The following is a 115343-nucleotide window of genomic DNA, read 5'->3' on the forward strand; positions in this document are numbered from 1 at the left end:
GGACCCGCTGCTCGCCATGCTGGAGCGCTTCGTGAAGGAGCGCTTGATACCCAACGAGCATCGCGTCGCGGATGAGGACGCCATTCCTCCCGACATCATCATGGAGATGCGCGGACTGGGCCTGTTCGGCCTGTCCACTCCCGTGGAGTACGGCGGCATCGGACTGAACATGAGCCAGGAGGTGCAGGTGGCCTTCGTGCTCGGACAGACGTCGCCCGCCTTCCGCTCGCTCATCGGCACCAACAACGGCATCGGCTCGCAGGGAATCATCCTGGACGGCACGGAGGAGCAGAAGAGCAAGTACCTGCCCCGCCTGGCCTCGGGAGAGATTGTCGGCGCCTTCGCGCTGACGGAGCCGAACGCGGGCTCGGACGCCTCGTCGCTGAGGACCACGGCCCGGCGCGACGGTGACGTCTACGTGCTCAATGGCACCAAGCGCTTCATCACCAACGCGCCGGAGGCCGGGCTGTTCACGGTGATGGCTCGCACCAACCCCGACGAGAAGGGCGCGGGTGGCATCTCCGCGTTCCTCGTCGAAGCAGGCACACCCGGGCTGCACATCGGCCCCGCAGACCGGAAGATGGGACAGAAGGGCACACACACCGCCGACGTGCTGTTCGAGGACTGTCGCGTCCCGGCGACCCAGTTGCTCGGGGGCGTGGAGGGCCAGGGCTTCAAGACGGCGATGAAGGTGTTGGACAGGGGCCGGCTCCACATCGCGGCCGTGTGTGTCGGTGTCTCCGAGCGCCTCATCCGCGAGAGCCTCCGCTACGCGATGGAGCGCGAGCAGTTCGGCAAGCCCATCGCGGAGTTCCAGCTCATCCAGGCGATGCTGGCCGACAGCCGCATGGAGGCCTACGCGGCCCGGTGCATGGTGCTGGACGCGGCCCTGCGAAGAGACCAGGGACAGAACATCAGCACCGAGGCGTCCTGCTGCAAGCTGTTCGCGAGCGAGATGGTGGGGCGCGTCGCGGACCGCGCGGTGCAGATTTTCGGCGGCGCGGGCTACATCGCGGATTACGGCATCGAGCGCTTCTATCGGGATGTGCGACTCTTCAGACTCTACGAGGGCACCAGTCAGATTCAGCAACTGGTCATCGCGCGCAATATGATGCGCGAGGCGAGCTGAGCCGGCCCCGCGAGGCGCCGGCGCCACCCCGCCTTGGGAGCATGCATGTACGTGGCATTCGGAGTCCTTGCTGGCATCACCGTCTCCGTGCTCGCCCTGCGGCAGTGGTTGCTGCGCAGGGAGGGCACGCCCAGCCCGAGCGAGCCCTTCGACGGGCACGTCTACCGGGTCGGCAAGGCGGTCATCGCCGAGCGACGCTGCGAGCAGCCCCGCGCCACGGTCATCGGCATGCACGGCTTCGTGGCGGACATGCGCTACTTCACTCGCCACTACGGCGAGGCGGACATCCAGCTCATCCTGGTGACGAGCTGCGACTACCACCTGCCCATCACCACGCCTCGCGAGCAGCCCGCTCCCTGGGCGAAGGTCCCAGCGCAGCCCGAGGGCACCATCTCTCACGACGCCGCAGTGCTGGTGCAGGCACTGGAGCACCTGCCGAAGACGGACGTGGTGCGGGTACATGGCCACTCGCGTGGGGGAGCCGTCGTGCTGGAGGCCGCGAAGCTGCGGCCGGACCTGTTCGAGCGCGTGGAGGTGGTGCTGGAGGCCCCCGTGCTCCCGCAAGCACGGCCGTACACGAGCATGACGCGCTCACAGGTCTGGCTGCTGCCCTTCGTCATTCCCCTGTGGCGCCGCGCGCCCATCTCCCGCCACAACCGGGGCGCCTGGGGACCGCTGGAGGACGCTCGCAAGCGCGAACTCATCATGGCCTTCCCCTTCAACCCGAAGCGGGTGTCGACCATGGTGGCCAACGTGCTGGACATCGGCGCCTGGAGTCGGGAGCGCGACGCTTCCCTGTTCCGGAACGTGCGGCGCGGCACGGTGCTCGTCCCGGGAAAAGACCGGGTGCTGGAGTCCTCCTCCATGCTGGAGAGCGCACAGCGAGCGATGCCGGAGCTCAGCGTGGTGACTCTGGACGGGTGCAGCCACTTCGTCCTGTGGGACCGGCCGGACGCGCTGCCCTCGCTGGCTCGCGCCACGGAGCATCCCGCCGCGAGCGGGTGAGCTTCCTACTTCCGATGCCACCAGCGCTTGCGCGCGGCGCGGACATCGGACCAGTCCACCAGGCTGTCGTGCACGTTCTCCTGGCCCCGCTGCGCGTCGGGCATGTCGCCCGACTCCACCCGGGCGATGAGCTCCGGCAGCCGCGCGTAGAACGTGGGTGAGCGGTACTGCGGATGGAGCGTCCACAGGCCGGGGCCCGTGCCCAGGAAGTCCAGCCGCCACAGTCTCTTGCGCGCCATGGTCCGGGTGACGAGGTTCTCCGGCTCCCTGTAGGGCGGATTGCCGGCTCGCAGCGCCCGCAGGGCATGGATGGGGGGCGCCAGTCGCGCGCGCAGCGGGCCCAGGCGCCGCGTCATGACGTCGCGGTCCACCAGGAAGACCCGGCTGCTGAAGCGACGGAAACGGAACGCCTGGGGCGCGCCATCCGGCTCGTACCAACGAGCGTCCACGCCGATGGTGCCATCCGCCCTCGGAGGACCCGAGAGCGGACTGCAGCTCACCAGTTCCTCACGCGCGGCGAGCTGTTCCGCCGCCTCCGTCACCCACGACCGTGAGCCGCCGCCAATGAGCATGTCCGCGTCCAGGTGCAGGACATGCCGATGCGCCGCCTGGGCCACGCCAAAGAAATAGGAGTGATAGGGGCCACCGCGCGAGTCCTTCATCGGCAGGCGTGAGCCCCCGAAGAAGCGCTCGGAGAGGGCCTGGGTGGTGGCGGGCGAGTAGTCCACTTCCACCACGCGCACCCGGGGGTCCGCGGCGCGCAGCTCCGCGAGCAACGCCTCCATCTTGGGCTTCCGCTCCAGCCACGCTTCCGCGAAGCGGCTGCCCTGGCTGCGATGCAGGTCCAGCACCAGCAGGATTTCCCGCACGGAGGGACCGAGCTGACGGAGCTGGTGCGGCAGGATGAGTCGCGCGTGCGGGTGGTCCGTGGGCGCCAGGTTGATTTGCAGCGTGACGGCGCTCATGGCGCGCCCGTTCCGGCGCGGAGACCCGAGGCAACACGGACGGGCCTCGCCCACCACGGCCCCTGGTGGGCCGCGAGGCAAAGGCAGACATCTACGAGGTTTGAAGTGGGCTCATCCATGGCGGGCGGGTCACTCCTTGCCACAACCGGATGAATGACTCAACGCGCGGGCGCATTTCCTCGCGCCTTGCTTGCATCGAAAGTGCACGCCCCGGGAGTCGAACCCGGCGAAGGCGGTACGTCAGACCGCTGCCGTCACCCGCTGGCTCGGCGTGCATGTTGCGTATGGTCCTGGCAGGAATCGAACCTGCGACCTCTCGGTTCGCAACCGAGTGCTCTCATCCGCTGAGCTACAAGACCTGAAGAACCGCGTGAGTACCCCGTACGGGAGTCGAACCCGTCTTTCCGCAGTGAAAGTGCGGCGTCCTTCGCCAATAGACGAACGAGGCAACTGGCTGCTGCGAGACAGCTTGGGGAAGTACCTCGTACGGGAGTCGAACCCGTCTTTCCGCAGTGAGAGTGCGGTGTCCTTCGCCGATAGACGAACGAGGCAAATGGGTACTGCGGGTGAGGGGACCCGGGGAAAAGGAAGAGGCCGGGTCCCCTCTGGGAGCCCGGCCTCGGAGAGCCATGCCGCGTCGGTCGACGTGGCCTGGAAGCTCAGAGTTCGGGTGGAGCTCCACGGAAGGACGCGATGCCTTCCAGGAACTCATCCTCTTCAGAAGCGGTGTCCTGCTCGGTGTTCGCGAACAGCACGGCGATGCCGCGGACAGTGTCGTTCTTGCGCTTGAGATTCATCGGGCTCATCGGATTCACCGTCGGCATGGTCACCGCTCCTTTCGCCTTGGACTGACGCATCTGGAATTGCCTCCTGACAAACCGTGTATTCACGTGAGCAACCCTGATTTAACGTCTCAAGCATGAGTTCATATCGACTCCCCGCCCGGGCGCTCGTTGTCACATGGAATGCCGTCGACGGCGTCGGCACCCTGCGGACGGAGGATGGAAGCGAGGTCCGCTTCGGCGCCTCGGCGTGCACCGACTTCGAGCCTGAGACAGGGCTCGACGTATGGCTCGTGGAGACCAAACCCGACCCGCTGGGCCGTGGCGAGCGCGCCAAGGTGGTGAATCGCTCCGGACGGATGGAGCAGGACAAGCTCTCCCAGTTCGAGCAGGAGGCCGCCGAGGAGGAGGCCCGCTTCGAGCGGGAAGCAGCGCTGCTCGACACCGTGGGGCTCTCCGAGGAGCCGGAGTCCACCGACTACGAGGCGCTGACAGCCAAGGAGCGCACGCGCCTGGCCCGAGGGTTGATGGAGCTGAAGCGGACCTCCCATCTGGCCGAGGAGCCCTTCACCCACCTGGTCGAGCTGGAGCCCGCCCTCTTCCACCCCTACCTCGACGAGCTTTCCCGCGAAGAGGAGCCGGAGTGCCTGGCCTGGGTGGACGCTCCGCTGCACCGCGCCCTCGCGCTCGCCCAGGAGCTGCGCACGGACTGGACGCCGAATCGTGGCGGGCCTCCCGTGGGGTCGGTGATGAGCCACCAGGACGCGGGGCGACAGGAGCGAGCCCCGGGAGACCCGGTGGCCGCCGCCGCGCTCGCGCTCGGGCGCAGCGGACACCCCGAGGCCCTGCGCGCGCTGGAGCAGTGGATGGCCGGGCTCGGGGAAGCGGAGCAACGCGAGGCGCTCCACCTGCTGTTCCTGGCGGATGTCGGAAGGCGCCCCTCTGGAGAGCTGGTGTATCTGTACTCACGGACGTGTCTCGAAGGTGTCGCGAGCGAGGCGTCCGAGGACGGCCCCGCGCCCGTGGCGAAGGGCCTGCTGTGGTTCCCCACCGTGGGTGCCGCCTGTCTGACCTGCGGTTCCGGACTGGTGGACGCGCTCCGGCTCGATGAAGACACCACGGGCCACCCCTGGCCCACGCGCCTGCCCACCTGCCTCGCCTGCATCTTCCAGGGCGGCGTGGTGCACGTGGAGGTGTCACGGGATGGAACCCTGGGACGGGCCGTCTCCCAGGTCTCTGAATCCCCGCATTCGCACAAGGTCCGCCCCCCGCCCGCGTGTACGGTGGAGCTCATCCCCGGGCGCATCCGACGAAGCGTTCCACGGAGCGAGCGGGAACAGCACCACCGGCTCGGAGGAGCCCTCTCCTGGATTCAGTCACCGGATGTCTTCGACTGCCCCAACTGTGGCGAGCCCATGCGCGCCGCCGGGCAGGTCCGGGACGAGGACGCATGCTTCTCCGACATCGGCATGCTGTACGCGGTGGCCTGCGGGCCCTGCGGCATCGTCACCACGTTCTCCCAGTCGTGAAGGCCCGCGCGCGGCCGGACCTCCAGCGCTATCCTTCCCTCATGTGGAGGGTGTGGGATGCACGAGGGTGAGGCGTCGGGCGGCTACACGGAGGTGTCGCCCTCGGGAGTCCTGGCGGACCGGGTGGACGCCTTCTGGCGCTTCGTGGCCCCGACGTCCCAGGGAGCAAGCGAACCTCCCCGCGTCCACCGGGTGCTCCCCGACGGCTGCACGGACCTCATCGTCCACTTCCGCGACGCCAGCGCCGTCGGCCGAGGTGCCGAGCCCCGTCTGACGGTGGTCGGCCCCATGGAGCGCTTCGCCCTCGTCGACCTCGAACCGGGCTCGGTGAACCTCGGCATCCGACTCAGGCCCGGCTGGGCGCTCGCGTTGCTCGGGGTGAGCCCTCGCGAGCTGCGGAACCTGAACGTCCCGGTGGAGGAATGCGCGCCGGTGTTTCGGGCCCTCCAGCAGCGACTGTCGTCCTGTCGCTCGCTGAAGCACGCCATGTCCCTGCTTCAAGAGGAGCTCTCGATTCGCAACGCCTCCCCTCGATACACGCCGAGGGCTCGCACCACCCATGCCCTGCAGCGCCTCCAGTCGTCCGCCGGGCAGGTGCGCATGTCCTCACTCGCCCGCACCCTGGGCATCAGTGAGCGGACACTGCATCGGGATATCCTGGAGGAGGCAGGGGTGGCTCCCAAGCTGCTCGCCCGGGTGCTCCGCTTCCAGCGGGCGCTCGCGCTCCTGCGCACGGGGGAGCAGGACCTGAGCACCCTGGCGCTCGACTGCGGCTACGCGGACCAGTCCCACTTCACCCGCGAGGTTCGCGAGCTGGCGGGAGTGTCCCCCACAGGGCTCCTGGAATGAGGCCTGTCCGAATTCTTCAAGACGCTCCAGCGGGGGCATGAGAGACCCGCGACTCCTGGCGGTACCTCACCTTCTCCTCGGAGTGTTCGCATGCAGCTCGGCTATGTCATCCTCTACGTCCCGGATGTGCCCGCCACCATCGCCTTCTACGAGACGGCGTTCGGCCTGAAGCGGCGCTTCATCCACGAGAGCAACTCGTACGGAGAGCTGGAGACGGGCACCACGGCCCTGGCCTTCGCGTCGGAGGAGATGGCGGCCCAGAATGGCCTCACCGTGCGCTTCCACCGGCCGAAGGAGACCACCGCCGCGGTGGAGGTGGCGCTCGTCACTCCGGACGTCGCGGCCGCCTTCCAACGCTCGGTGCAGTCGGGTGCGAGCCCCGTCCATCCACCCAAGCAGAAGCCCTGGGGACAGACGGTGGCCTACGTGAAGGACCTCAACGGCGTGCTGGTGGAGCTCTGCTCCCCCATGTCCGCCTGAGGTGAATGGAATCGCCGGGAATCGAACCCGGACCGCCCGGACGCCAGCCGAGTGCTCTCCCGTTAAGCCACGATCCCTGAAGGGGTGCTACCAGCGCTCCGACAGGGAATCGAACCCTGTTCACACGGTAGACGGCCGTGCTGCGATCCAATCGCATCCCGGAGCTGATACGAACGACACATCTGGATGACAGGATTTGAACCTGCGGCCTCACGGATCCGAACCGTGCGCTCTGGCCAGACTGAGCTACATCCAGGAAACTCACAGCCACTGCGTGCAACGAGTCGGGACGACTGGATTCGAACCAGCGACCTCACGCACCCCAAGCGTGCGCTCTATTCCAAGCTGAGCTACGTCCCGAAACGACCATGCCGCGAGCGGGAGTCGAACCCGCAACCTCTGCATTCTGAGAGCAGCGCCTCTACCAGGTTGGGCTACCGCGGCGTTTGAAACAGACACGAACAACAACTATGATTGAGTGGAGCCGCCGGGATTCGAACCCGGGACCGCTCGGATGCGAACCGAGTGCTCTCCCGCTGAGCTACGTCCCCATGAATGTCTTTGAGTAAGCAGCCTGCGGGATTTGAACCCGCGTCGTCCTGAGTGGCGCTCAGGTGCCTCGCCTCTCGGCCAAGGCTGCGTGTGCTGGTACTGGTGCGTGCCCGGAAAAAGAGAAGGGCCGGGTCCCCTTTCGGGAGCCCGGCCCTGCCTGCCGTGCCACGTTCGAGAACGGGCGCGGAAGAGTCAGGTTCCGGGCGGACGACCGCCGGCGGTATCTCCCAGCAGGGCTGGAGCAAGAGCGGTGGCAAGACCGGCGGGCGCGAGCGCATCGATGCCGCTGACAGTGTCGTTCAGAATCTCGGGGTTCATCGGGCTCGTCAGGTTCGCCGTCGTCATGGTCACCGCTCCTTTCATCGAGAAATGACGCGCGGATATTTCATCCCTGACATGCGAGTGTTTTCAGACAGGGATTGCCCCGCACACACCAGCATCCGCGAGGCGACACCCTTGTCGCACCGGGGCTGACCGGGCTTCCGGTTCGGGGTATGAGTCAGGACGAAGCCCGCGCCGCTTCCCCCTGGCCGGAGGGGACGCCGACGTCGGGGTGAGACCCCCTCGGATGAAGACCACCCTCCCCCTCGCCCTGGCCGCCCTGCTCGCCCTCCCTGGCTGCGCGCAGAACGATGAACCGGCCCTCTGCAACTTGTCGCTCCCAGGGGAAGCGCCAGGCATCGACCCGCTGCTCGTCCCCGTGGGCGCTCCCGCGGCGATGCGCGTGGACATCGCCACCCGGACGCTCCAGTGCGAAAGCGGCAAGACGGCCCAGGCTCCCGACACCGCCACCGCGGAGGTCTTCGACCCGGAGAACCACGTCATCCCCTCCGAGGTCTCCCTGCAGGCGTCGGGCACGGTGGCCACGCTGAGCTTCACGCCCACCGTCGTGGGTCGGCACCACGTCATCCTCGCCTTCACCCCGGTGGGTGGCATCCGGCAGCTCGGCGTCTATGCGGCGAGCCACTGGGCGGGGGCTCCCTCCCCCGTCACCCTGCCCCTGCCCCGATGTGGCCAGCTCGAGCGCACCGCGCACGGCCTGTGGCTGTGTGACGGGGTCGCCTTGCGCAGCCCCTCCGACCGGCCCCTGCGACTGGGCACCGGCGCCACGCCTCCCGATGTGGCCGTGTCGGGCAACGTCGTCTGGGTGGTGGGAGATGGGCGGGTGCGCCGGTACGTGGATACGGGCTCCGAATTGGAGCTGACGGGCTCGCTGCTGCTGAGCACGACGACGGGCGTGAAGGTCATCCAGTCGCGATTGGCCTCGGAGAACGAGCTGGTGGTCCTGGACGCCGAGCTCCTGCACCGCTTCGTCTTCACCAACACCGGGGTGCTTGAGGCCCCCACTCCCGCCTTCTGGGCGACAGGGCAGCCTCGGATACCCTTTGGCCTGGACAGCGCGGTGGGGCTGCTGGTGCGCGCGGCGGAGGACCAGGTGTTGGTGGTGAGTCAGCCCGGGCCGATCGACAACAGCACGGCCTGCGCCTTCAAGGTCGGAGCGGACGGGGCCTTCCTGCCCGAAGGCCTGCTGTGCGCTCTCGTGCGCGGCAGACCCGTGGGGATGGAGGACGGCATCCTGTGGACCCAGGTCGGCGTCAACATCCCCACGTTGAACTCCGGACGCATGCTGCATCGCTGGGGCATCTCCGAGGGGCGGCTCGAGGAACGCAACGCGCTCATCCTGGATGCCTCCATCGCCGTGGCCGACGCGCCCCTCCGAGGGGGCTTCACCGTCCCCGCCCTGTACGCCGTCCCCCGGAAGAACACCGCGCTGACACGGCCGAGGGTCCTCCCTGACAGGTCCGCGCTGGGGCTGGAGCTGATGCCCACCAACATGCCGCTCGCCGAGGGCGCTCGCGCCACCTCACCCCGCTTTCATTGGGGCGGAGACTCGCGCCCCACTGTCGGCTTCACCACGGTCTACGAGCAGGCCCTGCCCTGAATCCACCGGTCCGAGCCCCGGAAGCGACTGGCTGGGGCTCCCACGAACGGTCCACGGCCCCAGGCTGGTGACAGGTTCGGAAAAAGCGAGGGGAGATGGTTGCCTGCCTCTCGCAGTGCCCTCCGTGCGGGTGTAGAGAGGCCGGCGCGTCGCGACTGGCCGCGCGCTCCCACCCTCGGAGGCGAGCCCCATGATGGACAGCCCTCTCAGCGCCTCGCTCTCCATGGAGGAGCTCCATGAAGCGTGGCCGGTGCTCTCCATCGACGAGCGCCTGGAGGGCTTCCGCCTCTTGCCGACCGCGGTGGCGGACGACTTCTTCCTCGCCCTGTCCGCGCGCGAGCAGGCGGAACTCATCCTCCACCTCCCGACATCGGAGCGGCGCACGTGGGTGCGGCTGCTGCCCCCCGACGACCTGGCGGACCTGGTGCAGGCGGTGGAGCCCGAGGAGGCCGACGCCATCCTCGCGCAGCTCGACGACGCGAGCCGGCGCGAGGTCAACGTGCTGCTGGCCTACGCGGAGGACGACGCCGGCGGTCTGATGAACCCGCGCTTCGCCCGCGTGCGGCCGGACATGACCATCGACGAGGCCATCGGCTATCTGCGCAAGCAAGCGCGGGAGAAGGTGGAGACCGTCTACTACGCCTATGCGCTGGACGCGGAGCAGCGGCTGCAGGGCGTGCTCTCGTTGCGCCAGCTCTTCCAGGCCGCCAGCGACAAGAAGGTCGCGGACGTCATGCACCACGACGTCATCACGGTGTCGGAGAACACGGACCAGGAAGTGGTGAGCCAGCTCTTCGCCGAGCACGGCTTCATGGCCCTGCCCGTGCTCGACGAGCAGAACCGGATGAAGGGCATCGTCACGGTGGACGACATCGTCGACGTCGTTCAGGAAGAGGCCACCGAGGACATCCAGAAGGTCGGCGGCATGGAGGCCCTGGAGGCCCCCTACTTCGAGGTGGGCTTCTTCGGAATGCTGAAGAAGCGCATCGGCTGGCTGCTCGTCCTCTTCCTCGGACAGATGCTCACCGCCACGGCCATGAGCAGCTTCGAGGGCGCGATTGAGCGCGCGGTGGTGCTCAGCCTCTTCGTGCCGCTCATCATCTCCTCCGGCGGAAACTCCGGCAGCCAGGCCTCCACCCTCATCATCCGCGCGCTGGCACTCGGCGAGATGCGGCTGAAGGACTGGTGGCGCGTGGCCCGGCGCGAGGTGCTCTCCGGGCTGGTGCTGGGCTTCGTGCTGGGCGCGGTGGGCCTGGGCCGCATCGTGTTGTGGCAGGAGGTGTCCGGCGCCTATGGCGAGCACGCCTTCCTGCTGGGCTGCGCGGTGGCGCTCTCCGTGCTGGGCGTGGTGACGTTCGGCACGCTCGCGGGCTCCATGCTGCCCCTGGTGCTGCGCCGCTTCGGGTTCGACCCCGCGAGCGCCTCCGCGCCCTTCGTCGCCACGCTGGTGGACGTCAGCGGCGTGGTCATCTACTTCACCGTCGCCAGCCTCCTGCTGCGCGGCACGCTGCTCTAGAGGCGCGAGTCACATCCCTCGCGGGAGGTCCGGCCATGATTCGCACCACCCTTCGGCGCACCCTCACCCTGGAGGCCCCGGAGTCTCCGGGACGCACCGCGCATGTCTCCGCCGCCAGCGGACTGGTGCGCGTGGGGGAGTGGCTCTACGTCGTCGCGGACGACTCGCTGCACCTGGCGACGTTCCCCGCGCGCGGAGACGCTCCGGGACGACTCGCGCGACTCTTCGCGGGCGAGCTGCCGGAGGAAACCCAGGCACGCAAGGCGGCCAAGCCCGACCTGGAGGTGCTCTGCGCGCTGGGGCCCTTCGCCGGGGCGCCTCATGGGGCCCTGCTCGCGTTGCCGTCGGGCTCCACCTCCGTGCGCATGCGCGGCGCCGTGCTCCCGTTGAGCGCGGAAGGAGCGCTCGCGGGCGAGGCGCGCACGGTGGACTGCTCGGCGCTGTACCAGCAGATTGGCCGGGAGCTGGGCTCGCTCAACATCGAGGGCGCGGCGATGGTGGGCAGCCGGCTGCGGCTGTTGCAACGAGGCAATGGGGACGCGGGCGTGGATGCGCTGGTGGACCTGGACCGCGAGCGCGCGCTGCGCGGAATCGAAGTGGGCGCGCTGGGTCCGGAGGTGCTGCGCACGATTCGGCGCTGGGACCTGGGCCACGCCGGCGGGGTGCGGCTGTCCTTCACCGATGCATCACCGCTGCCGGATGGGCGGCTCGTCTTCACCGCGACGGCCGAGGACACCCGGAATGCCTACGCGGATGGCCCTGTGGCGGGCTCCGCGGTGGGGCTGCTGGCGCCAGATGGGACGCCGCTGTTCCTGGACTCGGTGGACGCGAAGGTGAAGCTGGAGGGCGTGGACGCACGGGTGGAAGGTGGCCGCGTGCACCTGCTGCTGGTGGCGGACGCGGATGACCCGGCGGTGGCGGCGCCCCTGCTGGAGGCGGTGCTGGACGTACCGGCGTAGGCGCCCTGGACGGGCCCTGCGTCAGTCGTGCTCGTGCGCCGCCTCTTCGGGCCTGCCACCCACGGCTTCGAGCGAGGAGCGCGCGGGACGGGCCCGGTCGAAGGCCACCTCGCGCTGGCCCACACCCTCCGCCGTGGTGTTGGCGATGCGCTTGCGCGCACGGGCGATGTAGTCCTGCACGAGCGTCGGGTCCGGGTGCGTCTTCAGCGTCTCCACCCAGGTCTCGATGGCCTTCTCGTGCTCGCCAGCATCCGAGCGCAGCTTGCCCATCTCGAAGAGGGCGTGCGGGGACAGCTCCGAGTCCGGGAAGCGCGTGCGCAGGTCCGCGAAGGCGCGCGAGGCCTCCTGACGTCGGCCCTCCATCATCGCGATGGCCTGCGCCTGGAGGAACAGGGTGTCGTCCACGAAGACGCTGGTGGCGAAGCGCTCGACGAGGCGGCGCGTCTCCAGCTCGCACTGCTGATAGTCGCCCAGCTCGAAGTAGAGCTTGCCCACCTGGTAGTGCAGCTCCGCGCCTTGCGGAGGATTGCGCTGGAGCGCGGCGGTGAGCTGGTCGATGGCGCCGCGCAGGTCGCGGTAGTGCACCCGCAGCAGCTCCGCGAGGATGATGCGGGCCTCGAGTGCCTCGGGGGACTCGGGGCACTGCTGGATGAGCTCGCGGTAGACGCCCACGGCCTCCTTCACCTTGCGCTGCTCCAGCCAGTAGACGTCGGCGGCGCCCTTCAGCGAGCGGGCGCGCAACACGAGCGCCTCCGGCGAGCTGTCGTGGCGCAGCATGTCGAACGCCTTGCGGTATTCGACGAGGGCCTCGTCGGGACGCTTCTCGAAGATGGCGTCGCGGGCTCTTTGGAGGTGGTCGACGGGCTTGTCGCGACGACACCCGGCACCCGCCAGGGCCAACACGACGAGGGCGAACCGGAGCGACCGCACTAGCACTTCTCCGGAGTGACGGTGACGCACCGCGAATCCTCGCAGCTCACACACTCGGCGATGGGCGAGACGTCGGTGACGCACACGTCGACGCGGGAGGTGCGAGGGCAGTCCTCGGACGTGACACAACGGAAGACGCTCCCGTCTTCACGGGTGACGTCCTGGGCCGTGGAACCGCAGACTTCCAGGTCGTTGCATCCCAGCAACCCCGCTCCGATGGCGGCGAGGACTGCGTGCGCGGTGCGTCTCACGGCGGCGGTTCTACCTGGATTCGCCCACGCCGTCACGGAACGGTGTGTCTGCCCGTCTGCCCACCGGGAGACCCCTTGCACCCTCACCACATACGGTGAAGCCTGAAAAGCAAGCGTGTCACGAAGTACCCGGCACAATGCCGGTAGGATTTGGCTCACACCCAGGTGAATCAACATGACCGAGGCCATCCACTTCTACAGCGTCACCGACGACCACGGCTGGTGCTCGAACTTCGCGCCCTACCCCATCAAGCTGGGTGGCAAGACGTGGCCCACCAGCGAGCACTACTTCCAGGCCCGGAAGTTCGAAGACCCCACGGACGAGGAAGCCGTCCGACAGGCCCGGACACCGATGCTCGCGGCCCGCCTGGGCAGGGACCGCAAGCGCAAACTCCGACGGGACTGGGAGTCCATCAAGGTCTCCGTCATGCGCGAGGCCGTGCGCGCCAAGTTCACCCAGCACGAGGACCTTGCCCGGCTCCTGCTGGAGACCGGCGACGCGAAGCTCGTCGAGCACACCGACCAGGATGACTACTGGGGCGACGGCGGAGATGGCCGCGGCAAGAACATGCTGGGCCGCATCCTCATGGAGATTCGAGAAGAGCTGCGCGCACGGTAGGGCACCCCGAGCCCCTCTCCCCCCAGGCCCGTACTTCCCTGAATCAAGGCCAGTGCATCGATGCCAGGTCCTCGCGAAAGCCCGCCGCGAAGACAAGACTCACCACCACCGCGCCCAGTGCCAACAAGGACACCGCGCCCGCCCACCGCGTCCCGGGTGGCGTCGCGTCCTCACGCCGCCACACCCGCGCGAGCCCCAGCCCCACCACGCCTCCCGCGAGGGCGCCTCCCACATGCGCCGCGAAGTCGACCTGATTCCCCGTGCGCGACACGGCGATGGGAATCAGTGAAGGCACCAGCAGCCGCAGCGCCATCATCTGAACCTCCACACGGCCTGGGCCCACGGGCAGACGTCGGCTCACCGCCAACACCGCCGCCAGGAGCCCCATCAGTGCCCCCGACACGCCCACCGACACCACCGCATCGCCATTGAGCGCCATCGACAACGCCCCGCCGCCCAGCGCGCTCACGACGAGCAACACCCCCAGCCACGCTCGGCCCACCATGCTCTCCAGCACCATCGCCCCGAACCAGAGGCAGAAGCCGTTGAGCAGCAGGTGGATGAGGTCTCCATGCAGCAGCGGCGCCAGGAACAGCCGCCACCACTGCCCATGCTCCAGCACCAGCCCCGAGACCAATCCTCCCAATCCCACCAGTGTCTGGAGACCCGGCGCGAGCAGCCCCGTGCCCGGTGAGCCCACAGCGAAGAGGTGCTCCGCCGCGAAGCCAAGCGCCAGCGCCACCAGCAACGCCACCGTCAGCACCGGCTTGCGCTCGACGGCCTCCGCGACCTCGACCTCCTGCCCCTCCATCACGCGAGGCTCCCGGAGCAACCCTCGCACGTAGCCACGCGACACCATCGCGCGCCGCCACGTGTTCGCCCACACCTCGCCAGAAGACACGTCCACGTGCATCGCATGCAGGTGGACCTTGTTGAACATGCCGAGCCGGTGACGCTCCAACCGCTCCTGGTCCTCCCGCGTCGCGGGCCCGCTCCCTACTTCGATGAGCTGAAGGCCCACGGGCAGCTTCGTCCCACTCACCGTGCCCGAGTAGTGCAGACACGCCTTGCCCACGCGCTCCAGCGCCGAGGTCTCCAACGTGAAGCGCCGCGAGGGCTCACGCTCGCGCTCCACGATGCAGACGATGACGCATGAGTACCCGTCCGAATACGTGAGCACCGCGTCCGACGCATCGACCAACTCCGCCGCCTCGGGATGCGTGCCGGGCTGAAAGCCCTTGTCGGCCATCAACCGCCGCGCCAGGTACTCCGCGAACGGCGGCCCGGAAGTCACCGCGGCGGGCGGCGCGGGCACCTGTCCTGTCAACGCTTCCTCGGAGGCGGACTGCGTGGAAGGTGGCGGCGACACAGCGGTTCCTTTCCCAAAGCCCTGACCGATGAGCCTGCACGAGAAGCCCGTCTCCACGCCAGCCGCCCGGCCCCTCCACCACTCATCCCGCACCAGAACCGCTCATGGAGTATCCAGGGCTCCCGGCTGCCCGGCACGTACCTTCTTCCTCGCCCGGCACCGCCATCCCGGCGGCGTCCAGTTCGTGGGAGTCCTCCATGTCTCGTGCCCTGCTCCTGGCGGCGTTCGTCGCCGTGCCCCTCGTCTTCGGCTGCGCCACCACCTCCGGCGCCAGCAGCGCCGCCACTCCCACTGCGCCCTTCGCGGTGAAGCGCTCCGGACAGGGCCAGCCCGTGCTGTTCATTCCCGGTCTCGCGTCGTCGGGCGAGGTGTGGGAGGAGACGGTCGCCAGGCTCCAGACTCAGTACGACTGCCACGTCTTCACCCTCGCCGGCTTCGCGGGCCAGCCGTCGGTCCCCGCGCCCTTCCTGCCCACCATGCGGCGCGCGCTCGCCGAGTACATCCGCGCGCAGGGACTGAAGAAGCCCATCATCGTCGGACACAGCCTGGGCGGTGCGCTGGCGCTCGGCCTCGCCGCCGACGCACCGGACCTGGTGGGCGGCGTCTTCATCGTGGACAGCGTGCCCTTCCTGCCCGCCTTGATGTATCCGGGCGCCACCGTGGAGACCTCGAAGCCGTTCGCCGAGCAGTTCCGCACCCAGATGCGCATGCAGACCGTGGAGCAGCGCAGCCAGGGCTCGCGTCACGCGCTGCAGGTCTACATCTCCGATGAGGCACGACGAGAGGTCGCCGCGCGCTGGGGCGCGGACTCGGACCCGGAGACGGTGACGCAGGCGATGTACGAGTTGGGCATCACCGACCTGCGTCCAGAGCTGTCGCGCATCACCGCGCCCACCTTCGTGCTCGGCTCGTGGGTGGCCTTCGAGGGCCGTGTCCCGCGCGAGGCCGTGGAGGCCAACTATCGCGGCCAGTACCAGACCCTCACCACCGCGCGTGTCGTCATGCACGACACGGCCCGGCACTTCATCATGTGGGACGACCCCCAGGGCTTCCTCGCCACGCTGGAGGGCTTCCTGAAGACCACCGCTCCCGTGGAGTCACGGCGCTGAGCGTGGTGAACTCAGGTCCCACGCAAGGCAGGAGCTCGCATGTCATCCCGACGCGCCAAGGTGTATGCGGCCTGCCAGGTGGGCGGCTGGGGCCTCTACGGTCTCGTGAACATCCTGCTGACCCTCCTCACGGTGGTGGCCCTGTCGCGAGGCACGGAGCAACTGCTGTCTGGCTCGTTGTGGACCCTCGCGATGAGTCTCTCGGGCGGAGTCATCACGCACTTCGCCCGAGCCCCGCTGAACCTTCGCGCGTGGGTGCGGCTCCCGCTGCTTCGCCTGGCGCCACGCGTGGTCCTCGCATGCGTGGGACTGGGCGCAATCCAGCAGGCCGTGGGCCTCTTCCTGGCCTACCCCGTGCTCGGCCTCTACAAGCCCGAGGACTTCTCCTTCGCCTTCGCCATCACCGGCGTCTCGTTCTGGGCCGTGGTGATGCTGATGTGGCTGCTGACCTACTTCACCGTCCACTTCGTGGACCGGGCCCGCACCATGGAGCGCGAGCGCTGGCAACAGCAGGCCGCGGCCCAGACAGCGGAGCTGCGCTTCCTCAAGGCCCAGCTCCAACCCCACTTCCTCTTCAACTGTCTCAACAGCGTGCGCGCCCTCATCGTCGAGGACCCCGTCCGCGCGCAGCAGGCCGTGACGCGCCTGTCCTCCCTGCTCCGCCACGCCCTCTCCGCGCGCGGCCCCGAGACGGTGCCACTGTCCCAGGAGCTCCAGGTGGTGCGTGACTACCTGAGCCTGGAGGCCATCCGGCTCGACGAGCGCCTTCGCGTGCGCGAGGACGTGGCCCCGGAAGCGCTCGACATCCCCGTGCCCGCCATGCTCGTCCAGACGCTGGTGGAGAACGCCATCAAGCACGGCATCGCGCGGACTCCGGAAGGTGGCGAAGTGAGCCTGTTCGCCCACGTTCACGGAGGCGCGCTGCTGTTGGAGGTGGCCAATACCGCCGCGCCTCTTGGCACTCCCACCGCGCCCCACTCCAACGGCGTGGGCCTCCACAACGCGAGCGAGCGACTGCGCCTGCTGTGCGGCGCCCACGCCTCGCTCCTGCTCGACCAATCGCACGCGACACTCACGACCGCGCGCGTCCGGATTCCCCTGCCCTCATGAGAGTCCTCATCGTCGACGACGAACGACTGGCCCGCGCCGAGCTGCGCCGACTGCTGGCCGCCTTCCCGGACGTGGAGGTGGTGGGTGAAGCCACCCACGTGGACGATGCCTGCCGACAGGTGGAGGCCCTGGAGCCGGACCTGCTGCTGCTCGACATCCAGATGCCGGGCGGTACGGGCTTCGACGTGCTCGCCCGACTCGACGAGCCTCCGGACGTCATCTTCACCACCGCGTATGACGCCCATGCGGTGCGTGCGTTCTCCGTCAACGCGCTCGACTACCTGCTCAAGCCCATCGAGGCGGAGCGGCTTGCCGAAGCCCTGGAGCGGGTGCGCCAGCGCGGCGGCCATGTACCGCACGCGCCTTCACGCACCCAGGACGCATCCCTGGAGCGGGTCTTCGTTCGAGACGGTGAGCGCTGCTGGCTGGTGCAGCTCGCGCAGGTGCCGCTCATCACCTCCGAGGGCAACTACGCCCGGCTGCACCTGGAGGGACATCAGCCGCTGCTGCTGCGCTCGCTGAGCTACCTGGAAGAGAAGCTGGACCCGGCGCGCTTCTTCCGCGCCAGTCGCCAGCACCTCATCAACCTCGACTTCGTCGAGACCCTGGAGCCCGGCCCCGGAGGCACGCTGGTGGCGCGCCTGCGCGGAGGCACCGAGGTGGAGATGTCACGCCGTCAGTCCCAGCGCTTCCGTGAGCGCATGAGCCTCTGAAGCGCGCGTCAGTTGGCGCCACGCTGGCGCTTGGACGACTTGCCGGAGGTGAGCACCGTGTCCACCGCGGCCACGCTGCTGCGACGCCGCATCTGCTTCACGCGCTCTTCCATCTTCTCGTAGTGCTTCATGCGCGCCAGCATGTGCGGTTCCGAAGTCTGACAATGCAGCTGCGTCACTTCCTGGTGACGACGCCCCATCTCCTGCCACGTCTGGAGCATGGCCTGGTTGCCCAGGAGCCGCTCCTCGACATTGTCCAACACCGCGTCCAGCTGCTCGGCTTCCGCCTCCAACGCCGCGAGCCGCTCCTGGGACTCTTCCGAGGGCGTCGAGCACCCCGTGGTCACCGAGAGGCCCACCACCACCACCGACAGCCCGAGCCACCTCTGCATCCCCACATCGCCTCCCACGTGTCTCGCGCCATCCGCAAGCCTCTCGCGCGAAACCCAAACTAGGGAGGCCCCCCTGACGCGACAACCCGTGCGGGCAAGCGACCCGGCGGACTTTTCACGAAGTGACGATTCTCAACACCGCGGCGCGGGTTGGCGGCGGTGCCAACGCCCTCTTTTCACTCTCGAAGCGCTGGCACATGTACGCCGAGCACGGTGAGCATCGCCCACCAACCGAGAACAGTCCCCGCGCCCGCGCCAAGGACGGGCACAGGAAAGTTTCCGAAGAACGTCGAGCCCACCAGCGCGGCGAAATACAGGACGAAGGCGACGCCCAGTCGCGCGGTCCGCGAATCCCGACTCCGCGCCGCGAGGAGTCCTGGGAGCAACAACCCCGTCATCGCGGCAATCGCCAGGAACACCCCCAGCGCTCCTCGCGAAACGATGAGCACGAGGATGCGCTCCACATGGTCGACCGGAGCGAGCGGGTCGCTCCGCGTCCAGGTGACGACCACAAGCCCCAGCAGCACCATCGCGATGGGGATGCCCACGCGCCTGTTCACGAAGTCGCCCCCCACCAGCAACGGCAGCGTCGCGAGCGCGAGCGCCGTGGCCTGTGAGGCATCCGGCTGCAGGAGGTGAAACCCCTGCACCAACACCATGAGCCCGCACGCGAGCCACCGAGGCCAGCCCCCGCGAGACGCGACGCCGAGCAACAGCCACGGCAGGAAGGCCGCTGACGCGTTGACTCGCATGGGCCCCAGCGACCACCAGCGATGAACACCCTCCAGCCCCGGCGCGGCCAACGTCGCGGCGATGGCGAGACACGCGAGCACGGGGAGCACTCGCTCCGCCCGGCGATGCGACTCCCACGGGCCCCGCGTCAGCAGCATGAAGCCCGCGCCGCCCAACACGATGGCCACGAGGTTCGGAAGAAACGCGGCGGGACGGACACCGTGAGCACTCGCCGCCCAGAGACCGACGCACGTCGCGAAGACGGGCGCGACGAACCACCAGGGCCGGGAGACCTTCATCACACCCACGGGCTTCTCATCCAAGTCCCCTCGCATCCGTCCACGCGGACCCGCGAGTGGCTACGGCCTGTGACGCAGGATGAACTCACACACTTCGCGCGCGGCACCGAAGCCCGCGGGCTTCTGGGCGACGTAGTGCACTTGCGCGCGCACCTCGTCAGGGGCCTCGGGCGGCGCGGAGGAGAAGCCCACGGCCTTGAGCAGCGGCAGGTCCACCACCTCGTCACCCATGTAGCCGCAGTGCTCCGCGGAGACGTTCAGCAGCGCCAGAAGCTTCTCGAAGTGCGCCACCTTGTCCTGGCTGCCGAAGTGCACGTGTTTGATGCCCAGCGACTGCATGCGCATCTGCGCGGACAGGCTGTCGCCCCCGGAGATGGCGGCCACCTCGATGCCCACCTCCTGGAGTCGCTTGATGCCCATGCCATCCCGCACGCTGTACATCTGCGTCCAGCCGGAGTTGGGCACCCAGAAGATGCGTCCGTCGGTGAGCGTCCCGTCGATGTCGAAAATCATCACCGACAGACGCGCCACCCGCGCCTTGAGCGATTCCAGGTTCTGATTCATCGCGAGCGGCCTACTTCGGCACGGCCTTGAGCGAGGCCTTGCCGTCCTTGATGACGACCTTGAACTCCACCGCCTTGGCGTTGTGCTGCTTGAGCAGCTCCGGCACCTGCTTGCGCAGCGTCGCGGCCACCGACTCGTAGGAGATTTTCGAGGTGTCTTCCTGGCACCGCCGCTTCGCGGTGACATACGCGTCGTACACCGCGCGCAGCTTGTCGTCCGACATGCCTCCGCCACCCGCCGAGGGAGGCTTGGGCGCCGCCGAAGCCACCGGAGCCGGAGGCCGGCTGGGAGCCGTCACACCCGGCGCGGAGGAAGGACGCGCCGGGGGAACCGTGGAGCCCACAGGCTTCGCGGTGGCCATGCCCGGAGGCACCGTCGCGGTGCCCCTCGCCGGAGTGCCACCCACCGGCGACGTAATCGTGGGCAGTCCGCGCGGAGGCGTTCCCGTCACCGGCGCCACGGTGGGCTGGCCCCGAGGGGGCGTTCCCGTCACCGGCGCCACCGAAGGCATTCCACCCGAAGTCAGCGGCGCCACACCCGGCACGCTCGCTCGCGACGCGGGCGCCATGGCGGGTGCCACCGAAGGCACCGCGGAAGACCCGCGCGCGGGCATGGCCGAAGCGGCGGCGGCGATACCGGCCAGCTGCGGCTCGTTGGTGGGGCGGGGGCGGAGCACTTCCTCCACCTCCTCGAAGTCCATGTCGGAGATGTCCTCCGGCAGCTCCACCACGCCCTTCTTCGCGTCACTGCTGGAAGATGTGCCGCGCACCTCCGCGCGACGGCGGGCCTTGAACAAGTCCCTCTTGTACGTGCCCGCCTCGATTTCCTGCAGCGTGCGCGTCCAGAGCCGCTCGTACGTGAGGTACTTGCCGTGGATGCTCCCGACGCGGAACTTCGCGGCGGTGCTGCGGATGAAGCCGGTCTTCAGCCGCATCACCCGCTTCTTGAAGTCGTCGTGGGCCCGCGTGGGCGGATGACGCTCGTTGCCCAGGAAGTACTGCTCGTAGAGGTTGCGGAGCACGGCCAGCTCCGCCTCCAGCGCCTCACACTCCTGGAGGACGGCCTCACTGGAGCTGCTGTCCGCCTGGGGCTTGCCAGCGAAGGACTTCGAAGCGGACTGTCGGGCGTCGGGGGGAGGCATGACTCCTCAGAGTGTCCCCAACCCGCGCCCGGGGATCAACCTCACGCCGCAGACGGTGTCGGACCCAGACCGCCCGCCGCCTCGCCGGCCCCTCGCCGCCCCTTCTGGTAGAGCAGCACGGCGCCAAAAGCGAACATGCACAGCGAGATGAACTGACTGGTGGAGACGTTGTACCAGGCCTCCAGCGGCACCGCGCCCGCCAGGCCCTGGGCCCCCAACGACTCCAGGAGCCCGTGCAGGGTGCCGCGCTCCACGTCCCCGCGGAACAATTCCACGGTGCTGCGCAGCACCGCGTAGGACATCAGCCACAGGGCGAAAATCTGCCCGTGGAAGCGCCGGAAGCGCCGCGCGTACAATAGCCCCACGAAGAGGACCAGCTGGCCCACCGACTCGAACAACTGGGTGGGGTAGACACCCAGGGTGTGGCCGTGCTGGACCACCCAGTCGGAGATGCGCATCGCATCGGGCGCCGCCTGGTGCAGAATCTGCCCCGTCGCCTCCACCACGAAGCGCGAATCCTCCAGCTGCGAGGAGTAGGCGAGGCTCGACGAGCTGCCCACCCGCCCGAGCAGGTCCTGCGCCAACCCCGGCCCCGGGAAGTGCACGGCGGTGGCCGCGTGCGAGGGAGCCACATCCCCCCAGCAGCACCCCGCGCTGAAGCAGCCCAGTCGGCCCAGACACTGGCCCAGCGACACGGTGGGGATGCACACATCCGCCAGCCGCAGGAAGTCCATGCCGGACGAGCGCGCGAAGAACCAGGCCGCCACGGCCGCGCCGATGAGCCCCCCGTAGAAGACGAGGCCGCCACCCAGCGACAACACCTGCGTCCAGTCCCGCGCGTAGTCCTTCCAGTTGACCAGGATGAAGAGCAGCCGGCTGCCACCGATGCCGCCGATGAGCACCCAGAAGGCCATGTCCATCACCTGCTCGCGCTTCTTGGGCCCCTCCACATCCACCCACTGGCCCTCCACGAGCTTCACCTTGCGCCACTCGTCCTGCGCCAGCCGCCCCGCCACCGTCAGCGCGGTGATGAAGCCAGACGCCAGGAGCACGCCGTAGGTGTGCAGGGGGATTCCCTCACCCTTGCCCCCGGGGAAGGCGTCGGCGGGCAGCGCGTACTTCAGGCCGAACCACGCCAGCCCCGCACCCGCGACGCCGAAGCCCAGCGCGCGCAACAGCTTGTCGGTGGAGTTCGTCGCGGCCCGCGTGCCCGTCTTCGGGTCCAGCACGCCCTGCGCGCCTCGCCACCCGTTGAAGGCGATGTAGCCCACCGTGCCCACGGCGACCGCGTACAGCAACAGCTGCGTCCAGAGGCTGGTGAACGTGAAGCGGATGAGGACGGGGAGCATGGAGACCTGCCGGAAGGCGAATGGGGCGGCGCGGCGCGAAGGCTACCCCTGTCGCGCCGCCAGGCAAGGCGAGGGGGCCCGCCGGTCCGCCCGGCTGCCCTCCCGGGAGGCTTTGCTTCAGGCGGCCTTGGACTCGGCCGGTGCGGGCTTCTCCTTGCGGACGAAGGCGTCCACGAGCAGCAGCCCCACGCCCACGCAGATGGCCGCGTCGGCGACGTTGAACGAAGGCCACGCGGCCTTGTCGAACCAGTGGGCCTCCAGGAAGTCGATGACGAAGCCCCGGGCCAGCCGGTCGATGTAGTTGCCCAGCGCGCCACCCAGCACGAGCGGCAGGCCCCACAGCGCCCACTTCTCCTCCGGGTCCGAGCCGGACAGCTTGCGGAAGTAGAAGACGATGAGGACGACCGCGCCCAGGCTCACCACGTGGAAGAGCGGCCCGCGCTTCTCCGGGGACAGGCTGCGGAACAGGCCCCACGCGGCGCCCGGGTTCTCCGCGTAGCGCAGGCGGAAGAAGGAGTCGGCCACCTCGATGCTGCGACGGGGCCGGTAGTGCAGCCCGTCGAAGCCCTGCGGGGGCGGCTCGCCGAACATGGCGCCCAGGCGCCCGCCCAGCGTCTCCTGCCCTTGCATCTGGGAGGTCAGCTCACGGACGACGAGGTACTTCGTCCACTGGTCCAGGACGATGACGCCCAGGGCGACGGCGATGAGGATGACGTATTTGCGAGGCACGCCCGGGGGCTTACACCACCGGGCCCCCGCCCGTCACGGATTGGGGCTCTGGGTGAGGGGCGCCGCGACGGCCTCCGGGCGGCGCACCTTGAGCGAGTCCAGCAGCATGAAGGCCACACCCACGCAGATGGCCGCGTCCGCCACGTTGAAGGTGGGCCAGCGCATGCCTGGCTGGTTGCGCCAATGCCAGTCGATGAAGTCGATGACGTAGCCGCGAATCAGCCGGTCCGCGAAGTTGCCCAGCGCGCCGCCGGTGATGAGCGCCAGCGCCACTCGCACCAACTTCTGGTCCAGCGAGGTGCGGCGGTACATCAGGAAGATGAAGGCCAGCGCCGCCACGCTCACCACGTGGAAGAACGCGCGCCGCACACCGTCCGGCAGGTTCGCGAACAGGCCCCACGCCGCGCCCGGGTTCTCCACGTAGCGGAAGTGCCAGTAGTCCTCGATGAAGCGATAGGGCCGCGTCACCCGCCGCTCACCCTGGGGCGGTGGGTCGTTGTCCAGGTTGTGCTGGGTGAGGAAGCCCGTCACCCGGGACACCCCTTCCCGCCCATCCAGGGCATCCGTCAGCCGGGACACAGCCAGATATTTGGTCACCTGGTCGGCGACGAGCACCGTGGTGGCCACGAGGAGGAGGAGGCGTAGGGAAGCTTTCATGAGGCGTCCCAATCCTCTAACCCGCCCCCCCGAGCCCTGACAACCCGGTGAGCGCACCTGGCCCCAGGAGGCCTGCCCGCTCTGTCTCCCTGCCAGCGCTTCTTTGGGGCATGGTGGAGATATGTCGCCTGTTGAGCCCGACGTGAATCCTTCAGTCTCCGACACGCCCCCACCCGCCCCGACCCAGACGGCGAAGCCCGAGAAGCCGACGCTGATGGGGCGCTTCAAGACGCTGATGCTGGAGTACGGCCCGCTGGCGCTGGTGACGAACTACGCCATCTTCGGCCTGGTGCTGGTGGGCTTCTATTTCGCCATCAAGCTGGGCTTCCAGCCGTCGAGCGCTGGCGAGCAGGCGGGCTCGTGGGCGGCGGCCTACGCGGCCTCGCAGGTGGTGAAGCCCTTGCGACTGGCGGCGGTGTTCGTGCTCACGCCGCTCATCGCGCGCATCCCACCGGTGGCGCGCTTCATCGAGCGCAACAAGCACAAGTGGAGCTTCTGAGCGCACGCGGCGACCCGAGCCTGGGCCGCCGCGCGCGAACGTCACCGACTCAGAAGGCGGGGACGCGGAAGTCCTTGATGATGCCCATGTGCTGCATGCCGGAGGCGGCGCTGTCTCCGGCCTGCACCGGCGCGATTTCCGACAGCGGCGTGTAGACGCGGCTGTCGAGCACCAGTCCACCCGGGAAGGTGCTGGAGCCGATGACGGTGGACTGGCGGTACTGGTTCAGGTCCGCGTCCACCAGGACGTGGTCATACGGCTTGCCCCGGCTGAAGTTGGTGTTGACGTTGCCGTTCTTGTCGGCCGGATACGGCGAACTGGTGACGACCACGCCCGCGAACGTGGAGAAGCAGGACTCCGAGCGGCTGTCGGTGTTGAGGTCGCCACCGATGACCAGATAGTCGCTCTCCGGGATTTGCGCCCGGATGTAGTTGACGATGAGGTTCGCCTCGTTGTTGCGAGCGCCCGAGCCCGAGGTGAGCAGGTGCACGCTCACCGCCCAGAGGTCCTTGGGACCGGGGATGTCGATGCGCGCCCACGCGAAGTCACGGTTGGAGACCTGCGTGTCGTTCCACTCACCCGACTGGATGATGGGCCAGCGGCTGATGATGCCGTTGGGGATTTGCGCGCCTTCCTCCCGGTAGTAATGGAAGCCGCTGCCCACCGCGTTCACCAGCGAGCTGATGTCCGCCACGGAGTCGGTCTGGTAGTTGAACTCCTGGATGAGCACCACGTCGGGGTCCACGCCCTGCATCAAACGGATGCCGTGGCCCGGGTCGTAGTCCTGCCCGTTCCCGCTGGAGATGTTCGCCGCCATGATGCGGATGTTCGTGTAGCTCCCCGTCCCCGTGCCGGCATCGGTGCTCGTGCCAGCGTCGGTGCCAGGACCCGGACCGGCGTCGATCTCGGTGCCGGCGTCGATCTCAGTGCCGGCGTCGATCTCAGGACCCGCGTCAATCTCAGTGCCAGCGTCGATCTCAGTGCCAGCGTCGGTCCCAGGACCAGGACCCGCATCAATCGCGGTGCCCGCGTCGATCTCGGTGCCAGCGTCGGTCCCGGGGCCAGGACCCGCGTCAATCTCAGTGCCCGCGTCGACCACCGTGCCGGCGTCAATCTCGGTGCCCGCGTCGGTGCCAGGACCAGGACCCGCGTCAATCTCAGTGCCCGCATCGACCACCGTGCCAGGACCCGCGTCGACCTCGGTACCAGGGCCCGCGTCGACCTCGACGTCGCCACCATCCAGCGTGGACCCACCGTCGTCGGCCGACGAGCCGCCGTCGGTCTCCTCTCCACCGTCTCCGCCATCCCCCGCGCCCGCGTCATCCCCCGCATCCGGGGTCGCTTCGCAGACCTCGCTGGGCAGACAGAAGGTCGTCTCGCCGCCGTCGCGCTCCTCGCCCGTGGGGCAGCACGCCGCCTCCTCCTGACCACACACGGCCTGCGGTCCACACGGGCGCACGCAGATGGCTCGGTCATAGAACGGGACGTAGCGGCACTCCTCGCCCTCGCCACAGGCACTCGCCCCTCGCTGCGGATCACACTGAACCCACAGCACCCCGCCATCCTCCAGGGGCAGCGGCGTCTTCGGTGGATCCGAGTCACCACAGGCCAGAGCGAGAATCGTGAGCGAAACCGCCGCACACGCGAGGTAGGAAAAAGTCTTCTTCATGCGCTCGGGCCTGCTTCCATGATGACGATTCAAGGGGTGTCGACCGCCAGCACCGGCATGCGGACGGGCGCGGGAGTATAGGAGACGACCCGGGCGTCAGTCCTGCGACTTACCGCCAAATCGTACATTTACAGCGGTGAAAATCAGGTGACGAACCTCTCCCAATCCTCTCGGCCGAGACGTCGGGACCGTCGCGGCGGAATCAAGAGCACCCGGTGGTGACTGTTCGACTCCATGGCCGACTGAAGGACTTCCTCTCGCCGGAGAAGCGCGCGCAGGAGACGCTGCAGGTGACGCCCTTGGGCTCGCCCTCGGTCAAGGACCTCATCGAGTCACTCGGACCGCCTCACCCCGAAGTGGACGGGGTGCGCGTCAACGCAGAGCCCGTGAGCTTCGCGCACCGGGTAGCGCCGGGCTCGTTCGTGGAGGTGTGGCCGGCCCTCCAGCCCGTGGAAGGAATGCCCCGCTTCGTCCTCGACGTGGGCCTGGGCCGGCTGTCCGGCTTCCTTCGGATGCTCGGCTTCGACACCCTGTGGCGCAACGACTTCGCAGACGACGAGCTCGCGCGGATTTCGAGCACCGAGCACCGCGTTGTGCTGACCCGCGACATCGGCGTGCTCAAGCGAGGTGAGGTCGTGCTCGGCTACTTCCCTCGCGCGGCGGACCCCGTGGAGCAGTTGGTGGAAGTGGTGCGTCGCTATGGGCTTGGAGCCCGGATGAAACCGTTCTCCCGGTGCATCGCCTGCAACGCAAGCCTGAGTCCCGCCGAACCTCACGAGGTGACGGGCCGTGTGCCCGAAGGTGTCGCGGAACGTCACTCGCACTTCCAGCAATGTCCCGACTGCCGCCGGGTTTTCTGGGCCGGCTCGCACCAAGAGCGCATGCAGGCCCTGGTGGACCGTCTGCGCGCACTGGAATCCGAGCGCTGATCCACGCCCAGGCCACCACACGCCTGGGAACTCCCGCAGTGAAGCCCGCACCTCGCAAAAACATGTGCCCTTGCACTTTTTGCGAGGTCTTTATTGACCCAAAACTCCTGGTGAAAAACCCTTACCACAAGGATTTCAGTGGGTTGCGGGCTTCCCGCCACGGGCACGTGAGTTGCTGAGTTGGCGACACTTCCGTCGCTTTCCCCCAAGCGGCGCGCACAGGAGTCCGTGAGATGGCGCACCGAAACCTACCCCGAAGCCGAGCGAGCGGAGGATTCACCCTGCTTGTCGCGCTTGGCGTCGTCATGGTGGTGACGATGGCGGTGATGCTGAGCTACCGGGTGGTGGGCCGCGAGGCGGACACCCAGGCGGATGCGCGCCGGCAGAAGGAAGCGTTCTTCGCGGCGGAGGCGGGGCTGGCGGAGGGGCGCGAGGCCATGCGCCTGCGCACGCCCATCACCGACGAGACCTACAACCAAGTCTTCACCAACCTCCAGAACGCCAACGCCGTCGTCGCGGAGCTGGGGTTGGCCGGTGCCAATCCGCCCTGGATGGAGCTGCTTCCCGCCAGTGCCGGAGACCCCTGGAACTACCTGCGCCTCACGCCGAACGACATGCCGGCCGCCGAGAAGGCCAGCGCTGATGGCGAGGTCTACGTCGACTACCCGGAGCAGAACAACGTCCGCTACCGCGTCTTCGTGCGCGACGATGTCGACGACGGCAACCCCCTGACGGACGTGAATGGTCAAGTCTGGGTGGCCGCCGTGGGCGAGGTGCTGAGCCGGGAGGGACGCCCCACGCGGTCCGTCGTCCAGGCCCTGATTCGCAACCAGGCGCCCCCCATCATCGTGTCTCCCGGATGTCCCCAAGGCGGCTGCGGCGCCGACAACACGCACAGCCCCTCGCAGAGCGGCGGGGGCACCGCCCCTGACATCAGCATCGAACTGCCCCCCAATCCCTGAATCTTCCTCGCCGTCTTGCGAGTCCGCCCATGAAACGACTCCCGCTTCTCGCGCTCCTGCTGCTTCCTGGACTCGCCGCGGCGAATCCCGAAGGCCAGAGTGCTTTCAACAATACCTGCGCGAGCTGTCACACCCTCACACCGCAGCCCTCGAAGAGTGCTTTGAAGGCACAGAAGGCGGGCCACGCGCGTGTCACGACACCCGCGCGGTCTCCGTTGGAGCGCCGGGTCGAGATTGGCAAGCTCGTGAAGGAGCGCTCCAGCGCGGAGCTCCGCACCTGGATTACCGCGCCCAGCGAGGTCAACAAGGAGACCCGTTGTGACACGCGCGGGATGAATCCGACCGACCTGGACGCGTTGGTGGCCTACTTGAAGACCAGCTCGCGGCCGCCCCCGCTGTCGCGCGATGACCAGCTTCGCCAGCAACTCCAGAATGACCTCGCCGCCCGCCGCGCGAAGCAGCGGCTCGAGGCGCGTGAGTCCTCCCGTCCTGAACAGGGGAAGAAGTGATGAGAATCCTGACCCGTGCCCTTGCCGTGCTCAGCCTGCTGGCGGCCCCGCTCGCACCGGCCCAGAACGCCACCAACCTCTGCGAGGACCACCTGGCGGTGGACAAGCAGCAGACGTTCAGCGGCACGATGGAGCGCGACCCTGGCGAACCGAACGCGACCATCAACGTCGTACCGGGACGAGGGGCGCCTGAAACCAACGCCACCAACCTCCAGCTCATCCCCCCGGAGCCCCTCAACCCGGAGAAGATCTTCTTCCCGTACGACCAGCGCGTCACCATCAGCTACGTGTTCGAGTCCGCCGGCGCCTCCCACGCGCTGGGCTACATGTTCCTGGATGACGCGATTGATGCTGATTACGTGGACGAGGATTCTGGAGCGCTGCTCGACCTCAACGCCAACGGCATCTTCGACCTCCACGAGGACCTGTTCAACATGGCGCCCACCACGGGCCCCATGACGCGTCCTTACGTTGGCAAGGCAGGTACACGCCGCTGCAACAAGCCCTTTACCTCCGGCGGGCTGAATTACACCGAACCGGAACTCGCCATGAAAGACAACTGTGACGCCACCTTGGAACGGCGCACAGGGGAAACCGGCCCCCGAGCAGGACTCGCGGATGCCCGCCCAGGCCTGGGGTCCACCCATATCGATACAGACCAGGTGGGTGTCGCCCTGGGCAACGGGAACAATGTTGTGGGGGAAGGCTTCTCCGACCGGGGTCTGTTTCCCCGCATCCCCAACCTGCTGGAGCCCAAGGACCCGGAGAACGGCGGCAAGGGCATTGGGCAGATGGTCTTCCTGCTCGCGGACGATGATGACCGGACGGAGACCTACGGCAAGCTCTCGTCCATCCCCGACAGCTCAACCACCTTCAACGGTATCCCTGACTACAACGTCTCCAACTATGACAACCGGGGCATCCTGGTGGACCCGGGCAGCCGGGACAATGTCATCGACATCCGGGACCGCACCGTGGACCTGGGCCCCATCCCGGGTGGCAAGGAAATCGTCTTCTTCCTCATCGTCTACTACGACTCCCCCCATGGGCCGAACGAGGGCACCGTCTATCCCTGCCTGAAGCAAGCCAGTGACGGGAAGTGCCTGTTGCACATCCGCTCCCCCATCTCCGTGTTCTTCTCCAAGTCGGCGTGGAACATGGACCAGAACTCCACGAGCAATCCCGCGGTGGCCGAGCGCAACATCGGCTGCGAGTACGTGGATTCCTGCAATGCCGACGACCAGACCAGCATGGCCGCTGAGTGCCTGCTGCAGGACAACTCGAAGAAGATGTGTGGTTGGTTGGATGACGACACGCTGGACCGCCTGGCTTCAGAGGCGACGTACGGCCAGTTGGTCATGCCCAAGGAGCCGGTGACGATTCCTCGCCCCGGGGGCAACCGCAATCCCATGCCCCACGTCATCGTGGGAGCGCCGTCCACCGACCCCTTCCGATGGATTCTGGGGTTCGAGGACCTTCCCGGCGGCGGTGACCGCGACTTCAACGACGTGGTGTTCGTCATCAACAAGAAGAATGGCGGCACCGAGCGCTCGGCGAGCCTCTCCGGGGACATCGACCTGAGCGATGCGGCGGACTTCGTCATCACCAAGGTGCGCTTCGGGCGCTATGACGACGCGGCGCCCTACCCGGGCTACCCGGCCAGGTGCTCCACTCCTCCGTGTTGGACGGAGACGACCCCGGGCGCCTGCAAGCTGCCTGGCCGCCAGCCGCCCACCATCGAGTACTCGGTGGCGGTGGACTGCCACAACGTGGTCTTCGAGAACGGCGCATGGGTTCGCAAGCCGAACTTGAACAGGCAATGGATTCCGGTGCGCTTCCCGGCCAACTCCCCCAACTCGACGGAGCTCGACCTGCTGGACATGGGATTCACAGGCTCGCAGTTGTGCTGGAAGGTGGAAATCACCAGCCCTGATGACCGGTGTGTTCCTGTCGTCGACAACGTCAACGTGGGCTATCAGGCCGTCAGGGCGGGAGCGTACTCGCGCTCATCACCCTCCACCGTGGGCAACGTCATGCTCTGGGGCGTGAACGAGACCCCCGGAAGCGCCTGGGGCAAGTCCTGGCCCGGCATCGGGCAACCCGAGGCCAGCACGCGCCTCTATGACGACCGCAAGGATTACTCGCTGCGCGGCCGGCTGTACCTCGCCTCGCGCTATGACCCGGAGAACCCCACCGTCGCCAACTTCATGGAGCGGTGGGATGCGGGCAGGGTCATGGCCATGAGCCTCCGGGGCTCCGCCAATCCGCTCGACCGCAAGCTCTACACGCAGGCAGCGGATGACAGCCGCGCCACGCTCGAAAACGACATGAACGGCGCCAACAGCGTCCTCTTCCCCGACTCGCTCTGCAACGAGCAGGTCGCTGGCAAGTACCTCTACGACATCAACAACGACGGCCGGTGTGGCACCCCGACCATCGCTTCGCCCGCGATCAAGCACATCCCGGAAGACTTCAACGACCGGAACGTCTTCCGCGAGTGGCTGTATGGGTGGGAAGACCACCAGTCGCCGGGTGCCACCAACGTGAAGCGCCCCTGGCCCATGGGCGGCATCAACCTGTCCACGGTGGCGGTGGCCGTCCCGCCCTACCTGGACTCATGGGCGCAGAACGCGCCGATAGACGAGCGCGACCTCTATCGTCGCAACTTCATGAGGACCCTGGAGCAGCGGCCCACCGTGGCCTACGTGGGGACGATGAATGGCTTCCTGCACGCCTTCGAGTCGGGTGCCTTCCGCGTCGACGCCAATGACACGTGTAGCCCGGGCAAGCTCCAGGCCAATGGCTACTTCAAGCCCTCCGGCGCCGGCTGCGCCCCGCCCATCACCCCGCGCGACTACGGCAACGCCACCGAGAAGTTCGCGTACCTGCCGCGCACGCTGCTCGACCGCTACCGCTACCTCTACGTCAAGTACCAGGGCTCGGCGGAGAAGCCGAAGCCGCAGATGGATGCCTCGCCCACCATCGCCAACGTGGACTTCGGCGGCCTTGGCGCCAGGTGGACGCTCCCCAGTCCCGCGCAGGCGACCGACCGCCCCCTGAAGGGCGCCCGGACGGTGCTCGTCTCCGCGACCGGCAAGAGCAGCCCCGCCGTGTTCGCGCTCGACATCACCCGGCCTGACAGCGCCGAGTACCCGATGCCGTTGTGGGAGTTCAATCTGAACGACAACAACATCCTCGGCGCGTTCACGGATGCAGCCGATGACGACGACGACGTGCTGCTGCCGGACAACTCCGGTTCCCGTCACAACCCGTCCGTGGTCCGCATCAAGTGGGGGGACGAGTCGGAGGGTAAGTGGACGGCCATCGTCGGCACGGACTACAAGCCCGCGTCGGGCCGCTCCGGTACGATCTACCTGCTCGACATGACGACGGGCAGACCCCTCCGGAAGGGCAACGGCAACCCAGGCAGGTACGCTGGCGTCATCACCCTGGACGAGAGCTCGGGCATCGCGGGTGCGACCGCGGCGGTGGACACCAATCGCGACGGCGAATACGACGTCCTGTACGTGCCCACCACGGCGGGAAGCGTGTACCGCATCAACCTGGACTCCGTGGACTCGGGCGGCAAGCTTGGACGCCAGGTCAAGACGTGCAAGATCGCCAGCGCTCCGGTGGCGGCCGCGACCCACCGCGACGCGGCGAACAACCCGGCTGGCACCGAGATCTACCAGCAGATTCACGCCAACCTGGCGATCTCGGTGGTGCGCAGCGGCGCCGCGCCTCGGGTCCGCTTCTACTTTGGCACCAGCGACAGCCCGGACGAGTTCAGCGACGGTCCCCCGAACAAGGACGACTATCAGTACCACCTGATGGCCTTCGAGGACACGGACCCCAGGGGCACCCAGGCTTGCGCCCTGCTCGACCCCCTTTGGGTCTCCCCGCTGGACGCCGGCCAGGCCGTGTGGGGCGGCGTGGCGCTGGGCGGTGACAAGGTTTTCACGACCACCGCCGTGGGCACGACCGCGGACCTCTGCAACCTGAGCGAGGACGAGAGCGGCAAGCTCTATTCGACGTCCCAGACGCCGGATGGCAATGGCAGCGTGGCGCAGACGAGCGTGGCCCTGACGGGCCATGGCATCAGCGCACCGGTGGTCCAGGGCAGCCAGGTCATCGTGCTTCCGTCGGGTGGTCCGGGTCGTGGCACGCCCCAATCGCGTGGCGCCCTTATCCCCCCGGGGGTCAACGCGAATGACTCACGCTCGCGTATGCTCATCTACGACCCCATCCCGGATGGAAGGCTGCCACGATGAAGTCTCCGCGGTTCCATACCTCCAGGGGCGTCACGCTCCTGGAAGTGCTGGCCACCATGGCCGTGATGCTGGTGGGCATCGCGGCGGTGATGACGCTGGTGACGCAGATCAGCGCGTCCAACCGGCGCACCCTCACCGCCACCCAGGCGCAGTTGCTCGCCGAGCGAAGGCTGGAGACCATCACCGCCATGGGATGCTCACCCGCGCCCAACCCGTGCAGCAACCTGGGGTTCCTGGACAACACGCGCGAGCGTGTATGGCAGACGGCCGCGGGGGACCTGCTGCCCGCGAAGCCCATCAATGGCGCCGTCGCGCGTGAGTACGAGGTGGCGGTGGACCTCGACAGCAACGCCCTCGGGGGCTCCATCGAAAACGGCGCGGCGGGGTTTCCACCCGTGAATCGGGACCTCGGCGGGGTGGCCAACAGCCCCGGTAACGTCGTCAATGTCCGCGTCTCGGTGAGCTGGATTGAGCCGGCACGCACGGGACGCCAGGTGGTGGTCCTCCAGACGCGGGTGGCGCCATGAGCAGGTCTCTTCGTCGCAAGAGGGGCTTCACGCTGCTGGAGGTGATGATCTCCAGCGCCATTGGCGTCATCGTGCTCGGAGTGGGCCTGGTGGTGGGCATGCAGATGCAGCGGCGTGCCCTCTTCGAGGAACAGACGATGGTGGCCCAGGTGACGGGGCGGGCGGTGAAGGACCTGCTCACCCTGGACGTGCAGCGGGCTGGTATCGGCATGAGCAATTCGCCCATCCAGTTCGCCGATGGAGACCAACGCTTCGCGATTCAGAGCTGGACCGGACTGGACATGCGGGTGGCGACAGGGCCCTTCGCGTCGGACCTGGGCTTCTCGCTTCCCACCAACGCGCCCTATACGGACATGGCGTCGGACGTGCTGCAGTTGTTCTGGGGTGACCCTCGCAGCATGATTTCGCTCACGGGCTGTGACAATGTCCTCGGCAGCAATGTCAGGGCAGGAGCGGAGCTGTGCACCACTCCGAACCCGCCCACGGTCCTCAAGCCGGCCGCCGGACCGCCAACCCCCATCCTCGTCGCGAACCCCACCCAAGGTGTCCTGGCCTGTCACTTCAGGCTCACGGATGTTCGCGCGGGAGATGCCCGGGTGGTGGCGAGCCCGGGCCTGGGCATCGCCAACACCAACAACGGTCCCTGTTCCGACCCCCTGGCCCCCTTGTGGCAGCGAGCGGGGTGGGTGGCCATGCGCACCGTGAGCGCGGCCTACCGGGTGAACTGGGCGGGAGGCAGCCCCGCGCTGGAGTACATGGCTCCCGGCGCGAACACCTGGGCGGTGGTGAGCCGGGACGTGGAGCGGATGACGGTTCGCTATGGCGTCATCAACTTGAACCTGCCCAACAACCCCTACCGGTGGTTCCCCGCCGTGCCTGGCGGGACAAGCATCGACCAGTGCACGATGAATGGCACCACGGCCTGCACCGTGGACGTGTTGGTCTCGGACGAAACCCCGGTCACGACGGATGAGGAGCTGCGTGCGCGCCTGCGCCAGCGGGTGCGCGAGGTGGAAATCACGCTGGTCATCCGGACGCCACGCTCGGACCGGTCGGTGGTGGACCCGGCGACCATCAACGTGCTGGACCAGGACTTCTTCCCGCAGGATGGCTTCAAGCGGCGGACCTATACCCTCCGGGTGACGCCCAGGAACTTCGTGTCGGCGGGCCTGCAGCCCGCGGCGGGGATATGAGGATGATGCGCGCACGCGGAATGACGCTGTTGGAGTTGATGATCGCTCTGGCGGTGGTGGGGCTGATGCTGTCCATGGCGTTGATGGGCATCCAGCGGCCCATCGACGGGCAGCGTGAGTCGGCCGCGACGCGGGAGCTGTGGTCCTCCGCGCTGCGGGCGCGTCAGCGCGCCATCGCCACCAACCAGCCGGTGCGCATCGTGGTGGAACGCGACATCACGATGCCGGACGGAATGGTGCGCACAGTGGCACGCTGGGAGCGGCTGACGTGCGGCAACAACTGGGACAACAACACCTGTCCCCAGCTCGACTGCGTCAACGCCACGTGCCGGACCAACGCGGCCTGCTGCTCCGAGGTAGGGCCCGACATCATCATCCCGGACACCATGAATGCCGCCTCGGTGCACGGGCTCTGCTACCTGCCAGGCATGGGCCGCGCGGTGCGGCCCGGAAACCTGGGCTGCATGCAGGGTCAGCTCGACAACACGGCGGCGCTCGCCGCCGCGGCCCCGGGCAACCTGCAGCTCAACTTCAACGCGGAGTCGGGCCGCCCTCGCAGCCTGCTCATGGTGGAGCCCCTCACCGGTCTGGCGTCGCTGCTCGACTGCGACTCCAAGCAGGCCGAAAACCTTTCCGTGCCCGCGTGCACCGCGCAGCCACCACCTTACTGAGCACTCCGTCAGGAGGGGAGGCCCCGCGGCTTCACCCGCTGACAGACACGAAGTCCCCATGGGCCCGAGTCTCCCCACGGAGCTCGGGCCCGTTTCGTTTCGGGCCCTGGCGGCCGGAGCATCGGGAGCGCTGGAGACACGACGGGCTCGCGGCATGGAAGAGCCGCGAGCCCGTGGGACTTCCAGACGGGTGGCCTACGGGGCCAGCGCCTCGCGGCACTTGAGGCACACGTCGCCGCCCTGCCCCACCGCTTCCGAGTACGTCCAGCAGCGCGGGCACTTGTGGCCCAGCGCCGGCTTCACCTCGGCCAGCACCTTCACGCCTTCACCGAACACGCGCGTCACGTCCAGCGACGTCGCGTCGATGCCCTCCGCGTCCACCAGCTCCACCTGGCTGGTGATGAAGAGGCCGGGCAGTTCGTCCAGATGCGCCTTCAGGAACTCCCGCACCGGGGCCGACGCCATCAACAGCACCCGCGCCTCCAGCGACGCGCCAATCCGCTTCTCGCGACGCGCCGCCTCCAGCACACCCTGCACCGCCTCGCGCAACGCGAACAGCTTCGCGTAGCGCTCCTCCAGCGAGGGCTCCAGCTTCGCGCGCGCCTCCGGGAAGCCCGCCAGGAACACGCTCTCCGTGGCCTTGCCGGGCAGGAAGCCCCACGCCTCCTCGGCGGTGAAGCTCATCACCGGCGACAGGAGCCGCAGCAGCACGGAGGCCACCTCGTGCAGCACCGTCTGCGCACCCCGCCGCGCCTTCCCATCCGTGCGCCACGTGTAGAGGCGGTCCTTCAGGATGTCGAAGTACACCGCCGACAAGTCACCGGCGCAGAAGTCCACCACCGTCGCGTAGACGAGGTGGAACTCGTAGTCCTCGTACGCCTGCTTCACGCGCGTGACGACTTCCGACAGCCGGCCCAGCGCCCACTGGTCCAGCGGCAGCAGCTCCGCGTACGGCACCGTGTGCAGCGCCGGGTCGAAGTCATACAGGTTGCTCAGCGCGTAGCGCACCGTGTTGCGAATCTTCCGGTAGCCCTCCGACAGGCCCTTGAGAATCTGGTCCGACAGGCGCACGTCGTTGCGGTAGTCGCTCGCCGCCACCCACAGGCGCAGCACCTCCGCGCCGTACTGCTGGATGATCTTCTCCGGCGCCACCACGTTGCCCAGGCTCTTCGACATCTTCTCGCCCTTGCCGTCCACCACGAAGCCGTGCGTGAGGCACGCCTTGTAGGGCGACATGTCGCGAGTCCCCACCGCCACCAACATGGACGAGTGGAACCAGCCCCGGTGCTGGTCACTGCCCTCCAGGAAGAGGTCCGCCGGAATCCGCTGCCTGCGCTCCAGCACCGCGGAGAACATGCACGCCGAGTCGAACCACACGTCGAGGATGTCCGTCTCGCGGCGGAACTCCCCGTGCCCGCAGCGCGAGCACTTGAAGCCCTCGGGAAGGAAGTCCTTCACCGGCGTGCGGTACCACACGCCCACGCCTTCCTTCTCGACCTGGGCCGCGACCTTCTCCATCAGCTCCGGCGACACGAGCGACTCGTCACAGCCGTCGCAGTACGCGATGCAGATGGGCACGCCCCACGTGCGCTGACGGCTGATGGTCCAGTCTGGCCGCGTCTCCAGCATGCCCCGGATGCGGCTATGCCCCCACGAGGGCACCCACTTGACCTTGTCCACCTCCGCCAGCACCTCCTGACGGAACGTCTTCTCCCCGTGGAACGGCACGTCCATGGGGATGAACCACTGGTACGTCGCGCTCAGGATGATGGGGTTGTGGCAGCGCCAGCAGTGCGGATAGCTGTGCGCCACCGTGTCCTTCGCGTCGTTCAGCAACGCGCCCTTCTCCACCAGGACGGCGATGACGAGCGGGTTCGCCTCGAACACGCGCTTGCCCGTGAGCGCCTCCCCCACCGTGTCGTCGTAGCGGCCGTCCGGGCGCACCGGGTTGTAGATGTCCAACCCGTAGCGCAGGCCGACCTCGTAGTCCTCCTGGCCATGCCCCGGCGCCGTGTGCACCAGGCCCGTACCGGCATCCAGCGTCACGTGCTCGCCCAGGACGATGCGGCCCCGGCGCTCGTAGAACGGGTGCTGGTACGTCAGGTGCTCCAAATCCTGGCCCTGCGCGTACGCGAGGATGCGCGACGGGTCCACCAGCGCCGCCGCGGACACCTCGCCGCCCGGCAACTCCACGTGCTTCACCGCCAGCTCGTCCGACTTCACCTCCGCCAGCACCTTGGGCAACAGGTCCTTGGCCACGCAGATGACGCGCGAGCCGAGCTGGTAGAACACGTACTCCAGCTCCGGATTGACGGAGATGGCCAGGTTGGCCGGCAGCGTCCACGGCGTCGTCGTCCAGATGGCGAAGGCGACGTCCTTGCCCTTCAGCGCGGGCACCCGCTCGGCGACTTCAGGGCCGGCCGCGAAGGCCACGTACACGGACGGGGACTCGTGCTCCTCGTACTCAACTTCCGCCTCCGCCAGCGCCGTCTGGTCATACAGACACCAGTACACGGGCTTCTTGCGGCGGTAGAGCATGCCCCGGCGCGCGAAGACGGCCAGCTCACGGATTTCCTGCGCCTCGTACGCGAAGTCGAGCGTCTTGTAGGGCGCGTCCCACGAGCCGAACACACCCAGCCGCTGGAACTCCGCCTTCTGGATGTCGATGAACTCCAGCGCGTACGCGCGGCACTGCTCCAGGAAGGCGTCGCGCGACAGGGTGCGCTTGTCCACCTTCTTGTCCTTCAGCCGCTTCTCGACGGCCTGCTCAATCGGCAGGCCATGCGTGTCCCAGCCCGGGATGAAGTCGCACCGGCGGCCCACCTGGTTGCGGTACTTCACCACGATGTCCTTGAGGACCTTGTTGAGCGCGTGGCCGGCGTGGAGGTGGCCGTTGGCGTAGGGCGGGCCGTCCGGCAGCACGAAGGGCTCACCCGCCGCGTTCTTCTCCAGAATCTTTCCCCAGATGCCCCGCTCCGCCCACCAGCCGAGCATCCGTGGCTCGAGCTGCGCCAGGTTCCCCTTCATCGGGAACTCCGTGCGCGGCAGGTTGACCGAGTCCTTGAAGTCCTTGTCCTGGGAGGGCGTGTCGCTCATGTCGACAGCGCCCGTAACACGCTCGGTTCAGCGCTTCAATCACCCGCGGGCTTCGCGTCCTCGGGAGAAACGGTGCGCCGCACGATGATGACGGCCAGCCTGCCATCCTTGGCCGGGGTCAGCTTGAGCTGCATCTCGTCCTGGCTGGAGCGATACACCCGGGGCTCGACTTCCTCGAAGCCCGCCTGGGTCAGCTCGTTGCGGTAGAAGACCTCCACGTCCGCCGCCTTCGCGCTCACCGAGTAGACGAGCGTCCGCGCCCCCTCCATGTCCGTCTGCATCATCCCCGCGCCCCCGGGATAGATGGGCGCGACGTTGGACTGCGGACGCGGCCCCTGCGACAGGTCCGCCTGTCCCAGGAACACCGTCGTCGTCCCGTCCGGATTGGGCTGGAGGATGGCCGTGTAGGAGACGAAGGCGCGCGTGTCGATGGCGGTAATCATCGGCTCGCGCAACAACTGCGGCTGACGCGACTCCGGCGGGACATGCAGCCCCCACGACAGGAAGCGGTCCACCAGCGCCTGGAGGATGTCCTCCGGCCGCGCCTTGCTGCGCACCGCGCTGAGCTTCACCGGGACACCGCTGGAGAGCACCGGCTGCGTCACCTCCACCACGCCCACGACGCCGGGCACCTCCCACTTGAAGGGCGTGCGCTGGGCGGCGGCCTGTCCGGCGGACAGCAGCCCCCACACCAGCAGACCCCAGGCTCCGCTCCTCACGCGCGCCATCTAGCGGACCCGTCCGCTCTTGCCCTTGCGGGGCGACTCCAGGCCCTCCGGGTCCACGCAGCGCTCCGCGCACTCGTTGAACTTCTTGTCCTGCTTCTCCTGACAGCGGAGGGCGCAGGACTGGAAGGGCCCGGGCTTCGTGGGGTCGTCCGAGGGCGAGGGACACCGGTCCATGCACGAGCGCATGGTGGCGTCGGCCTTGGTGGTGCACTCCATGCTGCACTGGTTGCCATCCGCCAACGCCAGCTGAGCCATGAGCACGGCGCCCAGGCCCAGCATCCAGCGCCCACCCGAGAGGGACACGCGCGTCATCTCAATCACAGTCCTTTCCCAGGAAGCAGCCGCCATTGCCGAAGCGCTCCAGGTGAGCCGCGCCATACGGGAACGTGGTGACGCCGATGATGGAGCCCGGCGTCGTGGGCCAGATGCGGGAGATGGGGTCCATGAGGGGCGGGGCCTGGATGAAGTTGACGACGTCCTCACCCGCCGCGCTCATCCAGAAGGTCTTCTCCATCATGCCCAGGCCCACCATGGCGAGCGCCGTGGGAGGCAGCGGGTTCCAGAACAGCGTGGCCTGCGCCAGGTTGCTCGCGGCGGTGGGGATGGGCAGCGTCGTCGGCGCGTAGGTGGACCACACCGCCGCGTGCATGGGCGCGTTGGTGCAGGGGATGAGCTGGTCCTGCATCAAGATGTTGCAGGTGGCCGACTCCAGCGGGCCCGCGAGCCCCCAGTCATCCACGAGCATGGAGAAGCGGCCGTTGCAGGTGCCGCCCACCGCGCGGCCCACCGCGCAGACCCGGAGGTTGGTGAGGGAGTTGTCCAGGTTTTGCTTCTGGTAGAGCGCGCCGTCCGAGGGGCCGTCAAGGAACGAGCTGGGAAAGCGCCAGGTGCTCAGCGTGGCCTGGGCGCCGCACGCCGTGCCGCCGTTGTCCCGGTAGACGAGCCGGGTGGGAATCGCACCCGTCCAGCCCACGCCCACGTCCATGCCGCAGCGCACCTGCATGCCGGTGCCCTGCGTGAATACCTGGGTGATGCGGCCGGCGCCCGGAGCGGAGGACAGGCCCTTGAAGTCCGAGTAGCGCGCCTCGGCGTTCGCGGCGGCATCCCGCATGGAGTCCTCCGCGTCGTCATACGAGACGGGGATGGTGTGCATCTCCCCGTGCGTGCCATCCCACAGCGCGGAGACCGCGGCCTCCTGCACCTTCAGCGACAGGAAGCCCACCTCCGCGAAGTGGATGCCGAAGGCGATGATGGTGACGAACAGCGTGGTGCCGATGGCCGCTTCGAGCAGGGCCTGGCCCCGAGCGTTCCGGCGCTGACGACGAGAGCGGCGCGGTGTCATCACTGAAGCCCCTTGAAGCCCGCGTTGCGCAGCTCCTGGAAGGTCTGCGCCGCGACGGGCGAGCTGATTCCCAACGTCCCGATGGCGTCGCGCACGCCATTGTTGTCGATGTCCGCGCCCACGAGCGTGGCGCGCCAGTACGGATTGAGCAGGTTGGGCGGCTCGCTCCAGTGGTGGAAGCCCAGGCTCTCACCGCGGTGGTAGTAGGCGATGCCCGTGGACAGCGCCGTCTGCGTGCTGTTGGGCGTGCCATCCGCCAGGTTGAAGCTGGTCGCGTCGTACACGTTGCCCGCGCTTCCGGACTCGAAGCGGTAGCGGAAGGACAGGTCCCACGGGTCCAGCTTGCGCGCCATCAGGTCTCTCTGGACGACGGCGAAGTTCTTCGGCTGGCCGTAGTTGTTGCCCTCGCCGTTGAGCAGCAGCGTGAGGTTGTAGTCCAGGAACGGCGGCCAGATGCCAGGGCACGACGAGGGCCCACCCAGGCAGGGCGCCAGCATGTGATTGAAGGGGCCACCGGCATCAGCACCGCCCGTCCACCTGTGCTCGGGCCGGGGCATGAAGCCCCCCGACGACACCAGGGACGCCGTGGTCGACTGGGTCCCCGCGACGCTCGCGGGACAGGCGACGGGGTTTCCGCCATGCAGCAGGTGGTTGTACATCCAGCCGATGCGGCCCTGCTCATCTCCCGTGAGCGCGGGAGCATAGGGAGGCAGCAGCGGCACCTTCCGCCCCGGCTTGCCGAAGTACGTCGTCCCGTTGGTGGTGGGCAGCACCGTCACATCGTCCGGAAGCCAGATGACGAAGTCCAGGTTGGCCTGGTGCGCGGTGTAGTCCCCCAGTCGCCACTGGCGGTGGGTGACGAAGTGGAAGCCGCGGCTGCCCATGGCCGCGTTGACGGCGTGCGCGACGGTGAGCGGCAAATCACAGACGGCGCCGTCGTCCGTGCAGGCGATGCCGCCACTCAGCTCGCCCTCGTTGACGCCGCCGATGTCGGGCACCCTCCAGGCGGAGTCCCCCACGAACTTCCCCGGACCCTCGATGTTGCGCAGAATCCTGTTCGTGAAGTGCTGGCTCCCCAGGGCGTCGCGCAGGTCGCGGTAGTTGTCCTGCTGCGCGACGTAGAACGCTCCCTGCGCGATTTGGTGCGCGAGAATCTGGAGGTTCACCATGAAGTCCATGGACTGGAACACGGCCTCCACGCGCGCCTGCTCGATGCGCAATTGCGTCTGGAGCATCCCCAGGTCGGACACGCCCTGGCGCCCGCAGCGGCACTTCTCCCGACACCACGAGCTCTTCGCGGCGCAGGGACAGCCGGTGGCCATGGCCAGCTGGTAGGGCTTCTTGCCAATGCCGAAGCCCGTGTTGGCCGCGTTGAGCTGCGCGCGGTAGAGGCTGGCCCAGCTCACCAGGCTGGTGGCGCCCGCCTGCGCCACCGCGTGGCCAATCTGCGCGCGGTTCATCACCGCGATGTTGTTGAAGGTGCGCGCGGTGGCCACCGCGTTGGAGTAGGCCGCCGCGTCCGCCACCGTCTGCAGTTCAATGCGCTCACGCACCTTCATGGAGAAGGAGAGCGTCATGGTGACCATGAGCACCATCAACAAGGTGCCCAGCACGAACAGCACCAGCGTCTGACCGCGAGACAGGGAGCGCTTCATCGGGGGCAGTCCATGGTGGCGAAGTGGCGCCGCTTGGCGGGCGTCAGCATCCGCATGGTGAAGCTGGTTTCAATGGGGAAGACGTACTCCTCGCGAGCCACCCGCGAGGCCAGCTCGGAGCGGATGTCACCCGCCAGGTTGAGCGGCGTGGAGAACTCCCCCGCGTTCCAGTTGGCGTTGCGCTCCGCGGGCATCAGCGGATTGGCGGCCGTGTAGTCCTGGATGCCCATCTGCGCCATGAACATGCGCGACATCACCCAGTTCGCGAACGGGATGCGCATCGGGTACCAGTAGATGAGCTGCACCTCCAGCCGCCGCAGGTGCCCCGGGTCGTCGAACGCGCGGTCCTGCGGGCCGTCGATACCGCCCCCCACCAGCGCCCGGTTGATCCACACGATGCCGCCGGTGTGCACGCCGTCCAGGCCGCTCCGGTAGCGGTTGTCCCGGCGCGCGCCGAAGGCCGCCGCCAGCTTCGCCGGCGCGCCACCCCCGCCACCATGCCGCACCTCGTCGGTGGCGCTCGACATGCCCAGGAACGAGTGGAACGAGGGCAGCAGCGCGAGGATGGCCGCGTGGGTCATCCGCTCGCACTCGCCATGCGCCACGCTGCCCGCCCGGGTCGCCTGGAACGCCGCGTACTGCGCCAGCACGCGCGCCTGCAACATCAGGAACAACTGCAACGTGCCCAGCAACAGGAACACCACCAGCGGCAGGGTGATTGCCGCCTCCACCATGGCTTGTCCTGACTGGCCAACATTCCTTCGAGGGTAGGAATTCATGGCAGCACGCATGTTCCAGGGATTTACCCCCCAGAAGACATACGTCAACTTGCCCGTCGCAAAGGGGCTGTCTCCCAGTCAGCGCTACAGGCCGGGCAGCGCGTGTGTCGCGTGTGTCACGGGAATCCCCCGGGGCGCGGCGACCCCAGGGGCGTGGATCAGCGTGATTTCATGCCCTTGGTATCGAGCTGATACTTCTTCACCAGCCGCTCGATGGACTTCCTGTGCAGGCCGCTCTCCCGGGCGGCGCGGGAGAGGTTCCCCTCGCAGCGGGTGAGGACGCTGGTGACGTACTCCCGCTCGAAGTTCTCCAGGAGCTGCTCCTTGGCGTCCTTGAAGGACAGGTGCTCGTTGAAGGGCAGCGGCCCCTCGCGGGCCTGCCCCCGCACCCGGGGCGGGAGACTGGCTGGCTGGATTTCTTCGCCCTCGCTGAACGTGAGCACGTGAGACAGGACGTTCATCAGCTCGCGCACGTTGCCCGGCCACGCGTAGGACATCAGCAGGCTCATGGACTCCGCGGAGAAGCGCTTCTTGCCGTGCTTGAGGACGACCTCCGGGTCCGCGAGGGCTTCCTTGAGGATGAGGGGGATGTCGTCGCGGCGCTGGCGCAGCGGCGGGAGCTGAATCGTAATCACCGACAGGCGGAAGTAGAGGTCCTCGCGGAAGTTGCCCGCCTGAATCTCCTTCATCAAATCCCGGTTGGTGGCGGCGATGACGCGGCAGCTCACCTCGATGACGTCGTTGCCGCCCACGCGGCGCACCTCGTGGTTCTCCAGCACGCGCAACAGCTTGGGCTGCAGGTCCAGGCGCAGCTCGCCCAGTTCGTCCAGGAAGATGGTGCCGCCGTGCGCGCGCTCGAAGGCGCCGGGGCGTCCGCTCACCGCGCCGGTGAAGGCGCCCTTCTCGTGGCCGAACAGCTCGCTCTCGATGAGGTTGGGCGGGATGGCGCCGCAGTCGAGCACCTCCATGGGCGACTTGTTGCGACCCGACAGCTCATGGATGGCGCGCGCCACCAGCTCCTTGCCGGTGCCCGTCTCGCCCTGGATGATGACGGAGACATCGAGCGGGGCGATCTTCTTGATGAGCCCGAATATCTGGCGCATCTTCATGCTCTGGCCGACCATGCCGCACAGCTCGCCGTCGCGGTCCGGCTCGATGGTGACCTCCTCATCGAGCGGCGCGAAGGTCAGCACGGACGAGCCCGCGCGAATCTGCGAGCCCGGTGAGAGATAGGCCCGCTCGATTCTGCGGCCGTCCAGGAACGTGCCGTTGGTGGAGCCCAGGTCCACCAGCAGATAGCCGCGCTCGGTGAACTGGATTTCGAAGTGGTGGCGACTGGCGGTGCGGTCCTCCACGAGCACCAGGTCATTGCCCGGGTGCGCGCCGCAGCGCAGGCGTTCCTTGTCGCTGACGACGGAGCGTCCGGTGTCCGGCCCGGAGGCCACGGCCAGCCGACACTTGTGGAGCTTCACCGTGGTACGCGGGTCCACCACGAGCGTCTCTCCCAGCAACGGAGAGTGGGCAAGGTCTAACCCGGCGGCATCTCCGGGGCTGGTGTGGATGTCGTCGGGATGCGGATCTGTCGCGCTCATCTCCGTTCGAGGATAGCAAACGCGAACCACGTCACCCGCCCCGTCCGGCGGTACATGGTACGCTCGGGTGCTCCGCCCATGTCTCCCCGAAAAATCCAGCAGAAGAAGGCCCCGGCCACGCCTGGGTCCCCGGCACCCGAGCGCCCCGCGCCGCGTCGTTCACGCGTGAAGAAGACGGTGGCCATCCTGTCCCGGAAGCGCTCGCTCTACTCGACACGCCGGTTGGTATCCGCCATTCGGGAGCGGGGCCACCGGCCGCTGGTGCTGGACACTCTGCGTTGCTGCCTGCTGCTCGCGCAAGGCGCACCGCGCATGACGTACCGCGGTGTGGAGATGAAGGGCGTGGACGTCGTCGTGCCGCGCATCGGCGCGTCCATCACCGCCTATGGGCTGGCGGTGGTGAATCACTTCGAGATGATGGGTGTTCCGGTACTCAACCCTCCGTCGTCCATCGCACGCAGCCGCGACAAGCTGCGCGCGCTCCAGTTCCTGTCGCGTTCCGGACTGGACATCCCGCGCACGGTGATGGCGCATGACCGCAGCAACGTGCGCCGGCTGGTGGAAGAGGTGGGCGGGCTGCCCGTCATCATCAAGCTCATCAAGGGCACGCAGGGCGTGGGGGTGATGATCGCTCACACGCTGCCGGAGGTGCAGACCATCCTGGACACGTTCTGGGACCTGGGTCAGGAAATCGTGCTCCAGGAGTTCGTCGCGGAGAGCGAGGGCCGCGACGTGCGCGCGCTCGTGGTGGGCAGTCGGGTGGTGGGCGCGATGCGTCGCAAGGCGAAGAAGGGCGAGTTCCGCTCCAACATCCACCGCGGCGGTGAAGGGCAGGCAATCGAGCTTCCTCCCGCGTACATGGAAGCCGCTGTGCGGGCCGCGAACATCATCGGCCTGGAGGTCGCCGGCGTGGACATGCTGGAGGGCCACGCGGGACCCCGGTTGATGGAGATCAACTCCAGCCCTGGCTTCGAGGGACTGGAGGGCGCCACGGGACGGGACATCGCGGGAGAAATCATCGACCACGCGCTGGCTTACGCCGGGTCGAAGTCGGGTGGTCCGCAGGCCTTCGGAGAGTAGGCACGAAGGGCCGTGGAGGTTGCTCGCATGCCCTGAAGCAAGCGAGCAGCCTGGGCCACAGCTACCTCGGATGCTCCTCAGGAACACAGGAATGCATTCAGCGGCCGAGTGTCATGGGGAGTTGGCAGCAGCGCGGCGTGGCCTCTAATCTGGCGGCCCCCCATGAAAACGCTGCACAAGCCGCTGCAGATCACCGTGTACCAGGATGTGTTGTGCTCCTGGTGCTATCTCGCCGACCTGCGCCTGGACGTCTTGCGCCAGGAGTTGGGCGAAGCCGTCCGCTGGAGCGTGAGGCCTTATCCGCTTCGCGTGCACGATGTGCTTCCCACGGAGCGCGAGAAGCGCGGCCTCGTGGAAGAAGTGCAGCGCGCGCAACGCGAGTCGGACCAGACCGCTCCGCTGTTGTCCACGGACCTGTGGCTGGGTGGAGACCCACCGCGCAGCAGCGTGCCGGCACTGGCGGCGCTCGAGGCCGCGCGACTCCAGGGACCGCAGGCGCGCGCCTTCCTCGCGCGGGCCATGCAGCGCGCCGCGTTGGAGCAGGGCGTCAACGTGTCGCGCCCGGACGTGGTGTTCGAGCTGGCGTCGCGCGTGGGCCTGGCGATGAACGAGTTCTCCGCCGCGTTCCGCTCAGAGGAGACACGCCGGCTCATCCTGGATGAGCACCGCGACGCGACGGGCCGCGGCGTGCGCGGCGTGCCCACGCTCGTCATCGGCGGGCGGTGGATGCTGTGCGGTCTGCGCGAGCTGACCGAGTACCGCGAGCACATCCTGGCCTGCATGGGCCGGGTGGCCACGCCCCGCTCGGGTTCCTCCGAGCGGCTGGTGCACTGACGCACGTCCCGCACCGGGGCCCGCATCCCTTCGCGGGCCCCGACGAGCGACGTCAGACTTCTTCCGCGCCCTTGCTGAGCGACAGGTAGAGGCCGGCGAGCAGCAACTGGAAGAAGGCCAGGGCGGGGATGCCCGGCAGACAGCACAGGAAGATGCCCACGATGAAGATGACGGCGCCGATGAACATGGTGCCGAGCATGCCCATGCGCTGCCCCTGAGCGGCGGCGAAGCAGCGCTTCAGCGTCTCCACGGGACCCGGGTTCTCCGCATCCACGAGCGCCGGCTGCATGAGCACCAGCGGCATGACGAGCCAGAGCCCAGGGAAGATGTAGAGCCCGATGCCCACCACGAACATCACCACGTAGACATGCGTGGGCGCGTTCGACATCGCCGCTTCGACCGCCGCCGCCGAGTTCCCCACGTCGAGCGGTATCCCCGTCATCCCGAGGAACACCGCGAGCGCGGCGCCGAAGCAGAGGATGATGACGGGGAGCATCACCGCGAACGACAGCAGCAGGGTGAGCAGGTAGGGCACCAGCTTGGAGAACTGCGAGAACATCCGCCCCAGGTCGGCGCGCTGGCCCTGGAGCACGTCCAGGCACATGCGGGTGATGCCGAGGGTGCCCATGCCCTGGATGACCCACGACACCACGGTGCCCACGATGACCATCAGCACGGTGACGGTGGTGCTGCCCGACAGCCCGCCGATGAAGGACAGAATCTGGGAGACGAAGCTGCCCACCATCGCGGCCGCGAAGAAGAGGATTGCGCCCACGCTGAGCATCACCCACTCGCGCTTGAACCGCTCCCAGCACACCTCCAGCAGCCCGCCAATGGACCAGTTGTGGCGGTCCAACGGGAAGGCCTGACCCAGGCCCTCGCGCTCACGACAGGTGGGACAGTGCACGTGCGTGCCGCCCTCGCTGCACGCGTCGCACATGAAGTTGCCGCAGCGCGTACAGGTCCGCTGCGCGAGGTGATCCGGGTGCAACGGGCACATCGCCCCCCTGCCCCGACCAAAATCCGATTCCGACATGGGTGCCCTTCTCCTCGCGCGACGGGTCCAGAAAGCCCCGGTGCTCGCATCGCGCTCACACCGCACCTACACCAGCCGGCACGGTGTTCACCAGGGCACACCCCCGGTTAAAGAGGGAGCAGGCGGGCAAGAAGGAGTCCGGCGTGAATTTCCTCCCGGGCCGCCCGTCTTCAGCCCGTGGTCGCGAAGAGGGACTGGCTGGAAGTGCCCTTCGCACGGGAGACTCGTCACATGCGCCGACTGCTCGCACTCGCCATCCCTCTTGCCCTGATGATGGGGACGGGCTGCTACGCCCACTATCACGGCCCCGCCGCCCGCCGCCCCGTGGTGGCGGTGGTGGACTACCGGTTCTCGGGCGACCACCCCATTCCGGACCACGACGGTGGCGGCTGGTGCCCGTACGACCACGTCCACACGCACGGCTACCGCCCGGCCGAGACGCACTACGTCTACACGGACGACGTCTACTACTACCAAGGGCCGACGATGGTCTGGTACTGGGACTTCCACCTGGATCCGCTCGGGGCGTCGTGCGGCCTGCACGGGCGTCACTCGCACGACTACTACCCGAACGCGGGCCGGGCGTACCGCTGGGAGCGCAACCGCGGCTACGTGTATGACCGGACCCACGCCGCCTCCGCGGGCTACGGCTACAGCCGGGCCAGGTCGCGCCCCGCTTCTCGCGGCTCCGTGTCTCGCAACGACGACCGTCCCTCGAACCGGCCTCCTCCCTCCGGCACCGGCTGGGGCACCCAGCCTCCTCGCGGCGGCTCCCGATACGACGGGGACAACAACGGCGGCAGCTGGGGCGGCGGGAACAACTCGGGCGGCAACAACGGCGGTGGTTACGGCCGGGGCAACAGCGGGCGGGACAGGGATGATGACCGCGGCGGCTCGCGTCCCGGGCGCGGCCAGGGGCGAGACCGCGATGACGACAACAACGGCGGTGGCTGGGGCAGCTCCGGCGGCGGCAACAACGGCGGCTACGGCAACAACGGCGGGACGCCTCCGGGCGGCAGTGGCTCCAGCGGTGGCAGCTCCGGTGGTGGCTACGGCAACAGCGGCGGTGGCAGCTCCGGTGGTGGCAGCTCCGGTGGTGGCGGGTACAACGGCGGGACTCCTCCGAGCGGCAGTGGCTCCGGTGGCGGCAGCTCCGGTGGTGGCAATGGCCGAGGCAATCGCGACAACGACAACGACCGCGGAAACAGCAGCAACGGGGGCAGCAGTGGCGGCTGGGGCAGCGGTGGCGGACGCGGGAGCAGCGGTGGAAGCAGCGGTGGCGGGAGCAGCAGCGGTGGAAGCAGCGGTGGCGGCAGCAGCAGCGGCGGCTGGGGCAGCGGTGGCGGACGCAGCAGCAGCGGCAGCAGCAGTGGAGGGAGCAGCGGCGGAGGCCGGAGCTCCGGTGGAAGCTGGGGCAGCGGTGGCGGCAGCAGCGCCCCGAAGAGCTCGGGTGGCGGCTCGTCCGCGCCGGGTGGTCGCGGTGGTTCCAGCAACTCCAAGGACAACAAGGGCGGCTGGCGCTGAGCCCACGGGCGGCACCCCCGCCCTCCAAAGCTGATGGATTTCCGACACCGGGCTGCGTCCCTCGTGCTTCCCAGGCGAGTGACGGCCCGGTGTCTGTGTTTGCGGCGTCGGACAGGGGACGGAGCGTTCGCGGGCGGATTGCCGCTCGACGGGGGCATGGAAATGTTGCCGACCGATGAAGCGCCCAATCCTGCTGGCCTCCTGTGTACTTCTCGGGCTCGTGTCGTCCGGCTGCGGCTCCGGCGGACCTGCTCCGGACCCCGGCTTCCAGACCGAGGACGCCGAGTCGGTGGACCTGGACAACCTCCGCATCCGCGTCAGCGGGCAGGCGCAGGTGCTGCCCGAGGCCGCGCGACTGCTCACGTCCCTGGGACAACCGGTGCCCTTGCTCGGCGGCATGCCCGTCGCCATCGAGGAGCCGCTGCGCGTGGCGGTGAATGACCTCAATGCGACGTTCGGCACGGGCGCCATCGCCGAAGACGGCGCCTTCGCCGTGGCGGAGGTCCCCGTGCGCGAGGTGCACCAGGGGCTGGCCGTGGGACTCAACGGCCCGGGCTTCGTGCGCACCGTCACCGTTGTCTACGACAGCGTCTTCACCGGCGCGCGGCCTCGCACGGATGTCATCGAAGCGAGCGCCTGGGCCCTGCCGGAGCAGTTCCACGACGCGCTGTGCACGGCCATGGGTGAACCGCTGCTGCGCGGCCACACGGAAGACCGGGCCCGCACCCTTCGCGACGCGGGCTTCGCGCTGGGCCGCGTCGTCGACGAGAACGGCCAGCCTCGCGCCGGCGTGCGCGTGGTGCCGGACCGGAGCGAGCTGACGGAGCGCATCTACTACCCGACCTCGGACCTGAACGGCGTCAACCAGGCGGGCACCTCCGCGGAGGGCCTGTTCCTCTACGTCCACACCGCCGGGGACGCGGAGACGTTCCGGCTGGGCGTGGAGGGCGAGGACACCTACGTGGCTCGCAACGTGGCGGTCGCTCCCGGTTGGGGCCTGGTGCTCACCCTGTACCCCGGACTGCATCCGCCACCGTGAGCGGCACTCAGGCGGGCACCCTGCCCCGCCGTGCGACGCGCGAGGGGGCGCGCATGCGCATCCATGTCCCGGACAGGTGCGTGAGGAACGAGGCAGCGGGCCGCCGCGCGTGACACGGCCGCCCACCCTTGGCGGAAGCACCCGTGCGTTCCGGGGGGACGCCGATGAATCGGACCTGGAGGGCCCAGTCCCGCAGCCAGGCCATGGCCCGCGCGCTCGCATGGGTCGCGGTGGCGGGCGCGCCTCTGCTGGGGCTGCTCTCGCTCGCCGGCTGGGCCGTCTTCGCGCACTCACCGTGGCCAGAAGCCGCGGGCATGCCCATGACAGCGCCACGGACGGGCGTCGCGCTGGTGCTCGGAGGCGTGGCGCTCGGTCTGTACCTGCCCACCCGCCCCTCCCGCGCGCGCCGACGACTGTCCTCCCTCTGCGCGGTGGGCATGTGCCTCATCGCCTGCATCAGCCTGCTGCAAGAGGTGGCGGGCCTGCCACCGGCGCTGGAGTCCTTCCTCGCGAGGACCTTCGGTGTCCTCAGCGCGACGATTCTCCCCTCCCCCCTCACGCCCCTCAGCGTGCTGTTCCTGGGCAGTGCCCTGCTGCTACCGGACCGCGCCGGGACTCGACAGGTGTGGCGGGACGCGCTCGTGGTGGCGGCGCTGCTGGTCGCGCTGCTGGGCTTCAATGGACTGCTGCTCGGTCCGCTCTTCGCGTCGGGCGGCGAGTCCCTTCCCCCCAGGCGCGGCATGGGCTTGTACACGGCGCTGGGGGTACTGCTGCTCGGCGTGGGCCTGCTCTGCGCGCGGCCGGAGCGGGGCCTCGCGGGGCGAATCACGCGGGACACGCTCGGTGGGTTCCTCGCGCGTCGGCTCGTGCCCGTGGCAATCCTGGGGCCTTCGCTCCTGGGCGCGGCCCTGTCGCTGCTCAGCCTGGAGGGGATGCTCGGTCGCGAGGCGAAGCTGCCCATCTTCGCCACCTTGTTGAGCGCGGGCGGCGCCGTGCTGGTGCTGCTATCCGCGCGGGCCCTGGACACGCTGGAGGCGGGACGTCGACGCGCCACCGCGGCGCTCGAGGCCTCCGAGGCTCGCTACCGGGGGCTGCTGGAGACGACACCGGAGCCGCTGTTGATAGTGGACCCGGAGGGGCTGCTGCGCTTCGTCAACACGGAGGCGGAGCGCGTGTTCGGCCATCCGCGCGAGGCGCTGCTGGGCCGCGAGGTGGAGCTGCTCGTGCCAGAGGGACTCTTCGGCGGACGCAGCCTGGGGGGCCTGTCGAATGCCCGCGCCATGCATGGCCTGCGCGCCGATGGCACCCGGGTGCCCCTGGAAGCACGCCTGCGCCAGGTTCCCGGCCCCGAGGGCGGCAGCCTGCTCGCCGTGCTCCGCGACGTCACCGAGCGGGAGCGGGCCACCGACCGCCTGCGGGCCGCCCACGAGGAAGCGGAGGTGCAGCGCGGTCTGCTCCAGGCCGTGCTGAATCACGCACCGGTGGGGGTGCTCTTCATCGACCCGGAGCAGGGCACCCTGGTGTCGAACCCCTTCGCGGAGACCTTGCTCGGGCCGCTTCCGGCGCGAGCGAAGCGCGGCTCGTACCTGAGCCGACTGCGCCATCCAGACGGACGTCCCATGAAGATGGAGGAGCTGCCTTCGAGCCGGGCGGCGAAGAGTGGAGAGGTGGTGGGCCCGGTCGAGGTCAAGCTCGTGCGCCCGGATGGAAGGACGACCCCCGTGCTCATCACCGCCGCGCCCGTGCTCGGGCCGCAAGGCGAGCAGCGCGGCGTGGTCGTCACCGGCCATGACCTCACGCCCCACCGCGAGCTGGAGCGGCTGCGCGAGGAGTACGTGAGCCTCATCTCCCATGACCTGCGCAACCCGCTGCAAGGCATCACCCTGCGAGCGAGCATGCTGCTGCGCGCACTGAAGGAGCGTCACCTGGAGCGCGAGGAGCTGCTCACGGACGCCATCCTCCGCAACGTGGCGTGGATGAGCTCCATGATTGAAGAGCTGCTGGAGGGCTCGCGCCTGGAGTCCCGCCGCATCGAGCTGCGCCGCGAGCAGACGGACGTGGTGCGCTTCCTCGAGGACGTGCTGGAGCGGGACGTCCCTCCGGACCTGCGCGAGCGCTTCCGCCTGGAGGTGACGACGCCGCTGCCCATGACCTGGGTGGACGCCCGACGCCTGGAGCGGGTGCTGTCCAACCTGCTGGGCAACGCGGCCAAGTACGGTCCACCCGACAAGCCCGTGGTGGTGCGCGCATCGTCTCGCGAGGGCTGGGTCGTGGTGTCGGTGCGAGACGAAGGCCCGGGGCTCGCACGCGAGGACACCGAGCACGTCTTCGACAAGTACTACCGGACGCGACAGGGCAGCGCGTCCGACACCCAGGGCCTGGGGCTGGGGCTCTACATCTGCCGGCTCATCATCGAAGCGCACGGCGGCCACATCTGGGTGGAGAGCGAGCCGGGCCGGGGCGCCACCTTCTGCTTCAGCGTGCCCACGGCCCCCAAGGACCCCGCGAGCCCGGAGCCGCCTCTTCTTCCAGAGGGGCCCGGGTCGAAGGGAATCACTTGAGACCTAGCGGCGCGCCACCCAGCGAGGAAGCCAGTCCGGCGCCTTCGCGGTGGTGAGCCGCGTCTGGCCGCTGCCATCGGCGCGCATGAGGTACACGTCCGTGTTGCCCTCGCGCTCCGACGTGAAGGCCAGGTACTTCCCGTCAGGACTCCACGCCGGCATGTCGTCGCGGTGCGTTCCGTCCGTCAGCGCCACCGGCGCGCCTCCCGCCACCGGAACCATCCAGAGGCGACTGAGTCCCTCGGGCGCGCGGCTCACGTAGACCAGACGCTGTCCGTCCGGGCTGAAGGCCGGCTCGCGCTCGTCGCCGGAGAAGCCGCTCCCCGACACCGCGCGCAGGTCCGAGCCATCCGGGCGCACCAGGTACAGCCGCTCCTTGTCCTCCCGGTCGCTGACGAAGACGAGCCACTGTCCATCCGGACTCCACAGCGGAGAGCGGTCCTCGCGGTGGAAGGCGGTGAGACGCCGCTCCTCCGTGCCGTCCGCCTTCGTCACGTAGATTTCAGGGTCGCCCTCGCGACTGCACACGAAGGCCACTTCCTTGCCGTCCGGCGAGATGGAGGGTTCGAAGCAGCCCTCCTTCACCTGTGTCAGCCGCACCTCCGGCGCGCCCTCGCGAGGCTCCAGGCGCACCAGGTCGCTGAAGCCCTGGGCATCCGACTCCGCCACGAGCCACGAGCCATCCGGCGCCCAGCTCGCGTTGCGCGCCCGGGCCCTGGGGGCATGCAGCGGCACCGCGTCTCCACCCGCGAGGGGTTGGACTCGGAGCTGCTGGAACTGAATCCCGCCCTGCTCGCGCACGGCCACCACCAGCAACGACTTCCCGTCCGGAGACACCGGGCCGGGGTAGTCGTCCTCCGGGCCTCGGGTGATTTGCGTCTCCGTCCCGTCGGGACCCACCTGCCACACGTCCTTCTGTCCCGCCCGCTCCGACAGGAAGACCACGACGCCCGGAATGGCGCGTGCCTCCTCCTTCGACAGCGGCCCGGTGCCCGACGCCCCGCCACACCGGCCGGAGCATCCGACGCCGAGCACGGCGAGCGCGGCAAGACTCCACCGCGCTCGCCACGGCCAGGAACGCGGCATCCGTTCTCGGCCTTGCTTCCTCACGTCATCGCACCCGGATGGCGTCCGCCATGACGACGTAGCCTTCGGTGGCCCAGCGGCTGAGCTTCACCTGGTTCCAGCCCGCGGCGAAGCTGTACGTGCCCAGGGCGACCCACGCGCCGCCGTTGGCCTGCTGGTTCACCGTCACCGTGCTGTCGCCACCCGTGTGGCTGATGATGAACGGCGCCGCCGCAGAGCGGTTGGTGCCGGCCACCCACCACCCGTCGATGGTCTTCGTGCCCGCGGACGCCATGTAGAAGTTGAACACCACCGGCTCGGAGATGGGCTGCGTGGAGGCGTAGTAGTAGCCGCTGCCGTAGTAGCCCGCGCTGGTGCCCGCCGCCCACGACGCCGGCACGTCCGTGCGCGCCTTGGTGGAGTCGTTGTTCGCGTTGTGGCTGTCCACGATGATGGTGCCCGTGGGCGTGCCGCCGTCACCGCAGTAGCTCTTGATCTTCGAGATGTAGCTGCTCCACGGCCAGTTCGGACCCGGGTCGGTGCGCGAGGACGGCTGGAGCCGGCCGTGCGCGACGATGTGGTAGCTGTCGCGAGTGATGCCCTGGCCCTTGGTGATGTCGCAGGACAGCTTCGCCGACGCGTCAATCTGGCCCGCCGGGAAGGACGACTGGCTGGCGAAACCGCCGTGCTCGATGCCCACCGAGAAGTGGTTCACCGACACGCCGTTGAGGCCGCAGTCCACGTTGCCGTTCAGGCTGCAGGCGTAGCTGGCGCCCACGTGCCAACCGCGGCTCGACTCGCGCACGAGCTGCGAAATCTCGCTGCCGCTCTCGTTGACGACGTAGTGCGCGCTCACGCCCGACGCGGAGTTGACCAGCCAACCCCAGCACCCGGCGTAGCCACCTTCACACGTGTGGATGACAATCATCGACACGTTGGTGCCCGCGGGACGGGCGTTGAAGTTGGGCGACGCGCGCCAGATGGAGGCCGCGTAGTCCGGGCCCGCCGCCAGCGCCTGCATCTTCGGCAGGGCGAACTTCGCCTCCACCTGGGCGCCGTCCAGCGACACCGCCACCTTGCCCTCGGGAGTGAACGCGCCCGCGCCCTCGCGCAGCGCCGCATACACGTCATTGTGGATGTAGTGCGCCTGCACGTCCGGGTCGGTGATGTCCGTCAACTGCACGGCGACCGGCGCCCACGCACCCAGGTCCGTCCGGTCGATGCCCGCCTCGGTGGCGTACTTCGACAGCAGCGCCGCGCCAGCGCGCAGGTTGGCCAGCCGGTCGTCACGCACGGCCTCGGCGGAGACACCCGCCAGCGCCGCGCCGTCCGTCACCTTGGCGCCGCGCAGGGCCAGCAGACCGAACGCCGCGGGGCGGCCCTCGAACTCCTCTTCACCCTTCACATGCTCCCAGCGCGTCTCCGTATAGGAGATGGCCTTGAGCAGGCTCACCGGAACGTCGAACTCCTTCGCCGCTTGCGCGAACAGCGCGTCCAGCTCCGTCGGCGTACGACGGGCCGCGTCCGCGACCGCGCGGGCCGCGTCATCCGCCGCGCCCGAGGGAACTTCCGTGGAAGCCGGGGGGGCCTCCTGCGGCGCCTCTGGCTGCGGTCCGCAGGCAGACAGGGCCAGGGCCGCGGCGGTGGCCGCGAACGTCTTGAACATCACGTGCATGGGGAGCTCCTTCGAGGGGGGTCAGCAGCTCTTCGGTCCGCCCCCGTCCACGGGAGCGGCGCAGCGCGGTCCCGTGAGCAGCATGCATGCCAGCCGCTCAATCCCCGCTTTTCACCCCTTCGCGCCCCCCAAGGTGGAGCATCCATGCTCCACCTCTCCGCCCTTCACCCCATTCCGAGAAATCCGACTGAACATTTCAACCCGTTGAAATGACTAGCACGCCCACATCAGGCCTACTTCCACTCACCCTCCGAATGGCCGCCATTGTCGCAGTGGCGCATTTCGAGACAGCCCCGGCGTAAACTGATTTTACGATAATTCTCGTATTCCTCGTCTTTTCGCATCGGGCCGGATTGAGGTTGGAAGACAGGGGGGCGGGGGCACGTGGAGTTCAGGGGCCCGGCGGTCGAATCATCCGCTATGAGGGGTGCATGCGGCTCTTCGGCATCGGCGACACCCATCTGCCCTCCACGCGACAGAAGGACATGCATCGCTTCGGATGGACGGACCACCCGCTTCCGCTCCAGCGCGCGTGGGACGACATGGTGCGGCCGGACGACGTGGTCATCGTCGCGGGAGACATCTCCTGGGCGACGCGCGCGCACGAGGTGATGGACGACCTGGCGTGGCTGGACGCGCGGCCGGGGCGCAAGCTGCTGGTGCGCGGCAACCACGACTACTGGTGGGGAGACTCGGCGTCGAAGCTGCGCAAGCTGCTGGAGCCGTTCCGCACGCTGGAGGCGTTCCTGCACAACAGCGCGGCGGTGATGGGGCCGTGGGTGATTGCCGGCACGCGGCTGTGGACGGCGCCCGAGGCGCCCCCCATGCCCGGCGGAGAGATGGGCGACGAGCCCGTCAACGACGGCTACGTGGAGCGGGAGACGCGCAGGCTCGCGGTCTCCATCGAGGACGCGAAGAAGAAGGAAGCGGCCAGCCCCATACCTCTGGTGCGAGTGGCCGCGGTGCACTTCCCTCCGCTGTACGCGAACGAGAAGCCCACGGCGTTCAGCGAGCCGATTGAAGCGTTCAAGCCGAAGGTCTGCGTGTACGGACACCTGCACTCGACGGGAATCCCGGCGGGGTTCACCGGGGAGCGCGCGGGTGTGCGCTACGTGCTGGCGTCGTGCGACGCGGCGGGTTTCAAGCCGATGCTGCTCGACGAGGTGTGAGCGGGAGGCGACCTGGAAGGGAGGCGACGGGCACCGGACGTGTCGAGTCGCCTCGCGACAGCGGATGCTCGCGCGAAGGGCCCTTCGCCTGCGTCCGCTCTGGCAGTGAGGCTAAGCTGAGCACGCTTCCGTCATCGGGGCCCGGACCGGAGCAGGAGCCGAGACATGCCGTCCAACAAAGCCGAGCTCGCCGCGCGCCTCGCGGCCACGCAACCTGGCGACGCGGTACGCGGACTGTTCTTCAAGGCGGTGTTCAGCCTCGTCCAGCAGAAGGCCGGACTGGCCACGCTGGAGAAGCTGCGCGTGGGAGACCTGGCGAAGGACTACTCCGACCTGCGCACCTATCCGGTGCAGGAGTTCATCAACCTCCTCTATGTCGCGGCGGACGCGCTCGAGCAGGAGATGGGGACCGAGAACGCCGTGTACCACGCGTGCGGCGAGTCCAACGTCACGCGCTACTCCACCGGCCCGGGGATGCTCATCTTCGGCATCATCTCCCGGGGAGACCCACAGAAGCTCTTCTCCGGGGCGCAGATGGGCTACAGCGCGGCCGTCACGTACGGCACCCGCGAGTATGTGACGACGGGGCCCAAGTCCGGCACGTTGCGCGTCCGCCGGGACATGCTGCCGCCCGCGTATCACGAGGGCATCCTCACCGGCGCGCTGAAGGTGCTGGGGCTCAAGGGCACGGCGAAGGCCCATCCGCAGGGCATCGACCGCGTGGACTACGACATCACGTGGGAGTGATTACTCCACGCGCTCGAAGGTGACGTCGAGCTCGGCGACGACGCGCTCGCCCACGGAGGCCTGGCAGGTGAAGACGTGGTCGGCGCCGTCGTGCGAGCGGCGCGCCGCGCCGAACACCACCGTCTGACCGGCGTACGCGAGGCTGTCCGCCTTGAGGTTCACGTTCTTGGCGAGCACGCGGGCCCAGGGCGCGCCTTCCAGCTTGCGCAGCAGCGTGGTCGCGACGCGCGTCATGCCGCTGGCGACGATGGCCACGGGCATCACCGGGTGCAGGGCGAAGTGGCCCTTGCACATGTCCACCGTCACGGGGCCCAGGGACGCGGTGAGGCTCTCACCGTCCGGGCGCCAGTCGCGCAGGGCCAGCGCCTTGCCGTACGGGTTCTGCCGCAGCCGCGCCCACTCCTCGGGGGTGCGCTGCACGTTGTCCTCGCGACGGGGCTCGCGGCGCATCTCCACCCGGGCCTCGCCGAACAGGCGGGTGAAGGCGGCGGCGGACAGCACGTTGTAGTCCACCTCCAGGCGGAACACCGGGGTGCCGTCCGGCGCGGACAAGAGCGTGCGCGCCGTGGCGGTGCGCTTGCCCGTGAAGCTCGCCTGCGCCAGGCCCCAGAGCAGGTCCGTGGAGCGCGCCATCGGCTCGCGGCGCAGCCACTCACCGCGCGCGCCACACGCCAGATAGAAGTGCTGGCCGTCCTTGGGCGTCACCAGCGCCGCGGCGCAGGAGCCGAGAATCGCCATGTGGCGCCCCGCCTCCGCGATTCCGATGAGGCCCGCTTCCGCGTCCGGGTCCTGCTGCACCGGGATGCGCGCCACCACCTCGCCCTGCCCCATCACCGTCACGTCCTTCAACGCGAAGTACGGGTCTCGCACGCAGATGCGCGGGTAGAGCTCCTGCGCGCTCAGCACCGTGTGCGGCGCCAGGTTCGACCAGTCGCGCAGCGGCTGTTCCGTCCAGGGCGTCACCACCGACGACGACGCGGAAGACGACAGACCGGAGGAGAGGATCGAGGCGGCGGCGTGGGGGGCGACGTCGAGCATGGTGGCTGACCTCAGTTCGGACACAGGGTTGTGCGCGACACCTGAAAGCACTGTAACCGAGCAGGCTTCCGCCAGTACAGAAATATTTCTGTCTGGTGAAAACATTCTCGCACCTGAGGGTCAGTTGTTGCCTGTGCGGCGGTAATTTTATGCCCAAGCAGGACAAAATCACCGATTCCATGTCACCAGGAGTGTGTCGAAAGACACCCAAAACCCACACGCAACGCGAAGCGTCAGGGCTCGCATGGGGTTCAACTCACCCCATTATCGCCCGAATCGTCGCCGTGTTTCCGCAGAGTTACACCGTCACTGGGTCCTCAGACGCAGTGCGTCTTTCCGGACACCGTAGGGAAAGTGATGGTGGACCGGCAGGATTCCAGTCCAGGCACCCATTCCAGGCCGGTGGAGGCCTTTTCCAGCGGGCGGGGGTTTTCCGCCGGGGGAATTTCCGGGGCATTTTCCGCCCGGGGCCTCACCTGTCGGGAGGCTCCCGGGCCGGAGCGACACCTGGAAGGAAGCCCGGCCCTCCGGGAGACGAAGGGCCGGGAAACCGCGGGCGTCGGCTACAGCTCCACCTGACTGCCCAGCTCCACCACGCGGTTGGGTGGAATCCGGAAGTAGGCGGTGGCGCTGCGGGCGTTGCGGCTCATCCACGCGAAGAGCGCCTCGCGCCAGACGGCCATGCCGGGCCGCTTGGTGGGAATCAGCGTCTCCCGTCCCAGGAAGAAGCTGGTGCCCATGAGCTGGAACTGGAGCCCCTTCTCCCGGCAGCGCTTGAGCACGTCCGGGATGCTGGGGTTCTCCATGAAGCCGTAGGTGGCGACGACGCGGACGAAGCCCTGCTCCAGGGGCTCCACCTCCACGCGCTCGGCCGCGGGGATGTGGGGCACGTCCTCCGACTGAATCGTCAGCAGCACCACCTGCTCGTGCAGCACCTTGTTGTGCTTCAGGTTGTGCAAGAGCGCCGGAGGCGTGCCGTCCGCGTTGCCCGTCATGAAGATGGCGGTGCCCGGCACGCGCACGGGCGGGTGGTCGCCGAAGCTGCCCAGCAGCTCCTTCAGGGGGATGCTCGAGGCGCGCAGCTTGGCGGCGAGGATGTCGCGCCCGCGCTTCCACGTGGTCATCAGCGTGAAGACCATGACGGCGAGCAGCAGCGGGAACCAGCCGCCGTCCGCCAGCTTCATCGCGTTGGCGCTGAAGAAGGCCAGCTCCACCGTGAGGAAGACGCCCGCCACCGGAATCGCCAGCTTCCGGCTGACGCCCCAGCGCTCGCGCGCGACGACGTAGGCCATGAAGGAGGTGATGACCATCGTCGTGGACACGGCGATGCCGTACGCGGACGCCAGCGCGCTGGAGGAGCGGAACGTCAGCACCAGGGTGAAGACCCCCGCCATCAGCGCCCAGTTGATGCCCGGCAGATAAATCTGGCCCATCTCCTCCGCCGAGGTGTGAACCACTTCCATGCGCGGGCTGTAGCCCAGCTGCATCGCCTGGCGCGTCAGCGAGAAGGCCCCGGAGATGAGCGCCTGCGAGGCGATGACACCCGCCACCGCGGACAGCGCCACCAGCGGGTACAACAGCCACGACGGGGCCAGCAGGAAGAAGGGGTTGCGCGCGGCGCTCGCGTCACGCAGCAGGAGCGCCCCCTGCCCCAGGTAGTTGAGCATCAGCGCCGGCAACACCACGAAGAACCAGGCCCGCTTGATGGGCTTCCACCCGAAGTGGCCCATGTCCGCGTAGAGCGCCTCGCAGCCCGTCACCACGAGGAACACGCCGCCCAGCACGAGGAAGCCGTGCCAGCCGTTGTGCACGAAGAGCATGAAACCGTGTGTGGGAGACAGCGCGCCCAGCACCGCGGGGTTGTGCACCAGCTCCTTCACGCCCAGCGCCGCCAGCGTGAAGAACCACACGCACATCACCGGGCCGAACACCGCGCCAATGCCCGCCGTGCCGTGCCGCTGCACCAGGAAGAGCACCACGAGGATGGCCAGGGTGATGGGGACGATGAACGGCTCGAACACGGGCGTGGCCACGCTGAGGCCCTCCACCGCGCTGAGCACCGTGATCGCCGGGGTGATGAGGCCGTCGCCATAGAGGAGCGCCGCGCCGAAGATGCCCAGGGTGATGAGCACCGGCCGGGCCGTGTGCGCCTGCTGTCCCTTCTGCCGCTGCATCACCAGCGCCATCAGCGCGAGGATGCCGCCCTCGCCCCGGTTGTCCGCCCGCATCACGAAGATGAGGTACTTCACCGAGACGATGATGAGCAGGGACCAGAAGATGAGCGACAGCACCCCCAGCACATTCTCGGGCGTGGGGTGGATGCCGTGCGGGCCGGTGAAGCACTCGCGCAGCGCGTAGAGGGGGCTCGTCCCGATGTCGCCGTAGACGATGCCCAGGGCCCCGAGGGCCAGGAGTGCCGTGCGCTTGAAGGTGTCGGGGCCTTCCCGAACCGCTTCGCCGCCCGGTACTCCGGTGGTGGTGGCTTTCACGGCCCTCCCTTTAGCCGAACCCCCAGGAGGAGCAATGGACGCGGAGACCACCTCCGTGGATTCGAACGCTCGGGTAGGTCCATGTACGACTAAATAGCCTTCGCCTGCCTCCACCCTTCGGTGTGCGACGGAGCGTGCGTCCAGAACGAACAGTCAGACCCGGGCGTATGTTGGTTGGCCATGGCGGAGGGCCCGTGGGGGCGTCGGGGGAATCCCCGGGGACTGCTCTCTCGTGCTCCCATGCTGCCTCGGGGGCACAAGGACCATGTCAGCATCCCGATACGGAGACGCGCGGCACTTCGGGGCCCACGCCCCGGAGGTGGAAGAGCGGCTGGCCCTGCTGGCGGAGGCGTCGCGGGTGCTGGCCGATGCCAGCCTGGAGCCTCCCGCCGTCATGGACCGCCTGTGCGCCCTGGTGGTGCCGCTGCTCGGCGCCGCCTGCACGCTGCGGCTCTTGTCCGAGGATGGACTCTGGCTGCGCACCGTGGCCTCGGCCGCCTCCACCCCCGAGGCGCGGCTGCTGTTCCAGACGCTCAGTCCTCCCGCGGTGCGCGCGGACGAAGGCCCTTCTCATGAGGTGCTGCGCACGGGCGAGGCGCTGTGGGTGCCCGACTCGGACCCGAAGGAGCTGCGCCGCCTGGTGCCCCCGCAGCAGCATGGGCTGCTGGAGGACTTCCCCTTCACCCGGCTGATGGTGCTGCCGCTGCGCGCGCGCGGACGGAGCCTGGGCACCCTCACCGTGTGGAAGGACCCGGCGGCGGCGCAGCCCGTCGAGGCCGGAGAGCAGTTGCTGCTCCAGGAGCTGGCGGACCGCGCCGCGCTCGCGCTGGACATCGCGCGCCTGTACGCGGCGGAGAAGCAGGCCCGGCAGGCGGCGGAGGTCGCCGCGGGTCGACTGGCGAGACTCCAGCGGGTGACGGCGGAGCTGTCCCAGGTGCTCTCGGCGGAGCGCGTGGCGGAGGTCATCGTCGAGCAGGGCGTGGAGGCGGTGGGCGCTGCGCGCGGCGCGCTGTGGCGGCTGGAGGCCGGGAACGCGCGGCTCCTGAGGTGCACGGGCTACGAGGACCCCCGGTCCTTCATGGAGGCCTTCGGTGTGCTGCCCCTGGAGGGACGCACGCCCATGACGGAGGCGCTGCTGGAGGCGCGCCCGGTGTGGCTGGAGTCACCCGAGGAGCTGTCGGACCGCTATCCCGAGGTGGACGAGCAGCGTCACCGCGTGGTGCGCAAGCCCGCGCCCGCGTCGGTGTGCCTGCCGCTGCTCGTGGAGGGCCGCGCGCTGGGGGTGCTGCTGTTCGCCTTCTCCGAGGCGCGCGTCTTCGACCCGGACGAGCGCGCCTTCCTGGAGCTCCTGGCCCACCACGGCGGGCAGGCGGTGGCGCGAGCGCGACTGCTGGAGCAGGAGCAGCGCTCCCGCGCGGAGCTGGCCGAGGCCAACGAGCGACTGGCGGCCATCATCCAGGCCTCCCCCGCCTCCATCCTCCTGGTGGACATGGACGGCACGGTGCGGATGTGGAACCCGGCCGCGGAGCGCATCTTCGGGTGGAAGGCGGAGGAGGTGCTCGGCACCGTGCTGCCGGTGGTGCCCGAGGGCAAACACGAGGAGTTCCGCCGCAACCTCGAGAAGGCCGGCCGGGGCGAGTCGCTGGGCGGCGCGGTGATGCACCGCAAGCGCAAGGACGGCACGCCGCTGCAGGTGGCGCTGTGGACGGCGCTGGTGCAGCCCGCCGCCGGCGGCCCGGAGCAGGTGCTGAGCATGGCGGTGGACGTCACCGAGCGGCAGCGCAGCGAGGCCGCGCAGCGCTTCCTCGCCGAGGCGGGGGGAGTCCTCGCCACGAGCCTGGAGCAGGAGGAGACACTGGAGCGCGTGGCGCAGTTGGCGGTGCCGTCCTACGCGGAGTGCTGCGGCCTGTTCCTCGCGGACGAGGACGGCGCGGTGAAGTGCGTGGCCGCGGCCCATGCGAGCGCGGAGTATCACGCGATGGACGGACAGCCCTCGCCGGGCCTGCTCGTCGTCGCCCGGGTGGTGGCCTCCGGCGAGGCGGAGCTGCGCACGGGGCTGAGCGAGGACGCGCCGGAGTGCGTGCGTCCCCCCGACGCGGGCGGCTGCTGCGCGTGGCTGTGCGTGCCGCTCCAGGTGCGGGGACAGACGCTGGGGGCGCTGAGCTTCGTCACCTCTCGGCGGGACTACGACGCGCAAGACCTGGCGCTGGCGCAGGAGCTGGCACGCCGCGCGGCGCTCGCCATCGACAACGCGCGCCTGTACCGCGAGGCGCGTCAGGCCATCCGGCTGCGCGAGGAGTTCCTCTCCATCGCCAGCCACGAGCTGAAGACACCCATCAGCGCGCTGCAGCTCCAGGTGCACAGTCTGCTCACGAGCCTGAAGCGCTCACCCTCTGGCGTGACGCCGGAGCGACTGGAGCGCGCGCTGGGCGTCGTGGACCGACAGGTGAAGCGGCAGACGCGGCTCATCCACGAGCTCCTGGACGTGTCCCGCATCAGCGCCGGGCGCCTGGAGCTGAGCCTGGAGCCGTTGGACCTGGTCATGCTGGTGCGCGAGGTGGTGGAGCGCTTCGAGCCGGAGCTGGAGCGCACGGGCACTCGACTGGAATTGCAGCTGGCGCCGGAAGCAGCGGGGCTCTGGGACAAGTTGCGAATCGACCAGGTGCTGACGAATCTGGTGAGCAACGCGATGAAGTACGGGCGCGGCAACCCGGTCCTCGTGGTGATGACGACGGGCGAGGCCACGGTGCGCTTGGAGGTGCGCGACGGCGGCATCGGCATTGGCGAGGAGCACCTGTCGCGGCTGTTCCACCGCTTCGAGCGCGCCGTGTCCGAACGCAACTACGGCGGCTTCGGCCTGGGCCTGTGGATTTCGCGCCAGATTGTGGAGGCCATGGGCGGCCACATCACCGTGCGCAGCGAGCTGGGCGTGGGCTCCACCTTCAGCGTGGAGCTGCCACGCACGCGCGGCTGAGGCCGCGCCCCGGACTCACAACGCCAGCAGCAACAGGGTGACCTTCTCCTCGGGGCTCGCCGCGAGGAACTCGTCCGGCAGCCAGACCTCCGACTCGGGCACCGTCGCCATGTCGCAGCTGCGCTTGCCCGCGTAGGAGCGCCCCGGCTCCCGCGCCTTCAGCCGGTACGTGCAGTCCCGGATGTAGATTTTCATCTCGTCCGGGGTGAGCTTCACGCTCGCCGGACGCCCACCGAAGCCGCCCTCGGCCTCCAGCGTGTCGCCGTCCCGCTTCACCTTGAGGTTCACCAGGGCGCTGCCCAGCGAGCCCCTCACCTCGCCGTCCTTGAGCTTCACGTCCACGACGCCCAGGTACGTCCGCCCCCGCAGGCCACCGGGTGTCCGCGCGACCTGGAAGTCCTGGCCCGTCACCTCGTCGGCCGTCATCACCAGGTTGTACTGCTCACGAGCGATTCGCAGGTTGATGGCGTCCTGCTTGGGCGCGGATACCGCGGCCCCCGCCCCCAACACCACCGCCGCCACCAGCACACCCCGCCGCAGCGGGCTCAGAAAGCGTTTCATCGGGAAAGCTCCTTGGCCTGGATGACCAGTCCATGAACGTCACTCTGTGCACCGCATACCGCGACGCCATGCGCCGTGACGCAACCCCCTGGATTTGCATTCAACGCGAGCAGCCACGCGGCCTGCTCGCTCCTCCCCCAGGGGTACGCCTGTGTCGCCCCTCGCCTACTTCGTGCCCGTGGCCTCGGGACTCCTGGGCGCGCCCAGGTGCTTCTCGAAGAACATCATCGTCGTCATCTGCGCGGAGTCGCGGTTGGCCTTCTTCTGGAAGCCGTGGCCCTCGTCGGTGGCCAGCATGTACCAGACGTCCGGTGAGCGCTGGCGCACCGCCTGGACAATCTGCTCCGCCTCCGACTGCGGCACGCGCGGGTCATTGGCCCCCTGCTGCACGTAGAGCGCCGCGCGAATCCTGGCCACCGAACCCAAGGGGGAGATGCGCTCCTGCACCTTGCGCACCGCCGGGTCTCGCTCGTCGCCGTACTCCGCGCGCCGCAAGTCACGTCGGTACGCCTGCGTGTTCTCCAGGAAGCTGGGCAGCGAGGAGATGCCCACCACGTCCACCGCCGCCTTGAAGCGCTCCGGATAGAAGGCCACCGACGCCAGCGTCATGTAGCCACCGTAGGAGCCGCCGGAGACGCCCACGCGCGAGGCATCCAGCTCCTTGCGCGAGGCGATGAAGTCCAGCGTCGCGCCGATGTCCGCGAGGCTCTGCTCGCGCTTCACGCCGTCATCCATGGCCCGGTACGCCTTGCCGTAACCCTCCGAGCCGCGCACGTTGGGCACCAGCACCGCCATGCCCAGCTCCGTCGTGGCGAACTGCGCGAAGGTGCTGAACAAGGGCAGGCTCTGCCCCTCCGGGCCTCCGTGGAAGCTGACGATGACGGGCACCTTCCCCGTCGCGCCACGGGGCAGGTAGAGGAACGCCGGCACCTGCACGCCGTCCGTGGACGGGTAGCGCACCAGCACCGGTTCCACGAAGGTGTTCGTGTCCAACCCGCCCACCTCCGAGCGCGTCCACCGCGTCGGCTTGCGCGACTTCAAGTCCACCGTCCACACGTCCATGGGGCTCTTCGCGTCCCCCACCGTCAGGGCCAACAGGTCCGAGCGCTTCAGCGGGAAGCCGATGCCGAACGCCACGCCCTTCGGCAGCGAGTCCAGAGGCGCCAAGGCCTTCGTGCGCGTATCCAGCAGCGACACCTTGGTGAAGCCGTCTTCGTTGAAGGCGACCGCCAGCTTGCGGCCATCCGGCGAAAGGGCCAGGTCCGTCACGTTCCACTTCACGGCCTTCGTCAGCGACTCCGGCGCGGAGGTGAGCGGCGCCTTGTCCAGGTCCACCCGGTACAGCTCCGCGAAGTCGCTGTAGCGGTCCGTCGCCAGGTACACGCTCTTGCCGTCATGCGCGAAGACGACGGAGGTGATGCCGCCCTTGCCCTCCTGGGGCGTGATTCGCTGACGCGCGCCGGAGGCCACGTCCACCACGTACAGGTCCGCGTCGTCGACGGCGCGCTCCTGCGCCACCAGCAGCTTCGCGCCGTCGTTCGAGAACGCTATCGGCGCCCAGGAGCCCTCCAGCTCCGTGAGGCGACGGGCCTGACGCGGCTGCGCGGTGGGCGCCACGTACACGTCCGTGTCCTTGCCGTTGCGGCCCGTGCCGCCGTACGCCAGCCACCGCCCATCCTGGGAGACCTTCACGTCCGAGTGCCGGCTCTTCCCATCCGTCAGCAGCTCCGAGCGCCCTGTACGCCTGTCCAACCGGAACACCTGGAAGAACTCCCCGCCGCCCTTGTCCTGCAGGAAGTAGATGACGTTCGAATCACCGGGCTGGAAGAGCGCCCTGTTGATGGGCTCCCTGGCGAAGGTGAGCTGCGTGCGCGCGCCCATGGGCATCTCCACCAGGTGGAGCTGATTGGTGTCCGCGAAGCGCGTGGTGATGAGCAACTGCTTGCCGTCATCACTGGTGTCCAGGAGCGCCGCGGAGCGGGCCTCCAGGTACTGCTCCATTCGCTGACGGAGCGCCTCCGGCACCGTCGGCACGTTGCTCACCCACAGGTTCGGCTGGCCGGGCAGCGGTGCGATTCCTGGCACCTGCGAGGGCTTGCTGGCGGAGGCCTGGGCCTTGGGGGCCTGTGCCGCCGGAGCGGGCGCGGGCGCCTGCGCGGCGAGCAGGGACACGACGAGAGGAAGCAGTCCAGGGTTCATGGTGCGCGCACGCTAGCAGCAGCGCTCCGGCTGTCGCGCCCGCGCCGCGTCATTCCACCACCTGCCCGGCGACTGCTCGCGGGTGGACAGTCATTCGACGCACCGTGCCGGACACACGGTACCAACCAGGTTTCACGGCTCGTTCCGTAAGGGCCCTCCGAAGACACGGTCGCGCTCCCCATGGGCGACGGCCACACCCCTGGAGTGGAACATGGCGAAGAGCCCTTGGAGTCGTCATCGCAGCATCACCGCGGCGCTCGCCGCCACGCTGTCCACGCTCGTGGCCTGCGGCGAGGACGAGACGCCGCCCGACCAGACGCCATCCAACCAGGCGAAGCTGCGCGTCATCCACGCGTCATCGGACGCCCCCGCCGTGGACATCTACGCGGAAGGCCAGTCCACGCCGCTCTTCACCAACGTGAAGTACGGTGACGCCACCGCCTACGCCACCGTGCCGGCGGGCACGTACAACGTCCAGGTGCGCGCGGCGGGAGCGCTGGCCTCGTCCGCGCCCGTCTACTCCACCGGTCCGCTCGTGCTCGGCACGGGCCACACCGTGAGCGCGGTGGCCGCGGGGCTGCTCGCCTCCACCGACGCGACGAGCGCCTTCCGCGTGCTGCCCCTCACCGAGGGCTTCAACCCTCCCGCCGACGGCAAGACGCGGGTGCGCATCGTCCACGCGGGCGCGGACGCGCCCACCGTCTCCATCGACGTGGGGGATGACGGCTCCTCTGAAATCACCGGCCTGCAGCGCTTCCAGGACACAGGGGCCACGGGCGTGGAGCTGCCCTCCGGACAGGCGCTCCAGGTGGGCATCCGCGCGGCCAACCAGCGGGTGACGGCCTTCACCGTGCCCGCCCTGCCCTCGCGTGGGGAGGTGTTCGTCATCGCCACCGGACAGCTTTCCCAGAAGCCGAGCGCCGCGGGGGGCTTCGGCCTGCTGGCCGCGGGTGTCGGACTGGTCCGCCAGAATCCCGTCGTCTATGCGCTTCACGCTTCGCCGGACGCGCCCGCCGTGGACCTCTTCCTGGGCAACACGGAACTTGTGAACAACCTCGCCTTCGGCCAGCTCTCGGCTTCCCTCCAGGTGCCTCCTGGCAGCTACACGCTGGACTTCTTCGCCTCCGTGCACGGCGGCACGCGTCCCGCGGGTGCCCCCGTCGCCTCCCGGACCACGCCCGCGCTGGTCGCCGGGGAGTCCTATCTGACGGTGGCCTCGGGCTTCCTCAGTCCGGACCTGGCGGACCCGACGGGCGCCCCCTTCGAGCTGCTCGCGTTCTCCGAAGGCTTCACCGCCGATGCGAGCAACGTGCGGCTGCGGCTGGTGCATGCCTCGCCCGACGCGCCGATGGTGGACGTGTCCCCACTGGAGGGTGGGCTCGTCCCGGCGCACGCGGCCTACAACGACGTTCCCTATCGACTCGCCTCCGCGCCGGAGGGCCTGTCGCTGCCCGACCTCCAGGTGTACGTGGGCGTGGCGGCCTCGGCGGCGTCCAGTCGCTCGCCGACGGCGCGCTTCCAGGTGCCCTTCGGGTTCTTCGCGGGCCGGGGCGTCTTCGCGGTGGCCGCGGGCGCCCTCTCCCCCAGGCCTGGCATCGATGCGGGCTTCCGGCTGGTGACGGTGGACACGAGCACTTCACCGTGGAGCGCACTCAATCTCTTCCCGCTGCCGTAACGTTCCCCTGGCTCATTCGTTCAAGGAATACCCTGTTCAAAGGGCGGGCGCCGCGGAGCCACTTTCTCCGCGGCGCCCGCCTGTCTCTTTTCTTGAGAGTCGAGTCCCATGAAGCGTCGCGTTGGCCTCCTCGTGCTGCTCCTCGCGTCGACCAGCGCGTGCCTGGACCCCATCCGGAGCACCACGGCCGAGGACTGCGACGAGGACGTCGCCGCCTGCCCCGACACCGACACCGAGCAGCGGGGCCTGGCCCGGCAGGTGTCGGTGGGCAGCCAGCATGCATGCGCGCTGCTGGAGACGGGCGGCGTGCGGTGCTGGGGCGGAGTCGGGCTGGTGGGGGATGGGACGCGCGCGCTGCGGGCCCAGGCGGTGGACGTGCGGGGGCTGGGCTCGGGCGTGCTCGCGCTCGCCGTCGGGGGACAACACACCTGCGTGGTGGTGGAGGGGGGCACCGTGCGCTGCTGGGGGGACAACTCCCTGGCACAGCTCGGCAACAACACCACGATGGCCGCACTGGAGCCGGTGGATGTGCCGGGCGCGGGCACCAACGCGGTGACGGTGGTGTCGGGGCTGGGGCACTCCTGCTCGCTGCACGCGGGGGGACAGGTGATGTGCTGGGGCGAGAACAACCTCTTCCAGCTCGGCGGAGCGTACGCGGGGAAGGCGCCCAGGCCCGTGCCCGTGCTGGGACTTCCCGCCAACCTCACGGTGCTCGCGTCGGGCGCCAACCACACCTGCGCCGCCACCGCCGATGGAGAGGCGTGGTGCTGGGGCGACAACACGTACGGCGCGCTGGGCAATGGCCTCGCCAATCCCACGCCCGAGCCTGGGGCGGTGCGGGTGAGGGGCCTGAGCGGGCCGGTGCGCGCGCTGACTGCGGGCCTGAGCCACACCTGCGCGCGCGTGGGCATGGGCGACCTCGAGTGCTGGGGATTCAATCGCGAAGGGCAGTTGGGGGATGACACCGCGCTGGACAGCGTCACGCCGGTGCGGCCGGTGGGGCTGTCGTCGACCATGCGGCAGGTGCGCGCGGGCAATTCCTTCACCTGCGCGCTGGACGCGGAAGGTCGCGTGCGGTGCTGGGGACTCAATGGCGACGGACAGCTGGGGGATGGAACGCGCATCCACCGCGCGGCGCCCGTGGAGGTCACGGCCCTGGGCGACGACGTCGTGGACCTGTCGGCCGGAGCGACGAGCACCTGCGCGGTGATGCGGGATGGACAGGTGCGGTGCTGGGGCGCGAACGCCTTGGGCCAGTTGGGTGATGGGACGCAGTCGGACCGCGTGGAGCCGGCCGTGGTCCAGGGGCTTGGGGCCCCCTGAGAGGGAGGACGGCATGTCACTGTTGAGGGAAGACCCGCTGTTGCTGGAGGCCTTTCGCCGGGGAGAGCCGGGGGCGTTGACCCGCGTGTACCGGGCCTACTCCGGGCACGTGGCGCGGTTCCTGTCGCGCACGTACGTGTCGCGCGGACCTGGGGGCCTGGCGCGCGTGGGGCCGTTGGATTTGGAGGCTGCGCACCAGGAGACCTTCGTGCGCGCATTCCGCGAGCAGGCCCGGCTCACTTATGACGGCGTGCGGCCGTACTCCATCTGGCTCAACGCGCTGGCGCGGCAGGCGGCGGTGGATGTGCTGCGGGCGGCAGGGCGCATCGCTCGCGAGGCGGTGGCGCTGGATGACACGCCGACGGCGGAGCGGCTGGCCAGCAACGCTCCTTCGCCCGAGGACCGCGCGCTGGAAGCAGAGACGCGCGAATTGGTGCACCGCTTCCTCGCGGGACTCGACGAGGCGACCCGTCGTCTCGCGGACCTGCGCTTCGTGCAGGGCCTGTCCCAGGAGCGCGCGGGGCTGGTGCTGGGATTGTCCCGACAGGAGCTGCGGACGCGCGAGACGAAGCTGCGCCGCGCGATGACCGACTTCCTCCTCAACGAAGGCTGGCTCACCGCTGACTCGCCCGATGCATTGCCCTCCGCCGCCGCCACGGCCGCGGTGCTGGCGCTCCTCTTCCCCCTCTTCGTGCCTTGATTCGAGTGAGTTCCCCCATGGCCCTGTTCACCCAGCACGTGGACCGACAGCTCGTCCACCTCGCCAACGAGGGCGTCCTGCCTCCTCGCCAGTGGAGCCGCGTGCTGCGTCATGCCCGCGGCTGCGCGCGGTGTGGAGCGCGCTACGAGCGGGTGATGAACCTGCGCCGCATGTTCGCCAGCGACACCGTCACCGTGCCCACCCCGGGGGAGCTGGCGTCGCTCGAGTCGCGCGGGCTGCCCTCGGTGCTCGCCACCGTGGAGAGGGAGTCGTCGACCGAGTCCTCGGGACAGGCAGCGCGAGCGGACCGGCTGCACAAGGACCTGAGGGAGCCGTGGAGCCTGGCGCGGAGGCTGTGGGCCCGGGTGCTTCAGGCGTGGAACTCGCCGTCGCTGGGGCATGTGGGCGGCGCGTGGGTGGTCAGCTTGATGGCGGCGGCGGGACTGCTGTGGCTGAGCCTGCCGAGCGACACGACGGAGTGGGGCGCGCGCGGCGAGGGACAGGGCGCGACGGTGCTGCGACTGTTCTGCGTGCCAGCGGAAGCGGAGCTTCGGGAGGTCCGAGGTCAGGGCGACTGTCCCGCCGGCGCGGCGCTGGCCTTCGCGGCCGGGGCACGTGCGCCCTACACGCATGTCGTGGTGACGGTGCGCACCGACAAGGGGCTGAAGGTGGAAGGACCATTCGAGGTGAAGGCGTCTCCGGGCGCGGAGGCGGCGCTGGACCTCACGCCGAGACTGCCCGACACGGGAGAGGTGGAGCTGACCGCCGTGTTCGCGAGCAGTGCGTCCGACGCGCTCGCCGCCGCGCGCGGAGAACCCGTCCGAGACGCCGTGCGCGTGCAGCATCGCGTCCGCATTGCGGGGAAGCCATGAGCCACGGCTGTGTTCGCGGAAGGAACACCATGAGACCCAGCACGGTTCCGGTGCCCAGCGGTGTCGTCGTCCTGTGGCTCGCCTGCTGCGCGACGGTGTCCCTCGCCGAGCCGGCGACCTCATCCTCGGGACCACCTCCGGTGCGGCGAGCCCTGGTCGTCGCCTACAACGGAAGCGACTCCCCGGGCATGCCGCCATTGCGCTACGCGGACGATGACGGCGTGCGCTGGATGGAGACACTCCAGCGGCTGGGCGTAGAGGTGGTGCTGCTCACCGTCGCCGATGCCGACACCGCCGAGGCGGAGCGTGAGCGATTGACGGGGGTGCGCGTGCCCACGCTCGCCGCGCTCGATGAAGCCGTGGCCTCGCTGGCCCAGCTCAACGCGGCGGACCGCGCCGCCGGACGCACCGTGGACTTCCTGTTCGTCTACGTAGGCCATGGGCGCACCGGTGAGTCCGCGCGCGCCTACCTCACGCTCGCCGACGGCAGACTGGACCAGGAGGGCCTGTACACCCGGGTCGTGGAGCGACTCGAGGCGGACTACGTCCACCTGCTCGTGGATGCCTGCCACGCGGCTGGCGTCGTGGGCAGCCGGGGCGCCGACCCGCTGGTGCTCCGCAGGTTGCGACGCGCGCTGGAGCAGGAGCAGCTCGCGGGCCACCCCAGCGTGGGCGCCATCTTCGCGGAGAGCAACGAAGGCGAGACGCATGAGTGGTCTCGCATCCGCGCGGGTGTCTTCAGCCATGCGGCTCGCTCGGCGCTGCTGGGTGGCGCGGACGTCAACGGTGACGGGCAGGTCGAGTACAGCGAGCTCGACGCCTTCGTCGCCGCCGCCATCCGGGGCGTGAAATCTCCGCAGGCGAGGCTCGCGCTGCGCACCTTCCCGCCGATGCTCAATCCCTCGCGCGCGCTCATCGGCCCCATTCCAGAGGGTCCCCGCCTCGACCTTCCGGCGACGCCCGGGGGCGCGCGCATCTCCGTGGAGGACACGAATGGCGTGCGCCTCGCGGATGCGCATCAGTCCGAGGGAGAGCCCCTGGTCCTCGCGTTGCCGAAGCGCGACGCGTACTGGTTGCGTACGCCCGGGGGTGAGGCCCGTGTGCGGCTCGCGGACCTGAAGGCCAGACGACTGCCCCGTCCCTCTCCTCCCGAGGTGGCCCAGCGCGGCGCCGCCGAGGAGAGCCTGCTCCAGGGCCTCTTCGCCCTCCCCTTCGGGCGCGATTTCTACGAGGGCTATGTCGCCTCGGCGGGAGGGCCCATCGTGGACTTCTCCAACCCGGTGACACCCGGGGACCCGTCGAGCCTGCCGCACTCCCTGGGGCTGGAGGTGGGCCTCACGCTCGGCGCTCCGCCACTGGGAGGTCGTGGTGTGGCACGCGGACTGTCGCTGGCCTGGCGCGTGCCGGGCCCCGGCATCGTCCGGTGGGGCGCGCGGGCCAGTTACTCGCTCGCACCGGATGCGTGGGTGGACAAAGCCACGCTTCAGCGCGTGTCCGTGCTGGCCATGGGCGGACTGAACGGCCGAGGCACGCTGGCCCCGTTCGCGGAGGTGGGCGTGGGCTGGTTGATGACGGTGGTGGACAAGCCCGGCCGCAGAGAAGGCGACTCGCTGGGTCTGTCCGCGCGCGCCGCCGCGGGCCTGCGCTGGAGGGCGGGCGACTTCGCCGTGCGAGGCGCGCTGGGCATGGACCTCGACGGTGTCCGGGTGGATGGGCACCGTCGCGGACACTGGATTCCCGGCGTGGAGCTGGGGCTGGAGCGCTGAACGTCCCACCGTCCACGCGGTGCGCGGCACGCTGTGAACGCCGTTGACAGTGGCGCCTTCGCGCCCGCTCAAGTCCCTGGAATCAGGCCCGTGCATCCCTGGCAGGGCGCTTGCGTTGGACCCGCTCCGAAAGGGGCGGCACATGAACGCGGATATCACGGGGTGGGGCGAGGCACGGTGGGACGCGGGCAAGGTGCTCCGGTGGAGCCTTCTCCACCTGGGCGCACTCGTCGGCGGCGCGCTGTACTTCTCGTGGAGCGCGGTGGCGGTGTTCGCCGTGCTCACGGGGGTGACCATGTGCCTGGGCGTCTCGGTGGGCATCCACCGCGGCCTCATCCACCGGGCCTTCCGCGCACCGCGCACGGTGGAACGGACGCTGGGCCTCATCGGCACGTTGGCGGGGCTCGGCGGCGCCCTCGGCATGAGCCGCATGCACCACCTGCGCGACTTCCACCAGAACCAGCCCGAGGCCGACTGCCCCGAATACTTCGGCTACCGCGACGGCTTCCTCAGCGCGATGACCCACGCCCTCTTCCGCACGTGGCACGCACGAGACGCGAGCGTCTATCCCCCCGTGGACGCCGACCTGGAGCACGACGCCTTCTTCATCGCCCTGGAGCGCGCCGGCCTCTGGCTCCAGGTGCCCCTCGCGCTCGCGCTGTACGCGGTAGGCGGTCCCGCGTGGGTGGTCTGGGGTGTCTTCGTGCGACTGGCGCTCACGCAGGATGGCTTCTGGTTCGTGCACTACGTGAGCCACGTGGAGGGAGAGCAGCCCTACGCGCTCCCCGGGTGCGCGGAGCAGGGACGCAACGCGGGCTGGCTCGCCCTCGTGAGCATGGGTGAGTCGTGGCACAACAACCACCACGCCTACCCGAGCTCGGCCCAGATGGGCTTCGGCTGGCGACAGCCGGATCCGGGCTGGTGGACGGTGAAGGCGCTGGCCACGCTGGGCCTCGTGCATGACGTGAAGACGATGGGGAACCTGCCGCTTCGCCCCGGAGCGCACCGACGCCCCGGCCCCCGAAAACACCCGCGCAGGTGCCTCCGCCGACGCGACGGCGCGCACGGTCTACCGGTGTAGCGCCACGCGACGACTCAGAAGGCCCAGCCCAGCGACAACGCCAGCCGCTCGTCAATCACCCACGAGCGCCCTTCGTTCGACTGCTCGCCCACGGGGAACTGCCCTTCGTACCCGGGCTTGGCCGTGACGTTGCTCGTGTACTGACTCGAATCATGCCGGGCCTCCGCGCCCACGCCCGCCTGCACCACGAGGCCTCGCCCGAGGATGACGGTGTAGCCCAGCATCGCCGTCGCGCCAAAGCTCCAGATGCGCTGCTCGTTGTCGTTGAGACTCGCCTGTCCTTCTATCTCGAAGCGGCGCCACGAGCGGGTGACCTCCAATCCCGGCGACACCCACAGCCCCTCGGGCGCGTCTCCCACGAGGAAGAAGCGGGCCCGGGGACCGACGCCCAGGACGAAGGTGGAGCTGCCTGCCTCGTTCTCCCGCTCCCCTGACACCAGGGAGTCGGACCAACCCTTCTGCTGGGTGAATCCGGTGCGCAACCCCAGGCCCACCGACACGCGGGGACTCACCACCCGCTCTCCCTCCAGCGTCACCACGCCCAGTTCATCGGGAGTGACGGAGACTCCCAGCACCGTCTTGCGCGCGGGCGAGACGGACGGTCCGGCGCTCAGCTCCTGGGCGTGAGCGGCAACGGACGACAGCAACGTCAGACACAGCATGTGAATGGGCTTCATGTTTGGACATCCCCCAATGACGTCCCTGGCACGCTCGTCCAGCGACCCACTCCCCTTGTGCAATGGGCGTGCACAACCTCACTCCAGAGGGAGCCTCAGCTCATGAGCACCCCTCCCCACGACATCGTGTCAACGAAGGCCCGCGCGCCGCGTGACAGGCTGACAGCGCGCCATCCACCCCGCTCCACACGCCGTGACACCGAGCACTGTCCGCCAGCGCGCGAATGGCGTCGGGACGGCGGGCCCACGGACTCGTCACGTTGCGCGATGCACCGGGCATCAAGATACTCCCGCCCGAGCCTTCCCACGGGGAGGCACTCATCCGGGGATGGAGGGAGTCCAAGTGATGCGCATGCGAATGCTGCTGGCGTCCGCGCTGCTGGTGCTCGGTGGCTGTGGTGGTGATGACGACAAGGAAGGCGACGACGGCGACGACACCACGACGGACCATCGGTCCAACGTCACGGGCGCCTATGAGAGCACGGGCACCCTGAGCGCCACCTTCAACGGAGAGACCCAGACCGGGGAGTTGGACGACACGGTGCGAATCTCGGAGGCCTCCGGCTCCAAGACGGCCCTGAGCCTGCGCTCCGAGTCCCTCACCTGCGACCGGGACCTGCGGGCGACGATGACCGGAGAGAACACCTTCTTCATCAGCGAGGGCGCGTGCTCGGTCTTCGACGAGGAGAGCAAGTGCACGGCGGACCTGAGTGTCACCTCCGGGCGAGGCAGCCGGGAGCCGAATGGCCCCCTCCAGCTCACCCTCCAGGGAAAGTTCACGGTGCGCTGCTCCCCGCTGCCCATCGTCGGTGACTTCACCCTGCTGCTCACCGGAACGCGCACGGGCGCGGAGGCCCTGCCCCGCGTCGAGACGCGGCTCTTCCACGTCACGCACCCCTGAGTCATCCGGCGACCGCGCTCCAGGCCAGCACGGGAGCGCGGTCCACCGGGCTCACCGCCTCACAGCGTCACCACGGCCTGCTCGCGACGAAGCTGGAGCACGCGCACGTCGGGGTCCACCACCCAGCGCTCGGGCGGGAAGTCGGAGCGCACCGTGACGTCGGCCTTCTCACCTGCCCCCAGCACCACGCGGCTTCGCGCCTCGCGGTAATCCGGTGACTGCACGTCCGGAGCCTTCGCGTCCGGCCGCTTCGCGAAGCGCTCGCCCTTCACCGCGGCGACCTCCACCGGCATGCGGCCGTCCCCCACGTTCTCCACCGTCACCGTGGCCACCCACTGTCCGCCCTCCTGCTTCACCTGGGCATTCGACAGCCGGTACTGCGGGACATGCACCTCGTGGAACCACTGCTGGACGAAGGCGTCATAGGCCGCCGCGTCCGGCGCGAAGGGGCGCATCGCCGCGGTGAAGTCCTGCAGCACCGGGTGGTCCTCATGGCCCACGTACTTCTGGAGGAACGCCTGGATTCCCGCGTGCATGGCCGGGCGGCCCATCAGTTCCTCCAGCATCGAGAACGCCCAGCCTCCCTTGTCGTAGAGCACGGTGTTGTCGCCGTCGCGCGAGTCGTCGAGCTTCACCAGCGACTGCTCCGCGTCCACGTGCCGCTCCCTGGCGTAGCGCTCCTCCAGTCGCTTGGCGATCTCCATCCGCGTCCGGGGACCGTCCAGTTGCTCCATCAGCTTCATCGCCGAATAGTGAGACATGCCCTCCGACAACACCGAGCCGCCCGGCCCCTTGCCGGGGATGAGCATGTTGCCCCACCACTGATGCGCCGCCTCGTGCGCGGTAATCAGCAGGACGGCATTCGACTCCGGCGTGCTGCGCGCGAGAAAGCCGATGCTCTCCGAGAACGTGATGTTGGTGGCGAAGCCCTGCGCATAGGTGTCCAGGCCGGGGAACTCGGACAGCTTCAGCTCCTTCCACGGATAGGGATGGAACCATTCCGAGTAGTACCGGCGTGACGCGTCCAGTCCGCGGCGCATGGCCTCCACGTTGTAGACATGCGCGGGGTGGTGGAAGACGGCGGTGCCCTCGCCGCGCAGCACCGCCCAGCGGCCCGCGACGATGTTGAACATGCTGACCGGCGCGTCGCTGCGCCACACGCTGACCCGACGTCCGTCCTTCACCTCGTCGCTCTCCAGCACGCCCACCGCGTTGAGCGTGTACTCCGCCGGCCCCGTCACGCGGATGCGCGTGGTGAAGGGCGTGCCCATGCCATAGGCGGCCTCCGTGGTCCCCACGTAGAAGTCGTCCGGGTAGACGCGGGGCTCATACCGGTTCTCGTCCTTGTCCACGCCGATGTCGTCGCGGAAGCCCACCACCGGCGCGAAGCTCGGCCCGAAGCTGGTCAGCACCACGCCGGAGGGAAGGATGAACTCCGGCACCCTGCCGCCATTCTTCGTCACGCCCTTGGGGAACTCGCCATGGAACTCGAAGCCCACGCGCACCACCGAGCCGGGTGCCAGGGGCGCCTCGGGCTTGAAGACATACAACCGCGAGCGGTCCTCGGGCGTGACGTCCTTTCCGTCCACCGTCCAGCGCACGTCCTCCCAGTGGTCTCCGCCCGTGAGGGCAAAGGACGTCAGCGCCTTCTCGCGCCGGTTCACCAGCGTGTACGTGCCTCGCGTGCGGAAGGCGCGACCCTCCGGGTCCAGCTCCACGTCCAGGTCCACGTCCTGAATCGCCGGCTGCGGCGCGTCCAGCCACGTGGCCAGGTTCTTCTGCCAGTACTCCTTCGCGCGCTTCTTCGCGGCGTCACCCTGCCAGCCCTGCCCCACCTGCACCGCCGCCGCCACGAGGGCCACCGCGGGCACCACCGCCCACGGCGTCAGCCGCCACGCGCCGCGCAACAGCCCCCCGGGGCGGATGCGCTCCAGCAGGCTCACCGAGTCCGCCGCGCGCCGCCCATCCCACCGCACCGCCAGCGCGGTGAAGAAGGCGGCGAGCCCCAGGACGCCCACGCGGTTGAGCACGAGCACGGACCTGTCCAGCTCGAAGGGCCCCATGTCGGACCACTGCACCGCGCGCCACAGCGGCCAGTTCATCGCCCAGTGGAGGTGGCCGCGCACCGCCGCATAACCGGTGAGGCTCAGCGCCGCGAGCGACACGCCATACGCGCCGAAGCGCCCTCCCGCCACCGCGTGCGCCGCCAGCACGAAGCACGTCCACGCGAAGAACGTGGGCAACAAGAGCCCCCACGCGAGGACGTACGACGACAACGAGAGCGGCACCTGGCCTTGCACGAGCTGGGCGATGATGCCCGCGAGCCCCGTCGCCACCAGCAGGGACACTCCGACGAGGCTGTTGGCGAGCGCCTTGCCCAGCAGGACGGAGACGGTGCGCACGGGCGCGGCGTCATGGATGGGCGCGAGGTCAGAGGCGCGCTCTCGCTCCAGCGACTCCACCGTGTAGAACATGAGCAGCAGACACGCGAGCGTGGACGCCACGCCCATGGTGTTCACCGCGAAGAAGCCCGGGGACGTCAGGAGCGAGGTGTCGAACGGGCCCACCTTGTTCAGCGCATTCGCCACCGTCTGCATCAGGATGATGGGCATGAACAGATAGAGCCCCGGCTGCGACAGGAGGCCCCGCAGCTCCGCGCGCGCCACCACCCACAGGCCCGACAGTGCCCCGGGAGGATGGGCTCGCATGCCCAGCGTCACGAGCGGCGTCTCCTCGCGCGCCCCTCCATCCGGCGTCGCCAGGGGAATGTCCGCCAGCGCCTTGCCGTGCGCGCCGCGCACCGGTGCGCCACGCAGGCCTCGCGCCACGTGCCGCGCGCTCCACGCCACGCCGCCCAGCCCCACCGCGATGAAGCCCAGTCGGCTGAGGACGAACAGCGCGTCCAGCCCCACGCGCTCCGCGTTGTAGAAGGCGACCCCTCGGTCGACCTTCACCCAGGTCTCGCTCAGCCACCGCATGCCCGCGGGGTCCAGCGCCTGGAGCACCCGGTTCACCCGAGGGTCCAACCACCCGGGAGACCAGCTCCACAGGAAGAAGGCGCAGACGAACATCAGCACCACCGGCAGGAAGTACACGAGCACCGGGCGCCGCGTGCCCGCGCCCAGCGCGAAGGCTGCACCCGCGATGAACACCAACTGGGGCAGGCCGAAGAAGAGCGCGGGCCGCGCGTAGTTGAGCCACGACAGCGGACCGCGATACTCGGCGTGCTCGCCCGCGGGGATGACGTGGTGGAAGAAGACGAGGAAGAGCACCATCGCCCCGAGCGCCAACACATACGCGCTCAGCACCGCCAGGAACTTGCCCCACACGTACTCGCGCGGCGTCAGCGGCGTGGTGTGGAGGAGGGGCCCTACCCGCGCCTCCTCGTCCGCGATGACGCCCATGCCCGCGCCCACGGAGACGAAGAAGCTGAAGAGGAGGAACATGAGCAGCAGGAGCGTCTGCGAGACGGCGAACTCGCTCGTCACCCAGGCCTTCTGCCCGCCCACCTGGCTGGCCCCGGATTCGATGGTGACGTTGCCTGACGACAGGCCCCACACCGACAGGAAGGTGACGAGCAACAGGATGACGAACAGCGGGCGGCGCAGTTGGTGCGCCAGCTCCGTGCGCACCACCGTGCCCAGACGGGCCACGTTCATCGTGCCACCTCTCGTGCGGCTTCCACGACGGGCGGCTGCTGCGACGTCGCGGAGGCCTCGCGCGTGTCCTTCATCATCAGCAGATAGGCGTCCTCCAGCGTGGGCGTGACGCGCTCGAAGCCCGCGGGCACATCGCCTCCCGTCGAGTGGATGCGCACGCGGTTGCGGCCCTCGAAGAGCACGGCCTGCGTGACGCGGCGGGTGCGCTGCAGCTCCGCCAGCTCGGTGGCGGAGGCGGTCCCCTCGAAGATGGTGCCCTGGATGGAGGTCTTCGCCTCGGAGGGCGAAGTAATCGCCACCACGCGGCCCTGCCGGATGACGGCGAAGCGCGGACACAACATCGCTACGTCTTCGACGATGTGCGTGGACAACAGCACCGTGCGCTCGTTCGCCACTTCCGCGAGCAGCCGGTAGAAGCGCAGGCGCTCCTCGGGGTCCAGGCCCGCGGTGGGCTCGTCCACGATGATGAGCTGGGGGTTGCCCGCGAGCGCCTGGGCGATTCCCAGCCGCTGCCGCATGCCTCCCGAGTACTCCTTCACCTTGCGCTTCGCGGCGAACGTGAGGTTCACACGCTCCAGCAGCTCCGCGCACAATGACTTCAACCCTCGCGGCGCGGTGACGCCCTTGAGCTTCAGCAGGTACAGCAGCATGGCCTCGCCCGTGAGGTACGGGTAGAAGCCGAACTCCTGCGGCAGATAGCCCAGGTGGGGCCGGAGCGCTTCCGGGTGGCGGACGATGTCCAGTCCATCCAGCGTCACCTCACCGGAGGTGGGCTCCAGCAGGCCCGACAGAATCTTCATCAGCGTGGACTTGCCCGCGCCGTTGGGACCCAGCAGCCCGAACATCCCACGCGGTATCTCCAGGTCCACGCCACGCAGTGCGGACACCGGGCCCGGGTACACCTTCACCAGATTGCGGAGGGAGAGCATGCCCCCCGTACGCCTGGAGGGCTGTGCTCATTTCACGGGACGTGCGAGGAAACGCAGGAGCTCACGGTGTCCGTCAGGCGCACACCTGGGTGACGCACCGTGGCGCCCCGGTGCGGGCTTGCCCGAGGACTCAGCCGGGGATTCGATGGAGCGGAGCGCAGTGCGGCGCATCTTTCTGAAGCCGCTTGCGCAACACCTCGGCGCCCACGGTGTTGCCCGCACGCGCGGAAGCCACTCGAAGTCCCCAGGCGCTCATCAGCCAGGCCACGGGGAGATTGGTCTGCTGGTTGTGCACTTCCAGCGCCGCGAGCGAGTCGGGGGTGGCCGTGCCGGTGAGCACCTCGCCGATACCTACGCAGATCTCGTAGTAGGCGCGCCCCTCGTCCGAGCCGGCGACCGGGCTCGGAAACTCCACCATGGAGAGGGCCTCCTTCGCGAGCGCGAGCCCTCGCGCGGGGTCGTCCTCGCACAGCATGACGATGCTCGCCTCACCCACTCGCTCCATCGCGCGGATGACAGGGGGACGCGCTGACCAGTCGACGCTCGCCAGCTCCCGGCGCGCGGAGGCCGCGTCACCGTAGCAGGCATGGGCCAGGGCGCGGGAGCTCGCTCGGTAGAAGGCGACATCCGGAAACCGGCTGCTCGACGCGTACACCTGTTCGTAGACGGCGAGCAGGGCGCTCACGTCGGGATGCAGAAAGGCCGCGTTGATCTTGCGGCGCGCCGACAGTCCCTTCCAGAAGATGGAGCCCAGGGTACCCACCGCGAGCACGCCTCCAACCAGCAAGACGAAGCCCAACTGAGACCCGGACCGACTCAGCTCCTCGGTGGATGGCAGCTTCGGCGTCTTGCCGCCAGTGACCATGAAATACGCGGCGACGTAGGCAACGAGGATGAACGGCAACAGCTTCATCCAAAGCTTGAAGGGCGCGAGGGCACTGCGTGGGCGAATCGATTCGAGATAGCGGCCGTTCTCTTCACGGGACATGCGCGCACTTATAGCCAAACATTTTCACGACGCCATGCGCGCGGGGCCTGCCCCGACAGAATCGCCCTCGCACCTCCAGAACGACACGGCGCCAGCCGCGTCACCTCACGAGTGCCGCACCAACCGCAGTGACGCGCGCGACGCCGTCGAAGCAGAGGCCGAAGCGGACGCCGAGGCCAGCAGCCCCACGGCGGGCCACGCGGTCTCCGACTTTCCCTCCGCGAGGAAGTCCACCGCCTGCGACACGACCTCCGGCGCGTACAGGATGCGGTGATGCCCCAGCCCCTGCGTGCGCGTCAGCCGCGCGCCCGGCCAGGCGCTGGCCACCGACTCGCCCGCGACAACCGACACCTCCCGGTCTCCCACGTCGTGAAACACATGCAGCGGCACGTGCCCCAAGAGCCGCACGAAGTTCGGCAGCGCCAGGTCACGCAGCCGCACGTTGAAGTGCGCCTCGATGCGCTGCTCCATCCGCATCCACACGCCATCCGTCAGCCCCATCGCCCGCGCGAAGGCCTGGATGCCGCCCCGGGGGTCCGCGGGCGGCGACACGAACACCGCGCGTCCCACCTTCAGCCCATCCCGCATCGCCACCGCCGTCGCCGCCGCGCCCAGCGAGTGCGCAATCACCGCGTACGGCCCACCCGTCGCCCGCGCCACGTCCGCCACCAGCTCCGCCATCTCCGGCAACGAGCTGGTCCTCCCCGACGACTGCCCGTGCCCCGGCGCGTCGTACGTCACGACGGAGAAACCCGCCGACACCAGCGGCTCCACGAAGGCCGTGAGCTGCCCGCCGTACCCGCTCCACCCGTGCACCAGCAGCACGCGCGGTCCCACGCCCCAGCTCCACACCGCCACCTCCTCGCCCCCCAGCGTCAGCATCCGCGGCTGCCCACGCGCCAGCACCGCCTCCGCCGTCTTCGAGCGATGCGGCCTTCGAGGCGTCCGGAACATCCGGTCCGCCCACGCCGCCGTCAGCCCCGGCGCCACCGCCCCCATGCTCAACGCCGCCGCCCGCACACCCCACATCGCCAATTTCGCCCGAACGTTCGTGCTATTTTTCGCCATGACGAGGTCCTCCTCGGAACGACACACAGCCAAAGAAATCTCAGGAGCCTTGGGGACGGGCGGCGCGCAGCAACGCGTCGAAGGAGCGCCGGGCCCACGTCTCCGCGCGGGGCTCTTTCAGCAGGCGCGCGGAGTGGTGGAAGCCCAGGAGCAGCGCGTTCTCATCGTGGGCGAACTGCTCCACGTCCACGTCCTTGTGGAAGTGCCCCTCCGCGACGGCGATGCGCGCGGCCTGGGCCAGGCAGTCCAGCCAGTCCCGCTGCGTCTGCACCAACCTGTCACGCGCGGGCCCGGGCGCGTCGTCCAGCTCCGTGGCCGCCGCCACGAAGATGCACCCGCCCTCCGGCACCAGCTCCTTCTCCCACGTCAGCCACTGCTCGAAGAGGGCCCGCACCCGGGGCTCGCCTCGCGGCTGCGTGAGCGCCGGGCGGATGACGCGCTCGGTGAACAGCGCCGTCGCCGCCTCCAGGATTTCCACCTGGAGCGACGTCTTGGAACGGAAGTGCGCGAACAGGCCGCTCTTGGAGAGCTGCAGCTCCTCCGCCAGCCCGCCAATGCTCAGCCCCTGGAGCCCCACGCGGCTGGCGAGCTGGATGGCCCGCTCCAGAATCGCCTGATGGGTGAGCTCTCCCTTGCGCATGGGCTCTTTCTAAACGCCCGTGCTTTTTTCCGCAAGTCGATGAACCACGGGGCCGCTCAGCCTTCGGTGTTGCGCAGGAAGTCCGCCACCTGGGCGAAGCGGTCATCCAGGAAGCGGCGCAGGCCCCCGGTGACTCCCCGGGCATCCAGGGCCTTCCCCATGGCGCGCAGCCACGCGTCGCGCATGGAGAGATCCACGGGCACATGGCCATGACGCATCCGCAGGCGCGGGTGGCCGTGCCGCTCCGCGTAATGCTGCGGCCCGCCCAGCCAGCCGATGAGGAAGAGGCCGAAGCGCTCGCGCGTCCCCCCGTTCACCCGGCCCTGCTCGTCCAGTTCGTGCAACTTCGCCAGCACGGGCTCGTGCGCGTCCATCGCGTCATAGAAGGCCCCCGCCAACGCCATCACCGCATCCGCGCCACCGATGCGCTGATACGGCGTGTCCTCCAGCGTGGGCACCCAATCATCAGAGGAGGGAATTTTGAGCTCAACAGGCATGACATCCTTCAACATCCGTGCGGGCACGGGGTTTTCCCCTCCCGAAACGAGCGCTCGGCGTGCCGCTCCGAGGGGTGTCGAGAGGCCGACAGGTTGGCAGGCACCTCGCGGGTTGCCCATCGAAGATTTGACCCAGGCAAGAGCCGGTTGCTAGAGCCCTGCCCCACCCGTGCACCCTTCCGCCAACTCCAAGCAGGCCAGGGCGATGCCTCCGCCCAGAGTCTGGGTCCTCGACGACAGCTCCGTGGAGAACGAGGCCATTCGCCGCGTGCTCACTCCCACCTGCCGGGTGGAGACGTTCACCGACGGGGCCGCGTTGCTGGAGGCGCTGGGGCGAGAGCACGGACTGCTCCCCGAGGTGCTCGTCCTGGACTGGTACCTGCCGGGCATGTCGGGCCTGGAGGTGTGCCGCTTCGTGCGCTCGGGCACCACCACCTCGCTGATTCCGGTGCTGCTGCTCACCGTCAACACCCGCGCGGATGACGTGGTGGAGGCGCTGGCGGCGGGCGCCAACGACTACGTCTTCAAGCCCTTCCGTCCGGTGGAGCTGGAGGCGCGCGTGCTGGCCCTGGCGCGCCTGGAGCGTCAGCGACGCCAACTGCTCGAGGACGAGCGCGCGCGGCGCATGCTGGCGGAGGGCACGCTGACCGAGGTGCAGGCCGCGGAGGAGCGCGCGTGGCGCAGCGAGCTGCGCTTCCGGCTGGCCGCCCGGGCCACGCGGGACGCGGTGTGGGAGTGGGACCCGCGCACGGACACGGTGGACTGGACCAGCGGCCTGCACGAGCTGTTCGGCCACGTGTCCACCAACATCCGGGACACGCGCGACTGGTGGGCGGAGCGCCTGCACCCGGAGGACCGGGACCGCGTGGTGCGCGGCCTGCGGCTGGCCGTGGCCAGTGAAACCCACGAGTGGCAGGACACCTACCGCTTCCAGCGCGGGGACGGCACGTGGGCCCACGTGGTGGACCGGTGCCACATCGTCCGGGACGGGGACAACCAGGCGGTGCAGGTGGTGGGCGCCATGCAGGACGTCACCGAATGGCAGCAGACGGAGGCCGAGCGCCTGCGCCTGCTGGCCGAGGTGCACGCGCAGGCGGACTTCGAGCGGCAGCTCATCGGCATCGTCAGCCATGATTTGCGCAACCCCCTGGGCGCGATAACGCTGGCCGCGTCCCTGCTGGCGCAGCGCCCGGACGCGGACGACCGGCAACAGCGCAACGTGCAGCGAATCCTGCGCGCGGCGGAGCGGGCGACGCGGATGATTCGCGACCTGCTCGACTTCACGCGGGCCCGACAGGGCCGCGGGCTCCCCATCTATCCGCGCGCCATGGACCTGCACGAGGTGGTGCACGCGGCGCTGGACGAACTCCAGGCGGCCTGGCCCGAGCGCCGCATCGTCTCCGACTACCAGGGCAGCGGCGCGGGCGCGTGGGACCCCGACCGGGTGGCGCAGGTGCTCGGCAACCTGGTGGGCAACGCGATGCAGTACAGCCCGCCGGACACCGTGGTGCGCGTCATCGCGAGGGGCGAGGACACGGGCATCGTCCTGGAGGTCCACAACGCGGGCCTCCCGATTCCGGGCGACCTCCAGTCGCGCATCTTCGAGCCGCTGGAGCGCGGCGTGGAGCGCCCCGAGGACCGGGGCGTGCGCAGCATCGGCCTGGGGCTCTACATCGTGCGCAGCATCGTCGTGGCCCACGGCGGCACCGTGGAGGCGCGCTCCACCCAGGAACACGGCACCACCTTCACCGTGCGCCTTCCCCGCCAGCCGCCCGTCGCCCTCGCGGCCCAGGACGACGACGACGACGGACAGGCCGCGGGGTAGTCCGCCTCAGTCCACCCAGCGCTTTGGCCTGCGCTTCATCGTGGTGACGCCCAGCCTGTCGCAGAGTGACTCGAACACCTGTCGGGGCACGCCCCGCCACGCCACGTCCTCCAGCGTCTTCGTGCCGGGCAGCGGCGCATCCGTCACCAGCGTGGCGAGCCGTCGGTACAGCAGCGCCTCCTCGCGATGCGCGCGCAGCGTCGCCGCCAGCTTGTCCGCGCCACGCGGGCGCGCCGTCCACGTCGCCGCGTCGTCCGGAATCGCCTCCAGTCTTCCGTAGGCCGCCAGCAGCGACGAGGCGCCCTTCTCCCCGAAGCCCGGCAGCCCGGGGATGCCATCCGCGTCATCGCCCATCAGCGCGAGCAGGTCCGGCACGCTCGTGGGGGACACGCCCAGCTTCGCGCGCACCGCGTCCTCGTCCAGCACCTTCTCCTGACGCCGGTCCACCTGCACCACGCGCTGGCCACGCACGCACTGCCCCAGGTCCTTGTCCGGGGTGAGCAGCCGCACCTGCTCCACCGCGTCCACCCACTTCGCCGCCGCGGTGGCCAGCGCGTCGTCCGCCTCGTGCTCCTTCATCGACCACACGCGCACGCCCAGCGCCGCGACGGCTTCCTCGGCCAGGTTGAACTGCGCATGCAGCTCCGGCGGGACGCCCTCGTCGCTCTTGTAGCCGTCGAACAGCGCGTTGCGGAACGAGCGGATGGGGTTGTCGAACGCCACCGCCACGTGTGTCACCGCTTCGTCCGAGTCGTGCAGCAGCATGAGCAGCGAGGACATCAGCCCCACCGTCGCCTTCACGTCTTGCCCGTCCGGCGCGGCGTGGCCGGGCCGGGGCGAGAAGTGGGCGCGGTACAGCTCGTACGTGCCATCCACCAGGTGCAGGCGCATCCCGCCGTCCTATCGCTCCCGGCGCCTTCCGACCAGCCCGGCCGCACCGTCACGAGGCCCTCCGCGCGCAAGGACTGCTCGCCGCTCCCCGGGGTCGCCCGGCCGCTCCCCGGGCGGCTTGTCCCGGTGCGGATTGCCGGGTTGTCGGCCCGAGCACACTTCAGGACCTGGGGCGCGACACCCGCGCTCCATCCGGCTGCTGGAGGTAGACCGTGCGCCCGAAGCTGCTTGCCGCGATGCTGTGCGCCACCCTGTTCGGGTGCGCCAGCCAGAGCGTGACACCCGTCTCGAACACCAAACGAACAGAGGCCATCGCCTCCATGCGCGCCGCGGAAGGAGCAGGCGCGTCGCGCATCCCCGAAGCCGCTCGCCACCTGGAGTTCGCCCGCCAGCAGGTCAACAACGGCGAGCAGCTGATGATGGACGAGGACATGGAAGGCGCGGAGCTGAGCTTCATGCAGGCGGACGCGGACGCGGACCTCGCGCTGGCGCTCGCACGTGCGTTGCCACTGGAGCGGCAGGCGCAACAAACCACCCAGCAGGCCCAGTCGCTGCAACGCGGCCTGCAGTGAGCCCGAGTCCCGGAGGAAACCGTCATGGTGCGAAGCAAGCGTGGATGGAAGGCCCTCGTCGGAGCCACGACGCTCCTCGCCGCGGGGAGCGCGAGTGCCGCTCCACCCAAGGAGCTCGTGGAGGCGCGGTCGGCCTATCAGCAGTTGATTGCCAGTCCCCAGGGGCGTGAGCGCCCCCGGGAGGTGACCGAGGCGCGCGATGCGTTGCGCCAGGCGGAGCAGGCGTACCAGGACGACAAGGACGCCACCCGCACGCGGGTGCTCTCCTACGTGGCCCTGCGCAAGGCGGAGACCGCCGGCGCCTGGGGCAGCGCGGAGATCGCCGCCAGGCAACAGGCCCAGGCCGAAGCGGCCTTGAGCCAGGCCCAGGCCCGACAGGAGCAGCAGCGGCTTTCGCAGGCCCAGGCCTCCCAGCAGCAGCAGGCCAATGACCAGCGGCTGTCGGAAGAGTCCTCCCGTCGTCAGCAGCTGGAGGCCGAGGCCCAGCGCCTGGCCCAGCAAAACCAGGAGCTGCAACGCCAGACGGCGGAGCTGCAGGCGCAGCAACAGGCGCGAAGCCAGACGGAGCAGCAGAGCGCCCAGCAGCTGGAGGCGGAGCGACAGGCGCGAGTGGAGGCCGAGCGCAAGGCCAGCGAGGCCCTGACGCAGCTGGACCGCGCGAACAAGGACCTCAAGGTCCGCGAGGAAGCCCGAGGCACGGTGCTGACGCTGTCGGGCAGCGTCCTCTTCGCCTCCGGTGCGTCGGACCTGCTGCCGGTGGCCCGCGACAGGCTGGCGGACGTGGCGCAGGTGCTGAAGGAGGGCGACAAGCCACTGCTCATCGAAGGGCACACGGACTCGCAGGGCTCGGACGCGCTCAACGAGCGGCTCTCCTATGCGCGCGCCGAGCGCGTGAAGGAGTTCCTCATCAACCAGGGCGTCCCCGCCAATCGCATCGAGGCGCGCGGCATGGGTGAGTTCCGGCCCGTGGCCACCAACGCCACGGCCGAGGGCCGCGCGAACAACCGCCGCGTGGAAATCGTCGTCGAGCGCGGCGGACAGCGCGCCGTCGGCGGCAGCGGCCAGGGCACGGGCGGCGCCGGCTCCGAGCAGCAGAAGCAGGCTCCGGAGTCAGGCTCCTCGAACGACACCCTGCCGCCCCAGGAGGACACGAGCGGCGCGGTTCCCTCCGGACAGCAGGGCACCTCAGCGGATCATGAAGACTTCCCGGGCACCGGTGGCGGTGGTGCGCCTTCGGAGAGCCAGGGACAGCAGGGCACGTCGGCCGACCACGAGGACTTCCATGGCACGGGTGGCTCGGACGGCGCGAATCAGGACGTGAAGCAGTAACCCCGCTGACACCCGCCCGGCCCAACGCCGGGTGGGTGTGCGAGGCACGTTGCTCCTGGTGGTGTGCGTGAAGAACCCTCGCTCCGGACCTGCTCGCGGCTCTCATGCCCGGACAGGCCCGGAGCGCGGCCTTTCGGCCCCGTCGAGCACCTGTCACCCGGAGTGCTCCGTCCCGCTTGCGGCGCTCCGGTTCCGGCGCGCGACGCGATAGCCTGCGGGCCGCTCTCGTCATGGCCTCCGACAAACCCATCGTCCTGCTCACCACCGAGCGCTTGAGGGTGACCCAGCTGCCTCCCGACGGGGCGGCGCGCGTCGTCGCCTATTTCGAAGCCAACCGGGACCACCTGGGCCCGGTGTCCCCCACGCGGCCCGCCCACTTCTACACCCTGGCGTACTGGCGCACGCGGCTGGCACAGGACCTGGAGGACGCGCGCTTCGACAGGTCCCTGCGCATGGTGGTCCTCCCGCGCGCGGAGCCGCTGTCCTCCGCGCCCGTCATCGCCAACATCTCCCTCACGAACATCGTCCGGGGACCGCTCCAGGCCGTGACGCTGGGCTACGGCCTGGACCACCGTCACGAGGGCCAGGGCCTGATGACGGAGGCCCTGCGCGCCGTCTGCACCCACGCCTTCACCACCATGGGCCTGCACCGCATCCAGGCCAACCACCTCCCGGAGAACCTCCGGAGCGCCGCCGTGCTGCGCCGGCTGGGCTTCGCGGTGGAGGGCTACGCGCGCGACTTCCTGCGCATCGACGGCCGCTGGAGGGACCACATCCTCACCTCGCTCGTCGCGCCCGAGGGAAGCCCCACCGCCGTGTAGTCGCGGCCACGCGACACGCGCTCGAGTCAACCGTCGTGAACCCCTCGACGGGCGAAAGACGCGCTGGCGAAGGGACAGCGAGCCTCGTACAGCTTCGCCACGGAGGTGGAAGCGTGGCGTATCTGTTCCTGTTGGGGGCCATCGCCTGTGAAGTGGTGGCGACGAGCCTGCTGAAGTCCACCCAGGGCTTCACCCGCCTGTGGCCCACGGTGGGCTGCCTGTCGGGCTACGCGGTGGCGTTCCTGCTGCTGGCGCAAGCGGTGAAACAGGTGCCGGTGGGCGTCGCGTACGCGATGTGGTCCGGCCTGGGAACGGCCGCCATCGTCACCATCGGCGTCATCTTCCTGGACGAGCCGTTGAGCACCACCAAGGTCATCGGCGTGGCGCTCATCATCGGGGGCGTCGTCCTGCTCAACCTGCGCGGCGCGCACTGAAGCCGCGAGGAGTTCAGCGCGGGAGCGCGGCGGCCCGAGGGGCGCCGTTGGGGCCCGCGGGCAGGTGCGTGTCGAGCCACTCCACCGTGCGCCGCATCCGGTCCACCATGTGCTCCGGCTTGCGCAGGGTGTGGCCCTCGTCCGCGTAGACGACGAACTGGGTCTTCACCCCCAGCTCCTTCAGCGCGTGGTGGAACTCGTAGCCCTGCGTCACGGGCACCTCCACGTCCCGCTCGCCATGCAGCACCAGCGTGGGCGTGCGCGCCAGCTTCACGTAGTTGATGGGCGAGCTGCGCGTGTACACCTCCGGCTCCTCGTACACGGACGCGCCGAAGTACGGCCGCATCCACGCGTCGATGCGGTTGGTGCCGTAGTAGCTCTGCCAGTTGGCGATGCCCGCGCCCGCCACCGCCGCGCGGAAGCGCTGCGTCTGCGTCACCGCCCACATCGTCATGAAGCCGCCGTAGCTCCACCCCGTCACCCCCAGCCGCGAGGGGTCCACCGGCGCGTGCGCCAGCACCGCGTCCACGCCCGACACGATGTCGCGCAAGTCACCGAAGCCAAAGTCGCGCCGGTTGGCCTGCGCGAAGTCCGCGCCCTGGCCGAAGCTGCCCCGGTAGTTGGGGAGGAAGACGTAGTAGCCCCGGGCCGTGAAGAGCAGGACGTCCGGCCGGAACTGCGGCACCACGCCCGCCGCCGGCCCGCCGTGAATCATCGTCACCATGGGCGCGCGCGTGCCCGAAGGGGGCGCCATCGACGCGGCGGGCGCCACCAGCCAGCCCTGCACCTCCGCGCCGTCGCTCTTCCACGACAGGTCTCGCGTCTCGCCCACGAGCGCGCGCAGGTCCTCCTCGCGCCGCGTGACTCGCTCCCAGTCCCCCACCGGCCCCACCCACACGTTCTGCGCCTGGGTGAAGGACTCGCGCACCACAGCGCTGCGCTTTCCGTCCCGCGACAGCGACAGCCCCACGGAGCCGCCCGCGCTCAGCCGCTCCGGCCCCTTCCACAGCACCGTCACCCCGCCCTGCGCCGTCGGGTCCACCGAGGCCACCGCCGACTCCCCGCGCACCTGCGCGCCGAACAGCAGCTTCCGGGGCGCCACCCACTCGAGCGTCGTCGCCGTCGCCTTCATCCCCGCCGTGAGGTTGCGCGCCTTGCCGCCCTCCAGCGGCACCAGCATCACATCGCCCCCGTTGACGCCCTGGTCGCTCATCAACCCCTCGATGACGGCCACGTGCTTCCCATCCGGGCTCCACACCGGCTCGGTGAGCTGCCACTTGGGCGCGTACACCAGGCGCGAGCGGCCGTTGGCCGTCTCCAGCACATGCAGCTTCGCCAGCCACCAGCTCGCGTCTCCTGGAGGCGGCGCCGCGATGAAGGCCAGCCGCGAGCCCTCAGGACTCCACGCGTACTCGTAGACGAAGAGCTGCTCTGGCGACACGACACGGTGGGCGCCGTCCGCCACGGACACCAGCGCCACGCGCTTCACGGGATGGGACTCCCGCACCACGCCCGTCTCTCGCGCCGCGGGGCCGTTGGGGCCCTTGGCCTGCTCGGCCCCCTCGCCCTGCATCACCAGCACCGCCACGGACGCGCCATCCGGCGACCACTGGGGCGCGGACACCGAGCCCTGGAAGGACGTCAGCTTCCGCGCCACGGACTGCGCCAGGTCCGCGACATACAACTGGGACTGTCCCCGTTGGACCGCATCGGACAGGAACGCCAACTGCTTTCCATCCGGACTCCAGGCGATGGACGACTCGTCACAGGCGCGCCCGTCGGGACAGACGCTGACGCGCACCGCCTGCGGCTCGCTCACGTCCAGCTCCACCGCGTGGATGAGCGTGCCCCCCGTGGAAGCCACCTCCACCCACGCCACCCACGTCCCATTGGGAGACAGGGCCACCTGGCGGAAGCGCGTGGTGCGGCCCACCGCGCCCAGGATGGACTCCACCGACGGCTTGCCCACCTTCGTCGCCGCGCCGCGAACGACCACCGTCGTCTCGCGGTCCAACGCGGAGGGCGCGGGCATGGACTCGCCCACCTGCGCGAAGGCCGGAGCCACGCACCACAGCGCCACACCCAGGCCGACGACTCTCGCCACCATCCGAATCAACACATCCCCCCACGGGTCTGGAAGAGAGCACCAGACTACATGAGTGGGACGGCCCCGCGTCCGGACACTTGCTTCTGGCACCCCACCCGAGGGCCCGGCCCTCCTTCCTGGGAGGCCTCCTCATTCGTTGGACCTCGGAAGTTTTGGCGTGCGAGGAGTGACTCAGCGCGTCCATCGTCGGACAGACGCCCCACTTCGACGGAAGCCGTGCGCCAGGGCCGGTGAAGACTGCCGGGCCATGGCACGAACCGAGCGGGAGAAGATGCTTGCGGGGGAGCTGTACAGCGGCTGGGACGCGGAGCTGACGGCGGCCAGGTCCCGGGCGCGCCGGCTCTTGCGCCTCTACAACGACACGCTCATGGACGACGAGGACGCGCGCAAGCAACTGCTCGCCCAGCTCATCGGGAAGCGGGGCGCGGGCTGCTACATCGAGCCGCCCTTCCACTGCGACTACGGCACCTTCATCACCCTGGGCGAGCGCGTCTACATGAACTTCCAGTGCGTCATCCTGGATTGCAACCAGATTACCATTGGTGACGACGTGTCGTTTGGCCCCAACGTGCACATCTACGCGGCCACGCACCCGTTGGACGCGGACGAGCGCATCAAGGGCCCGGAACTGGCCAGGCCGGTCACCATCGGCGCGAAGACGTGGGTGGGCGGCGGCGCCATCATCGTCGCGGGCGTCACCATCGGAGAGGGCGTCACCATCGGCGCCGGCAGCGTGGTGACGAAGGACATCCCGCCGTATGTGCTGGCGGCGGGCAATCCCTGTCGTGTCATCCGTTCGCTGCGTTGAGCGTTCAGCGCTTCGTCATGTCGAACAGCGCGCGGGCCTGCGGCCCCAAGAACCCGTCGAAGTCCGGCGCGCGCTGGGCAATCTCGAAGTACGCGTAGGGCCACGGACGGCGGCCCCCCTCGCGCAGCGTCACCGACAGCGGCGCGGCCTGGGTGGCGGTCTGCCGCAGCGACGTGCCCGGCGCGCCCTCGATGTCCGCCTTCATGGGCACGCCCGCATCCCGCATGCGCTGCTGCCAGACCTCCACGTCATCCACCGAGCCGGTGAAGTGGTTCACCTTGCGGCCGAAGGCCAGGAGCCAGGCGCCGTACTGCGACTCCTTCTCCAGCTCCAGCAGCGCGGCCTCCGACGGCGGCGGCGGCGAGCAGAACCACGCCGCCAGCGCGTCCACGTCCTCGGGCGGCGGAGGGTCGTCCGGCAGCGTGCCGAGCAGTTCGCGGGCGCGCGGCGACAGCTCCTCCGACTTCAGCTCGGAGATGAAGACGCGCGGCAGCCCCGCCGGATGCGACAGGTAGATGGCGGACAGGTGCGCGTCGGGGAAGGTGTATGCCCCCGCGGGCTTCCAGCCCAGCCGCTCGAAGGGCCGCGAGAAGAGGGCGATGCCGCCCCCGGGCCGCGCCAGCGAGCGCAGCGCGACATGGTCATTGCGAAAGCTGCCTCCGGAGAGCTGCACGAAGGTGCGGGCAAACGGCACCTCGGAGGCGTAGCGCTCCCAGAGCAGGTCCAACAGCCGGGTGGCCTGAGAAGTCGTCATGGCGGCGCACTCTAATCCGCCCAGAAAAGTGCGGCGGCGCGCGGCCCCGAGCCCTTGGAGGGGACTTCGTTCGGAGACGCGCGCCGCGCGCTAGAGACTCGCCTTGGAGTTTCGAGTCTCTGTACCCTTCTTGGTATGCATTGACTTCCGTTCCGGCCCGCTCGGCGCCACCCGAAGTCGTGCGGCGAAATAGGGTGCGACGTTGGAAAACGCCAGTGCCGCGCAAGAGTGGGCATCAAAGTCGCGTTGCGCCACCCTGTAGCCCGGCTAATTGACAGAATTGTGAGCGTAAAGTTTCCGTAACGCTGTGCCGCGCCACGTCATCGTGGCCTCGCGAGCGCAGGCGAGGGCGAAGACAGGCCCCCAGGCCCACCTCCACCCTCTTCCACCGCGAAACCCCACACCGGGCTCGCGACGGACAACCCCCGAGCGCCTCCGGATGCGCACGTGTCAGCCCCTGCTGGGGCGGGGAGACACGCGCGGAAGGACACCCCGCGAAATGGGCGGACCCGGTCGGCACGCTGATGAACGCAGCCCCCCGGAAATCTTCCCCTCTCGATTTCTCGTTCCGCGAAGACACACTTCATCAGCTCCCGAGAATGACGCACCGCTCCACGGAGGGAGTGGGTCAGTGGAGGTGCTCGGGGAGCATGGGCAGGCCGTGGAAGAAGCGGCGGCCGCACTCGAAGCGGCGGTGGAAGCAGACGCGGTCCTCCACGTACAGCCGGGCCATGTCCTCCTCGCCGTAGGCGCGGAAGAAAGCGGCGCGGGCCTCGTCGCAGGCGTTCTCGTATTCGGCGAGCAGGGCCTCCCAGTCCTCCGGCGGCGGCTCCTCGTCGTCCTGCCAGCAGCCGTCCTCCATGCCGTACTCGCGCTCCATCAGGTCCAGCTCCAGCGCGAGCCGCTGGACGCGCGGTACCTCCGTCAGCGCCTCGTCCGCCATGGCGGTGAGGATGTGGGCCACCAGGAAGAAGCCCGCGTCCGGAGGAACGACGCCCTCTTCGCGCGCGGCGCGGAAGGCGACGAGCAACTGCGCGTCCATCGCGTCATCCCCCAGCTCCAGCAGCCGCGTGGCGAGCCCTCGCCACCGGTCCTCCGTCTCGCGGGCCTCCTGGAGGGCCAGGGTCAGTTCAGGGTCTCGCGTCTTCTTCATCTCGTGCTCCTGTCGGGATTGCCCCGAAGCTCTCATCCAGGTCTGACGTGTGGACCTCGAATCCACGGACGTCGGTGTTCGCGGTTGCTTCACGGGCACGTCGGATGGCGGACGAGGCCCGCCCGGGGTGTCGAGCGGTGGACGCGTGGTGGCCCGCGCGGACATGCTTCGCGGCACCGTGCCCCTGGCTTCTCGTCCCATCGCCCCCTCCGACAACGACTTCCTCTTCGCCCTGTACGTCAGCGCGCGGGAGGGCGAGCTGGCGGCGTGGGGTTGGACACCCGCGCAGCGCGAGGCGTTCCTGCGAATGCAGTGGCTGGCCCGGGGACGTGACTGGGGCGCGCGGTATCCGACGGCGGAGGACCGGGTGGTGTTGGTGGACGGTCAGCCGGCGGGCAGGTTGCTGGTGGTGCGCGGTGAGAAGGAGTGGCGGCTGGTGGACATCGCGCTGCTGTCCTCGCACCGGGGCGGGGGCCTGGGCACACAGCTCTTGCGCGAGCTGCTGGAGGCCGCGGGCGGGGCACGCGTGTGCGTGCGCCTGCATGTGCTCCATGACAGTCCCGCGCGCGGGCTGTACTCGCGCCTGGGCTTCCAGATGGAGCCTGGCGCTTTGCCCGCGCGGGAAGATTCTCCATACGTGGCCATGGAGTGGACGCCCGCGTCACGTGCGGGCTGAGGGCGACAGGGCCCAGCTTGGGGGAAGCGCGCCATGCCCCCGGAACACGAACGGGCCGCGCGCCGATTGCGCGTCACGCGGGCAGTCGCCGGGGAAAGGCGAAGAAGCGCGCGGAGGCCCTGAAGACAGACAACCAGGGGGCCCTCCGCGCGCTTGCTCCGGGGTCATCCGAATGACCCGGGTGATGAAGCCACGAACCGGCACGGGGCCGCTCGCGCCACGTCCATGGCCTGGATGCCAGCGGTCCCCCCGACTCGGATGCGAGCCGCCCCGTCCGGCGATTCACTGCGTCCTACGAACCTTCCACCGCCAGGCAGCGAGAGCCGGACGGCACGGTGCACCTCGTGGGCCCGTGAGGACCGAGGTGGGTCGCCCCCGTGGCGACCCGGCCTCCTCCCCGACTCCCGCCGTCAGCCCCGAAGGCAAACGGCGCGGGACTCTTGCGCGCCCCACGAGAGGGCGGAGGTGAGCCACTCCAGCGACCCGGCCTCCTCCCCGACTCCCGCCGCCGGGCCGTGAGGACCGGACAGCGGGATGTGCCTTCCTCCGCTTAGAGGAAGATGTTCTCCGGCACGGGAGTCACGGTCTGGAAGGAGAGGCCCGGTGCGCCAGCGCCAGACGTGATGCCCGTGGCACCACCATCGCCACCGTCACCACCCATCGCGCCGCCGCCACCGCCCGCCGCGACGGCGGTGCTCGCACCCTGGGGAGGAGCGGTGATACCCGCTGCGCCAGCACTCACGTCGAGGGTGCCCGTCACGGTGGGACTGGTGCTGGAGAGCAGGTGGATGATGCCACCGCCGCCACCGCCACCACCGCCCTTGCCAGCGCCGCCCGCGTTGTTGCCATCTCCGCCGCGACCGCCCACCACACGGATGGCGCCGCCCACCGTCACGCTGGCCTTGCCCACGATGACGACGACACCACCCGCGCCACCACCGGCGCCAGGGGTATTACCCAACGTCCCACCCGGGTCGCCGTTCGCGTTGATGGCGGAGGTCGGCTGCACCCGCACGTTGCCCTGCGAGAGGATGACCAGCGAGCCGCCACCTCCGGCGCCACTCACCCCCGCAACCTTCGCGCCAGAACCACCGCCCTGGGGACCCGGCCGAAGGAGCTGCGCGCCCTGGAGCGGCTGCAAGCCCAGGCCCTTGTGCGGCTCGCCAGCGGCGGCACGCGACACGCCCGCCGTCGCGGGGCCCGTCCCGGTGTCTTCGGTGCCCTGGTCCACGATGATGGTTCCGGAGATGGTGACATCACCCGTGGAGCGGATGACCGTGCCGCTCGGGAGGATGAGGGTGCCGGAGATGGTCACCGTCGAGAACTGGAGGTGCTGCCGCCCCGCCAGGGTGTTGAAGCCACCGACCGTGGTGAGGTCCAGCGTGTTGCCGAGGGGAACGTTGAGCAAGCCACCCGAGCCGTCACCGTAGACACCCGTCGAACCCGCCGGCCCCTGCAAGCCCGTGGCCCCCGTGGCCCCCGTCGCTCCTGTCGCGCCTGTCGCGCCCGTCGCACCCGTGGTGCCCGGCGTGCCCTGCGCACCGGGGACACCCTGCGGTCCCTGGGCCCCCGCGCAGACGTACCGGGTCAGCGCCGCGATGACCTCGCCGGCATCCAGCACGCCGTTGCCGTTGGAGTCCTGCCCGAACTGCAGCCGCACACCCCCGGTGGCGCAGTTCGCGCCCGCCGGCTCGGCCGCCGTCGCCGCCACCGAGTGGATGCCCGCGGCGCCCTGCGGACCCGTCTGTCCCTGCAGACCTTGCGAACCCTGGTCGCCCTTCAACCCCTGCGGACCCTGCGGACCCGCGCACACGTAGCGCGTCAGCGCCGCGTTGACCTCGGAGGTGTCCAGCGTGTTGTTGCGGTTGGCGTCCACGCCCACTTCCAGCTTCACACCGCCGGTGGCGCAATTGGCCCCGGACGCCTCGGCCGACGTGCGCACCAGCGCGCTCAGGCCCGTGGCGCCCTGCTGCCCCTCCGGGCCCGTCTCACCCTGAGGGCCGGTATCACCGCGCGGACCCACCGGACCCGCGGGACCCACCGGACCCGCCGGACCCACGTTGCCCTGCGCGCCGGTCTCACCCTGCTGTCCCTGGACGCCCTGCTGTCCCTGGGGCCCCTGCTGGCCCACGTTGCCCTGCGGCCCCGTGTCGCCCCTCGGCCCCTCGACGCCTTGCGGTCCCTGCGCGCCGTTGCACACGTAGCTGGTGACATCCACCTCGTCGTCATCCAGGTCGTCGTCTTCGTTGTCGTCGACGCCCGCCTCCAGCTTCACGCCACCCGTGGCGCAGTTGGCACCCGCCGGCTCCAGCGTCGTGCGAGCCACCGCGGGCTTTCCTTCCTCACCTCGCGGTCCATTGGCGGGACCCGGAGGGCCCTCGGGGCCTTCGGGACCTTCAGGCCCCGCTGGACCGGCCGGCCCCACGTCACCGGTGTCTCCCTTGGGGCCCAGGTCGCCCTGAGCACCCTGCGCGCCTTCAGGACCCGCGGCGCCTTGAGCACCCGCGGGACCCGCGGGGCCTTGAGGCCCCTGGGGACCTTCAGGTCCTTCTTCACATGCGGACAACAGCAAGAGCGCCGTCACCGGTAGCGCGCGGAACCCCCGCGTCCAATACGTGGGGTGTCGCCAGTTCATTTGAGCCATGGGTGGTCTCCTCGTCGTGGAACTCAGGGCCAAGGCACAGAGCAAGTCACGAGCCAGGATGGATTGTGTCGGGGTGCACGCCCCACTCAGCAGGGCGTGAGGGATTGTGGCTCGAAATGGCTCACGCGAAACAGCCCTCCCCCGCGTTCTTCCAGAACGCGACTCGCGTCACACCGGAACGCATGACGCGATGGGGCACGAGACACATGAGACCCCCATGCCCACTCGGGAAGCACGCGTCCCACAGCGGGGCCTGACTCCAAAACGACCCATGAAAGAAGTGTGGCCGATGCTTTGCTCAGGAGAGCGACACGTGCTGGGTTTCGCGTGAAACACACACACTCAAGCAACGAAAGGCGTACACGTGTCCGAGCCATTTATCGGTGAAATCCGGTTGTTCGGGGGAAACTTCGCTCCGCGCGGCTGGGCGTTCTGCCAGGGCCAGCTGCTCTCCATCGCGCAGAACACCGCGCTCTTCTCCATCCTGGGCACAACGTATGGAGGCAACGGGCAGACGACCTTCGCGCTGCCGGACCTGCGCGGGCGCTATCCGATGCAGCCGGGACAGGGGCCTGGCCTGTCGCCTCGGACCCTGGGCGAGCAGGGAGGTTCGGAGACGGTGACGCTGATTTCGACGCAGATGCCGGCGCACAACCACACCCTCAACGTCAGCTCGCAGCAGGGCGACACGGAGACGCCCATCGGCGTGGTGCTGGCGGCGGACAGCACCGCGACGGTCCTCAACTACCGGGCCGCGCCCATCGACGGGACGATGAACCCGGCGGCCATTGGAGTCGCGGGCGGCAGCCAGCCGCACAACAACATGTCTCCGTTCCTGGCCATCAACTTCATCATCGCGCTGGAAGGCATCTTCCCCTCGCGCAACTGACGTCGTGCGTCGCGGGGCGGGCGCGCCCTCACGGAAGGGGCGCGTGCGTCATCGTCACTGTCGGCGCATGAACACGCCATGCCGGAAGTCCCGGGCGCGGGTGGAGTCGACCTGACATCCACTGGCGCCTCCGGACAGGGAGGCTGGCATCCAGGCAAGGCACTGCATACCCCCACGAGGCGAGGTGTCTGTCGCGTGGGGGTACGGTGGCGGAGCAGGGGGAAACGAAACAGGGCTCCCAGGTGACACCGAAGACGGTGTTCACCGTGTGCTTCGTGGTGCTGGCGGTGCTGGCGCTCGTGGTGCTGGTGGTGCGCACGCGGGTCGCGCTCACGCTGACGGGCATCGCGGCGCTGCTGGCGCTGGCGTTGGAGCACGGCGTCTCGCGGCTGGAGCGGTGGAAGATGCCTCGGGCGCTGGCCATCGCGACGATGCTGCTCGCCGCGATGACGGTGCTGGCGCTGCTGGCGTTGCTGGTGATTCCGGCGGCGGCGGCGCAGGTGGATGCGCTGGTGGTGCAGTGGCCGCATCTCTGGCAGGAGGTGCGCGAGTCGCGTCCCTTCCGGGGGCTGAACGAGCGATTGCAGAACCTGGGCTGGGCGCGGCAGCTCGAGGACGCCACGCCGCAGCTCGCCACGGGGACGCTGCCGGGGCTGGTGGTTCATGCCATTGGCAGCATGGTGGGGCTCGTGGGAGGCGCGCTCAGCGTCTTCTTCCTCGTCGTCTTCATGCTGGTGTTCGGCGGCGGTCTGCTGAAGCGACTGTTGGATTTGCCCAAGCCGGAGCACCGGATGCGCTACGTGCGCGTGTTGCGCAACGTGTACCGGGCCACGGGTGGGTACCTGACGGGGCTCACGCTCATCTGCACCTTCAACGCGCTGCTCACGTCCACCGTGCTGGCGGCGCTGGGCGTGCCGTACTTCCTGCCGCTGGGCATCGTGAGTGGCTTCTCCAGCATGGTGCCCTACGCGGGACCGGTGGTGGCGGGAGGCTTCATCACGCTGCTGACGTGGGCGACGGGCGGGATGTGGATGGCGCTGGGGGTGCTGACGTACTTCGTGCTGTACGGGCAGTTGGAGGGCAACGTGCTGGCGCCGCTCGTCTTCCGTCGCACGGTGCACGTCAACCCGCTGCTCATCCTGCTGGCGGTGCTGTTCTGCGCGGAGCTGGCGGGTGTCGTCGGCGCGGTGGTGGCGGTGCCCGTCGCGGCCACCGTGCAGATTCTCGTCCGGGAGATGCTCCTGTTCCGACAGGAGCGCCGCATCGCCCGCGCGGACTCGGTCCTACCGCCCGGGCCGTCCTGACGCGGGCCGAGACACCTCGGCTCCACGACACGCCGAAGCGGCCCTTGCACGGGGCGCCGTCACCCACCGTGCCCTCCTGACGCAAGCCGAATCACCTCCGGCACCCGCCGCGCGCCGAGGCCTCTCGCGGGGACGCGCCGTCAGCCGCGCGCCACCTCGCGCAGCGAGTCCTCCACGCCCGCCAGCAACTCATCGAGCGCGGCGTCGGGGATGTTGAGCGCGGGCGCGATGTACACGGTGTCACCGAGCGGGCGCAGGTAGAGCCCGCGTCGCCGAGCCGCCTCGTACACACGCCACCCGCTGCTCGCGAGGTAGCCCCCACCGCCCAGGTCCACCGCGCCCACCATGCCGATGGCGCGCGGACGCACGAGGCCGGGAAGCGTCGCGGCCATGCGCTCGAAGGCGGCCTTCACCTTCGGCGCCTTGCGCGCCACCTGGCCCAGCACGTCCTCGTCGCGATACACGGCGAGCACCTCGCGAGCGACGGCCGCGCCCAGCGGATTGCCGCAGTACGAGTGCCCGTAATACAGCGCGCGCGACGACGCGCCGAGGAAGCCCGAAAAGATGCGCTCGGACGCGAGCGTCACGGCGAAAGGCATCAGTCCGCCCGAGAGCGCCTTGGCCAGACAGAGCAGGTCCGGCACCACGCCCGCCAGGTCCACGGCGAAGCGCGCCCCGGTGCGGCCCAGGCCGGTGAAGACCTCGTCGGCGATGAGGAAGGTGTCCACCGCGCGGGTGGCCTCACGCACCGCGCGCAGGAAGTCCGGCGAGTACATCTGCATGCCCGCGGCGCCCTGGATGATGGGCTCCACGATGACGCCGGCAATCTCGTCCGGGTGCGCGCGCAGCGCGGCTTGCACCTGGGCGAAGGCGCGCTCCCAGCCGCCCTCCTCCGCCGGAGACGGCACATGCACCACGTCGAAGAGCAGTGGCCCGAACACCTCGCGGAACAGGGGCACGCCGCCCACGCTGGTGGAGCCAATGGTCTCTCCGTGGAACGCGCCGGACAGGGTGATGAAGCGCGTGCGGCGAGGCTGGCCATTCTGCGCCCAGTACTGGGCGGTCATCTTGATGGCCACCTCCACCGCGGTGCTGCCGTTGTCGGAGTAGAAGGCGCGCGTCAGCCGCTCACCGGCGGGCAGCTCCGGGCGGTCCGCGCCGGGGGCCATCGCCACCAGCTCCGAGGCGAGCGCGGCGGCGGGCTCGTGGGTGATGCCCGCGAGCGAGACATGGGGCAGTTGGCCCGCCTGCTCCGTGAGGGCGCGCAGGAGGCGCGGGTGGCGGTGGCCCAGGGTGGACACCCACCAGGAGCCATTCGCGTCGAGGTAGCGCCGGCCATCCACGTCGAAGAGGTAGGGCCCTTCCGCACGGGAGATGACGAGCGGGTCCGTCCCCGCGATGTACGCCTCCATGGCGGTGTACGGGTGCCAGACGTGCCCCTTGTCCAGCTTGACGATGTCGGCCCGCTCCACGTGTGCACCCCTGTCGATGAATGTGAGAGGTGCTCCGTACCGGAAATCGAGCCCCTGTCACCGCGCGTCATGCCCTGGCGCAGCGCGTCCGACTGATGGCGGCATGAAGTCAGGGCTCACCCGGTCGTCACCGGGGAGCAACTTCCGGCCGGGGATGACGTGGCCATGACATGGCCGGTGTTTTCCTGGCACTGACACCGAACCGGGAAAGCGCCATGGCCGTCCTCGTCTTCTTCGTCTCGCACTGGCTGCTCTGTGTCTTCTTCCAGAGCTTCTTCCAGCACCGGTACTCCGCGCACCGCATGTACACCATGGGTCCGCGCACGGAGCGGGTGATGCACCTGCTCACGTATCTGGTGCAGGGCTCGTCGTACCTGTCGCCCAAGGCCTACGCGATTCTGCACCGCGAGCACCACGCCTTCTCGGACACGGAGAAGGACCCGCACTCGCCGCACTTCTTCACGGACGTGTTCCGGATGATGCTGCACACGAAGAAGCGCTACGAGGACTACACGGCGGGTCGCGGGCAGCCGGAGGCTCGGTTCCTCGGCGGCTATCCCGAGTGGCCGTTGGTGGACGACACGCTGCGCACGTCCTGGGTGGCGACGCTGTTCTGGGTGGGGCTGTACACGTCGTTCTACGTGGCCTTCGCGACGGCGCCCTGGCAGTTCCTGCTGTTGCCGGTGCACTTCCTGATGGGCCCGGTGCACGGCGCCATCGTGAACTGGTGCGGGCACAAGTACGGCTACCGGAACTTCGACAGCAGCGACAAGTCGCGCAACACGCTGCCCGTCGAGGTGCTCTGCATGGGTGAGCTGTTCCAGAACAACCACCACAAGTTCGGCAGCAGCCCGAACTTCGCGGCGCGCAAGTTCGAGATCGACCCCACGTGGCAGGTGATGCGCGTGCTGGCGAAGCTGGGCGTCATCCGCATCGCCACGCCGCAGCGGGCGGTGTGGCCGGAGCCGCGCCGAGAGGCCGCGCACGACACGGGCGCCGCCCGGGCGGCCTGAGCCGCCAGTCGTATCCGGGAGTGAACCGAACCGAGGGGAAGAGGCCCGAAAGCCTCCTCCCCCGGCGAACGGGCCTCCTGGCGGTTCCAGCAGGGCCGGGCGAAGGCAAGCCCACGGCCAGGCGGCGAGAACGCACGGCGCGCGTTAAAACAGCCCCCCGTGCCCACAGACACTCCACTCCGCCTCCGCATCCTCGACGCAGTGACAGACGTCCCGGCCACTGACTGGGACGCACTCGCCGGTCCGGACGCGCCGCCCTTCGCGCGCCACGCCTGGCTGGCGGCGATGGAGGAGAGCGGCAGCGCCACCGAGGAGACCGGGTGGGCGCCGCATCACCTGACGATATGGCGCGGCCCGAAGCTGGTGGCCGCAGCGCCCGCGTACCGGAAGTTCCACAGCATGGGCGAGTACATCTACGACTTCGGCTGGGCGGATGCGGCCGCCCGGCTCGGCGTGGAGTACTACCCGAAGCTCATCGTCGGAGGGCCGCTGTCACCGGCCACGGTGCCGCGCATGCTCATCGCCCAGGGCGAGGACATACCCGCGCTGCGCAAGGCGTTGCTGATCGCGGCGGTGGAGAGCGCGCAGGAGGCGGGGTGCTCCTCGGTGCACATCCTCTACCCGACGGACGAAGAGGCGGACTTCCTGGAGGAGCAGGGGCTGGCGCGGCGGGTGACGCTCCAGTTCCAGTGGAAGAACCCGGGCTACGCCAGCTACGACGACTACCTGTCGCGCTTCGACTCCAAGCGGAGACATCAGCTCAAGCGCGAGCGAGCAGCGGCAACCACACAGGGAATCACGCTGCGCACGGTGCGAAGCGCGGAGCTGACGCAGGCGCATGCGAAGCGCGCGTTTGAGTTCTACGAGGCCACGTGCGAGCGACACTCGTGGGGCCGGGTGCAGCTCACGCCGGACTTCTTCTCGCGGGTCTTCAAGGCGATGCCGGACTCGGTGGAGATGGTGGAGGCGGTGCGCGAGGGCCGGGTCATCGCGGGGGCCTTCAACCTGGCGACGAAGGAGCGGCTCTACGGACGCTACTGGGGGAGCATCGAGGAGCATCCGTTCCTGCACTTCCACGTGTGTCTGTACCACTCGGTGGACGACTGCATCCAAGCGGGGCGCAAGGTGTTCGAGCCGGGCGCGGGTGGCGAGCACAAGGTATCCCGGGGCTTCGAGCCCACGGCGGTACACAGCGCGCATGTGATTTTCGACCGCAGGTTGGACAGCGCGGTGCGCGACTACGTGCGGCGCGAGCGGGCAAGGCTGAACATGGCGGTGGAAGAGGCCGAGCAGATTTCAGGCCTCAAGCCCTGGCCCCTGCCGAAAATCCAGACGGGGTGAGACCTCACTTTCCCGTGGGTCGTGCAATCTCCAAGATGGAGCCAGACCATCCCCAGACGTTGACTCCGTCAGCGGTCATATCCACCTGCACGAATCCGCCGTCGTGCACCTCTTCAGGTCCAGGTCCCTGGGCATGAATGTCCACCTCTTCCCCGGCCGCCAGCGGAGCCACTTCTCCCCAGGGCTCGAGGACCAGAGATGCGGGGCGCCCAAGCTCGTTTCTGATACGGATGGTCATCTTGATAGGCACGTCGACGCTCCTCGCGGCCCTGCCTCGATAGCGGGCACGAACCCAGCCGGCATGATGAACCATCGGGAGCCCGAGGTCCTCGAGCTCACGCAACGCTCCTCGGCTCACCGCACCGGGTGCGTCGTCCAGCGCTTCCCATCCGTGCTCGAAGCCAGCACGTGGCTCCCGGCCAGCCACAGCCGGTCATTCCCCACGACGAGCATGCCCACGTCGGACACGTTCCTCGCCACGGACGACTCCTTGGGAACAGCGCACCGCTCGAAGCCCGAGGCATCCACGCGATAGACGTTCTCCTCGTCCGCCACATAGAACTCGCCACCCCACCGCTCAGCCGAGTGGATGCGACCGACGCGAGCGACGACGCGGCACGCCTCCGCCGTGCCCAGGATGACGTCCCCCTGCGTCGTCCCGGCGATCACCTCACCCGAGGGGAAACACCGCACGAACGACACCTCCCCGCGCGGGAACGAGTGGACCTCGCGCCAGCCGCCCTCCCCATGCATCCAGAGGCTCCGGCCGCCCGCATAGAGCACCCGCGCCCCAGCCGCCCCTGGACAGCTGTCCAGCGCGAGCACCTGCCCCGGCAACTGCCCCAGCGACTGCGTCCAGCGCATGGCTCCCTCGGCGCGCACGAGCAGCCCCACCTCCGCGGGCGAGTCGAGCTCGAAACCTCGGCTCCCCGCCATCACGATGTCCTCACCGCTGAAGCACACCCGCGTCTCCACCAGCCCCTCCGGAACGCCCTCGTACTCCAGCGACTCCCACTTCCCGCTTTCGCTCGAACGGATGGCCACGAAGTGCGCCGAGCCGCCATACGAGACCAACGCCCCATGGCGGTTGGCTCCCAGTCGACACAGGGCGTCGATGGTCCCCACCACCACCACCTGCTCCAGGGTCCACGCGCCCGCCGTGCGCACCGCTACATGCTGGTAATCATCCACCTCGAACCTGGCGTCGTCCGGGTCGGAGCCGGAGTCGACCAGGTCCTGGTACGCCTCCGCGTCCACGGGCTGGTTCCACTCCCCGACCGGGCCCGGCCCGCCTCCGAAGTCATTGTCCGGATGGGGGTGGCTGACGACCAGCATCAGCTCCTGCTCGTCACGGATGCAGCCCCCCGACACGACTCCTCGAAACGCATGCTCCACGTGGCCCTCCCCGGGCGGAGACCTCGCCCCCCGCCTATCCCACCGAGGGGAGACAGGCCAGCGACCCCCGCCTTCCCCGGGGCCTCGGGGGGCGGCCGGGAGGGAGGGCCCCTGTTTCCCACCTGCCAGGTCCGAGGGGGAACCCTCACGGGGAAGTTGAGAAACCGGGGTGACCCTCTAGAGTGGGCCCGTCATGAAAGCACCGGAGACGGACGAAGACTTCATCCAGTGGTACGAAGACTGCTGGGCTGACCGCGATGAAGTCGAGTACCCCAAGATGTTCGGCGCCATTGATGAAGGCGTCTTCACGCTCGACCAGACGGATGCCATCCAGGCCTGGATGGAGAGCGACCTCGCACAAGTAGAAGGTGAAGCGGACCCCAACTGGGGCCCCATGGGCGTGCGCGCCGCGCCACCGAGCCCGGACTACCCCTACTGGACCTATGTCACCAGCGGGCTGTCCAATCCCTTCACCGTGGCCCCAGGTGACGAGATTACCGACGAGACACCCAGTGGCATCGGTTACGAGATGGTCATCCACACGCCAGAGCAGGCCAAGTGGCCCGTGTTCCGGCTGTTGGACATGATGGCCTACAACCTCGTGACGATGCGCGCCTTCGCCCTCAACCACCGCTACCCGGTGGAAGGCACGCTCGACGGCGGAGACTCCAAGCTGGGAGGCTTCGTCTTCGTCAGGGACCCATCCCGTCCCGACCACTTCGCCCTGCCCAGCGGCAAGGTGCAGTTGCTCACGCTCGTGGGCGTCACCAAGAACGAGATGGCCTTCGCGCGCTCCAACGGCCTGGACAAGCTGATGGAGAAGCTCGTCACGGCCGGCACCGGGTACATCACCCACCCGGACCGCGAGGAAGTGAAGCTGTAGTCACCCGCTCCGAGCCACGCGCGCCAGCGGCCCCAAGGCCCTGGCGCGCGGAGGTGCTCCCTCCACCAGCGCCCGCAGCGTCCCCGGGTCGAACGGCTTCTCGATTCGAGGCAACGGCACCGTCTGCAGGAACGCGCGCGCCCGCTCGGTGAATGCGCCGCCCGTCATGAAGACGAAGCGCGACAGCAGCTCCGGCCCGCGCGACAACAGCTCCGCGTGCAGGTCCATCCCCGTCACGTCCGCCATCATCAAGTCGCAGAAGACACGGTCGAAGTCCGCGTCCTGCTCCAAGAGCGCCAGCGCCTCCCGCCCGCTGTGCCTCACCACCACCTCGTGGTGCTGCCCCAACAGCCGCCGCAACAGCGACGCGAGCTGCGGCTCGTCGTCCACCACCAGCACCCGCTTGCGCTCGGGCACCTCCTGCGTGGAGCCCTTCGTCACCGCGTCCGGTATCGCCTCCGTCATCGGCAGGCGCACGCTGAAGGTGCTGCCCACGCCCGGCGTCGTGTTGACGGTGAGTTCGCCACGCATGCTGCGCACCATGCCCAGGCTGGTGGACAACCCCAGCCCGCTGCCCTCACCCACCGCGCGCGTGGTGAAGAACGGCTCGAAGACGCGCTCGGCGACCTCGGGCGTCATGCCGTGGCCCGTGTCCGCCACCTCCACCACCACCCACGGCCCCTCCACGCGCGTGGAGAGCGTGACGCGGTGCCGGGTGAAGTCCCCTTCCGGAATCGCATGCGCCGCGTTGACGAGCAGGTGCAGGAACACCTGCCCCAGCCGCGCCTCATGCGCCATGACGGTGGGAACCTCGGCGAAGCGCCGCTCCACCTCCGCTCGGTAGCGCAGGTGCGGCATGGCCATGGAGAGGCCGAACTCCAGCGCCGCGTGCACGTCCACCGGGGACAGGTGCGGCTCATCCGCGCGGGCGAACGTCTGCAAGTCACGGACGATGACGCGGATGCGCTCGGCGCCCTCACGGGCCTCTCGCAGCGCCTCCAGGGCCTCGGCCAGGGGCGCGTTCTTGCCGAGGATGCCCCCCTCCATCGACAGCTCCAACTGCTCCAGCGCGAACTGGAGATTGCCGCTGACGTACGAGAGCGGGTTGTTGATTTCGTGGCCCACGCCCTCGGCGAGCTGCCCCGCCATGGCCAGCTTCTCCGACTGCACCAGGCGCTCGCGCGCGGCGACCAGCTCCTCGGTGCGCTCGCGCACCAGGGCCTCCGCCTCCAGCCGGCCGGAGTGCTCGCGCGTCAGCAGGGCATCGCGCTCCGCCTCCGCGCGCTTCTTGCCGGTGATGTCGCGCGAGAAGACGGAGACGTTCTGCCCCGAGCACCAGGCGTGCACCTCGTGCCAGCGGTCCGGCGCGGTGCGCACCTCGAAGATGGTGGAGGAGCCTTCGGCGGCCACGCGGCGCAGCTCGCGCTCGAACAAGGTGCCGACCAGCTCCGGGCACGCCTGCCACAAGAGCCGCCGGAAGACCTGCTCTTGCGTGCGGCCGGTGATTTCGGCGGCCTGCCTGTTGACGTAGGTGATGCGCCACTCCGCATCCACGGTGAAGAAGGCCTCGGGCGTGCTCTCCAGCACGTCGCGCACCCAGTCCAGCGTGTCGCGCAGCCCCTCTTCCATGCGCAGGGCGCTGGTGACATCGCGCAGGCGCAACAGCACGCCGTCCCGCAGCGGCACCGCGGTGCCGAGCAACCACGCGTCGCCCTCTGGGAAGCTGTCCGCGGCGGGCCGGCCGGACTCCACCACCTGCTTGAGCACCGCCAGCCGTCCACCCAGACCCGCGATGGGGGAGATGTCCTTCAGCCGCAGGCCGCGCAGCGTGTCGGTGCCCCGGCCCAGCGCTCGCGACGCGGCGGGGTTGGACCAGAGCCACTCGAAGTCGGTGATGACGCCGGACTCGTCGCGGACGGCACGCAACACCATGCACCCTTCCGAGTCATGGCGCTCCGCTTCCTCCAGCGCATCCAGCAGCGCATCCGCGCCCGGGACTGCCTGTCTCGTGTCCGTCGCCGACATGCCCCGCCCACTCCGGGCTTCCACGTCACCCGGAGGCAAAGCTCCGGAACCCCATCACGGGGCCGCAATTCCTGGAAACGTCCGGAGTCCCCGCATGTCGCCATGAAAGGGCTGCAGGCACAAGCCGAGGCTGCGAGGCACACATCTGCCTCCCTGACACCTGGGAGCACCGGGTTGAATACGATGAACCTACCTCTCGCGTGTCCCCTTCTTTCCAGGGAGCGGACCAGGATGCGCCTCTCGACATGACGCCCACGCTCATCACCGCTGTCCGCTTCACGCCGCTCGACTTGCCGCTGACGGAGCCCTTCGCCATCGCCACGGGGGCGCAGCACATCGCACAGAACGTGCTGGTGCGACTGACACTCGCGGATGGCACGGTGGGGCTGGGCGAGGCGGCGCCGTTTCCAGCGGTGAGCGGAGAAACGCAGGCGAGCACGCTCGCGGCGCTGGAGCAGGTGCACGCGGGGCTCCTGGGCAAGGACGTGCGTGCGTGGAGGCCGTTGTCGGAGTGGCTCGGCGACGGGCTCGCGTTGGCGCCGGCGGCGCGCGCGGGGGTGGAGATGGCGGTGCTGGATGCGCTGGCGCGACATCACCGTGTGCCGTTGTACGTGATGCTCGGGGGCGCGGGGACGACGCTGGACATCGACATGACGGTGACGGCGGGTGACGTGCCGCACGCGGCGGAGTCGGCGCGGGCCATCCTGAAGCGGGGCATCACCACGTTGAAGGTGAAGGTGGGGGCGTTGGCGCCGGACGAGGACGCGGCGCGGATGGTGGCGATTCACGAGGTGGCGCCCCAGGCGCGACTGTTCGCGGATGCGAATGGCGGTTACGACGTGGCGGAGGCGCTGGCGTTCTTGAAGGAGCTGGAGCGGGCGGACGTGCCGCTCGCGCTCCTGGAGCAGCCGGTGCCGGCGGCCGACTTCGCGGGCATGGCGGAAGTCTGTCGGCGCTCGAAGGTGCGCATCTGCGCGGACGAGTCAGCGCGCTCGGCGAAGGACGTGCTGCGGCTCATCCGCGAGGGGGCGGCGCACGGCATCAACATCAAGACGATGAAGTGCGGCGTGGTGGAGGCGCTGACGATGTGGAGCCTGGCGCGAGCGGCGGGGCTGGAGCTGATGGTGGGGGGGATGGTGGAGAGCGTGCTGGCGATGAGCGCGTCGGCGCATCTGGCGGCGGGGCTGGGCGGCTTCACGTATGCGGACCTGGACACGCCGCTGTTCATCGCGCGGCATCCGTTCCAGGGAGGGCTGCGCTACGAGGGCGCGCGGCTGCACCTGGACGCGGAGGCGGTGGGGCACGGCGTCACGTTGGCTTGACCAAGGGCTTGGGCGGTCGCGCTAGGATGGGGGCATGAGCGTGGCCGTCTGTGTGGGATGCGGCGAAACGAAGGAAGGCGCTTTCGAGCCTTGTGATGGTTGCGGACTGGACCCCGCTCGCGGTGGGACGGACCGGATGCTCCAGGCGCGCAGCCTGTTGCTCTCGGAGCGCTTCTTCGGTGAGGAGTCGCTAAAGGAGCTCGGGCGGAAGATTCGCACGGGTGAGCCGGTGAGCTACGACACGGGGCGACTGTCGCAGCTCGTGGAGGAGCTGAAGACGCAGAAGCTGCCCGTCATCTCCCGGTCCACGCCGGGGTGCTCCATCGTGACGTGGAGCGTGCTGGGCATGCTGGTGGTGCTCGCGGCGGGGCTCGCGTACCTGTACGGCAGTTGGAGGCACTGAAGCGGGTTCAGCGCGGGGAGAGCGCGACCGACGCCACGTCGAGGGCCTTGTCGAGCTGCGGGTCCTTCCCTGAGGCGAAGGCCAGTGAGTCGGGGACCTCGACATCCACGGGGACGCCCTGGCCTTCGAGGCGTACGCCGTCGACCTCCACGTCTTCCACGGCGAGGTAGAGCAGGTCTCCGGTGGACAGGCGCAGCGGAGTCCCCGCGAGGACCGCGCCGGCGGTGCGCTGTCCCACGAGGGTGGCCAGGGCGTGCTGTTTCATGACGAGGGCCACCATCTCCTTGCCGCTGCGGGAGTTGCCATTGACGAGCAGGACGACGGGCTTGCGCCAGGTGGCGGACCAGGCGTTGCGACGGCCCTCGCGACTGATGCCGGTGAAGACGGGGACGGTGCGGTTGAAGAGGTTGAGGAAGGTGGGATTGCAGCCGCCCCAGCCATCGCGGAAGTCGATGACGAGTGCATCCGCGGCGGAGAAGTCCCCGGCGAGGGTTTCCTCGAGCAGGTCCTGATGTTCGGGGCCGGCGCACGAGTAGAGCTGCTGGTAGGCCACGCGACGGCCGCCGCGTTCGACGATGCGCGAGCTGGCCTTCTGGGCGTCGAGCCACTCGGACTTCGGGTTGATGAGTCGAGGGGTGATGGTGAGGGTGAGCGGGGTGGAGCCATGGGTGCGCTCGACGGAGAAGCGCGTGGGCTTGCCGACGCGTCGGGTGAGGGCCGTCACGGAGGTGACGGGTTTGTCCTCGACGGAGACGAGCCGATCGCCGCGAAGCAGGCCGGCCTTGGCGGCGGGGCCGTTGGCGAAGACGTGGCGGACGAAGAAGCCCTCGGGGGTTTCCATGACATCGGCGCCGATGCTCGGGGCTTCGTACTTCGGGAGCTTGAGGTAGCGCTGGAAGATGGCGGAGAGGCCGGCGTAGCCCTCGCTGTCGCGTGGGTAGAAGGCGGTGTGTGAGGCGTTGAGTTCGGCGAGGGCGGCGCGCGTGAGACGGGCGAAGTCCTCCGCGCTGGTGGCGGCGGCGCCGTAGCCCTGGTGCTTCGTGGCCCAGGCCTCCCCGCGTTTCGCGTCGAAGAAGCGCTTGCGGACGTGTTCGACGACTTCGTCACCGGGCTTGAGGAACGGGGACGCCGCTTGGGACACGGTGGAAAACAGGACAACGGCCAGAAAGATTCGCGGATAGAGGCGCTTCACCATGGCTTCGAGTTCCTCCTGACACCTTCGCCACCGTGGACAGTACCCAAACTTCTTCATGGTCGAGGAGAGGTGGCCCTGGAGCGCGCGAAAGTCACGGAGGCGAAGTTCGAGGAAGTCTGAGCGGACACGTAGCGCCCAGGTGCCCTGGGGTACTTACTCCTTGAGTCGCCTGTCAGCGCCGTCTGGTACTGCCAGGCTGTGCCCGCCTCGCCGCGGGCCTCTTGCCGGGGCCTACCATGACGCTTCGTTGGGTGGTGTCGCTGCTCCTGTCGATGGCCGTCACCGGCTGCGCGACGAGTCGAGTCGTGCGACTTGAGACCGGAGAGGACTCCTTCCTCGTCACCCCTCACGAGGAGCCTGACGCGGAAGTGAGTGCGGCTGACCTCGAAGACGACGAATTCGAGGAGGCCCTCGTGGAGTTCGCTCGGGACGTTCCTCCCTCTCGCAATCCCATGCAGGTCGCACGGGAGCGCTTCGGCGTTCCGTCCCGCAGTGGGGTGTATGGGTATGAGCGTGGGTCCTCGCGACTCATCCCCCAGCGTGGAGGGGATGTGGACGGTCCCCGGCTGCTGGAGGACTACGCGGACGAGGCGCTGACGCGCGCCTACGGCCAGTGGTGCAAGCGGAAGGACCGACCCGGGGACTGCTTGCGCCTGCTGGACGAGGGCCCGCTGCTGGCCAGCGATGGCAAGTACACCTGGGCCCTGGCCATCGCCATGGACTCGGTGTGGGAGGAGACCTCCGAAGCACTGGAGGGTATGACGGACCCCCAGGCAGTCGTGGCTGGCATCGCCGCCTCCGCGACGATGTACCTGCTCTTGTGGTCGCTGCCCGAGCCGGTGAGTAAAGGCGTGGCGGCCACCTTGACGGCCTGCCTCATCGCCTACCTGGGCGTGGACACGGTGTGGAGCATGCTGGACGGGTGGCTGACGCTGGTGCGCCAGGTGGACAGGGCGACGAGCTTCGAGCAACTCCACGCAGCGGGTGAGGCGTACGGCGAGGTGCTCGGAAAGAACGCGGCGCGCGTCTTCGTCATGCTGGCCACGGTGGCCATCGGGAACACGGCGGGGCTGGCGGCGAAGTCAGCGGGGTTGCCGGGCTCCGCCCAGGCGGCCATGGCCGTGGAGTCTCAAGCGGGCTTCCAGTACGCGGCAGTGGGCAGCGTGAGTTCGGTCGCCTTGACGGCGGAGGGGTTCACGATTGCGCTTGCCCCGAACGCCGTGGCCATGGCGAGCCGGAGAAGCCGTAGCGAGCGTCATCACATCGCCACGAACAAGAACGATGTCTCCGCCGCGCGCGGCGGGCCATGGACGCCAATATTCAGGAAGCTGTTCGCAAGAGCCGGGATGAAGTTGAAGGACTCCGAGAATATTGTCGAAGTCGCGGGCCACAAGGGGCCGCATTCCCAGGGGTATCACGAGTACGTCCATGAGCGACTGAGACAGGCCTTGGGAGAGTGCCGAAAGGTGGAAGTTTGCAGGGAGTCCCTCACCCTGGAGCTGCGCAAGCTTGCCAAGGAAGTGCTGACGAAAGGAACAGAGATCCACACGCTTTTGACTCAGGGCCTGTGAGGTCGCTAGGAAGTCCACCATGCCGAATCAGTCTCGATACTTCAGGCTCAACCAAGACGTGCAGGCTGGGAACTGGTCCCTAGGAGACCCGCTGGATGAGACGGGCAACGAGGTCGAGGACATCTGGCAGTTCGCCAAGGGGCGGCCCATCCAGCTTGCGAGTCGCCTGACGTTTCCCATTGAAGAGCCTGGAAGGTGGTTGGACTACTGTACGGCCGGCGTTGCCATGGCTCCGATTGTTCACGTCAGGGTGGCCAACCTCTTCGCGGAGCTGGCGCCCGATGATGTGCAATTGATACCCGTCGATGTCGAAGGTCGCCCGGAACAGCATGTCATGCTCATCGCCACGAAACTTATCCGGTGCATCGATGACAAGGCCTCGAGAGAGATTCTGATTTGGCAGCCCGAGGATGAGCGCCCGGACAAGCTCGGTCAGTACCGCAGCGTGGCGGGGATGCGGATCGACCGCACGAAGCTGGGCGGCGCGAAGGTCTTTCGCACCTGGGGGTGGGAGATCGCCCTGGTCATCACCGAGGACCTCAAGGTGGCCCTGGAGCGCGCGAAAGTCACAGGGGCGAAGTTCGTGGAAGTCTGAGCGGCCACGTAGCTCCAGGCATCTCTTCAAACTACTTCATGGACAGGCAGCGAGCGGGGCGTGACCTCTCGAGGGGTGCGCGCTGGCGGCTGGAGATGTTGCCCCGAGCGGAGTGCAGACTCCCTGGTTAATGAAGAGGTTCCGTGTTGGATGCCCCCCTCGTCCCGTTGCGTCTCGCGCTCGTCGCGGAAGACCCGCTGGCTCGGGGTGCGCTCTCACGGGTGCTCGGCGACCAGGGGAGCGAGCTGCTGACGGTGGCGTCCGGCACTCAGGTCGAGCTGGAGTCCAGGCGGGGTGACGCCTTTGACGTGGTGCTCTGGGACACGGGCCTGCGCATATCGTCGGAGGCGGAAGCACGCGTGGAGGCCCCGGATCTGGGAGCGCCCGTGCTCGCGCTGGTGGCGGACGAGGCAGCGGGCGAGCTGGCTCTGACGGCGGGTGCAAAGGGGCTGTTGTTCCGGGACGTGGCGCCCATGCCGCTCACGGCGGCGCTGCTCGCGGTGGCACGAGGGCTCGTGGTGTTCGACCCAGGACTCTCCGAGCTGAGGACGTCCACGAGAACGGCCGCCCCAGGAAGCAGCGCCCTCGGCCCCGATGCGCTCACGCCGCGTGAGCGGGAGGTGCTCGCCTTGCTGGCGGAGGGCCTGTCGAACAAGGCCATCGCGGACCGGCTCTCCATCAGCGAGCACACGGCCAAGTTCCATGTGAACGCGGTGCTCGGAAAGCTGGGCGTCCAGCGCCGCACCGAAGCTGTCGTCCGCGCCGCGCGGATGGGCCTCGTCACGCTGTGAGTGCACCCCACCTCACGTCCCGGATGCTAGGCTGTGCGTCGCATGGCCAATCAGGATTGGGTGTCGCGCCTGCTCTCCGGGCGCGCGTCGGTGGACAAGGGGCTCAACGTCCACCTCTCCGAGCGTGACGGCGGCAGCCTCCACGACAAGATGCGGCAGGCGTACTGGTGGATCACCAACAACGCCGTCATCTGCCCCTACTACGACATCGAGTTCGGCCACGCCGCCTCGCTCAAGAGCGCCACCGGCGACGAACTCCATCTCCCCGAGGACATGAGCTACAGCTCCTTCGTCCTCATCCCCCTGCTCACCCTCTTCACCTGCCGCCGAGCCCTCCTCATCGGCGGCCCCGGCCGCGGAAAAACCACCTCCGCCATCCTCATGGCCCTGCTGTCCGGCATGTCCCGCGAGGACATCCACCGCTCCATCCAGCGCGGCCACCCCCAGCTCTCCATCGCCGACCTGCTCGGCGCGCCCCTCCCCTCCGACATGCTCAAGGCGGAGGACCTCTCCGCCGTCAAGGTCAGCTGGCGCAAGTGGATCACCCAGCGCGTCAAAATCATCGACGAGTACAACCGCATCCCCACCAAGACGCAGTCCGCCCTCCTCTCCCTCCTCGCCGAGGGCTACGCGGAGATGATGGACCAGTACGTCTACACCGGCCGCTCGTCCTGGTTCCTCACCGCCAATGACGACCAGGGCGGCGGCACCTTCCAGGTCATCGACGCCCTCAAGGACCGCATCGACGTCGTCGTCCGCGCCGTCCCCTTCAACTCGAACTTCATCGACACCCTCCTCCAGCGCATCGAAGCCGACAAATCCCCCGAGGAGATGCTCCCCAAGGACATCGTCTTCACCCCCGGCGAGCTGGAGCGCGCCTACGCCTCCATCCTCGAAGTGGAAGTGCCGCGACACGTCCTCGAACGCATCGCCTTCTTCCTGGGCCAGCTCGACTTCTGCCGCATGGCCTCGCCCCGCTTCGAGTTCAAACACAAGGACACCCTCAAGCTCGCGGGGCAGACGGTCGCCGCCGTGTGCAACGAGCAGTGCCCGCTCGACAAGAAGGTGCACCTCTGCACGCAGACGGAGAACGGCGTCAGCGTGCGCGCCTACCAGACCATCCTCCACTACGCGAAGGCGCTCGCCTTCTTCCGAGGCCACGGCACCGTGGAGCTGGAGGACTTCCGTCAAATCGCCCCGTGGGTGCTGCACGAGAAGCTCGTCCCCAACACCCGCAGCGCCTTCTTCGAGGTGCGCGGCAACAAGATGCTCCTCCAGGACCGCGTCGCCTGGATTCGGAACATGTTCGACATGGCCATGGGCCACTACGACAAGCATGAGCCCATCCGCCGCAAGGTCGGCGTGCTGCGCACCGAGCTGGACAAGGGCCTGTCCGGCATCGACCTGCGCACCACCGAGAAGCGCCTCACCACCGTCACCGCGCTGATGAACGAGCTGCTCACCAAACAGGAGCTGTCCGGCCCCGTCTACGAGGACCTCATCCACCTCAAGTCCATGTACAGCCGCTACCGGAACTACGCGACGTGGCTGAAGGAAAACCCGGGCGGCCAGCCATGAGCGGCTTCGCGGACGAGCTGGAGGCCAGCGCCCGTGGCCGCTACGTGCGGTGGGACTCCGAGCTGTGGCGCGCCCTGCTCGAAGGACCCGCGCGGAAGCTCGGAGAGTCCCTGTCCCAGACAGGCGCCTCCCCCGCCGACGCAGAGGAACTGCTGCGCGCATATCTGCGCCTGGGCGCCGAGGCCATCGGCCTGGGCTACCTGTACCCGGCGACCGCGGGCCGACAGAACCTCTTCACCCTCGCGTGGACGGACCTGGTCCCCCGCCTGCTCTCGGGTGTCCCCGAGGCCCAACGCGCCGGCGTGCTCGCGCAGCTGTGGAACGTGGGCGAAAACCTGGAGTCCGCTCCACCGTGGGTGCAGCGCATCTTCTATCGCGTGAGCCAGCGGCTCGGCTCGCTCACGGGCATCGAGGAGCGCCTGCGTGAAACCGCCGCGCTCGCCATGGAGCCTCCCGCGATGAAGCTCGGCGACAAGGCCCAGCCCTTCCTCGTGGACCTGTCCCGAGAGGACAGCCGCTTCCTCCCCGGCCCCCTGCACTTCCTGGCGCCCACGGTGCTGTGCGTGCACGACCGCCACCGCCACGCCATCGCCGGACGTGAGGCCGCGACACAGGGCCTGCTCCTGTCGGACACACCCATTCCCCTCGGCGCCATGGGTTGTCGCGAGACCCCCGAGGTGACGCTCCAGCA

Annotated in this window: 98 protein-coding genes and 10 tRNA genes (2 of these 108 cut by a window edge); 54 read left to right on the forward strand and 54 right to left on the reverse strand. The window is 69.2% G+C overall.

Annotation, left to right across the window (positions count from 1 at the left end):
• A protein-coding gene (locus HUA75_RS27260) for an acyl-CoA dehydrogenase family protein (RefSeq protein WP_141645108.1) crosses the window boundary here: on the forward strand, positions 1-1129 show its 3' portion. 23 nt of this gene lie to the left of the window's left edge; 1129 of the gene's 1152 nt are visible here — the last part of the coding sequence; its start codon lies off the left edge, out of view; the stop codon is at positions 1127-1129.
• 45 nt (positions 1130-1174) lie between these two features.
• The gene (locus HUA75_RS27265) at positions 1175-2134 is read left to right on the forward strand and encodes an alpha/beta fold hydrolase (RefSeq protein WP_174488014.1); all 960 of its coding nucleotides are present in this window, start codon (positions 1175-1177) and stop codon (positions 2132-2134) included.
• A 5-nt stretch (positions 2135-2139) separates the two neighbouring features.
• On the opposite strand, the gene HUA75_RS27270 is transcribed toward HUA75_RS27265, so the two are convergent.
• The 6 genes from HUA75_RS27270 to HUA75_RS27295 form a co-directional block, all read right to left on the reverse strand.
• Complete coding sequence (locus tag HUA75_RS27270) at positions 2140-3099, reverse strand: hypothetical protein (protein WP_174488015.1); 960 nt, start codon at positions 3097-3099, stop codon at positions 2140-2142.
• A 202-nt stretch (positions 3100-3301) separates the two neighbouring features.
• Positions 3302-3374, reverse strand: a tRNA-Val gene (locus tag HUA75_RS27275).
• A 10-nt stretch (positions 3375-3384) separates the two neighbouring features.
• Positions 3385-3458 (reverse strand) — tRNA-Arg (locus tag HUA75_RS27280).
• A gap of 16 nt (positions 3459-3474) precedes the next feature.
• Positions 3475-3547, reverse strand: a tRNA-Glu gene (locus HUA75_RS27285).
• Between the two features lie 30 nt (positions 3548-3577).
• A tRNA-Glu gene (locus HUA75_RS27290) sits at positions 3578-3650 on the reverse strand.
• A 108-nt stretch (positions 3651-3758) separates the two neighbouring features.
• Positions 3759-3923, reverse strand: coding sequence for a hypothetical protein (locus tag HUA75_RS27295; protein ID WP_174488016.1), 165 nt, complete (start codon positions 3921-3923; stop codon positions 3759-3761).
• Positions 3924-4018: 95 nt separating this feature from the next.
• Between HUA75_RS27295 and HUA75_RS27300 the strand changes: the two genes are divergently transcribed.
• From HUA75_RS27300 to HUA75_RS27310, 3 genes are all read left to right on the forward strand, one after another.
• Positions 4019-5410, forward strand: coding sequence for a hypothetical protein (locus tag HUA75_RS27300; RefSeq protein ID WP_174488017.1), 1392 nt, complete (start codon positions 4019-4021; stop codon positions 5408-5410).
• Between the two features lie 57 nt (positions 5411-5467).
• Positions 5468-6259, forward strand: coding sequence for a helix-turn-helix transcriptional regulator (locus tag HUA75_RS27305; RefSeq protein WP_174488018.1), 792 nt, complete (start codon positions 5468-5470; stop codon positions 6257-6259).
• Positions 6260-6349: 90 nt separating this feature from the next.
• The gene (locus tag HUA75_RS27310; protein ID WP_174488019.1) at positions 6350-6739 is read left to right on the forward strand and encodes a VOC family protein; all 390 of its coding nucleotides are present in this window, start codon (positions 6350-6352) and stop codon (positions 6737-6739) included.
• 6 nt (positions 6740-6745) lie between these two features.
• On the opposite strand, the gene HUA75_RS27315 is transcribed toward HUA75_RS27310, so the two are convergent.
• The 7 genes from HUA75_RS27315 to HUA75_RS27345 form a co-directional block, all read right to left on the reverse strand.
• Positions 6746-6816 (reverse strand) — tRNA-Ala (locus HUA75_RS27315).
• 104 nt (positions 6817-6920) lie between these two features.
• Positions 6921-6995, reverse strand: a tRNA-Pro gene (locus HUA75_RS27320).
• A gap of 28 nt (positions 6996-7023) precedes the next feature.
• A tRNA-Pro gene (locus HUA75_RS27325) sits at positions 7024-7099 on the reverse strand.
• A 9-nt stretch (positions 7100-7108) separates the two neighbouring features.
• A tRNA-Leu gene (locus tag HUA75_RS27330) sits at positions 7109-7183 on the reverse strand.
• Positions 7184-7218: 35 nt separating this feature from the next.
• Positions 7219-7290, reverse strand: a tRNA-Ala gene (locus HUA75_RS27335).
• Positions 7291-7307: 17 nt separating this feature from the next.
• Positions 7308-7379: transfer RNA gene (locus HUA75_RS27340), tRNA-Gly, on the reverse strand.
• Between the two features lie 104 nt (positions 7380-7483).
• Positions 7484-7636, reverse strand: a complete 153-nt coding sequence (locus tag HUA75_RS27345) for a hypothetical protein (protein WP_174457030.1) — start codon at positions 7634-7636, stop codon at positions 7484-7486.
• Between the two features lie 223 nt (positions 7637-7859).
• Here HUA75_RS27345 and HUA75_RS27350 point away from each other — a divergent pair, with 223 nt between their 5' ends.
• The 3 genes from HUA75_RS27350 (at position 7860) to HUA75_RS27360 (ending at position 11708) form a co-directional block, all read left to right on the forward strand.
• Positions 7860-9233: a hypothetical protein gene (locus tag HUA75_RS27350; protein WP_174488020.1), complete on the forward strand. Its 1374-nt coding sequence runs from the start codon at positions 7860-7862 to the stop codon at positions 9231-9233.
• 190 nt (positions 9234-9423) lie between these two features.
• Positions 9424-10749, forward strand: coding sequence for a magnesium transporter (mgtE, locus tag HUA75_RS27355; RefSeq protein WP_141645100.1), 1326 nt, complete (start codon positions 9424-9426; stop codon positions 10747-10749).
• 35 nt (positions 10750-10784) lie between these two features.
• Complete coding sequence (locus HUA75_RS27360) at positions 10785-11708, forward strand: hypothetical protein (RefSeq protein ID WP_174488021.1); 924 nt, start codon at positions 10785-10787, stop codon at positions 11706-11708.
• A 21-nt stretch (positions 11709-11729) separates the two neighbouring features.
• Here HUA75_RS27360 and HUA75_RS27365 read toward each other — a convergent pair whose 3' ends face one another.
• The gene (locus tag HUA75_RS27365; RefSeq protein WP_174488022.1) at positions 11730-12638 is read right to left on the reverse strand and encodes a tetratricopeptide repeat protein; all 909 of its coding nucleotides are present in this window, start codon (positions 12636-12638) and stop codon (positions 11730-11732) included.
• Positions 12638-12889 (reverse strand): hypothetical protein, encoded by a 252-nt coding sequence (locus tag HUA75_RS27370; protein ID WP_371746200.1) that lies wholly within the window; start codon positions 12887-12889, stop codon positions 12638-12640. Before HUA75_RS27370 ends, HUA75_RS27365 begins: the two co-directional genes overlap by 1 nt.
• 175 nt (positions 12890-13064) lie before the next feature.
• Here HUA75_RS27370 and HUA75_RS27375 point away from each other — a divergent pair, with 175 nt between their 5' ends.
• Complete coding sequence (locus tag HUA75_RS27375) at positions 13065-13508, forward strand: NADAR family protein (protein ID WP_141645096.1); 444 nt, start codon at positions 13065-13067, stop codon at positions 13506-13508.
• A gap of 43 nt (positions 13509-13551) precedes the next feature.
• Here the strand turns inward: HUA75_RS27375 and HUA75_RS47985 are convergent, their stop codons facing one another.
• A complete protein-coding gene (locus HUA75_RS47985; RefSeq protein ID WP_174488024.1) occupies positions 13552-14877 on the reverse strand; it encodes a rhomboid family intramembrane serine protease in 1326 nt (441 codons plus the stop codon).
• A gap of 197 nt (positions 14878-15074) precedes the next feature.
• Here HUA75_RS47985 and HUA75_RS27385 point away from each other — a divergent pair, with 197 nt between their 5' ends.
• Genes HUA75_RS27385 through HUA75_RS27395 form a run of 3 tightly spaced genes read left to right on the forward strand, consistent with a single transcriptional unit; the run spans position 15075 to position 17809 of the window.
• Complete coding sequence (locus HUA75_RS27385) at positions 15075-15986, forward strand: alpha/beta fold hydrolase (protein ID WP_174488025.1); 912 nt, start codon at positions 15075-15077, stop codon at positions 15984-15986.
• A 39-nt stretch (positions 15987-16025) separates the two neighbouring features.
• Entirely contained in the window at positions 16026-17096 is a 1071-nt protein-coding gene (locus tag HUA75_RS27390; protein WP_174488026.1) for a sensor histidine kinase, read from the forward strand.
• Complete coding sequence (locus tag HUA75_RS27395) at positions 17093-17809, forward strand: LytTR family DNA-binding domain-containing protein (protein ID WP_141645092.1); 717 nt, start codon at positions 17093-17095, stop codon at positions 17807-17809. Before HUA75_RS27390 ends, HUA75_RS27395 begins: the two co-directional genes overlap by 4 nt.
• A gap of 8 nt (positions 17810-17817) precedes the next feature.
• On the opposite strand, the gene HUA75_RS27400 is transcribed toward HUA75_RS27395, so the two are convergent.
• The 7 genes from HUA75_RS27400 to lspA (HUA75_RS27430) form a co-directional block, all read right to left on the reverse strand.
• Positions 17818-18201 (reverse strand): hypothetical protein, encoded by a 384-nt coding sequence (locus tag HUA75_RS27400; RefSeq protein WP_217439225.1) that lies wholly within the window; start codon positions 18199-18201, stop codon positions 17818-17820.
• Positions 18202-18377: 176 nt separating this feature from the next.
• Positions 18378-19256 carry a hypothetical protein gene (locus tag HUA75_RS27405; protein WP_174488027.1) on the reverse strand — a complete coding sequence of 293 codons (879 nt, stop codon included), beginning with the start codon at positions 19254-19256 and terminating at the stop codon, positions 18378-18380.
• Between the two features lie 36 nt (positions 19257-19292).
• Positions 19293-19796: an HAD family hydrolase gene (locus tag HUA75_RS27410; RefSeq protein ID WP_141645089.1), complete on the reverse strand. Its 504-nt coding sequence runs from the start codon at positions 19794-19796 to the stop codon at positions 19293-19295.
• 10 nt (positions 19797-19806) lie between these two features.
• The gene (locus tag HUA75_RS27415; RefSeq protein WP_141645088.1) at positions 19807-20937 is read right to left on the reverse strand and encodes an MXAN_5187 C-terminal domain-containing protein; all 1131 of its coding nucleotides are present in this window, start codon (positions 20935-20937) and stop codon (positions 19807-19809) included.
• 41 nt (positions 20938-20978) lie between these two features.
• On the reverse strand, positions 20979-22286 hold the full coding sequence (locus HUA75_RS27420; RefSeq protein WP_141645087.1) for a prolipoprotein diacylglyceryl transferase: 1308 nt from the start codon (positions 22284-22286) through the stop codon (positions 20979-20981).
• A 117-nt stretch (positions 22287-22403) separates the two neighbouring features.
• Positions 22404-23015: a signal peptidase II gene (lspA, locus tag HUA75_RS27425; protein ID WP_141645086.1), complete on the reverse strand. Its 612-nt coding sequence runs from the start codon at positions 23013-23015 to the stop codon at positions 22404-22406.
• 33 nt (positions 23016-23048) lie between these two features.
• On the reverse strand, positions 23049-23672 hold the full coding sequence (lspA, locus tag HUA75_RS27430; protein ID WP_174488028.1) for a signal peptidase II: 624 nt from the start codon (positions 23670-23672) through the stop codon (positions 23049-23051).
• A gap of 142 nt (positions 23673-23814) precedes the next feature.
• Between lspA (HUA75_RS27430) and HUA75_RS27435 the strand changes: the two genes are divergently transcribed.
• The gene (locus HUA75_RS27435) at positions 23815-24171 is read left to right on the forward strand and encodes a hypothetical protein (RefSeq protein ID WP_371745747.1); all 357 of its coding nucleotides are present in this window, start codon (positions 23815-23817) and stop codon (positions 24169-24171) included.
• A gap of 49 nt (positions 24172-24220) precedes the next feature.
• Here the strand turns inward: HUA75_RS27435 and HUA75_RS27440 are convergent, their stop codons facing one another.
• Positions 24221-25840: an endonuclease/exonuclease/phosphatase family protein gene (locus HUA75_RS27440; protein ID WP_174488029.1), complete on the reverse strand. Its 1620-nt coding sequence runs from the start codon at positions 25838-25840 to the stop codon at positions 24221-24223.
• A gap of 215 nt (positions 25841-26055) precedes the next feature.
• On the opposite strand from HUA75_RS27440, the gene HUA75_RS27445 reads away from it, so the two are divergent.
• The 7 genes from HUA75_RS27445 to HUA75_RS27475 all read left to right on the forward strand — a co-directional run bounded on the left by HUA75_RS27445 (position 26056) and on the right by HUA75_RS27475 (position 34902).
• Positions 26056-26769, forward strand: a complete 714-nt coding sequence (locus tag HUA75_RS27445) for a Mut7-C RNAse domain-containing protein (RefSeq protein WP_174488030.1) — start codon at positions 26056-26058, stop codon at positions 26767-26769.
• 233 nt (positions 26770-27002) lie between these two features.
• Positions 27003-27731, forward strand: coding sequence for a hypothetical protein (locus HUA75_RS27450; protein WP_174488031.1), 729 nt, complete (start codon positions 27003-27005; stop codon positions 27729-27731).
• Positions 27732-27760: 29 nt separating this feature from the next.
• Positions 27761-28240, forward strand: a complete 480-nt coding sequence (locus tag HUA75_RS27455) for a cytochrome c family protein (protein ID WP_174457045.1) — start codon at positions 27761-27763, stop codon at positions 28238-28240.
• Entirely contained in the window at positions 28240-32511 is a 4272-nt protein-coding gene (locus HUA75_RS27460) for a DUF4114 domain-containing protein (RefSeq protein ID WP_174488032.1), read from the forward strand. Before HUA75_RS27455 ends, HUA75_RS27460 begins: the two co-directional genes overlap by 1 nt.
• Entirely contained in the window at positions 32508-33038 is a 531-nt protein-coding gene (locus HUA75_RS27465) for a prepilin-type N-terminal cleavage/methylation domain-containing protein (RefSeq protein WP_174488033.1), read from the forward strand. Before HUA75_RS27460 ends, HUA75_RS27465 begins: the two co-directional genes overlap by 4 nt.
• The gene (locus HUA75_RS27470) at positions 33035-34231 is read left to right on the forward strand and encodes a prepilin-type N-terminal cleavage/methylation domain-containing protein (RefSeq protein ID WP_174488034.1); all 1197 of its coding nucleotides are present in this window, start codon (positions 33035-33037) and stop codon (positions 34229-34231) included. Before HUA75_RS27465 ends, HUA75_RS27470 begins: the two co-directional genes overlap by 4 nt.
• Positions 34232-34233: 2 nt before the next feature.
• Entirely contained in the window at positions 34234-34902 is a 669-nt protein-coding gene (locus HUA75_RS27475) for a Tfp pilus assembly protein FimT/FimU (protein WP_174488035.1), read from the forward strand.
• 195 nt (positions 34903-35097) lie between these two features.
• Here HUA75_RS27475 and ileS read toward each other — a convergent pair whose 3' ends face one another.
• From ileS to HUA75_RS27510, 7 genes are all read right to left on the reverse strand, one after another.
• Positions 35098-37998, reverse strand: a complete 2901-nt coding sequence (gene ileS, locus HUA75_RS27480) for an isoleucine--tRNA ligase (RefSeq protein ID WP_174488036.1) — start codon at positions 37996-37998, stop codon at positions 35098-35100.
• 35 nt (positions 37999-38033) lie between these two features.
• Positions 38034-38726, reverse strand: coding sequence for a hypothetical protein (locus HUA75_RS27485; protein WP_174478301.1), 693 nt, complete (start codon positions 38724-38726; stop codon positions 38034-38036).
• Entirely contained in the window at positions 38727-39038 is a 312-nt protein-coding gene (locus HUA75_RS27490) for a hypothetical protein (protein WP_141644031.1), read from the reverse strand.
• Position 39039: 1 nt separating this feature from the next.
• Positions 39040-40068: a pilus assembly protein gene (locus HUA75_RS27495; RefSeq protein ID WP_141644032.1), complete on the reverse strand. Its 1029-nt coding sequence runs from the start codon at positions 40066-40068 to the stop codon at positions 39040-39042.
• Positions 40068-41723: a TadE/TadG family type IV pilus assembly protein gene (locus HUA75_RS27500; protein WP_141644033.1), complete on the reverse strand. Its 1656-nt coding sequence runs from the start codon at positions 41721-41723 to the stop codon at positions 40068-40070. Before HUA75_RS27500 ends, HUA75_RS27495 begins: the two co-directional genes overlap by 1 nt.
• Positions 41720-42457 (reverse strand): TadE/TadG family type IV pilus assembly protein, encoded by a 738-nt coding sequence (locus HUA75_RS27505; protein WP_246137289.1) that lies wholly within the window; start codon positions 42455-42457, stop codon positions 41720-41722. Before HUA75_RS27505 ends, HUA75_RS27500 begins: the two co-directional genes overlap by 4 nt.
• 203 nt (positions 42458-42660) lie before the next feature.
• Positions 42661-44094 (reverse strand): sigma 54-interacting transcriptional regulator, encoded by a 1434-nt coding sequence (locus HUA75_RS27510; RefSeq protein WP_174457055.1) that lies wholly within the window; start codon positions 44092-44094, stop codon positions 42661-42663.
• A gap of 78 nt (positions 44095-44172) precedes the next feature.
• Here HUA75_RS27510 and HUA75_RS27515 point away from each other — a divergent pair, with 78 nt between their 5' ends.
• Positions 44173-45174, forward strand: a complete 1002-nt coding sequence (locus HUA75_RS27515) for a RimK family alpha-L-glutamate ligase (RefSeq protein ID WP_141644035.1) — start codon at positions 44173-44175, stop codon at positions 45172-45174.
• 162 nt (positions 45175-45336) lie between these two features.
• Positions 45337-46008, forward strand: coding sequence for a DsbA family protein (locus tag HUA75_RS27520; protein WP_141644036.1), 672 nt, complete (start codon positions 45337-45339; stop codon positions 46006-46008).
• A gap of 52 nt (positions 46009-46060) precedes the next feature.
• On the opposite strand, the gene HUA75_RS27525 is transcribed toward HUA75_RS27520, so the two are convergent.
• Entirely contained in the window at positions 46061-47044 is a 984-nt protein-coding gene (locus HUA75_RS27525; RefSeq protein WP_174488037.1) for a hypothetical protein, read from the reverse strand.
• 231 nt (positions 47045-47275) lie between these two features.
• On the opposite strand from HUA75_RS27525, the gene HUA75_RS27530 reads away from it, so the two are divergent.
• From HUA75_RS27530 to HUA75_RS47770, 3 genes are all read left to right on the forward strand, one after another.
• Positions 47276-48568, forward strand: a complete 1293-nt coding sequence (locus HUA75_RS27530; RefSeq protein WP_174488038.1) for a hypothetical protein — start codon at positions 47276-47278, stop codon at positions 48566-48568.
• Positions 48569-48743: 175 nt separating this feature from the next.
• Entirely contained in the window at positions 48744-49607 is an 864-nt protein-coding gene (locus tag HUA75_RS27535; protein WP_174488039.1) for a carboxypeptidase regulatory-like domain-containing protein, read from the forward strand.
• A gap of 164 nt (positions 49608-49771) precedes the next feature.
• Positions 49772-52168, forward strand: coding sequence for an ATP-binding protein (locus tag HUA75_RS47770; RefSeq protein WP_217446298.1), 2397 nt, complete (start codon positions 49772-49774; stop codon positions 52166-52168).
• A gap of 3 nt (positions 52169-52171) precedes the next feature.
• Here the strand turns inward: HUA75_RS47770 and HUA75_RS27545 are convergent, their stop codons facing one another.
• Complete coding sequence (locus HUA75_RS27545; RefSeq protein WP_174488041.1) at positions 52172-53254, reverse strand: LpqB family beta-propeller domain-containing protein; 1083 nt, start codon at positions 53252-53254, stop codon at positions 52172-52174.
• 25 nt (positions 53255-53279) lie between these two features.
• Positions 53280-54908 carry an N-acetylmuramoyl-L-alanine amidase gene (locus HUA75_RS27550; protein ID WP_141644042.1) on the reverse strand — a complete coding sequence of 543 codons (1629 nt, stop codon included), beginning with the start codon at positions 54906-54908 and terminating at the stop codon, positions 53280-53282.
• A gap of 431 nt (positions 54909-55339) precedes the next feature.
• Between HUA75_RS27550 and HUA75_RS27555 the strand changes: the two genes are divergently transcribed.
• Positions 55340-56077, forward strand: a complete 738-nt coding sequence (locus HUA75_RS27555) for a metallophosphoesterase (protein WP_141644043.1) — start codon at positions 55340-55342, stop codon at positions 56075-56077.
• A gap of 165 nt (positions 56078-56242) precedes the next feature.
• Positions 56243-56824 carry a TIGR02265 family protein gene (locus HUA75_RS27560; protein WP_141644044.1) on the forward strand — a complete coding sequence of 194 codons (582 nt, stop codon included), beginning with the start codon at positions 56243-56245 and terminating at the stop codon, positions 56822-56824.
• Here HUA75_RS27560 and HUA75_RS27565 read toward each other — a convergent pair whose 3' ends face one another.
• On the reverse strand, positions 56825-57862 hold the full coding sequence (locus tag HUA75_RS27565; RefSeq protein ID WP_141644045.1) for a hypothetical protein: 1038 nt from the start codon (positions 57860-57862) through the stop codon (positions 56825-56827).
• Positions 57863-58425: 563 nt separating this feature from the next.
• Complete coding sequence (locus tag HUA75_RS27570) at positions 58426-60351, reverse strand: potassium transporter Kup (protein ID WP_141644046.1); 1926 nt, start codon at positions 60349-60351, stop codon at positions 58426-58428.
• A gap of 265 nt (positions 60352-60616) precedes the next feature.
• Between HUA75_RS27570 and HUA75_RS27575 the strand changes: the two genes are divergently transcribed.
• Entirely contained in the window at positions 60617-63325 is a 2709-nt protein-coding gene (locus HUA75_RS27575) for a GAF domain-containing protein (protein WP_174488042.1), read from the forward strand.
• Positions 63326-63340: 15 nt separating this feature from the next.
• Here the strand turns inward: HUA75_RS27575 and HUA75_RS27580 are convergent, their stop codons facing one another.
• Positions 63341-63886, reverse strand: coding sequence for a hypothetical protein (locus HUA75_RS27580; RefSeq protein WP_141644048.1), 546 nt, complete (start codon positions 63884-63886; stop codon positions 63341-63343).
• Between the two features lie 165 nt (positions 63887-64051).
• A complete protein-coding gene (locus HUA75_RS27585) occupies positions 64052-66085 on the reverse strand; it encodes an alpha/beta fold hydrolase (RefSeq protein WP_174488043.1) in 2034 nt (677 codons plus the stop codon).
• Between the two features lie 211 nt (positions 66086-66296).
• On the opposite strand from HUA75_RS27585, the gene HUA75_RS27590 reads away from it, so the two are divergent.
• From HUA75_RS27590 to HUA75_RS27615, 6 genes are all read left to right on the forward strand, one after another.
• Entirely contained in the window at positions 66297-67760 is a 1464-nt protein-coding gene (locus HUA75_RS27590) for a DUF4397 domain-containing protein (protein ID WP_174488044.1), read from the forward strand.
• 108 nt (positions 67761-67868) lie between these two features.
• On the forward strand, positions 67869-69083 hold the full coding sequence (locus HUA75_RS27595) for a chromosome condensation regulator RCC1 (protein WP_174488045.1): 1215 nt from the start codon (positions 67869-67871) through the stop codon (positions 69081-69083).
• A 13-nt stretch (positions 69084-69096) separates the two neighbouring features.
• The gene (locus HUA75_RS27600) at positions 69097-69783 is read left to right on the forward strand and encodes an RNA polymerase sigma factor (protein WP_174457066.1); all 687 of its coding nucleotides are present in this window, start codon (positions 69097-69099) and stop codon (positions 69781-69783) included.
• A gap of 17 nt (positions 69784-69800) precedes the next feature.
• A complete protein-coding gene (locus tag HUA75_RS27605; RefSeq protein ID WP_174488046.1) occupies positions 69801-70655 on the forward strand; it encodes a hypothetical protein in 855 nt (284 codons plus the stop codon).
• A gap of 29 nt (positions 70656-70684) precedes the next feature.
• Positions 70685-72421 carry a caspase family protein gene (locus HUA75_RS27610; RefSeq protein ID WP_174488047.1) on the forward strand — a complete coding sequence of 579 codons (1737 nt, stop codon included), beginning with the start codon at positions 70685-70687 and terminating at the stop codon, positions 72419-72421.
• Between the two features lie 142 nt (positions 72422-72563).
• Complete coding sequence (locus tag HUA75_RS27615) at positions 72564-73502, forward strand: acyl-CoA desaturase (protein ID WP_174488048.1); 939 nt, start codon at positions 72564-72566, stop codon at positions 73500-73502.
• A gap of 14 nt (positions 73503-73516) precedes the next feature.
• On the opposite strand, the gene HUA75_RS27620 is transcribed toward HUA75_RS27615, so the two are convergent.
• Complete coding sequence (locus tag HUA75_RS27620; protein WP_174488049.1) at positions 73517-74179, reverse strand: hypothetical protein; 663 nt, start codon at positions 74177-74179, stop codon at positions 73517-73519.
• 346 nt (positions 74180-74525) lie between these two features.
• Here HUA75_RS27620 and HUA75_RS27625 point away from each other — a divergent pair, with 346 nt between their 5' ends.
• Positions 74526-75080 (forward strand): hypothetical protein, encoded by a 555-nt coding sequence (locus tag HUA75_RS27625; protein WP_141641179.1) that lies wholly within the window; start codon positions 74526-74528, stop codon positions 75078-75080.
• 59 nt (positions 75081-75139) lie between these two features.
• On the opposite strand, the gene HUA75_RS47565 is transcribed toward HUA75_RS27625, so the two are convergent.
• The 6 genes from HUA75_RS47565 to HUA75_RS27655 form a co-directional block, all read right to left on the reverse strand.
• Positions 75140-78739 carry a M1 family aminopeptidase gene (locus tag HUA75_RS47565; RefSeq protein WP_174488050.1) on the reverse strand — a complete coding sequence of 1200 codons (3600 nt, stop codon included), beginning with the start codon at positions 78737-78739 and terminating at the stop codon, positions 75140-75142.
• Positions 78736-79668, reverse strand: coding sequence for an ABC transporter ATP-binding protein (locus HUA75_RS27635; protein WP_141641177.1), 933 nt, complete (start codon positions 79666-79668; stop codon positions 78736-78738). Before HUA75_RS27635 ends, HUA75_RS47565 begins: the two co-directional genes overlap by 4 nt.
• A gap of 130 nt (positions 79669-79798) precedes the next feature.
• Positions 79799-80656, reverse strand: coding sequence for a hypothetical protein (locus HUA75_RS27640; RefSeq protein ID WP_174488051.1), 858 nt, complete (start codon positions 80654-80656; stop codon positions 79799-79801).
• Between the two features lie 105 nt (positions 80657-80761).
• Entirely contained in the window at positions 80762-81724 is a 963-nt protein-coding gene (locus HUA75_RS27645) for an alpha/beta hydrolase (protein ID WP_174488052.1), read from the reverse strand.
• Positions 81725-81764: 40 nt separating this feature from the next.
• Positions 81765-82364, reverse strand: a complete 600-nt coding sequence (locus HUA75_RS27650) for a TetR/AcrR family transcriptional regulator (protein WP_141641174.1) — start codon at positions 82362-82364, stop codon at positions 81765-81767.
• Between the two features lie 56 nt (positions 82365-82420).
• Entirely contained in the window at positions 82421-82861 is a 441-nt protein-coding gene (locus tag HUA75_RS27655; RefSeq protein WP_141641173.1) for a group II truncated hemoglobin, read from the reverse strand.
• Between the two features lie 205 nt (positions 82862-83066).
• Here HUA75_RS27655 and HUA75_RS27660 point away from each other — a divergent pair, with 205 nt between their 5' ends.
• Positions 83067-84686 carry a hybrid sensor histidine kinase/response regulator gene (locus HUA75_RS27660; protein ID WP_174488053.1) on the forward strand — a complete coding sequence of 540 codons (1620 nt, stop codon included), beginning with the start codon at positions 83067-83069 and terminating at the stop codon, positions 84684-84686.
• A gap of 6 nt (positions 84687-84692) precedes the next feature.
• On the opposite strand, the gene HUA75_RS27665 is transcribed toward HUA75_RS27660, so the two are convergent.
• Positions 84693-85577 (reverse strand): 5'-3' exonuclease H3TH domain-containing protein, encoded by an 885-nt coding sequence (locus tag HUA75_RS27665; protein ID WP_174488054.1) that lies wholly within the window; start codon positions 85575-85577, stop codon positions 84693-84695.
• 212 nt (positions 85578-85789) lie between these two features.
• On the opposite strand from HUA75_RS27665, the gene HUA75_RS27670 reads away from it, so the two are divergent.
• The 4 genes from HUA75_RS27670 to HUA75_RS27685 all read left to right on the forward strand — a co-directional run bounded on the left by HUA75_RS27670 (position 85790) and on the right by HUA75_RS27685 (position 88733).
• Positions 85790-86149, forward strand: a complete 360-nt coding sequence (locus tag HUA75_RS27670) for a DUF4398 domain-containing protein (RefSeq protein ID WP_174488055.1) — start codon at positions 85790-85792, stop codon at positions 86147-86149.
• Between the two features lie 24 nt (positions 86150-86173).
• Complete coding sequence (locus HUA75_RS27675; RefSeq protein ID WP_174460137.1) at positions 86174-87478, forward strand: OmpA family protein; 1305 nt, start codon at positions 86174-86176, stop codon at positions 87476-87478.
• A gap of 230 nt (positions 87479-87708) precedes the next feature.
• A complete protein-coding gene (locus HUA75_RS27680) occupies positions 87709-88299 on the forward strand; it encodes a GNAT family N-acetyltransferase (RefSeq protein WP_174488056.1) in 591 nt (196 codons plus the stop codon).
• A 113-nt stretch (positions 88300-88412) separates the two neighbouring features.
• Complete coding sequence (locus HUA75_RS27685) at positions 88413-88733, forward strand: multidrug efflux SMR transporter (RefSeq protein WP_141641167.1); 321 nt, start codon at positions 88413-88415, stop codon at positions 88731-88733.
• Positions 88734-88746: 13 nt separating this feature from the next.
• Here the strand turns inward: HUA75_RS27685 and HUA75_RS27690 are convergent, their stop codons facing one another.
• Positions 88747-90840, reverse strand: a complete 2094-nt coding sequence (locus HUA75_RS27690; protein ID WP_141641166.1) for a S9 family peptidase — start codon at positions 90838-90840, stop codon at positions 88747-88749.
• A gap of 247 nt (positions 90841-91087) precedes the next feature.
• On the opposite strand from HUA75_RS27690, the gene HUA75_RS27695 reads away from it, so the two are divergent.
• Positions 91088-91648, forward strand: a complete 561-nt coding sequence (locus HUA75_RS27695) for a sugar O-acetyltransferase (protein WP_174488057.1) — start codon at positions 91088-91090, stop codon at positions 91646-91648.
• Between the two features lie 4 nt (positions 91649-91652).
• Here the strand turns inward: HUA75_RS27695 and HUA75_RS27700 are convergent, their stop codons facing one another.
• Complete coding sequence (locus tag HUA75_RS27700; protein WP_141641164.1) at positions 91653-92402, reverse strand: DUF1338 domain-containing protein; 750 nt, start codon at positions 92400-92402, stop codon at positions 91653-91655.
• A 628-nt stretch (positions 92403-93030) separates the two neighbouring features.
• A complete protein-coding gene (locus HUA75_RS27705) occupies positions 93031-93555 on the reverse strand; it encodes a hypothetical protein (protein ID WP_141641163.1) in 525 nt (174 codons plus the stop codon).
• Between the two features lie 49 nt (positions 93556-93604).
• Between HUA75_RS27705 and HUA75_RS27710 the strand changes: the two genes are divergently transcribed.
• Entirely contained in the window at positions 93605-94231 is a 627-nt protein-coding gene (locus HUA75_RS27710) for a GNAT family N-acetyltransferase (protein WP_371746201.1), read from the forward strand.
• A 550-nt stretch (positions 94232-94781) separates the two neighbouring features.
• Here HUA75_RS27710 and HUA75_RS47570 read toward each other — a convergent pair.
• Entirely contained in the window at positions 94782-96875 is a 2094-nt protein-coding gene (locus HUA75_RS47570; RefSeq protein WP_141641162.1) for a collagen-like protein, read from the reverse strand.
• 364 nt (positions 96876-97239) lie between these two features.
• Between HUA75_RS47570 and HUA75_RS27720 the strand changes: the two genes are divergently transcribed.
• Together HUA75_RS27720 and HUA75_RS27725 are read left to right on the forward strand one after the other, a co-directional pair.
• Positions 97240-97764: a phage tail protein gene (locus HUA75_RS27720; RefSeq protein ID WP_141641161.1), complete on the forward strand. Its 525-nt coding sequence runs from the start codon at positions 97240-97242 to the stop codon at positions 97762-97764.
• A 206-nt stretch (positions 97765-97970) separates the two neighbouring features.
• Positions 97971-99068, forward strand: a complete 1098-nt coding sequence (locus HUA75_RS27725; RefSeq protein WP_174488058.1) for an AI-2E family transporter — start codon at positions 97971-97973, stop codon at positions 99066-99068.
• Positions 99069-99208: 140 nt separating this feature from the next.
• Here HUA75_RS27725 and bioA read toward each other — a convergent pair whose 3' ends face one another.
• The gene (bioA, locus tag HUA75_RS27730) at positions 99209-100540 is read right to left on the reverse strand and encodes an adenosylmethionine--8-amino-7-oxononanoate transaminase (RefSeq protein WP_174488059.1); all 1332 of its coding nucleotides are present in this window, start codon (positions 100538-100540) and stop codon (positions 99209-99211) included.
• Positions 100541-100755: 215 nt separating this feature from the next.
• Between bioA and HUA75_RS27735 the strand changes: the two genes are divergently transcribed.
• Complete coding sequence (locus tag HUA75_RS27735; protein WP_141641158.1) at positions 100756-101553, forward strand: acyl-CoA desaturase; 798 nt, start codon at positions 100756-100758, stop codon at positions 101551-101553.
• A 159-nt stretch (positions 101554-101712) separates the two neighbouring features.
• Complete coding sequence (locus tag HUA75_RS27740) at positions 101713-102894, forward strand: GNAT family N-acetyltransferase (protein ID WP_174488060.1); 1182 nt, start codon at positions 101713-101715, stop codon at positions 102892-102894.
• A 354-nt stretch (positions 102895-103248) separates the two neighbouring features.
• Here the strand turns inward: HUA75_RS27740 and HUA75_RS27745 are convergent, their stop codons facing one another.
• Entirely contained in the window at positions 103249-104289 is a 1041-nt protein-coding gene (locus HUA75_RS27745) for a hypothetical protein (protein WP_174488061.1), read from the reverse strand.
• A gap of 193 nt (positions 104290-104482) precedes the next feature.
• Between HUA75_RS27745 and HUA75_RS27750 the strand changes: the two genes are divergently transcribed.
• Entirely contained in the window at positions 104483-105172 is a 690-nt protein-coding gene (locus tag HUA75_RS27750; protein ID WP_141641155.1) for a suppressor of fused domain protein, read from the forward strand.
• Here the strand turns inward: HUA75_RS27750 and HUA75_RS27755 are convergent, their stop codons facing one another.
• A complete protein-coding gene (locus HUA75_RS27755) occupies positions 105173-107197 on the reverse strand; it encodes an ATP-binding protein (RefSeq protein WP_174488062.1) in 2025 nt (674 codons plus the stop codon).
• Between the two features lie 245 nt (positions 107198-107442).
• On the opposite strand from HUA75_RS27755, the gene HUA75_RS27760 reads away from it, so the two are divergent.
• Together HUA75_RS27760 and HUA75_RS27765 are read left to right on the forward strand one after the other, a co-directional pair.
• A complete protein-coding gene (locus HUA75_RS27760) occupies positions 107443-108519 on the forward strand; it encodes a dipeptide epimerase (protein ID WP_174488063.1) in 1077 nt (358 codons plus the stop codon).
• 34 nt (positions 108520-108553) lie between these two features.
• Entirely contained in the window at positions 108554-108922 is a 369-nt protein-coding gene (locus HUA75_RS27765; protein ID WP_141641153.1) for a hypothetical protein, read from the forward strand.
• Between the two features lie 7 nt (positions 108923-108929).
• Here the strand turns inward: HUA75_RS27765 and HUA75_RS27770 are convergent, their stop codons facing one another.
• Positions 108930-110117 carry a S41 family peptidase gene (locus tag HUA75_RS27770; protein ID WP_174488064.1) on the reverse strand — a complete coding sequence of 396 codons (1188 nt, stop codon included), beginning with the start codon at positions 110115-110117 and terminating at the stop codon, positions 108930-108932.
• A gap of 236 nt (positions 110118-110353) precedes the next feature.
• Between HUA75_RS27770 and HUA75_RS27775 the strand changes: the two genes are divergently transcribed.
• The 5 genes from HUA75_RS27775 to HUA75_RS27795 all read left to right on the forward strand — a co-directional run.
• Entirely contained in the window at positions 110354-111688 is a 1335-nt protein-coding gene (locus HUA75_RS27775; protein ID WP_174488065.1) for an AHH domain-containing protein, read from the forward strand.
• 19 nt (positions 111689-111707) lie between these two features.
• A complete protein-coding gene (locus tag HUA75_RS27780) occupies positions 111708-112283 on the forward strand; it encodes an imm11 family protein (protein WP_141641150.1) in 576 nt (191 codons plus the stop codon).
• Positions 112284-112426: 143 nt separating this feature from the next.
• Positions 112427-113074: a response regulator transcription factor gene (locus HUA75_RS27785; protein WP_174488066.1), complete on the forward strand. Its 648-nt coding sequence runs from the start codon at positions 112427-112429 to the stop codon at positions 113072-113074.
• Between the two features lie 42 nt (positions 113075-113116).
• The gene (locus tag HUA75_RS27790; protein ID WP_174457098.1) at positions 113117-114652 is read left to right on the forward strand and encodes a MoxR family ATPase; all 1536 of its coding nucleotides are present in this window, start codon (positions 113117-113119) and stop codon (positions 114650-114652) included.
• Positions 114649-115343 carry the 5' portion of a hypothetical protein gene (locus HUA75_RS27795; protein ID WP_174457099.1) on the forward strand. 133 nt of this gene lie beyond the right edge of the window, so the window shows 695 of its 828 coding nt (coding positions 1-695); the start codon lies at positions 114649-114651; the stop codon falls past the right edge of the window. Before HUA75_RS27790 ends, HUA75_RS27795 begins: the two co-directional genes overlap by 4 nt.

The sequence above is a fragment of the Myxococcus sp. CA040A genome, from assembly GCF_013336725.1.
GTDB classification, from domain to species: Bacteria; Myxococcota; Myxococcia; order Myxococcales; family Myxococcaceae; genus Myxococcus; species Myxococcus llanfairpwllgwyngyllgogerychwyrndrobwllllantysiliogogogochensis.

Excerpts from the sequence above, each read along its gene's own strand:
- HUA75_RS27595 (WP_174488045.1), top strand. The coding sequence starts at position 67,869 with ATGAAGCGTCGCGTTGGCCTCCTCGTGCTGCTCCTCGCGTCGACCAGC.
- HUA75_RS27465 (WP_174488033.1), top strand. The coding sequence starts at position 32,508 with ATGAAGTCTCCGCGGTTCCATACCTCCAGGGGCGTCACGCTCCTGGAA.
- HUA75_RS27665 (WP_174488054.1), bottom strand. The coding sequence starts at position 85,577 with ATGCGCCTGCACCTGGTGGATGGCACGTACGAGCTGTACCGCGCCCAC.
- HUA75_RS27625 (WP_141641179.1), top strand. The coding sequence starts at position 74,526 with ATGCGCATGCGAATGCTGCTGGCGTCCGCGCTGCTGGTGCTCGGTGGC.
- HUA75_RS27605 (WP_174488046.1), top strand. The coding sequence starts at position 69,801 with ATGGCCCTGTTCACCCAGCACGTGGACCGACAGCTCGTCCACCTCGCC.
- HUA75_RS27485 (WP_174478301.1), bottom strand. The coding sequence starts at position 38,726 with ATGGCGCGCGTGAGGAGCGGAGCCTGGGGTCTGCTGGTGTGGGGGCTG.
- HUA75_RS27345 (WP_174457030.1), bottom strand. The coding sequence starts at position 7,636 with ATGACGACGGCGAACCTGACGAGCCCGATGAACCCCGAGATTCTGAAC.
- HUA75_RS27700 (WP_141641164.1), bottom strand. The coding sequence starts at position 92,402 with ATGACGACTTCTCAGGCCACCCGGCTGTTGGACCTGCTCTGGGAGCGC.
- HUA75_RS27775 (WP_174488065.1), top strand. The coding sequence starts at position 110,354 with ATGACGCTTCGTTGGGTGGTGTCGCTGCTCCTGTCGATGGCCGTCACC.
- HUA75_RS27585 (WP_174488043.1), bottom strand. The coding sequence starts at position 66,085 with ATGAACCCTGGACTGCTTCCTCTCGTCGTGTCCCTGCTCGCCGCGCAG.
- HUA75_RS27690 (WP_141641166.1), bottom strand. The coding sequence starts at position 90,840 with ATGGTGGCGAGAGTCGTCGGCCTGGGTGTGGCGCTGTGGTGCGTGGCT.
- HUA75_RS27400 (WP_217439225.1), bottom strand. The coding sequence starts at position 18,201 with ATGCAGAGGTGGCTCGGGCTGTCGGTGGTGGTGGTGGGCCTCTCGGTG.
- HUA75_RS27640 (WP_174488051.1), bottom strand. The coding sequence starts at position 80,656 with ATGTCCCGTGAAGAGAACGGCCGCTATCTCGAATCGATTCGCCCACGC.
- HUA75_RS27650 (WP_141641174.1), bottom strand. The coding sequence starts at position 82,364 with ATGCGCAAGGGAGAGCTCACCCATCAGGCGATTCTGGAGCGGGCCATC.
- HUA75_RS27550 (WP_141644042.1), bottom strand. The coding sequence starts at position 54,908 with ATGCACGTGATGTTCAAGACGTTCGCGGCCACCGCCGCGGCCCTGGCC.
- HUA75_RS27385 (WP_174488025.1), top strand. The coding sequence starts at position 15,075 with ATGTCTCGTGCCCTGCTCCTGGCGGCGTTCGTCGCCGTGCCCCTCGTC.
- HUA75_RS27395 (WP_141645092.1), top strand. The coding sequence starts at position 17,093 with ATGAGAGTCCTCATCGTCGACGACGAACGACTGGCCCGCGCCGAGCTG.
- mgtE (WP_141645100.1), top strand. The coding sequence starts at position 9,424 with ATGATGGACAGCCCTCTCAGCGCCTCGCTCTCCATGGAGGAGCTCCAT.
- HUA75_RS27390 (WP_174488026.1), top strand. The coding sequence starts at position 16,026 with ATGTCATCCCGACGCGCCAAGGTGTATGCGGCCTGCCAGGTGGGCGGC.
- HUA75_RS27770 (WP_174488064.1), bottom strand. The coding sequence starts at position 110,117 with ATGGTGAAGCGCCTCTATCCGCGAATCTTTCTGGCCGTTGTCCTGTTT.
- HUA75_RS27600 (WP_174457066.1), top strand. The coding sequence starts at position 69,097 with ATGTCACTGTTGAGGGAAGACCCGCTGTTGCTGGAGGCCTTTCGCCGG.
- HUA75_RS27680 (WP_174488056.1), top strand. The coding sequence starts at position 87,709 with ATGGCCTCCGACAAACCCATCGTCCTGCTCACCACCGAGCGCTTGAGG.
- HUA75_RS27530 (WP_174488038.1), top strand. The coding sequence starts at position 47,276 with ATGCGCCGACTGCTCGCACTCGCCATCCCTCTTGCCCTGATGATGGGG.
- HUA75_RS27560 (WP_141644044.1), top strand. The coding sequence starts at position 56,243 with ATGCCGTCCAACAAAGCCGAGCTCGCCGCGCGCCTCGCGGCCACGCAA.
- HUA75_RS27645 (WP_174488052.1), bottom strand. The coding sequence starts at position 81,724 with ATGGCGAAAAATAGCACGAACGTTCGGGCGAAATTGGCGATGTGGGGT.
- HUA75_RS27760 (WP_174488063.1), top strand. The coding sequence starts at position 107,443 with ATGACGCCCACGCTCATCACCGCTGTCCGCTTCACGCCGCTCGACTTG.
- HUA75_RS27535 (WP_174488039.1), top strand. The coding sequence starts at position 48,744 with ATGAAGCGCCCAATCCTGCTGGCCTCCTGTGTACTTCTCGGGCTCGTG.
- HUA75_RS27655 (WP_141641173.1), bottom strand. The coding sequence starts at position 82,861 with ATGCCTGTTGAGCTCAAAATTCCCTCCTCTGATGATTGGGTGCCCACG.
- HUA75_RS27675 (WP_174460137.1), top strand. The coding sequence starts at position 86,174 with ATGGTGCGAAGCAAGCGTGGATGGAAGGCCCTCGTCGGAGCCACGACG.
- HUA75_RS27460 (WP_174488032.1), top strand. The coding sequence starts at position 28,240 with ATGAGAATCCTGACCCGTGCCCTTGCCGTGCTCAGCCTGCTGGCGGCC.
- HUA75_RS27350 (WP_174488020.1), top strand. The coding sequence starts at position 7,860 with ATGAAGACCACCCTCCCCCTCGCCCTGGCCGCCCTGCTCGCCCTCCCT.
- HUA75_RS27545 (WP_174488041.1), bottom strand. The coding sequence starts at position 53,254 with ATGCCGCGTTCCTGGCCGTGGCGAGCGCGGTGGAGTCTTGCCGCGCTC.
- HUA75_RS27660 (WP_174488053.1), top strand. The coding sequence starts at position 83,067 with ATGCCTCCGCCCAGAGTCTGGGTCCTCGACGACAGCTCCGTGGAGAAC.
- HUA75_RS27310 (WP_174488019.1), top strand. The coding sequence starts at position 6,350 with ATGCAGCTCGGCTATGTCATCCTCTACGTCCCGGATGTGCCCGCCACC.
- HUA75_RS27635 (WP_141641177.1), bottom strand. The coding sequence starts at position 79,668 with ATGCTCTCCCTCCGCAATCTGGTGAAGGTGTACCCGGGCCCGGTGTCC.
- HUA75_RS27575 (WP_174488042.1), top strand. The coding sequence starts at position 60,617 with ATGTCAGCATCCCGATACGGAGACGCGCGGCACTTCGGGGCCCACGCC.
- HUA75_RS27735 (WP_141641158.1), top strand. The coding sequence starts at position 100,756 with ATGGCCGTCCTCGTCTTCTTCGTCTCGCACTGGCTGCTCTGTGTCTTC.
- HUA75_RS27780 (WP_141641150.1), top strand. The coding sequence starts at position 111,708 with ATGCCGAATCAGTCTCGATACTTCAGGCTCAACCAAGACGTGCAGGCT.
- HUA75_RS27305 (WP_174488018.1), top strand. The coding sequence starts at position 5,468 with ATGCACGAGGGTGAGGCGTCGGGCGGCTACACGGAGGTGTCGCCCTCG.
- HUA75_RS27555 (WP_141644043.1), top strand. The coding sequence starts at position 55,340 with ATGCGGCTCTTCGGCATCGGCGACACCCATCTGCCCTCCACGCGACAG.
- HUA75_RS27790 (WP_174457098.1), top strand. The coding sequence starts at position 113,117 with ATGGCCAATCAGGATTGGGTGTCGCGCCTGCTCTCCGGGCGCGCGTCG.
- HUA75_RS27440 (WP_174488029.1), bottom strand. The coding sequence starts at position 25,840 with ATGAAGAAGACTTTTTCCTACCTCGCGTGTGCGGCGGTTTCGCTCACG.
- HUA75_RS27525 (WP_174488037.1), bottom strand. The coding sequence starts at position 47,044 with ATGTCGGAATCGGATTTTGGTCGGGGCAGGGGGGCGATGTGCCCGTTG.
- HUA75_RS27420 (WP_141645087.1), bottom strand. The coding sequence starts at position 22,286 with ATGCTCCCCGTCCTCATCCGCTTCACGTTCACCAGCCTCTGGACGCAG.
- HUA75_RS27415 (WP_141645088.1), bottom strand. The coding sequence starts at position 20,937 with ATGCCTCCCCCCGACGCCCGACAGTCCGCTTCGAAGTCCTTCGCTGGC.
- HUA75_RS27515 (WP_141644035.1), top strand. The coding sequence starts at position 44,173 with ATGTCTCCCCGAAAAATCCAGCAGAAGAAGGCCCCGGCCACGCCTGGG.
- HUA75_RS27755 (WP_174488062.1), bottom strand. The coding sequence starts at position 107,197 with ATGTCGGCGACGGACACGAGACAGGCAGTCCCGGGCGCGGATGCGCTG.
- HUA75_RS27765 (WP_141641153.1), top strand. The coding sequence starts at position 108,554 with ATGAGCGTGGCCGTCTGTGTGGGATGCGGCGAAACGAAGGAAGGCGCT.
- HUA75_RS27620 (WP_174488049.1), bottom strand. The coding sequence starts at position 74,179 with ATGAAGCCCATTCACATGCTGTGTCTGACGTTGCTGTCGTCCGTTGCC.
- HUA75_RS27295 (WP_174488016.1), bottom strand. The coding sequence starts at position 3,923 with ATGCCGACGGTGAATCCGATGAGCCCGATGAATCTCAAGCGCAAGAAC.
- HUA75_RS27590 (WP_174488044.1), top strand. The coding sequence starts at position 66,297 with ATGGCGAAGAGCCCTTGGAGTCGTCATCGCAGCATCACCGCGGCGCTC.
- HUA75_RS27580 (WP_141644048.1), bottom strand. The coding sequence starts at position 63,886 with ATGAAACGCTTTCTGAGCCCGCTGCGGCGGGGTGTGCTGGTGGCGGCG.
- HUA75_RS27505 (WP_246137289.1), bottom strand. The coding sequence starts at position 42,457 with ATGGTGGAGGCGGCAATCACCCTGCCGCTGGTGGTGTTCCTGTTGCTG.
- HUA75_RS27615 (WP_174488048.1), top strand. The coding sequence starts at position 72,564 with ATGAACGCGGATATCACGGGGTGGGGCGAGGCACGGTGGGACGCGGGC.
- HUA75_RS27375 (WP_141645096.1), top strand. The coding sequence starts at position 13,065 with ATGACCGAGGCCATCCACTTCTACAGCGTCACCGACGACCACGGCTGG.
- HUA75_RS27610 (WP_174488047.1), top strand. The coding sequence starts at position 70,685 with ATGAGACCCAGCACGGTTCCGGTGCCCAGCGGTGTCGTCGTCCTGTGG.
- lspA (WP_174488028.1), bottom strand. The coding sequence starts at position 23,672 with ATGAAAGCTTCCCTACGCCTCCTCCTCCTCGTGGCCACCACGGTGCTC.
- HUA75_RS27470 (WP_174488034.1), top strand. The coding sequence starts at position 33,035 with ATGAGCAGGTCTCTTCGTCGCAAGAGGGGCTTCACGCTGCTGGAGGTG.
- HUA75_RS27565 (WP_141644045.1), bottom strand. The coding sequence starts at position 57,862 with ATGCTCGACGTCGCCCCCCACGCCGCCGCCTCGATCCTCTCCTCCGGT.
- HUA75_RS27265 (WP_174488014.1), top strand. The coding sequence starts at position 1,175 with ATGTACGTGGCATTCGGAGTCCTTGCTGGCATCACCGTCTCCGTGCTC.
- HUA75_RS47570 (WP_141641162.1), bottom strand. The coding sequence starts at position 96,875 with ATGGCTCAAATGAACTGGCGACACCCCACGTATTGGACGCGGGGGTTC.
- HUA75_RS27410 (WP_141645089.1), bottom strand. The coding sequence starts at position 19,796 with ATGAATCAGAACCTGGAATCGCTCAAGGCGCGGGTGGCGCGTCTGTCG.
- HUA75_RS27490 (WP_141644031.1), bottom strand. The coding sequence starts at position 39,038 with ATGACGCGCGTGTCCCTCTCGGGTGGGCGCTGGATGCTGGGCCTGGGC.
- HUA75_RS27500 (WP_141644033.1), bottom strand. The coding sequence starts at position 41,723 with ATGAAGCGCTCCCTGTCTCGCGGTCAGACGCTGGTGCTGTTCGTGCTG.
- HUA75_RS27750 (WP_141641155.1), top strand. The coding sequence starts at position 104,483 with ATGAAAGCACCGGAGACGGACGAAGACTTCATCCAGTGGTACGAAGAC.
- HUA75_RS47770 (WP_217446298.1), top strand. The coding sequence starts at position 49,772 with ATGAATCGGACCTGGAGGGCCCAGTCCCGCAGCCAGGCCATGGCCCGC.
- HUA75_RS27495 (WP_141644032.1), bottom strand. The coding sequence starts at position 40,068 with ATGACACCGCGCCGCTCTCGTCGTCAGCGCCGGAACGCTCGGGGCCAG.
- HUA75_RS27360 (WP_174488021.1), top strand. The coding sequence starts at position 10,785 with ATGATTCGCACCACCCTTCGGCGCACCCTCACCCTGGAGGCCCCGGAG.
- HUA75_RS27475 (WP_174488035.1), top strand. The coding sequence starts at position 34,234 with ATGATGCGCGCACGCGGAATGACGCTGTTGGAGTTGATGATCGCTCTG.
- ileS (WP_174488036.1), bottom strand. The coding sequence starts at position 37,998 with ATGAGCGACACGCCCTCCCAGGACAAGGACTTCAAGGACTCGGTCAAC.
- HUA75_RS47565 (WP_174488050.1), bottom strand. The coding sequence starts at position 78,739 with ATGAACGTGGCCCGTCTGGGCACGGTGGTGCGCACGGAGCTGGCGCAC.
- HUA75_RS27510 (WP_174457055.1), bottom strand. The coding sequence starts at position 44,094 with ATGAGCGCGACAGATCCGCATCCCGACGACATCCACACCAGCCCCGGA.
- HUA75_RS27705 (WP_141641163.1), bottom strand. The coding sequence starts at position 93,555 with ATGAAGAAGACGCGAGACCCTGAACTGACCCTGGCCCTCCAGGAGGCC.
- HUA75_RS27450 (WP_174488031.1), top strand. The coding sequence starts at position 27,003 with ATGGCGCACCGAAACCTACCCCGAAGCCGAGCGAGCGGAGGATTCACC.
- HUA75_RS27300 (WP_174488017.1), top strand. The coding sequence starts at position 4,019 with ATGAGTTCATATCGACTCCCCGCCCGGGCGCTCGTTGTCACATGGAAT.
- HUA75_RS27695 (WP_174488057.1), top strand. The coding sequence starts at position 91,088 with ATGGCACGAACCGAGCGGGAGAAGATGCTTGCGGGGGAGCTGTACAGC.
- HUA75_RS27270 (WP_174488015.1), bottom strand. The coding sequence starts at position 3,099 with ATGAGCGCCGTCACGCTGCAAATCAACCTGGCGCCCACGGACCACCCG.
- HUA75_RS27455 (WP_174457045.1), top strand. The coding sequence starts at position 27,761 with ATGAAACGACTCCCGCTTCTCGCGCTCCTGCTGCTTCCTGGACTCGCC.
- HUA75_RS27520 (WP_141644036.1), top strand. The coding sequence starts at position 45,337 with ATGAAAACGCTGCACAAGCCGCTGCAGATCACCGTGTACCAGGATGTG.